This window comes from Pleomorphomonas diazotrophica (assembly GCF_002844595.1).
Taxonomy (GTDB): domain Bacteria; phylum Pseudomonadota; class Alphaproteobacteria; order Rhizobiales; family Pleomorphomonadaceae; genus Pleomorphomonas; species Pleomorphomonas diazotrophica.
Window position 1 is genome coordinate 1 of the sequence record NZ_PJNW01000013.1, and the last position, 108,237, is coordinate 108,237.

At 66.1% G+C, this 108,237-nt stretch carries 115 protein-coding genes and 1 other RNA gene; 56 read left to right on the plus strand and 60 right to left on the minus strand.

Annotated elements, in window-relative coordinates; all coding sequences use genetic code 11:
• Positions 1-192 precede the first annotated feature (192 nt).
• On the minus strand, positions 193-2,226 hold the full coding sequence (gene tkt, locus CXZ10_RS15425; RefSeq protein ID WP_425298965.1) for a transketolase: 2,034 nt from the start codon (positions 2,224-2,226) through the stop codon (positions 193-195).
• A gap of 274 nt (positions 2,227-2,500) precedes the next feature.
• Between tkt and CXZ10_RS15430 the strand changes: the two genes are divergently transcribed.
• From CXZ10_RS15430 to CXZ10_RS15470, 9 genes are all read left to right on the plus strand, one after another.
• On the plus strand, positions 2,501-2,782 hold the full coding sequence (locus CXZ10_RS15430) for a DUF4164 domain-containing protein (RefSeq protein WP_026784299.1): 282 nt from the start codon (positions 2,501-2,503) through the stop codon (positions 2,780-2,782).
• A gap of 4 nt (positions 2,783-2,786) precedes the next feature.
• Entirely contained in the window at positions 2,787-3,140 is a 354-nt protein-coding gene (locus CXZ10_RS15435) for a cell division protein ZapA (RefSeq protein ID WP_101290257.1), read from the plus strand.
• A gap of 214 nt (positions 3,141-3,354) precedes the next feature.
• Entirely contained in the window at positions 3,355-3,546 is a 192-nt protein-coding gene (locus CXZ10_RS15440; RefSeq protein ID WP_101290258.1) for a hypothetical protein, read from the plus strand.
• 128 nt (positions 3,547-3,674) lie between these two features.
• Positions 3,675-3,831: non-coding RNA, 6S RNA (gene ssrS, locus CXZ10_RS15445), on the plus strand.
• Between the two features lie 82 nt (positions 3,832-3,913).
• Positions 3,914-4,480 (plus strand): 5-formyltetrahydrofolate cyclo-ligase, encoded by a 567-nt coding sequence (locus tag CXZ10_RS15450; protein ID WP_425298966.1) that lies wholly within the window; start codon positions 3,914-3,916, stop codon positions 4,478-4,480.
• A gap of 33 nt (positions 4,481-4,513) precedes the next feature.
• On the plus strand, positions 4,514-5,332 hold the full coding sequence (locus tag CXZ10_RS15455; protein WP_101290259.1) for a TIGR00282 family metallophosphoesterase: 819 nt from the start codon (positions 4,514-4,516) through the stop codon (positions 5,330-5,332).
• A 131-nt stretch (positions 5,333-5,463) separates the two neighbouring features.
• Positions 5,464-6,210, plus strand: coding sequence for a YebC/PmpR family DNA-binding transcriptional regulator (locus tag CXZ10_RS15460; protein WP_101290260.1), 747 nt, complete (start codon positions 5,464-5,466; stop codon positions 6,208-6,210).
• Positions 6,211-6,323: 113 nt separating this feature from the next.
• Positions 6,324-6,782, plus strand: coding sequence for a GFA family protein (locus CXZ10_RS15465; RefSeq protein WP_101290261.1), 459 nt, complete (start codon positions 6,324-6,326; stop codon positions 6,780-6,782).
• Positions 6,783-6,954: 172 nt separating this feature from the next.
• A complete protein-coding gene (locus CXZ10_RS15470; protein WP_101290262.1) occupies positions 6,955-8,019 on the plus strand; it encodes an alkene reductase in 1,065 nt (354 codons plus the stop codon).
• A 69-nt stretch (positions 8,020-8,088) separates the two neighbouring features.
• On the opposite strand, the gene CXZ10_RS15475 is transcribed toward CXZ10_RS15470, so the two are convergent.
• From CXZ10_RS15475 to CXZ10_RS21365, 4 genes are all read right to left on the minus strand, one after another.
• Positions 8,089-8,307: a helix-turn-helix domain-containing protein gene (locus CXZ10_RS15475; protein ID WP_101290263.1), complete on the minus strand. Its 219-nt coding sequence runs from the start codon at positions 8,305-8,307 to the stop codon at positions 8,089-8,091.
• A 3-nt stretch (positions 8,308-8,310) separates the two neighbouring features.
• On the minus strand, positions 8,311-8,886 hold the full coding sequence (locus CXZ10_RS15480; RefSeq protein ID WP_101290264.1) for a DUF2975 domain-containing protein: 576 nt from the start codon (positions 8,884-8,886) through the stop codon (positions 8,311-8,313).
• 68 nt (positions 8,887-8,954) lie between these two features.
• Positions 8,955-9,626, minus strand: a complete 672-nt coding sequence (locus tag CXZ10_RS15485) for a DUF1062 domain-containing protein (protein WP_101290265.1) — start codon at positions 9,624-9,626, stop codon at positions 8,955-8,957.
• Positions 9,627-9,936: 310 nt separating this feature from the next.
• On the minus strand, positions 9,937-10,920 hold the full coding sequence (locus CXZ10_RS21365; protein ID WP_180336024.1) for a DMT family transporter: 984 nt from the start codon (positions 10,918-10,920) through the stop codon (positions 9,937-9,939).
• 78 nt (positions 10,921-10,998) lie between these two features.
• Between CXZ10_RS21365 and CXZ10_RS21370 the strand changes: the two genes are divergently transcribed.
• The 5 genes from CXZ10_RS21370 to CXZ10_RS15510 all read left to right on the plus strand — a co-directional run bounded on the left by CXZ10_RS21370 (position 10,999) and on the right by CXZ10_RS15510 (position 16,288).
• Positions 10,999-12,381 carry an aminotransferase-like domain-containing protein gene (locus tag CXZ10_RS21370; protein ID WP_180336025.1) on the plus strand — a complete coding sequence of 461 codons (1,383 nt, stop codon included), beginning with the start codon at positions 10,999-11,001 and terminating at the stop codon, positions 12,379-12,381.
• Positions 12,382-12,575: 194 nt separating this feature from the next.
• Positions 12,576-13,946, plus strand: a complete 1,371-nt coding sequence (locus tag CXZ10_RS15495; protein WP_101290267.1) for a histidine kinase N-terminal domain-containing protein — start codon at positions 12,576-12,578, stop codon at positions 13,944-13,946.
• A 199-nt stretch (positions 13,947-14,145) separates the two neighbouring features.
• Complete coding sequence (ruvC, locus tag CXZ10_RS15500) at positions 14,146-14,661, plus strand: crossover junction endodeoxyribonuclease RuvC (RefSeq protein ID WP_101290268.1); 516 nt, start codon at positions 14,146-14,148, stop codon at positions 14,659-14,661.
• Positions 14,662-14,781: 120 nt separating this feature from the next.
• Positions 14,782-15,399 carry a Holliday junction branch migration protein RuvA gene (ruvA, locus tag CXZ10_RS15505; RefSeq protein ID WP_101290269.1) on the plus strand — a complete coding sequence of 206 codons (618 nt, stop codon included), beginning with the start codon at positions 14,782-14,784 and terminating at the stop codon, positions 15,397-15,399.
• Positions 15,400-15,448: 49 nt separating this feature from the next.
• Entirely contained in the window at positions 15,449-16,288 is an 840-nt protein-coding gene (locus tag CXZ10_RS15510) for an SDR family NAD(P)-dependent oxidoreductase (RefSeq protein WP_101290270.1), read from the plus strand.
• 244 nt (positions 16,289-16,532) lie between these two features.
• Here the strand turns inward: CXZ10_RS15510 and CXZ10_RS15515 are convergent, their stop codons facing one another.
• Positions 16,533-17,543: a hypothetical protein gene (locus CXZ10_RS15515; RefSeq protein ID WP_143741543.1), complete on the minus strand. Its 1,011-nt coding sequence runs from the start codon at positions 17,541-17,543 to the stop codon at positions 16,533-16,535.
• A gap of 331 nt (positions 17,544-17,874) precedes the next feature.
• Between CXZ10_RS15515 and CXZ10_RS15520 the strand changes: the two genes are divergently transcribed.
• The gene (locus CXZ10_RS15520; RefSeq protein WP_101290359.1) at positions 17,875-18,444 is read left to right on the plus strand and encodes a nitroreductase family protein; all 570 of its coding nucleotides are present in this window, start codon (positions 17,875-17,877) and stop codon (positions 18,442-18,444) included.
• Positions 18,445-18,570: 126 nt separating this feature from the next.
• On the opposite strand, the gene CXZ10_RS15525 is transcribed toward CXZ10_RS15520, so the two are convergent.
• The gene (locus CXZ10_RS15525) at positions 18,571-19,203 is read right to left on the minus strand and encodes an NHL repeat-containing protein (RefSeq protein ID WP_101290272.1); all 633 of its coding nucleotides are present in this window, start codon (positions 19,201-19,203) and stop codon (positions 18,571-18,573) included.
• Between the two features lie 10 nt (positions 19,204-19,213).
• On the minus strand, positions 19,214-20,443 hold the full coding sequence (locus CXZ10_RS15530; RefSeq protein ID WP_101290273.1) for an HTH domain-containing protein: 1,230 nt from the start codon (positions 20,441-20,443) through the stop codon (positions 19,214-19,216).
• Positions 20,444-20,544: 101 nt separating this feature from the next.
• Between CXZ10_RS15530 and CXZ10_RS15535 the strand changes: the two genes are divergently transcribed.
• Together CXZ10_RS15535 and CXZ10_RS15540 are read left to right on the plus strand one after the other, a co-directional pair.
• Positions 20,545-20,805 (plus strand): hypothetical protein, encoded by a 261-nt coding sequence (locus tag CXZ10_RS15535; RefSeq protein ID WP_101290274.1) that lies wholly within the window; start codon positions 20,545-20,547, stop codon positions 20,803-20,805.
• A gap of 111 nt (positions 20,806-20,916) precedes the next feature.
• A complete protein-coding gene (locus CXZ10_RS15540; protein WP_101290275.1) occupies positions 20,917-21,618 on the plus strand; it encodes a DUF899 domain-containing protein in 702 nt (233 codons plus the stop codon).
• 77 nt (positions 21,619-21,695) lie between these two features.
• On the opposite strand, the gene CXZ10_RS15545 is transcribed toward CXZ10_RS15540, so the two are convergent.
• The 7 genes from CXZ10_RS15545 to CXZ10_RS15575 all read right to left on the minus strand — a co-directional run bounded on the left by CXZ10_RS15545 (position 21,696) and on the right by CXZ10_RS15575 (position 29,414).
• Positions 21,696-22,565, minus strand: a complete 870-nt coding sequence (locus tag CXZ10_RS15545) for a CheR family methyltransferase (protein ID WP_101290276.1) — start codon at positions 22,563-22,565, stop codon at positions 21,696-21,698.
• Complete coding sequence (locus CXZ10_RS15550; protein ID WP_244617276.1) at positions 22,562-23,746, minus strand: protein-glutamate methylesterase/protein-glutamine glutaminase; 1,185 nt, start codon at positions 23,744-23,746, stop codon at positions 22,562-22,564. The genes CXZ10_RS15545 and CXZ10_RS15550 overlap by 4 nt, the downstream gene beginning before the upstream one ends.
• 37 nt (positions 23,747-23,783) lie before the next feature.
• The gene (locus CXZ10_RS15555; RefSeq protein WP_101290277.1) at positions 23,784-24,149 is read right to left on the minus strand and encodes a response regulator; all 366 of its coding nucleotides are present in this window, start codon (positions 24,147-24,149) and stop codon (positions 23,784-23,786) included.
• 47 nt (positions 24,150-24,196) lie between these two features.
• Positions 24,197-24,688 carry a chemotaxis protein CheW gene (locus CXZ10_RS15560; RefSeq protein WP_101290278.1) on the minus strand — a complete coding sequence of 164 codons (492 nt, stop codon included), beginning with the start codon at positions 24,686-24,688 and terminating at the stop codon, positions 24,197-24,199.
• Entirely contained in the window at positions 24,685-27,453 is a 2,769-nt protein-coding gene (locus CXZ10_RS15565) for a hybrid sensor histidine kinase/response regulator (RefSeq protein ID WP_101290279.1), read from the minus strand. The genes CXZ10_RS15560 and CXZ10_RS15565 overlap by 4 nt, the downstream gene beginning before the upstream one ends.
• Before the next feature lie 227 nt (positions 27,454-27,680).
• Complete coding sequence (chpT, locus tag CXZ10_RS15570) at positions 27,681-28,352, minus strand: histidine phosphotransferase ChpT (protein ID WP_101290280.1); 672 nt, start codon at positions 28,350-28,352, stop codon at positions 27,681-27,683.
• 156 nt (positions 28,353-28,508) lie between these two features.
• A complete protein-coding gene (locus CXZ10_RS15575) occupies positions 28,509-29,414 on the minus strand; it encodes a haloalkane dehalogenase (RefSeq protein WP_280178929.1) in 906 nt (301 codons plus the stop codon).
• Positions 29,415-29,486: 72 nt separating this feature from the next.
• Between CXZ10_RS15575 and CXZ10_RS15580 the strand changes: the two genes are divergently transcribed.
• The gene (locus tag CXZ10_RS15580; protein WP_101290282.1) at positions 29,487-29,930 is read left to right on the plus strand and encodes a MarR family winged helix-turn-helix transcriptional regulator; all 444 of its coding nucleotides are present in this window, start codon (positions 29,487-29,489) and stop codon (positions 29,928-29,930) included.
• A 22-nt stretch (positions 29,931-29,952) separates the two neighbouring features.
• Here the strand turns inward: CXZ10_RS15580 and CXZ10_RS15585 are convergent, their stop codons facing one another.
• Positions 29,953-30,333: a YHS domain-containing (seleno)protein gene (locus CXZ10_RS15585; RefSeq protein ID WP_101290283.1), complete on the minus strand. Its 381-nt coding sequence runs from the start codon at positions 30,331-30,333 to the stop codon at positions 29,953-29,955.
• 250 nt (positions 30,334-30,583) lie between these two features.
• Between CXZ10_RS15585 and CXZ10_RS15590 the strand changes: the two genes are divergently transcribed.
• Together CXZ10_RS15590 and CXZ10_RS15595 are read left to right on the plus strand one after the other, a co-directional pair.
• A complete protein-coding gene (locus tag CXZ10_RS15590) occupies positions 30,584-31,159 on the plus strand; it encodes a DUF1134 domain-containing protein (protein ID WP_101290284.1) in 576 nt (191 codons plus the stop codon).
• 269 nt (positions 31,160-31,428) lie between these two features.
• Positions 31,429-32,256, plus strand: a complete 828-nt coding sequence (locus CXZ10_RS15595; RefSeq protein WP_101290285.1) for a hypothetical protein — start codon at positions 31,429-31,431, stop codon at positions 32,254-32,256.
• 51 nt (positions 32,257-32,307) lie between these two features.
• Here CXZ10_RS15595 and CXZ10_RS15600 read toward each other — a convergent pair whose 3' ends face one another.
• From CXZ10_RS15600 to CXZ10_RS21590, 3 genes are read right to left on the minus strand one after another with little or no spacing between them, the layout of a single operon-like run.
• Complete coding sequence (locus tag CXZ10_RS15600; protein WP_101290286.1) at positions 32,308-33,177, minus strand: metal ABC transporter permease; 870 nt, start codon at positions 33,175-33,177, stop codon at positions 32,308-32,310.
• Positions 33,174-33,947, minus strand: coding sequence for a zinc ABC transporter ATP-binding protein AztA (gene aztA / locus CXZ10_RS15605; protein ID WP_101290287.1), 774 nt, complete (start codon positions 33,945-33,947; stop codon positions 33,174-33,176). Before aztA ends, CXZ10_RS15600 begins: the two co-directional genes overlap by 4 nt.
• On the minus strand, positions 33,947-34,111 hold the full coding sequence (locus tag CXZ10_RS21590; protein ID WP_180336026.1) for a hypothetical protein: 165 nt from the start codon (positions 34,109-34,111) through the stop codon (positions 33,947-33,949). Before CXZ10_RS21590 ends, aztA begins: the two co-directional genes overlap by 1 nt.
• Before the next feature lie 404 nt (positions 34,112-34,515).
• Between CXZ10_RS21590 and CXZ10_RS15615 the strand changes: the two genes are divergently transcribed.
• Complete coding sequence (locus CXZ10_RS15615; RefSeq protein ID WP_101290289.1) at positions 34,516-34,953, plus strand: MarR family winged helix-turn-helix transcriptional regulator; 438 nt, start codon at positions 34,516-34,518, stop codon at positions 34,951-34,953.
• 73 nt (positions 34,954-35,026) lie between these two features.
• On the opposite strand, the gene CXZ10_RS15620 is transcribed toward CXZ10_RS15615, so the two are convergent.
• Positions 35,027-36,331, minus strand: coding sequence for a hemolysin family protein (locus tag CXZ10_RS15620; protein WP_101290290.1), 1,305 nt, complete (start codon positions 36,329-36,331; stop codon positions 35,027-35,029).
• 90 nt (positions 36,332-36,421) lie between these two features.
• Positions 36,422-37,003 carry a hypothetical protein gene (locus tag CXZ10_RS15625; protein WP_143741545.1) on the minus strand — a complete coding sequence of 194 codons (582 nt, stop codon included), beginning with the start codon at positions 37,001-37,003 and terminating at the stop codon, positions 36,422-36,424.
• A 112-nt stretch (positions 37,004-37,115) separates the two neighbouring features.
• Between CXZ10_RS15625 and CXZ10_RS15630 the strand changes: the two genes are divergently transcribed.
• The 3 genes from CXZ10_RS15630 (at position 37,116) to CXZ10_RS15640 (ending at position 40,129) form a co-directional block, all read left to right on the plus strand.
• Positions 37,116-38,249: a hypothetical protein gene (locus CXZ10_RS15630; RefSeq protein WP_101290292.1), complete on the plus strand. Its 1,134-nt coding sequence runs from the start codon at positions 37,116-37,118 to the stop codon at positions 38,247-38,249.
• Between the two features lie 57 nt (positions 38,250-38,306).
• Positions 38,307-38,744 (plus strand): YqaA family protein, encoded by a 438-nt coding sequence (locus tag CXZ10_RS15635; RefSeq protein WP_101290293.1) that lies wholly within the window; start codon positions 38,307-38,309, stop codon positions 38,742-38,744.
• Positions 38,745-38,977: 233 nt separating this feature from the next.
• Positions 38,978-40,129: a DUF2336 domain-containing protein gene (locus CXZ10_RS15640; RefSeq protein WP_101290294.1), complete on the plus strand. Its 1,152-nt coding sequence runs from the start codon at positions 38,978-38,980 to the stop codon at positions 40,127-40,129.
• A gap of 87 nt (positions 40,130-40,216) precedes the next feature.
• Here the strand turns inward: CXZ10_RS15640 and CXZ10_RS15645 are convergent, their stop codons facing one another.
• Entirely contained in the window at positions 40,217-40,759 is a 543-nt protein-coding gene (locus CXZ10_RS15645) for a histidine kinase (protein WP_101290295.1), read from the minus strand.
• A gap of 124 nt (positions 40,760-40,883) precedes the next feature.
• Positions 40,884-41,663, minus strand: coding sequence for an NAD kinase (locus CXZ10_RS15650; RefSeq protein WP_101290296.1), 780 nt, complete (start codon positions 41,661-41,663; stop codon positions 40,884-40,886).
• 200 nt (positions 41,664-41,863) lie between these two features.
• Between CXZ10_RS15650 and cutA the strand changes: the two genes are divergently transcribed.
• Positions 41,864-42,238, plus strand: a complete 375-nt coding sequence (gene cutA, locus CXZ10_RS15655; protein WP_101290297.1) for a divalent-cation tolerance protein CutA — start codon at positions 41,864-41,866, stop codon at positions 42,236-42,238.
• Between the two features lie 157 nt (positions 42,239-42,395).
• Here cutA and CXZ10_RS15660 read toward each other — a convergent pair whose 3' ends face one another.
• Positions 42,396-43,193 carry an SDR family NAD(P)-dependent oxidoreductase gene (locus CXZ10_RS15660; protein WP_101290298.1) on the minus strand — a complete coding sequence of 266 codons (798 nt, stop codon included), beginning with the start codon at positions 43,191-43,193 and terminating at the stop codon, positions 42,396-42,398.
• Between the two features lie 263 nt (positions 43,194-43,456).
• On the minus strand, positions 43,457-44,317 hold the full coding sequence (locus CXZ10_RS15665; RefSeq protein WP_101290299.1) for a nucleotidyltransferase domain-containing protein: 861 nt from the start codon (positions 44,315-44,317) through the stop codon (positions 43,457-43,459).
• 184 nt (positions 44,318-44,501) lie between these two features.
• Between CXZ10_RS15665 and CXZ10_RS15670 the strand changes: the two genes are divergently transcribed.
• Entirely contained in the window at positions 44,502-44,837 is a 336-nt protein-coding gene (locus tag CXZ10_RS15670) for an ArsR/SmtB family transcription factor (protein WP_101290300.1), read from the plus strand.
• Positions 44,834-45,271, plus strand: coding sequence for an SRPBCC family protein (locus tag CXZ10_RS15675; protein ID WP_180336027.1), 438 nt, complete (start codon positions 44,834-44,836; stop codon positions 45,269-45,271). Before CXZ10_RS15670 ends, CXZ10_RS15675 begins: the two co-directional genes overlap by 4 nt.
• A 123-nt stretch (positions 45,272-45,394) precedes the next feature.
• Here the strand turns inward: CXZ10_RS15675 and ctrA are convergent, their stop codons facing one another.
• Complete coding sequence (gene ctrA, locus CXZ10_RS15680) at positions 45,395-46,090, minus strand: response regulator transcription factor CtrA (protein WP_026792093.1); 696 nt, start codon at positions 46,088-46,090, stop codon at positions 45,395-45,397.
• A 402-nt stretch (positions 46,091-46,492) separates the two neighbouring features.
• Here ctrA and fliI point away from each other — a divergent pair, with 402 nt between their 5' ends.
• Complete coding sequence (gene fliI / locus CXZ10_RS15685; RefSeq protein ID WP_101290361.1) at positions 46,493-47,839, plus strand: flagellar protein export ATPase FliI; 1,347 nt, start codon at positions 46,493-46,495, stop codon at positions 47,837-47,839.
• A gap of 6 nt (positions 47,840-47,845) precedes the next feature.
• Positions 47,846-48,262 carry a flagellar export protein FliJ gene (gene fliJ / locus CXZ10_RS15690; protein ID WP_101290302.1) on the plus strand — a complete coding sequence of 139 codons (417 nt, stop codon included), beginning with the start codon at positions 47,846-47,848 and terminating at the stop codon, positions 48,260-48,262.
• Positions 48,263-48,353: 91 nt separating this feature from the next.
• On the opposite strand, the gene CXZ10_RS21595 is transcribed toward fliJ, so the two are convergent.
• The 4 genes from CXZ10_RS21595 to CXZ10_RS15705 form a co-directional block, all read right to left on the minus strand.
• On the minus strand, positions 48,354-48,527 hold the full coding sequence (locus tag CXZ10_RS21595) for a hypothetical protein (RefSeq protein ID WP_180336028.1): 174 nt from the start codon (positions 48,525-48,527) through the stop codon (positions 48,354-48,356).
• A 226-nt stretch (positions 48,528-48,753) separates the two neighbouring features.
• Positions 48,754-49,848 (minus strand): redox-regulated ATPase YchF, encoded by a 1,095-nt coding sequence (gene ychF / locus CXZ10_RS15695; protein WP_101290303.1) that lies wholly within the window; start codon positions 49,846-49,848, stop codon positions 48,754-48,756.
• A gap of 92 nt (positions 49,849-49,940) precedes the next feature.
• The gene (gene pth, locus CXZ10_RS15700; protein WP_101290304.1) at positions 49,941-50,651 is read right to left on the minus strand and encodes an aminoacyl-tRNA hydrolase; all 711 of its coding nucleotides are present in this window, start codon (positions 50,649-50,651) and stop codon (positions 49,941-49,943) included.
• Positions 50,652-50,724: 73 nt separating this feature from the next.
• Positions 50,725-51,336 carry a 50S ribosomal protein L25/general stress protein Ctc gene (locus tag CXZ10_RS15705; protein WP_101290305.1) on the minus strand — a complete coding sequence of 204 codons (612 nt, stop codon included), beginning with the start codon at positions 51,334-51,336 and terminating at the stop codon, positions 50,725-50,727.
• 234 nt (positions 51,337-51,570) lie between these two features.
• Here CXZ10_RS15705 and CXZ10_RS15710 point away from each other — a divergent pair, with 234 nt between their 5' ends.
• Positions 51,571-52,125 carry a hypothetical protein gene (locus CXZ10_RS15710; RefSeq protein ID WP_101290306.1) on the plus strand — a complete coding sequence of 185 codons (555 nt, stop codon included), beginning with the start codon at positions 51,571-51,573 and terminating at the stop codon, positions 52,123-52,125.
• Positions 52,126-52,250: 125 nt separating this feature from the next.
• Positions 52,251-53,453 (plus strand): AGE family epimerase/isomerase, encoded by a 1,203-nt coding sequence (locus tag CXZ10_RS15715; RefSeq protein WP_101290307.1) that lies wholly within the window; start codon positions 52,251-52,253, stop codon positions 53,451-53,453.
• A gap of 82 nt (positions 53,454-53,535) precedes the next feature.
• Here the strand turns inward: CXZ10_RS15715 and CXZ10_RS15720 are convergent, their stop codons facing one another.
• The 5 genes from CXZ10_RS15720 to lgt form a co-directional block, all read right to left on the minus strand.
• On the minus strand, positions 53,536-54,468 hold the full coding sequence (locus CXZ10_RS15720; protein ID WP_101290308.1) for a ribose-phosphate pyrophosphokinase: 933 nt from the start codon (positions 54,466-54,468) through the stop codon (positions 53,536-53,538).
• Positions 54,469-54,654: 186 nt separating this feature from the next.
• Positions 54,655-55,290 carry a hypothetical protein gene (locus tag CXZ10_RS15725; RefSeq protein ID WP_101290309.1) on the minus strand — a complete coding sequence of 212 codons (636 nt, stop codon included), beginning with the start codon at positions 55,288-55,290 and terminating at the stop codon, positions 54,655-54,657.
• A gap of 105 nt (positions 55,291-55,395) precedes the next feature.
• On the minus strand, positions 55,396-56,166 hold the full coding sequence (pgeF, locus tag CXZ10_RS15730) for a peptidoglycan editing factor PgeF (RefSeq protein ID WP_101290310.1): 771 nt from the start codon (positions 56,164-56,166) through the stop codon (positions 55,396-55,398).
• Positions 56,167-56,295: 129 nt separating this feature from the next.
• On the minus strand, positions 56,296-57,378 hold the full coding sequence (locus CXZ10_RS15735; RefSeq protein WP_101290311.1) for a class I SAM-dependent methyltransferase: 1,083 nt from the start codon (positions 57,376-57,378) through the stop codon (positions 56,296-56,298).
• Entirely contained in the window at positions 57,375-58,211 is an 837-nt protein-coding gene (lgt, locus tag CXZ10_RS15740) for a prolipoprotein diacylglyceryl transferase (protein WP_101290312.1), read from the minus strand. The genes CXZ10_RS15735 and lgt overlap by 4 nt, the downstream gene beginning before the upstream one ends.
• 350 nt (positions 58,212-58,561) lie before the next feature.
• Between lgt and CXZ10_RS15750 the strand changes: the two genes are divergently transcribed.
• The 5 genes from CXZ10_RS15750 to uvrC all read left to right on the plus strand — a co-directional run bounded on the left by CXZ10_RS15750 (position 58,562) and on the right by uvrC (position 63,739).
• Positions 58,562-59,134 carry a TetR/AcrR family transcriptional regulator gene (locus tag CXZ10_RS15750; RefSeq protein WP_101290314.1) on the plus strand — a complete coding sequence of 191 codons (573 nt, stop codon included), beginning with the start codon at positions 58,562-58,564 and terminating at the stop codon, positions 59,132-59,134.
• A gap of 182 nt (positions 59,135-59,316) precedes the next feature.
• Positions 59,317-60,348 (plus strand): 23S rRNA (adenine(2503)-C(2))-methyltransferase RlmN, encoded by a 1,032-nt coding sequence (gene rlmN / locus CXZ10_RS15755; protein WP_245412977.1) that lies wholly within the window; start codon positions 59,317-59,319, stop codon positions 60,346-60,348.
• Between the two features lie 119 nt (positions 60,349-60,467).
• The gene (locus CXZ10_RS15760; RefSeq protein WP_101290316.1) at positions 60,468-60,770 is read left to right on the plus strand and encodes an accessory factor UbiK family protein; all 303 of its coding nucleotides are present in this window, start codon (positions 60,468-60,470) and stop codon (positions 60,768-60,770) included.
• A 250-nt stretch (positions 60,771-61,020) separates the two neighbouring features.
• Entirely contained in the window at positions 61,021-61,521 is a 501-nt protein-coding gene (locus CXZ10_RS15765; protein WP_101290317.1) for a type III secretion system chaperone family protein, read from the plus strand.
• Positions 61,522-61,756: 235 nt separating this feature from the next.
• Entirely contained in the window at positions 61,757-63,739 is a 1,983-nt protein-coding gene (uvrC, locus tag CXZ10_RS15770; protein WP_101290318.1) for an excinuclease ABC subunit UvrC, read from the plus strand.
• A gap of 3 nt (positions 63,740-63,742) precedes the next feature.
• On the opposite strand, the gene CXZ10_RS15775 is transcribed toward uvrC, so the two are convergent.
• From CXZ10_RS15775 to CXZ10_RS21600, 3 genes are all read right to left on the minus strand, one after another.
• Positions 63,743-64,423 (minus strand): DUF1345 domain-containing protein, encoded by a 681-nt coding sequence (locus CXZ10_RS15775; protein ID WP_101290319.1) that lies wholly within the window; start codon positions 64,421-64,423, stop codon positions 63,743-63,745.
• An 82-nt stretch (positions 64,424-64,505) separates the two neighbouring features.
• On the minus strand, positions 64,506-65,075 hold the full coding sequence (locus CXZ10_RS15780; RefSeq protein WP_101290320.1) for a TetR/AcrR family transcriptional regulator: 570 nt from the start codon (positions 65,073-65,075) through the stop codon (positions 64,506-64,508).
• A 1-nt stretch (position 65,076) separates the two neighbouring features.
• Positions 65,077-65,421: a DMT family transporter gene (locus CXZ10_RS21600; protein ID WP_180336029.1), complete on the minus strand. Its 345-nt coding sequence runs from the start codon at positions 65,419-65,421 to the stop codon at positions 65,077-65,079.
• 211 nt (positions 65,422-65,632) lie between these two features.
• Here CXZ10_RS21600 and pgsA point away from each other — a divergent pair, with 211 nt between their 5' ends.
• From pgsA to CXZ10_RS15800, 3 genes are read left to right on the plus strand one after another with little or no spacing between them, the layout of a single operon-like run.
• On the plus strand, positions 65,633-66,211 hold the full coding sequence (gene pgsA / locus CXZ10_RS15790) for a CDP-diacylglycerol--glycerol-3-phosphate 3-phosphatidyltransferase (RefSeq protein WP_101290322.1): 579 nt from the start codon (positions 65,633-65,635) through the stop codon (positions 66,209-66,211).
• A 4-nt stretch (positions 66,212-66,215) separates the two neighbouring features.
• Positions 66,216-66,467 (plus strand): molybdopterin converting factor subunit 1, encoded by a 252-nt coding sequence (gene moaD / locus CXZ10_RS15795; protein WP_101290362.1) that lies wholly within the window; start codon positions 66,216-66,218, stop codon positions 66,465-66,467.
• A gap of 2 nt (positions 66,468-66,469) precedes the next feature.
• Entirely contained in the window at positions 66,470-66,952 is a 483-nt protein-coding gene (locus tag CXZ10_RS15800; protein ID WP_101290323.1) for a molybdenum cofactor biosynthesis protein MoaE, read from the plus strand.
• A 534-nt stretch (positions 66,953-67,486) separates the two neighbouring features.
• On the opposite strand, the gene CXZ10_RS15810 is transcribed toward CXZ10_RS15800, so the two are convergent.
• Positions 67,487-68,359 carry a pirin family protein gene (locus tag CXZ10_RS15810; protein WP_101290325.1) on the minus strand — a complete coding sequence of 291 codons (873 nt, stop codon included), beginning with the start codon at positions 68,357-68,359 and terminating at the stop codon, positions 67,487-67,489.
• A 247-nt stretch (positions 68,360-68,606) separates the two neighbouring features.
• Between CXZ10_RS15810 and CXZ10_RS15815 the strand changes: the two genes are divergently transcribed.
• Both CXZ10_RS15815 and CXZ10_RS15820 read left to right on the plus strand, forming a co-directional pair.
• A complete protein-coding gene (locus CXZ10_RS15815; RefSeq protein ID WP_101290326.1) occupies positions 68,607-69,890 on the plus strand; it encodes an MFS transporter in 1,284 nt (427 codons plus the stop codon).
• A gap of 70 nt (positions 69,891-69,960) precedes the next feature.
• The gene (locus tag CXZ10_RS15820) at positions 69,961-70,809 is read left to right on the plus strand and encodes a hypothetical protein (protein ID WP_101290327.1); all 849 of its coding nucleotides are present in this window, start codon (positions 69,961-69,963) and stop codon (positions 70,807-70,809) included.
• Positions 70,810-70,829: 20 nt separating this feature from the next.
• On the opposite strand, the gene CXZ10_RS15825 is transcribed toward CXZ10_RS15820, so the two are convergent.
• Entirely contained in the window at positions 70,830-71,426 is a 597-nt protein-coding gene (locus CXZ10_RS15825; RefSeq protein ID WP_101290328.1) for an NAD(P)H-dependent oxidoreductase, read from the minus strand.
• A 216-nt stretch (positions 71,427-71,642) separates the two neighbouring features.
• Here CXZ10_RS15825 and CXZ10_RS15830 point away from each other — a divergent pair, with 216 nt between their 5' ends.
• Positions 71,643-72,497 (plus strand): DMT family transporter, encoded by an 855-nt coding sequence (locus CXZ10_RS15830; RefSeq protein ID WP_101290329.1) that lies wholly within the window; start codon positions 71,643-71,645, stop codon positions 72,495-72,497.
• A 9-nt stretch (positions 72,498-72,506) separates the two neighbouring features.
• Here the strand turns inward: CXZ10_RS15830 and CXZ10_RS15835 are convergent, their stop codons facing one another.
• From CXZ10_RS15835 to CXZ10_RS15850, 4 genes are all read right to left on the minus strand, one after another.
• Positions 72,507-72,893 (minus strand): nuclear transport factor 2 family protein, encoded by a 387-nt coding sequence (locus CXZ10_RS15835; RefSeq protein ID WP_210199946.1) that lies wholly within the window; start codon positions 72,891-72,893, stop codon positions 72,507-72,509.
• 42 nt (positions 72,894-72,935) lie between these two features.
• Complete coding sequence (gene uvrB / locus CXZ10_RS15840) at positions 72,936-75,629, minus strand: excinuclease ABC subunit UvrB (RefSeq protein ID WP_101290331.1); 2,694 nt, start codon at positions 75,627-75,629, stop codon at positions 72,936-72,938.
• Between the two features lie 191 nt (positions 75,630-75,820).
• A complete protein-coding gene (locus CXZ10_RS15845) occupies positions 75,821-76,654 on the minus strand; it encodes an SH3 domain-containing protein (protein ID WP_101290332.1) in 834 nt (277 codons plus the stop codon).
• A gap of 38 nt (positions 76,655-76,692) precedes the next feature.
• Positions 76,693-77,280 carry an SH3 domain-containing protein gene (locus CXZ10_RS15850; protein WP_101290333.1) on the minus strand — a complete coding sequence of 196 codons (588 nt, stop codon included), beginning with the start codon at positions 77,278-77,280 and terminating at the stop codon, positions 76,693-76,695.
• 246 nt (positions 77,281-77,526) lie between these two features.
• Between CXZ10_RS15850 and CXZ10_RS15855 the strand changes: the two genes are divergently transcribed.
• From CXZ10_RS15855 to CXZ10_RS15875, 5 genes are all read left to right on the plus strand, one after another.
• Positions 77,527-78,378, plus strand: coding sequence for a 23S rRNA (adenine(2030)-N(6))-methyltransferase RlmJ (locus CXZ10_RS15855; protein ID WP_101290334.1), 852 nt, complete (start codon positions 77,527-77,529; stop codon positions 78,376-78,378).
• Positions 78,379-78,753: 375 nt separating this feature from the next.
• Positions 78,754-79,866 (plus strand): HD-GYP domain-containing protein, encoded by a 1,113-nt coding sequence (locus CXZ10_RS15860; protein WP_101290335.1) that lies wholly within the window; start codon positions 78,754-78,756, stop codon positions 79,864-79,866.
• Positions 79,867-79,914: 48 nt separating this feature from the next.
• Positions 79,915-80,739, plus strand: coding sequence for a response regulator (locus CXZ10_RS15865; RefSeq protein ID WP_101290336.1), 825 nt, complete (start codon positions 79,915-79,917; stop codon positions 80,737-80,739).
• Positions 80,740-80,897: 158 nt separating this feature from the next.
• The gene (locus tag CXZ10_RS15870) at positions 80,898-82,988 is read left to right on the plus strand and encodes a methyl-accepting chemotaxis protein (RefSeq protein WP_101290337.1); all 2,091 of its coding nucleotides are present in this window, start codon (positions 80,898-80,900) and stop codon (positions 82,986-82,988) included.
• A 266-nt stretch (positions 82,989-83,254) separates the two neighbouring features.
• A complete protein-coding gene (locus CXZ10_RS15875; protein WP_101290363.1) occupies positions 83,255-83,662 on the plus strand; it encodes a VOC family protein in 408 nt (135 codons plus the stop codon).
• Positions 83,663-83,747: 85 nt separating this feature from the next.
• On the opposite strand, the gene CXZ10_RS15880 is transcribed toward CXZ10_RS15875, so the two are convergent.
• Positions 83,748-84,170 carry a VOC family protein gene (locus CXZ10_RS15880; protein WP_101290338.1) on the minus strand — a complete coding sequence of 141 codons (423 nt, stop codon included), beginning with the start codon at positions 84,168-84,170 and terminating at the stop codon, positions 83,748-83,750.
• A gap of 191 nt (positions 84,171-84,361) precedes the next feature.
• Between CXZ10_RS15880 and CXZ10_RS15885 the strand changes: the two genes are divergently transcribed.
• Positions 84,362-84,748: a hypothetical protein gene (locus tag CXZ10_RS15885; protein ID WP_101290339.1), complete on the plus strand. Its 387-nt coding sequence runs from the start codon at positions 84,362-84,364 to the stop codon at positions 84,746-84,748.
• Positions 84,749-84,771: 23 nt separating this feature from the next.
• A complete protein-coding gene (locus CXZ10_RS15890; protein WP_101290364.1) occupies positions 84,772-85,386 on the plus strand; it encodes a ribonuclease T2 family protein in 615 nt (204 codons plus the stop codon).
• Between the two features lie 5 nt (positions 85,387-85,391).
• Here CXZ10_RS15890 and CXZ10_RS15895 read toward each other — a convergent pair whose 3' ends face one another.
• The 5 genes from CXZ10_RS15895 to CXZ10_RS15915 form a co-directional block, all read right to left on the minus strand.
• Positions 85,392-87,452 (minus strand): glycoside hydrolase family 31 protein, encoded by a 2,061-nt coding sequence (locus tag CXZ10_RS15895; RefSeq protein ID WP_101290340.1) that lies wholly within the window; start codon positions 87,450-87,452, stop codon positions 85,392-85,394.
• Between the two features lie 66 nt (positions 87,453-87,518).
• On the minus strand, positions 87,519-88,577 hold the full coding sequence (locus CXZ10_RS15900) for an ABC transporter ATP-binding protein (RefSeq protein ID WP_101290341.1): 1,059 nt from the start codon (positions 88,575-88,577) through the stop codon (positions 87,519-87,521).
• A 16-nt stretch (positions 88,578-88,593) separates the two neighbouring features.
• The gene (locus CXZ10_RS15905; protein WP_101290342.1) at positions 88,594-89,406 is read right to left on the minus strand and encodes a carbohydrate ABC transporter permease; all 813 of its coding nucleotides are present in this window, start codon (positions 89,404-89,406) and stop codon (positions 88,594-88,596) included.
• A 15-nt stretch (positions 89,407-89,421) separates the two neighbouring features.
• Complete coding sequence (locus tag CXZ10_RS15910; RefSeq protein WP_101290343.1) at positions 89,422-90,330, minus strand: carbohydrate ABC transporter permease; 909 nt, start codon at positions 90,328-90,330, stop codon at positions 89,422-89,424.
• Positions 90,331-90,453: 123 nt separating this feature from the next.
• Positions 90,454-91,662 carry an ABC transporter substrate-binding protein gene (locus CXZ10_RS15915; RefSeq protein WP_101290344.1) on the minus strand — a complete coding sequence of 403 codons (1,209 nt, stop codon included), beginning with the start codon at positions 91,660-91,662 and terminating at the stop codon, positions 90,454-90,456.
• Between the two features lie 336 nt (positions 91,663-91,998).
• Between CXZ10_RS15915 and CXZ10_RS15920 the strand changes: the two genes are divergently transcribed.
• From CXZ10_RS15920 to CXZ10_RS15930, 3 genes are all read left to right on the plus strand, one after another.
• Positions 91,999-93,021 (plus strand): LacI family DNA-binding transcriptional regulator, encoded by a 1,023-nt coding sequence (locus CXZ10_RS15920; RefSeq protein ID WP_180336030.1) that lies wholly within the window; start codon positions 91,999-92,001, stop codon positions 93,019-93,021.
• A gap of 200 nt (positions 93,022-93,221) precedes the next feature.
• Positions 93,222-94,256: a DUF1176 domain-containing protein gene (locus CXZ10_RS15925; RefSeq protein WP_180336031.1), complete on the plus strand. Its 1,035-nt coding sequence runs from the start codon at positions 93,222-93,224 to the stop codon at positions 94,254-94,256.
• An 18-nt stretch (positions 94,257-94,274) separates the two neighbouring features.
• Complete coding sequence (locus CXZ10_RS15930; RefSeq protein WP_244617274.1) at positions 94,275-94,883, plus strand: glutathione S-transferase family protein; 609 nt, start codon at positions 94,275-94,277, stop codon at positions 94,881-94,883.
• Positions 94,884-94,960: 77 nt separating this feature from the next.
• On the opposite strand, the gene CXZ10_RS15935 is transcribed toward CXZ10_RS15930, so the two are convergent.
• Entirely contained in the window at positions 94,961-95,572 is a 612-nt protein-coding gene (locus tag CXZ10_RS15935) for an outer membrane protein (RefSeq protein ID WP_180336032.1), read from the minus strand.
• A 465-nt stretch (positions 95,573-96,037) separates the two neighbouring features.
• On the opposite strand from CXZ10_RS15935, the gene proC reads away from it, so the two are divergent.
• Positions 96,038-96,859, plus strand: a complete 822-nt coding sequence (gene proC / locus CXZ10_RS15940) for a pyrroline-5-carboxylate reductase (protein WP_101290366.1) — start codon at positions 96,038-96,040, stop codon at positions 96,857-96,859.
• A gap of 3 nt (positions 96,860-96,862) precedes the next feature.
• Positions 96,863-97,204, plus strand: a complete 342-nt coding sequence (locus CXZ10_RS15945) for a tRNA-binding protein (protein WP_101290348.1) — start codon at positions 96,863-96,865, stop codon at positions 97,202-97,204.
• 16 nt (positions 97,205-97,220) lie between these two features.
• Here CXZ10_RS15945 and CXZ10_RS15950 read toward each other — a convergent pair whose 3' ends face one another.
• The 7 genes from CXZ10_RS15950 to CXZ10_RS15980 all read right to left on the minus strand — a co-directional run bounded on the left by CXZ10_RS15950 (position 97,221) and on the right by CXZ10_RS15980 (position 105,156).
• On the minus strand, positions 97,221-98,912 hold the full coding sequence (locus CXZ10_RS15950) for an ABC transporter ATP-binding protein (protein WP_101290367.1): 1,692 nt from the start codon (positions 98,910-98,912) through the stop codon (positions 97,221-97,223).
• 5 nt (positions 98,913-98,917) lie between these two features.
• On the minus strand, positions 98,918-99,862 hold the full coding sequence (locus CXZ10_RS15955; RefSeq protein WP_101290349.1) for an acetamidase/formamidase family protein: 945 nt from the start codon (positions 99,860-99,862) through the stop codon (positions 98,918-98,920).
• An 80-nt stretch (positions 99,863-99,942) separates the two neighbouring features.
• Positions 99,943-101,559 (minus strand): ABC transporter substrate-binding protein, encoded by a 1,617-nt coding sequence (locus CXZ10_RS15960; RefSeq protein ID WP_101290350.1) that lies wholly within the window; start codon positions 101,557-101,559, stop codon positions 99,943-99,945.
• Between the two features lie 103 nt (positions 101,560-101,662).
• Positions 101,663-102,583, minus strand: coding sequence for an ABC transporter permease (locus CXZ10_RS15965; protein WP_101290351.1), 921 nt, complete (start codon positions 102,581-102,583; stop codon positions 101,663-101,665).
• 1 nt (position 102,584) lies between these two features.
• A complete protein-coding gene (locus tag CXZ10_RS15970) occupies positions 102,585-103,433 on the minus strand; it encodes an ABC transporter permease (protein ID WP_101290352.1) in 849 nt (282 codons plus the stop codon).
• Positions 103,433-104,017, minus strand: coding sequence for an ANTAR domain-containing response regulator (locus CXZ10_RS15975; RefSeq protein ID WP_101290353.1), 585 nt, complete (start codon positions 104,015-104,017; stop codon positions 103,433-103,435). Before CXZ10_RS15975 ends, CXZ10_RS15970 begins: the two co-directional genes overlap by 1 nt.
• Positions 104,014-105,156, minus strand: a complete 1,143-nt coding sequence (locus CXZ10_RS15980) for a transporter substrate-binding domain-containing protein (protein WP_101290354.1) — start codon at positions 105,154-105,156, stop codon at positions 104,014-104,016. The genes CXZ10_RS15975 and CXZ10_RS15980 overlap by 4 nt, the downstream gene beginning before the upstream one ends.
• Between CXZ10_RS15980 and CXZ10_RS21375 the strand changes: the two genes are divergently transcribed.
• Positions 105,140-105,322: a hypothetical protein gene (locus tag CXZ10_RS21375; RefSeq protein WP_143741547.1), complete on the plus strand. Its 183-nt coding sequence runs from the start codon at positions 105,140-105,142 to the stop codon at positions 105,320-105,322. The two genes, CXZ10_RS15980 and CXZ10_RS21375, sit on opposite strands and share 17 nt — an antisense overlap.
• 96 nt (positions 105,323-105,418) lie before the next feature.
• On the opposite strand, the gene CXZ10_RS15985 is transcribed toward CXZ10_RS21375, so the two are convergent.
• Positions 105,419-106,318, minus strand: coding sequence for a LysR substrate-binding domain-containing protein (locus CXZ10_RS15985; RefSeq protein WP_101290355.1), 900 nt, complete (start codon positions 106,316-106,318; stop codon positions 105,419-105,421).
• Positions 106,319-106,658: 340 nt separating this feature from the next.
• Here CXZ10_RS15985 and CXZ10_RS15990 point away from each other — a divergent pair, with 340 nt between their 5' ends.
• Positions 106,659-106,895, plus strand: a complete 237-nt coding sequence (locus CXZ10_RS15990; RefSeq protein ID WP_101290356.1) for a hypothetical protein — start codon at positions 106,659-106,661, stop codon at positions 106,893-106,895.
• Positions 106,896-107,022: 127 nt separating this feature from the next.
• Here the strand turns inward: CXZ10_RS15990 and mmsB are convergent, their stop codons facing one another.
• The gene (gene mmsB, locus CXZ10_RS15995; RefSeq protein ID WP_101290357.1) at positions 107,023-108,219 is read right to left on the minus strand and encodes a multiple monosaccharide ABC transporter permease; all 1,197 of its coding nucleotides are present in this window, start codon (positions 108,217-108,219) and stop codon (positions 107,023-107,025) included.
• Positions 108,220-108,237 lie beyond the last annotated feature (18 nt).

Sequence of the window (108,237 nt, forward strand, 5' to 3'; positions counted from 1 at the left end):
GTTACGACCGATACGACCAAAGCCGTTGATGGCGACCTTTACTGCCATTGTCTGTCTCCTGATGCTGAGGCGGGCATCTTCCGGCCCGATCCTCGTTTGGAATGAAGGATGACTCGGTGGGTTCCGGGCCATTCCCCAACTTTCCTCGCCTGACGGGGAGGGCGATGATCGCCATCCCCGCCGGGCAAACCGTCAACCCAACTTGACCGTGGCGAGCTCGGCGATGTGGCTCGCGGAAATGCCGAACTTCTCGTAGAGCAGCTCGATCGGCGCCGAGGCGCCGAAGCCGGTCATGCCGACGAAGATGCCGTCCGAGCCGATGATCTCGTCCCAGCCCATGCGCAGGGCGGCTTCGACGCCGACCTTCACCTTGGCGCCGCCGATGACTTCGGCGCGGTAGGCGTCCGACTGGGCGCGGAAGTTCTCGAAGCTCGGCACCGAGACGACGCGCGTCGGGTGGCCGGCCGCGTCGAGCAGCTTCTTGGCGTCGAGGGCGATGGCGACCTCGGAGCCGGTGGCGAAGATCGACACCTCGGCGCGGCCCTCGGCGGCAGCAACTTCATAGGCGCCCTTGGCGACCTTGTTGTCGGCACTGACCTCGAAGCGGACCGCCGGCAGGTTCTGGCGCGACAGCGCCAGGGTCGTCGGACCCTTCTTGTGGGTGAGCGCGAACTCCCAGGCCTCGGCCGTCTCATAGGCGTCGGCCGGGCGGATCACCGTCATGTTGGGGATGGCGCGCAGCGAGGCCAGATGCTCGATCGGCTGATGCGTCGGGCCGTCCTCGCCGAGACCGATGGAGTCATGGGTCATGACGTAGACGACGCGCTGGTGCATCAGCGCCGACAGGCGCATGGCCGGACGGGCGTAGTCGGAGAACACCAGGAAGGTGCCACCGTAGGGGATGAAGCCGCCATGCAGCGCGATGCCGTTCATGGCAGCGCCCATGCCGAACTCGCGGATGCCGTAGTGGATGTAGCTGCCCTTGTAGTCGGGCGCCTTCACCGCTTCCTGGCCCTTGGTCTTGGTCAGGTTGGAGCCGGTGAGGTCGGCCGAGCCGCCGGCCATCTCGGGGATGGAGCCGTTGACGACTTCGAGGGCCATTTCGGAGGCCTTGCGCGAGGCGACCTTCGGCAGTTCGGCGACCAGCTTGGCCTTGTAGGCGGCCATGGCGTCAAAGAAGGCGGCCGGCAGGTCGCCCTTGATGCGGCGGTCGAACTCGGCGCGCTTCTTGGCGTCGAGGGCGTTGTAGCGAGCGGTCCAGGCGTCGCGGTCCTTGGCGGCGCGCTTGCCGGCCGCACGCCAGTCGGCGAGGATGTCGGCCGGAATTTCGAAGGCCGGGTAGGGCCAGCCGAGCTTCTCGCGGGCGCCGGCGATTTCCTCGGCGCCGAGCGGAGCGCCGTGGACGGCATGGGTGCCGGCCTTCTTGGGCGCGCCGAAGCCGATGGTCGTCTTGGCGGCGATCAGCACCGGCTTGTCGGATTTCTTGGCGCGCTCGAGCGCGGCGAGGATGGCGACGGGGTCATGGCCGTCGACGGCGTCGGTGTTCCAGCCGGCGGCGCGGAAGCGGGCCGGGATGTCGCCGCTCTCGGACACCGAGATCGGGCCGTCGATGGAAATGCCGTTGTCGTCCCAGATCAGCACGAGCTTGTTGAGCTTGAGGTGACCGGCCAGCGAGATCGCCTCGTGGCTGATGCCTTCCATCAGGCAGCCGTCGCCGGCCAGCACATAGGTGCGATGGTCGACGAGGTCGTCGCCGAACTCGGCGTTCAGCATGCGCTCGGCGAGCGCGAAGCCGACCGACATGGCAAGGCCCTGGCCGAGCGGACCGGTGGTGGTCTCGATGCCCTGGGCATAGCCGTATTCCGGGTGGCCGGCGCACTTGGAGCCCCACTGGCGGAAGGTCTTGAGGTCGTCCATGCTGACGTCCTCGACACCGATCAGATGGAGAACGGAATAGAGCAGCATGGAGCCGTGGCCGGCCGACAGGATGAAGCGGTCGCGGTCGGGCCAGGCGGGGGCGGCGGCGTCGAACTTGATGACGTCACCGAAAAGAACAGTGGCGATGTCCGCGGTGCCCATGGGCATGCCGGGGTGGCCGGACTTGGCCTTTTCGACAGCATCCATCGCGAGTGCGCGGATGGCGTTGGCCATATTCTTGTACCGGGCAGAGTCAGTCATTGTTATTTCCTGACAGGATTTGGCCGGAAAACTCCTTGGGCAAGCCAAACGACGGACAAATACGTATCTTCCGGCAGACACGACGCGCCATTACGTCTTTCGGCTAAAGCGGCCGATCAATAGCAGGGCGGTATCATCTGTCAATGACAACAGGCCCCGGCCAAAGCGCTCGCAGGCCAAAAAAGGGGAAAGCTGGTATTTTCCCAGATCGCCCAACAAACGGACCGTTGTCAGGTCATTATCTTTATGGCAACCAAACCAGATAACAGATGAGTTCTCCGGCCGATTTTCTGTCGACCCGGTGGAGCATCCGGAGGCGGTCATGGCCGGAGCGGCGTCTTTGGACGCGGCCTTTGAAAGGCTCGACCAGGCGCTCGGGCGCCTGGAACTTGCGGTGGAGCGGCGGCTAGCCGGCGAGCGCACCATTTCCGGCCTCGAGGACGAGTTGTTCCGCCTCGGGGAGGATCGCTCGCGCCTCGCGGGCGACCTTGACGACGCCCTTGCCAAGGCCGGCCGGCTGGAAGACGCCAATCGCGAAGTCTCCCGTCGCCTCGTCGCCGCCATGGAGTCGATCCGCTCCGTTCTCGATACCCATGGAGGCTGACCCCTTGAGCCAGGTGACGGTGACGATTGCCGGCAAGACCTACCGCATGGCCTGCGACGACGGCCAGGAGGAGCATCTCTACGGGCTCGCCAGCCGTCTCGACAGCATCATCAACGAGATCCGCGGCGTGTTCGGCGAGATCGGCGACCAGCGGCTCACCGTGATGAGTGCCATCACCGTGCTCGACCAGCTGTCGGAGACCGAACGGCGCCTGAAGGGGCTCGAGGCCGAGGCGCGCTCGCTACGCGAGAGCCGCGACGCGCTGCTCGAGCGCCAGGGAGAGGTCGAGCGCCGCCTCGCCGAGAAGCTGATCGCCGCCGCCGCCCGCATCGAGGCCACCGCCGAAAAGATGGTTTGACCCAAAGCCGGCCTGGCCGGCCAGCAGCCCGACGGACATGGGCTTTCGTCTACTGGTGGCAACGATGAAATCGAGTCACCTTCTCCTTGGTATGGCTCGACATTTTCTCCGAAGGTCCATGCAGACGGCGCAGAGCTGATGCGGCGAAAGCACCGTTGCCTCGCTACGGATAATTCCATATATGGGGCGCGACAGGATTTTTCGGGGAACTTTCATGGCCAGTCACGAGCAGGCAACTGAAGAACGCGGAACCAGCCCCTGGTCGGTGCTCGCGGTCATGGTGGCCATCCTCGTGATCGGCATCGGAGCGGTGGCCCTGTTCGGCTATCCCGCCCTGATCGTTCTTGCCCTGGTCGGCACGGCGGCGATGCTTGTCACGCTCGTCGTCATGACGGCCGGTCGGTAACGGCTACTGCGATCCGCGCAGCGACTGGGGCGGTGGGCTTACCTACCGCCCCTTCTTTTTGTCCGGAGTTTTTTTGTCAGGGTTGGGCTCTTTGCCGGGCCGCCGGTCTCGCCTATATAGGTGACGTGGCGTAGCTGCGCTTCTCGTTAGGAATCAACATCCCCGGGGCCTTAATGATCCTGAAGGGAGCTGTCCCCGCCCGAACCCGTGGGTTTGGGCACACGGCGCCCACCTACGTTGTAGGTTTCCCGGGATCACACTCCGACGGTCGTTCGTGGGCGCCACACCCTCCTTCCGCCGGCTAGCGGTCTTCCCTGACGTCAGGAGGCGTATCATTTCCGTCAACGCCACCGACCCCACCCACCCCTTGATTGCCGCCGAGAAGGCGCGCGTGCGCAAGCTGGCGCTCGGCCGCCGCGATGGGATCGACCCGGTGGCACGGGCCGAGGGATCGGCGGCCATTTCGGAGGCGGTGCTGGCGCTCGATCTTGCGCCTGGCGCGGCCATCTCCGCCTTCCTGCCGATCCTGAGCGAAGTCGACCTCACCGAGACCATCGCCCGGCTCGACGAACGCGGCCATCCGGTCGGCCTGCCGGTGATGGTGAAGAGCGGCCTCGTCTTCCGCCGCGTCCGGCCGGGCGATGCACTGGTGCCGCTCGGCTTCGGCACGCGCGGTCCCGGCCCCGATGCGCCGGAAATCATCCCCGACGTGCTGCTGATGCCGCTCACTGCCTTCGACCGGCAGGGCGGCCGGGTCGGCTACGGGCGCGGCTTCTACGACCGCGCCGTCGCGGATTTGCGTGCGGCCGGCCGTTTTCCCCGCTTGATCGGCATCGCCTTCTCGGTGCAGGAAGTGGCAGCGGTGCCCATGGAACCCCATGACGCGCCACTGGACATGATCGTCACCGAGCGGAACGTCTTCCGCTTCGCCTGACGCCTTCGATTGGACGTGGGAGAAGGCCGGATAATGCGCTTGCTGTTCGTGGGAGACGTGGTCGGCCGCTCCGGCCGCAATGCCATTTCCGACATCCTGCCGGGCCTCATTTCCGATTATGCGCTCGACCTCGTGGTGGTCAACGGCGAGAACGCCGCCGGCGGCTTCGGCATCACCGAGGAGATCTGCCAGGATTTCCTCGACGCCGGCGCCGACGTGGTGACCACCGGCAACCATGCCTGGGACCAGCGCGAGGCCCTCGTCTTCATCGAGCGGCAGCCGCAGCTCTTGCGGCCGGCCAACTATCCGCCGGGCACGCCGGGGCGCGGCGCCACGGTGGCCATTGCCAGGAATGGCGCCCGCGTGCTGGTGGTCAACGTCATGGGCCGCGTCTACATGGACGCGCTCGACGATCCCTTCGCCGCCGCCGATCGCGAGCTTCAGGCCTGCCCGCTCGGCGATATGGCCGACGCCGTGGTGGTGGACATGCATGCCGAGGCGACGAGCGAGAAGCAGGCGATGGGCCACTATCTCGACGGTCGGGCCTCCCTGGTCGTCGGCACCCATACCCATGTGCCGACCGCCGATCACCAGATCCTCGATGGCGGCACCGCCTATCTCTCCGACGCCGGCATGACCGGCGACTATGACAGCGTGCTCGGCATGGAAAAGGACGAGCCGGTCAACCGCTTCCTGCGCAAGATCCCGACCGCCCGCTTCCAGCCGGCGCTGGGCGAGCCGACGCTGTGCGGCGTCGCCGTCGAGGTGAGCGATTCCACCGGCCTTGCCGAGGCGATCGGCCCGGTCCGGATCGGCGGCCGTCTCTCGGAGGCACTACCGACGTTTTGGTAGGACCCCCGGCTGGATTTAGGGCCAACAAACGCCTATAAGGCGCCCCATTCGTGGATTTGTGCCGTGATCGATGGTCGCGGGAGGCGTGTGCATGCGCCCCGCGCCCTTTCGCGGTTCCCTCAGGAGGCACTATGGCCGGTCATTCACAGTTCAAGAACATCATGCACCGCAAGGGCGCGCAGGACGCCAAGCGGTCGAAGATCTTCGCCAAGCTCGCCCGCGAAGTCACGGTGGCGGCCAAGATCGGCGGCGCCGATCCGGCGATGAATGCCCGCCTGCGTCTCGCCATTCTCAACGCGCGCGCCGAAAACATGCCCAAGGACAACATCGACCGGGCGATCAAGAAGGCGGCCGGCGCCGACACGGAGAATTTCGACGAGGTGCGCTACGAGGGTTACGGCCCGGGCGGCACCGCCGTCATCGTCGAGGCCCTGACCGACAATCGCAACCGCACCGCCTCGGTGGTCCGCTCGATCTTCACCAAGGCCGGCGGCGCGCTCGGCGAAACCGGCTCGGTCGGCTTCATGTTCGATCGCCTCGGCGAGATCAGCTATCCGCTTTCTGCCGGTTCCAACGACGCCGTTCTGGAAGCCGCCATCGAGGCCGGCGCCGATGACGTCGAATCCGACGAGGAAGGCCACTTCATCTACTGCGCCTTCGAATCGATGGGCGAAGTGACCAAGGCGCTGGAAGCCTCGCTGGGCGCCGCCGCGTCGATCAAGTCGGTCTGGAAGCCGAAGACCACGTCGAACCTCGATGAGGAAAAGGCCCAGAGCCTGATGAAGATGGTCGACCTTCTGGAAGACGACGACGACGTGCAGAACGTCTACACCAACATGGAAGTCTCCGACGAAGTGGCGGCCAAGCTCGCGAGCTGAGGCCGACCTTTATGCGGATCTGCGCCCGCCGCTGCCCATGGGGTGACGGCGGGCGTTTTGTTTGGAGACATGGGGTGGTTTTCTCGTGCTATCGTCTTCGCCGGAGGTGAACGATGAGCGAGAGCGGACATTCCGGCGGTTGCCAATGCGGGCGGGTGCGGTTCCGCGTCGATGGCGCCCTCGGGCGGGCGAGCATCTGCCATTGCCGCATGTGCCAGAAGGCCTTCGGCTCCTTCTTCGGGCCGCTGGTGTCGGCGCCCAACGAAGGCCTTACCTGGACGCGCGGCGAACCCTCGTGGTTTCAGAGCTCCAACAAGGTGCGGCGTGGCTTCTGCAATCACTGCGGCACGCCGCTCGCCTATGACTGGGGCGGGCCGGCGCTGGAGCTGGCCATTGGCGCCTTCGACGACCCGGAAAGCGTGCCGCCGACCATCCAGGTTGGCCTCGGCCACCGGATGAGCTGGTTCTCCCGCCTCGCCGGCCTGCCGACCCGAACGCCAGAGGAACAGGAGAAGGTCGATCGCTTCCAGGCCGACATCGTCTCCTTCCAGCATCCGGACCGGGACACCTGACGCCGACGGCGTCCTGTTCCGGTTAAGTCTCTGTTTTCTCGCATCACCTCCGCTTCACGGAAATGTTCACGGGCGAGGGCTAGGCACAGGGCGTGGTGACTCCTAGAAATGCGTGCATATACCCCCATTTCTGGTCCCGTCCTTCCGCCAGCTTTCCATCAGGAGCCTTTCCATGCCCACGCTTTTCGATCCCGTGCGCCTCGGCGCCCTCGAACTCAGCAATCGCATCATCATGGCGCCGCTGACGCGCGCCCGCGCCACCGACGACCGCATCCCCACCGACGTGATGCGCGAGTATTACGAGCAGCGCGCGACGGCCGGCCTCATCCTCACCGAGGCGACCATCGTCACGCCGAAGGGCGCCGGCTACGCCCGCACGCCCGGCATCTATTCCGACGCCCAGGTCGAGGCCTGGAAGCCGATCACCGAGGCGGTGCATCGCCGGGGCGGCAAGATCGTCATGCAGCTCTGGCACGTCGGCCGCATTTCCGATCCGTCGCTGCTCGACGGCGACCTGCCGGTGGCGCCGAGCGCCCTTCAGCCGGCCGGCCACGTCAGCCTGCTGCGGCCGATCCGCCCCTATCCGACGCCGCGCGCCCTCGACATCGAGGAGATCCCCGCGATCGTCGAGGCCTATCGTCAGGGCGCGGAAAACGCCCGCAAGGCCGGCTTCGACGGCGTGGAGCTCCATGGTGCCAACGGCTATCTGCTCGACCAGTTCCTGCAGGACCGGACGAACAAGCGCACCGACGCCTACGGCGGCCCGGTGGAGAATCGCGCCCGGCTGATGCTGGAGGCAGTGGACGCGGCGATCAGCGTCTGGGGCGCCAGCCGCGTCGGCCTGCATCTCGCCCCGCGCGGCGACAGCCACGACATGGGCGACAGCGACCCGAAGGCCACCTTCGGCTATGTCGCCCGCGAGGCGGGCAAGCGCGGCCTCGCCTTCATCTTCACTCGCGAGCATCTGGGCGATGATCGCCTGACGCCTTATCTCAAGGAGCAGTTCGGCGGCGCGTTCATTGCCAACGAGGGCTTCACCTTCGATCAGGCGACGGCGGAAGTCGCCGCCGGGCGGGCCGACGCGGTCGCCTGGGGCAAGGAGTTCATCGCCAACCCCGACCTCGTCGAGCGCTTCCGGGCCGGTTCGGCGCGCAACCCGCTGGTGCCCGAGACGATCTATGCCGAGGGCGCCCGTGGCTATACCGATTATCCGGCGCTGGAGTCGGTAACGGCCTGACCGATCCGGCAAATCGCTTGCAGTGAAAGGCGCCCCGCGGCGAGAGCGGGGCGTTTCGTCGTTCGATGATCAGGTGTCGGCCGCGTCCGCGCGATATTCCAGGATGTCGCCGGGCTGGCAGTCCAGCACCTCGCAGATCTTGGCCAGCGTCTCAAAGCGGACGCCGCGCACCTTGCCGGACTTCAACAGCGACAGGTTGGCCTCGGTGATGCCGATGGCGGCGGCGAGCTCCTTGGAGCGCATCTTGCGCCGTGCCAGGACGACGTCGAGGTTGACGATGATGGCCATCGCTCAGATGAAGCTCCGGTTTTCCTCGGCAATGCCGAGCGCTTCCTGCATCACCAGCGAGAAGACGAGGAACAGGAAGCCGAGCATCAGGCCGGCCAGTGCCTGCGAGTCGATTCCGATCGTGAGCATGTGGTGCCCCGGCGGGTTGGCCGAGGTCATGAGAAGGGTCACCAAGGTCTTGCAGACGACGGTGGCGGCGCAGCTCGAAAATGCCAGCCAGCCGACGCGGCCGAGCCGGCGCGGAACCGCAGGATCGAACACCGAACCGTCGGCGAACAGACGGAAGAGCCGTCCGAGTTCGACGAGCATGACGACCAGCAATGCGATCGGGGCCATCGCAACGACACCCGCAGCGCCAATCATCAGCGGGGTGGGCGTCACCATGACCCCGTCGGCCGACTTGACGAGCCAGTCGGTGAGCGCGCCCTCGACCAGCCAGAGGTAGGAAGTGGCGAGCACGATGAGCGCCGCGGATGCAAAGCTGGTCCATGAGGCGAAGCCGGCAAGCCGCGTCAGTCGGCGATGGCGCGGCGTGCTGGTCGGAGCCTGCGCCATGTCTGTGAGTGTAAGTGAGTTCATGGTGTCCACACCTTACTTGCGTTGACATAATTATCGTAATTCAATAATTCAGCATCGTCAAACAGAAATTACGGATCGTCGCTGGCGATCCGAGGCGTCGTATCCGCCGCGAGATTCGCCGGTCGTCCGGCGGCGTCAATGATGGCGCGTCCGTCGCCGATGCCGTCGAGGTCGAGACGGGCGGTTTGGCCGTCGCGTGGTGGCCGTTTCAGCGCATTGCCACCGTCCCGAACAACCAGCCGACCGGCATCGGCCAGAGCGATGATCCGACTGCGGGCGAGGCCGAGTTCGACGGCTAGGAGGCGATCGAGGCGCAGGCCGACCGGGTAGGGTAGGGCGAGCATGATGTCGATGCCCACCGAGGCCGTGGTGCCGCCGATCACCGCCTTTTCGACGGTCACATCGTCGGACTGAATGATCGTCGGCGTCTTGCGGCGCAGGGCGGCGAGGTCGAAGGCGAGACGGCGGATGAAGGCGGGATCGCCCGATCTCAGCGCGGCAAGCTCGACGGGCGGAATGTCGGCGGCGAGGCGCCGCTCGAAGATTGGCCGGTTCCAGGTGCGGTCGCAGTCGTCGCACTTGTAGATCAGCCAGGCGTCGAGCCGCTTGCCGTTGGCATTGACGCGGACCTTGCCGCTCTGGTGGAAGGGACGGTCGCCGCCGCAGGTCGGGCAGGCGAAGACGGGACGGGGGCAGTCGCGCGGAACGAGGGTCCAGCGGACGGAAAGGCGGTCGGACATACCAGGGTCTTCCTTGAAGGAAGTCCAGCGGCATGGCGGACGAGGCCCGGAAATGCGGGCACGGCTTGGCGGATGCGCGAGTTGTCCAGAGTGGGGTACGGCGGTGTGCCGACGGCGGCAAAGCCAGGCCGGTCTCGATCCGCCACCCGATGGACGTCAAAAGCCGTTCGGAAACTTACGTTTCCGATATGCGGGTGCTGCAGGATGAGACCGGCATTACAACGGCAAGGCGACGCCTCTTCAGTTCACTCGAACGGAGCGGCTCAATAGCACGACGGGCATCAGGTGCAACCGGGAAAAGCGATGCCGGTCACCTTGGGTTGTCGTCTGTTGCGGCTCTGCAATGGCGATCAGCCGGCTCTGCCCGGCGGGTGGAGGCCCACATCAGGCCGAGGAGCCCGACGATGACGCCGGTGAGGGCCGTGAGCTGATAGGCTTCGGCCGTCGCTCCGAGAAAGGCGATGGACAGGAGCAGCGTCACGGCCGGCGCGGGGACCGTCACCGAGCTGGCGACGGATACGTCGATATGGCGCACCGCGTGGAACCAGAGGATCAGCTCGACATAATAGGCAAGCCCCATGGCGAGCGCGAAGACCTCGATCATCGGAGCACTCAGGGCGGCGGCGATCGCCGCAGGGCCGTCGACGGCGAGGGCCAGCGGCGTCAGCAGCAGGACGACGATGACGAGGCGCGACGTCGTCACCTCGTTCGGCGTCGCGGCTGTTTTCACAAGCGTCTCCTTCAGGATCACATGCGCCACCGCCCACAGGACGGGCACGGCGAGCGCCACGGCGAACCAGGGCGAGAGGCCTGTCATCCGCCAGCGTCCCCCCGTCGCAAGGTGGAACAGAGCGCCAACGATCAGCAGCGTGAACAGGAGTTCCGTCCGGCTCTTGCGGCGGCCGAACAGCGCCGCCTCCAGGCTGGCGGCCAGCAGCGGATAGATCTGCAGGGCGATGGCGGCGTTGACGGCGCCGACCTTCTCGAAGCCCAGCACATAGGCCCAGGCGGCCAGCGCGAACAGCACGCCGGTGAACAGGGCGGTGCCCAGAATCGCGCCTCGTTGGCCTTCCGGCAGGCCCGACCGGAAGAGGCCGCCCTTGCCAGCCCGCGCCTCGGCGAGGGTAAGCGGCAACGAGAAGACGAGCTGCCAGACCGAATAGAGCAGGGCGAAGGTGAGCGCGCTCGCCCCGGCCGGACGTCCACCGACGATCACCGGCATGGCGCCAAGCAGGATCAGGCAGCAAAGGGCGAGCGTCACGCCGACGCGCGGCGTGCCGGAGAAGGCGGTCATGGCAACATCCGGGACAGAATTGCTATGAATGCATTGGTAGGATTGCCTTGGCATCGATGCAATTTCTATATTGCCGCCATGGCAATCTGGCGTCCCGCTCTCGATCCCGACAGTTCCAACCGCGCGACGGCGATCGCCGATGCCATTGCCGCCGATGTCGCCTCGGGACGATTGGCAGTTGGCGATCGGCTTCCGCCACAGCGGATTCTCGCCTGGGCGCTCGGGCTGTCGCCCAACACGGTGATGCGGGCCTATGACGAGGCGCGTCGCCGGGGGCTGGTGGCCGGCGAGGTGGGGCGCGGCACCTATGTTCGGGTCCCCGCGCCGGCCTTGCCGCGTGGTGGCCTGACGCCGCTCAGCCGGTCCGAGGACGGGCCGGTGGACTTCTCACGCAATCTGCCCTTCACCGGTGCGGCGGCGGAGGAGCTTGCCGCGACGCTGACCGAGCTTGGCAAGGAGCCGGGGCTTGCCGATTTCCTCGATCGCGGCGAGGAGAGGGTGCGGGCGCCGCAGCTTGCCGCCGCGGCTGCCTTTGTCGGCCGCATCGGTCTTGAGGTTCCGTCATCGAGCATCGCCCTTGCCAACGGCGGTCAGCAGGGCGTCTTCTCGGCGCTGATGGCGCTTTCGCGCCCCGGAGATGCGCTGGTGGTCGAAGCGCTCACCTACCAGCCGGTGATGGCCATGGCGCTCCATCTCGGGCTTCGTCTGGTGCCGGCTGCCATGGATGGCGAGGGCGTGCTGCCGGACGCTTTCGAGGCTGCGGTTCGGCGCAGCGGCGCCCGTCTCGCCTATCTCATGCCCACGCTGCACACGCCGACCACCGCGACGCTTGGATTGGACCGCCGGCGGGAGATCGCCGCCATCGCCGAACGGCGCGAGGTGACGATCATCGAGGACGACGTCTTCGGCTTCCTGCCGAGAGAGCGGCCCGTCCCGATCGCCGCGCTGGCGTCCTCCCGCACGGTCTTCGTGACGTCGGTCTCCAAATCGATGGCCCCCGGCCTTCGCGTCGGCTATGTCGCGGCGCCCGGCCCGCTCCTTTCCCCCATCGAGGCGGCCATCGCCGTCTCGTCCTGGATGCCGCCGCCGCTGATGGCGGAGATCGCCCGCCGCTGGATCGTCGATGGCACCGGTGCCCGGCTCAACGCGGCGCAGCAGGCGCATGCCGCTCGACGACAAGTCTTGGCGCGCCGGTCCCTCGGCAACCGGGCCTATGCGGCCGATCCCCAGGGACTGCATCTCTGGCTGCCGCTGCCGCCGGAGTGGCCAGTGAGCTCCTTCGTGGCTGCGGCGCACGAGGCCGGCGTGCGGGTCAATGCCGGCGATCTCTTCGCGGTCGGTGCCGACAAACCGTCGGCCGTTCGGCTCTGCCTCAGTCATGAGATGGATGATCGCCGCGTCGAGGAGGGCCTTACCGTCATCGCCAGCCTTCTGGCCGGCGGTGGCCGCATCGTCCCTTGATGGACGGAAAGCAGCGGGCGCATCAGCCGGACGAGGTGATCCTGCCCTCAACGGTTGGAATGTCAGGTACTTTTTTATGTCAACTATACAATCTTTAATAATCATTCCGGCGTAAGCTGAACTCTTCGGCTGATCATGCCACAGCCGAAAGCCTGAGTTGCTCCAGAGAATCACCCGATTTAGGGGAGCGCATCATGGGATCCAGCCATATCACTCATCCGGACGTGCAGTCTGACGCCCAAGGAAAGCCTGCGCGAACCAGCCTCAAGGCCGAGGTGCGCGAGCTGGAGGCGGAAGTTCTTGCGCTAAAAGCGCAAATTGCGAGCTATCGGGTCGCATTCGACAACATTTCGCAGGGCGTTTGCTTCTTCGACAAGTCCCACCGACTGGTCTTTTGCAACGATCGCTACGCCGAGCTCTACCGCCTGACACTCGATCAGGTGCGCCCGGGAACGCTCCTTGCAGAGATCATTGCAGCACGGTGCGCCGTCGGAACGTCACCGGTTTCGCCGGAGGAGTATCTGCGCCTGGCCACGGAAATCAACGCCACGGAGGCGCCAACATCCAGGCTCACCGAGCTTCCCGACGGTCGCCTCATCTATATTGCGAACCGAAATCTGCCCGGCGGCGGTTGGGTTTCGACACATGAGGATGTGACGGAGGTCACGGCTGCCCGGGCCCTGGCGTCCGAGCGCATCTCGTTGCAGGTGTTGATCGACCTGGTTCCCGACTACTTGTGGGTCAAGGATGCTGACAGCCGTTTCGTCGTTGTGAACCGGGCGCTTGCGACCGATACGCACTACGCGCGCACCAGCGACATGATCGGCACCAGCGACGCGCAGCTTCACGCCCCGGAAATCGCTCAGGAGTTCCGAGCGATCGAAGTCGAGATCATGCGCAGCGGCATTCCCATGGTCGATCGGGAAGAGCTCGTCACCGATGTGGCGGGCGCCAGGAAATGGATATCCTCAACCAAGGTTCCAATTCGCAATGATCGGAACGAGGTGATCGGCCTGGTCGGTATCGCGCGCGATATCACCGCCCGACGACTCGCCTCGGCCTTGCAGGCGGGACAGATCAAGATCCTGGAAGAGATCGTTGCGAATGCGCCATTGGAGGACGTGCTGGATCAGGTGGTGCTCCTCGCGGAATCCCAGTGCCCCGGATTGTTCTGCTCGATACTCTTGCTCGACGCCGACGGCGTCACCTTGCGGCGCGGGGCGGCGCCCAGTGTTTCGGAGCCTTTCCTGGGGGCCTCGAAAGGCATATGCGTAGGGCCCTATAACGCATCCTGCGGGGCGGCCGCGCATCGGCGCGAGATGGTCGTCGTGTCCGACATTCTGAGCGACCCGCTGTGGAACGACTACCGGCAGGTGGCGAGCGCCCACGGTTTCCGCTCCTGCTGGTCCACGCCGATAATCTCGAAGAAGGGTGGGCTCCTTGGCACGTTCGCCATGTACTCGAGGTCGGTGCGCGAGCCGGTCAAGGCCGAATACCAGGTGATCGAGTTCGCCGCGCGCCTTGCCGAGATCGCGATCGAGAGATCCAAGGCCACGGGTGCCTGACGAAGCGGCTGGCCAGGACGACGGAGTCTGGTCGGCCATCCGCGCGGGTGAAATGGGAAATAGGTCGATGGAGCGGTGACGGACGGGCGCACAGGTCGTCACGCGACCGAGGTGCGCTCGATCCTTTGCCATCCGTCACAGGTGGACGTTTGCCGGTCGCCGTCTGTACAAACCATGAACGTATGGATAGCGTGCGGACATGACCACTGTCACGCGAATCATCGGCATCGATCCGGGCCTCCGGCGCACCGGCTGGGGCGTCATCGACAGCCTCGGCAACTCGGTGCGCTTCGTCGCCTCGGGTTCCGTCACCTCCGACGGCGACATGGACCTCGCCTCGCGGCTCGTCCAGATCCACGACGGGCTCGACGCGGTGCTGCACCAGTACCAACCCGACGAGGCGGCCATCGAGCAGACCTTCGTCAACAAGGACGCCGGCGCAACGCTGAAACTTGGTCAGGCGCGCGGCGTGGCGCTCCTGGCGCCGGCCCGGCGCGGCTTGCCGGTGGCCGAATATGCGCCCAACGCGGTGAAGAAGGCGATCGTCGGCGCCGGGCACGCCGAGAAGGGGCAGATCCGTGTCATGGTCAAGGTGTTGATGCCGAAGGCGACCTTCGAGAGCGACGACGCCGCCGACGCGCTGGCAATCGCCTTGACGCATGCTCATCATCGCGGTTCGGTGGTGGGCCGGCTGGCGAAACTGGCGGCCGGTTGACGAAAGCATTCTCGAGCGAGGTGAATACCGGTGCGCGTGAAGAAAGTGCGTCAACTCAATAAGATAGAGCATATCCGTGTTTCATAGAATCGCGGAGTGCTCTTGGGGAGGACAGGGGGCATGATCGGCAAGCTCAAGGGCGTGGTGGACAGCTTCGGCGACGACTGGATGATCCTCGACGTGCATGGCGTCGGCTATCAGGTCTATTGTTCGTCGCGCACCTTGCAGCGCCTGCCCAAGGCCGGCGAAGCGGCGACGCTTTCGATCGAGACCCTGGTCCGCGAGGACATGATCCGTCTCTACGGCTTCTCCAACGACATCGAGCGCGAGTGGTTTCGCCTGCTGATGACCGTGCAGGGCGTCGGCGCCAAGGTGGCGCTCGGCGTGCTCTCCGTGCTCGATCCGGGCCAGCTCGCCACCGCCATCGCCATGCGCGACCTCACCGCCATTTCGCGGGCACCGGGCGTCGGCAAGCGCGTCGCCGAGCGCATCGCCACCGAACTCAAGGACAAGGCCCCGGCCTTTGCCGACGCCGATCCCTCGGTGATCCGCGTCGCCGTCGACGTGGCCGAGGCGCGCGTCTCCGGCCCGGTGGCCGAGGCCGTATCCGCCCTGGTCAATCTTGGCTATGCACAGTTGCAGGCGGCGGCCGCCGTGCAGGCGGCGGCCAAGGCGGCCGGCAGCGAGGCGACCACCACCCAACTGATCCGTCAGGGCCTCAAGGAACTGGCGCGCTGACGGGGCGGCGATCACCGCTTCTCGATGGCACATCTTTCAGGAGGCCAGCATGGCCGATGACATCATCACAACGGGCAAGGTCGCGGTGATCACCGGCGCGGCGCGCGGCATCGGCCGGGCGGCGGCGCTGCGGCTTGCCGAAAAGGGCATGAAGCTGGTGCTGGCCGATGTCGTCGGCGGCGAACTCGCCGCCACGGCCTCGGCGGCCAAGGCGGCCGGCAGTCCCGAGGCCATCGCCGTGCCCACCGATGTGGGCGATCGCGCGGCTGTCGAGGCGCTGGCGACGGCGGCCTTCGAGCGCTTCGGCGGCGTCGATCTCCTCATGAACAATGCCGCCATCGGCGAGGGTGGCGGCGTTCTCGAGAATCCCGACAACTGGCGCAAGCTGATGGACGTCAACCTCTGGGGCGTCGTCAACGGCGTGCAGGCCTTCGTGCCCAGGATGATCGAGGCCGGCCGGCCGGGCTATGTGATCAATACAGGCTCCAAGCAGGGCATCACCACGCCGCCGGGCAACGCCGCCTACAATGCGTCGAAGGCGGCGGTGAAGGTGGTGACCGAACAGCTCGCCCACGAGCTCAGGACGCGCGGCAGCCGGCTCACCGCCCACCTCTTGATCCCCGGCTGGACCTTTACCGGGATGACCGCCTCCGATCCTGCGGCCCAAAAGCCCGATGGCGCCTGGCATGCCGTGGAAGTGGTCGACTTCATGCTGGCGGGGCTCGCCAAGGGTGACTTCTACATTCTCTGCCCGGACAACGAGACGCCGCGCCGCCTCGACGAGAAGCGCATGGCCTGGGCGATCGGCGACGTCATCTACAATCGCCCGGCGCTGTCGCGCTGGCATCCGGACTACAACGACGCCTTCGCCCGCTACATCGAGGAGTGATACCGCTTCCGTCAGGTTTCGACCTTCCTGGCGGACCCTGACGGAAGCGGAAGCGCCCGACCGGGCGCCGGCCGGTCAGGCCGAAACCCGCTTGAGCTGGATGAGTCCAGATCAAGCGGAACGGGTATGAGCGCTGCCGGCATGCATGGCAGTCCATGAGCGCCGGTGGTCGCAGTGAGTCTCGTTGAGCCTCCATGGACTCTCATGAGTCCGGGCGACCAGCGGCATCACCCTTGTCGGATTGTCAGTTGGTGAGCTTCTGATCCGTCGTCGCCAGCACTTCCACGTCGGCATTCTCGCCCGAGACGACGCTGACGATGCGCTGGAACTGACCGTCTTCATGGTTGGCGATGACGGTATAGTCACCCTCGGCCAGGATGAAGGACGGGAAGGCGCCGACGCCGGTGGTGACGAGGTCGCCAGCCTGGGTCAGGACCGACCAGCGGGTGTTGGCGATGGCCTCGCCGCCCTCGGTGCTCACCAGTTTCAAGGTGATCTTGGCGGCCTTCTCGGTCAGCGTAATGTCCGAGAGCTTGCCGGCCTTGACGTCGATATCCGCCGTCGTACGGGCATTGGCATCGCCATAGTTGGCGACGACATTGTAGGTCTGGGCCGGCAGACGGACGATCTCACCGGGGGCGATGTCCAAGGCCACTGCCTTTGGTTCGCCGTGCGAGTCCACTTCCTGGGCGAAGATGTCGAAGCTGAGGTCGTCGCCACCGAGCGGCGGCCGGTCCTTGCCGGTCACCGCGGCGAGGCGTACGCCACCGGCGTTGAGGACCACGGACTCGGCCTTTAGGCCGGTGCCCACCACGACATGCTCGGTCGTGCCGGCATAGCCGAAGCCGCAATAGATGAAATACCCGCCAGGTTTCAGGACGAAGTCAGCCGAGCCGCCATGCCGCTCGGCCACCAGCTCGCGGGTGCCGTCCGGGCCCTGCGCCTCGGCGAAGACGCGCCAGACGACGCCGGCGCCGAGCGGCGGGCCGTCGGGGGTGAGCCTTGCCACCATCGACAAGGTTGCCGCCTCGCGCGGCGCCACGGTGGCGAGCGGCTTCTGCTCAACGGCCGGGCCGGTGCTGGGCGCGTAGGGCGTCGCCGCCTCGGGCAACGGCGCCGCCGGGCCGGCTCCGGGCGGCAGGAGTTGCAGCGGACCCGATCCCGGCTGCATGAAGCCGGGCACAGCCTCCGCGCCGGGGGCACCGGCCACGCCGCCGCCAGGGGCGGTCTGCGCCAGCGCGGACGTGGCGGCCATGGCCGCCAAGACCACGACCGTGGAAATCCATCCGTTGCGCGTGCACCGCGTCATGCGTCGCCGTTTCGCTTCAGCCAAGATCGTCATGGGCGTCAGTCTTCACCGAACATCGTGTTGATTTCAAGTCCGGCGACCGGAGTATGAACCAGTCCGGCAGCAGACCTTCTGCCGGGGCGGCCGGAGCATTGCCAACATGCGCTAACTCTTTGTTTCCACCAACTTCGGCTTAAACCGGTTCCTCCTTATGCTCGAGCTGCTCTAGGTATTTCCATGGAGTCGGAATGGCGATATGCCGGTTCGGCCAACGCGAATCCTTTCGGAGCTCGTCGCCATGAACGCCACCCTCGATCTGCTGCTTACCCGCCGCTCCGTGCCGGCGCAGATGCTCGCCGCACCCGGCCCGAGCGCCGACGAGCTGCAGACGCTGCTCACCATCGCCTCGCGGGTGCCCGACCACGGCAAGCTTGCGCCCTGGCGCTTCATCGTCTTCGAGGGCGAGGCGCGGGTTGAGGCCGGGCGGCGGTTGGCGGAGATCGTCGTGGAGCGACGGCCGGAGATTTCCGAAGCGCGGCTCGACGAAGAGCGGCGGCGCTTCTCCATGGCGCCGCTGGTCATCGCGGTGGTGGGGCGGGCGGCCGAGCACGTCAAGATCCCGGTGGTCGAGCAGATCTACTCGGCCGGCGCCGTCTGTCTCAACCTGGAAATCGCCGCCCACGCCATGGGCTATGCCGCCTGCTGGCTGACCGACTGGCCGGCCTATGACGCCGAGGCGCGGGCCGCGCTCGGGCTCGCCGCAGGCGAAACCATCGTCGGCTTCATCCACATCGGCACGCCCACCATCACGCCGCTCGACCGGCCGCGCCCGGCGCTTGAAGATATCGTCAGCCGCTTCGGCGACTGATACCAAGATGCATTGAAAATGCGTCTTGGTATTCCGCTTGCCGATTTCCCATGCCACTGATGCAAATGAGAAATCGGCAATGGCTTCAATGAGCTGATGCGTCAGCATCTTCGCGAGTTGGTATCCTTATTGGGGACGGCGGACGGCCCGCAGCTTGCCGCTGCGGCCGCCGCCGCAGAAAAAGCGGTCGCGACCATCGGACTCAAGGCCGGAAATGCCGGTCCCCTCGGGCATGTCCAGCCGCTCCAGCACGTCGCCCGTCTCGGCGTCGATGTGGCGGAGTTCGCTTCCATCGTCGTCCCAGATGCCGTGCCAGAGCTCGCCGTCCACCCAGGTGACGCCGGTGACGAAGCGGTCGGACTCGATGGTGCGCAACAGTTTCCCGGTTTCCGGGTCTACCTGATGGATCTTCCGGCTGCGATACTGGCCGACCCACAGCGAGCCCTCCGCCCAGGCAAGCCCCGACGCCTCGTTGCCGCCCGGCACAGGGATGGTGGCGATCACCTCGCCGTTGCCGGGGTCGATCTTCCGGATCGTGGCGTCGGTGATCTGGAACAGATGCCGGCCGTCGTAGGCGGTTCCCGCCTGGGCCGCCACATCGAGCGTCCGCTGGATGTCGCCGCTCTCGGGGTCGAGAGCTTTCAGCGTCGCGCCCGTCGCGAACCAGACGCTGTTCCCGTCGAAGGTGACCCCGGCCACGTCCGTGACGTCGGGAAAGGGGCCATACTCGCGGATGATGTCGGCAGCGGCGCGTTTCATGGGTCTACTCCTACGGCGACAGGCTGGTGGCGGGGAGTAACAAACTTGTCGGGAAACCCGGCACGCTCGGCGCGATCCAGCGGCAGGCACGCCCCCGCCCGAAAGACTCGGCCTTGCCGGCAAGGGCCAGCTCCTCGAGGGATCGCTGTATGGTCCGGGTGCTGACGTTCAGCGCCAGCGCCAGGGCCGAACTCGACCACGCCTGGCCGTCGGCGAGCAAGGCGAGCACTTGGGCATGCTCGTCCTCAGTGGGAGGCGCCAGCACGACAACCTCATGGCCATGCGGCTCCAGCACGAAGCCTTGCCGGGTCGCGCTCACCGCCGCCAAGGGCTCCAGAGCCTCGCGCAACCGGGCGATCTCGACCCGCAGTCTCGCCCGGTGCGACTCGTCGGCATCGCGGGCTCGGAAGGCCCGCTTGATGAGGGTCTCGCGCGGCGCGTCGGCCGGCCAGGCTTCGGCAAGCGCACGGACGAGGGCCAGCAGTACCGGCCGGGTGGTGAGCGGCACCATCGCCGCTCCGGCGCGCAGGACGTTCCGGCAGGCGTCGACGATCATCGCATCCGAGGCCAGCAGCCTCTCCACCTCGTCGAGCCCCACCAGATGCTCGGTACCACCGGCGATGAGGCGCGCCGCCGGAGCCTCAAACGCCCGGATGGCCTCTTTCACCTCGACCATGAGAGCTCGGATGCCCGTCGCCACGGCGCGTTGTCTCGCCCGCTCCAGAGCGGCTCTCGCCGGACCGGTTTTGACGCGCCGGATCGACAGGCCCGCCACGACCAGGTCGCACCCCGCCGCGGACGGGCGCGACAGCGCGTCGGCGTCGATCTTTTCGAGCGCTGCCTCGGCCTCGTCGAGGCGACCGATCAGGAGAAGGCGGCGGGCTTCGAGATAGCCGGCATGGGCGGCGTTGGCCCGGTCTCCCGATGCCGCCAGTGTCGATTGCGCCGTCTTGAGCGTTTGCGAGGAATGGCTGAGGTCGCGCGAAACCAGGGCGATCTCAGCTTCGGCGACGATGCAGCGCGCCCAGGCCACGGGGTCGCCCAAGGGGGCACCTTGACCGAAGGCACGTGCCGCGCCACGCAGCAGATCCCGGGCACGGGGAAGGTCTCCGAGCTGCGCCATCGCGATGCCGCGCAGGGCGAGTGCCGGCGCGTCGTCACGCAGGGCGACCCTCTTCAGCGCCGCCAGCGGATCGCCGGTTGCCAATGCGCGTGCGGCCGCCGCGATCAACGCGTCCATCGAAATCCCGTCACACTTGTAACTCCGACCCGGCTCTCCATCCGGCATAGCCTCTTTCTACCACGGCCGCCGGAGCGGCAGTGACAGGAGGATGGGACGTGATGAGGCTCGCAGCAACCGTATCAGGCGAAGCGGCCGGCAAGGCGGCCAGCGACCGAGCCGGCTGGCTCGGCTTCGCGGCCGCGCCGACCTTCGTTGGCATGGCCTTCATATCGGCCCTCGGCGCGCCGGGGGTGTGCTCGGCCGCCTGGGCTCCCGTCAACGACATGGCCTTGATGTACCTGCTGATGGGCCTTTTCCACCTGCCGCCGTGGCTGAGGCTTTTCCCCGCCGGTTCGCGACGCCACGCCGGTCAAACCTAGTACATGTCCGGCGAACTCTGGTTCGCCAACATGCTCTAGTTCCTTGTTGTCGCTTTGTTTTTTCGGAAAACCGGTTTCCACTTTTCCGCACAATGCTCTAGGAGACTGACAATGCAGAATGCCGTTGTTTCTCGCGAGGCCTGGCTGTCCGCCCGGCTGGACCTCCTCAAGGCCGAGAAGGAGCTGACCCGCCGTCGTGACGAGGTCGCCCGGCAGAGGCTCGCCCTGCCGTGGGTGCGGATCGACAAGGACTACACCTTCGACACGCCGGACGGCCCGCGCAAGCTCGCCGACCTCTTCGACGACCGATCCCAGCTTCTGGTGCAGCATTTCATGTTCGCGCCGGGCTGGAAGCAGGGCTGCCGGAGCTGCTCCTTCATGGCCGACCATACGGACGGCATGAACCGGCATCTCGTCCATCACGACGTCACCATGATCGCCGTCTCGCGGGCGCCGCTCGAGGAAATCGAGCGCTTTCGCCGTCGCATGGGTTGGCAGTTCCCCTGGGTGTCCTCGAACGGCAGCTCGTTCAATTATGATTTCCGCGTCAGCTTCACGCCTGAGGAGATCGCCAGCGGCCGCGTCGACTACAACTTCGGTGAGTGGCAGATGACCGGAGAGGAGTGGCCGGGCGTCAGCGCCTTCTTCAAGGACGAGGCCGGCGACGTCTTTCACACCTATTCCACCTATGGCCGCGGGGTCGAAGTGATAATGGGCACCTATGCCATGCTCGACATTGCGCCGAAGGGCCGCAACGAGGCCGAGGGGATGGACTGGGTGCGCCACCACGACCGCTACGAGCCGGTCGCCTGAAGCGAAACCTGCTGGCGCTGAGGCAACAAAAAACGCCACGGGGTGTGTCCCGCGGCGTGTCCTGGGTTGTTCGGCAATCAGACCCGGGTGGCGGCACCCGCCAGGGCCGAGAAGCGCGGCGCTGCCTGCGGGATGGCGGCGGCCGGAACGTAGAGGCCGCGCCGGTCGGGGGCCGGCTTGAAGGCGTCGGTGAGGCCGACCACCGTCTCGGCGGCGCCCAGCACCAGATAGCCGTCCGGCGCCATGATCTTGGAGATGCGGCCGAGGATGTCCACCTTGGTCGCCTGATCGAAGTAGATCAGCACGTTGCGGCAGAAGACGATGTCGAACTGTCCGAAGCTTGCGAAGCTGTCGAGCAGGTTGAACTTCCGCCACTGCACCATGGCCCGCAGTTCCGGCGCGATGGTCCAGCTTTCGCCCTGCTGGGTGAAATACTTGAGCAGCAACTGGATCGGCAGGCCGCGCTGCACCTCGAACTGGGTGTAGGTGCCGGCCTTGGCGCGGTCCAGCACCTCGTTGGAGATGTCGGTGCCCAGGATCTCGATCCGCCAGCCGACGAGCTGCCGCTCCATCTCCTTGAGGCACATGGCGAGCGTGTAGGGCTCCTGGCCGGTGGAGGCGGCGGCGCACCAGATGCGGATCTTCTTGCTGGAGGCGCGCGACTTCAGGAGCTCGGGCATCATCATCTGGGTGAAGTGCTCGAAGGGCGTCTTGTCGCGGTAGAAGAAGCTCTCGTTGGTGGTCATCGCCTCGACGACGGACTCGGCGAGTGCGGTTTCGCGCGGCTCCTTGAGCTTGGCAACCAGGGCGGCGATCGACTGCAGGCCGGCCTTGCGGGCCACCGGCAGCAGACGGCTTTCGATGAGATACTGCTTTTCGTTCGACAGGACGAGGCCGGAGCGGCTCTTCAGGAACTGGCGCAGGTAGTCGTATTCCGCCGGATTCATGGACGGCCTCCGAGCAGGATCTTGGACACCTTCCGCCCGATTTCGGTGAGCGGAAGAACGTCGGAACACATTCCGGTGTGGGCGGCGGCGCCGGGCATGCCCCAGACCACCGACGTCTCCTCGTCCTGCGCGATGGCGCTGCCGCCGATCTCGCCGATCTTGCGCACGCCTTCGGCGCCGTCGGACCCCATGCCGGTCAGCACGACGGCCAGCGTCGCGGTGCCGTAGATTTCGGCCACCGACTTGAACAGCGGATCGACGGCCGGCTTGCAGAAGTTGACCGGCGGCGCGTCGGAGAGCTTGACCGTCACGTCATTGCCGTTCTTGAGAAGCAGCATGTGCTTGCCGCCGGGTGCCACGTAGATGTGGCCGGGCTGGATCACCTCGCCGTCACGGCCTTCGCTGGCCGGACGGCCGGCCGCCTTGGTGATGTGCTCGGCCAGGATGGCGGTAAAGGTCGGCGGCATGTGCTGGGTGATCACCACCGGCACCATGCCGATGGACGAGCCGATTTCGCCGAATAGCGTGTTGAGGGCCTGCGGGCCGCCGGTCGACGAACCGATGGCCAGGATGCGCGGCCGCACCGAGGAATAGGGACGAATGGTGAAGCTCGCGGGACGTGAGGCGCGCAGCGCACTGGGGGCGGCGGGCGCGTTGGACTGCATCGCGCTGGTCAGCGACCGCGCCATCGGCCGGCTGCCGAGAGGGCTTCCCGACAGGCCGCGATTCTTGGCGCGCTGACCGAGATTGATGACCTTCTCGACGAGTTCGCGGCGGAAGTCGGCCGATGTGGTGACGCCGGAGTTGGATTCGGGCTTCGGCACGTAATCGGCGGCGCCGAGCGACAGGGCCTTCAGCGAGATCTCGGCATTGCGGCGGGTCAGCGTCGAGGCGACGATGACGACGAGGTTCTTCTTCTTCTCGACGAGCAGCGGCAGGGCGGTGAGCCCGTCCATGTCGGGCATTTCGATGTCGAGGATCACGACATCGGGGTTGGACCTCAGAACGTCGTCGACGGCGAGGCGGCCGTTGCGATGGCTGGCCACCACGGCGACGCGGGGTTCCTCGTCGAGCCAGCGGCCGACCAGGCCGCGAATAACCACGGAATCATCGACGACCATGACGCGGATGGGGTCGGTGACGGCTCCGGAAGATGAAGGCGCGCGTACGATGGCCGACATTAAATCGGTCTCCAGTTTCGCATCGATCTATGAACCGTCAGAGAAGCCCAACTTCCTGGAACTTGGCCTCGACAATTTCCCGATCAAAGGGCTTCATGATGTATTCGTTGGCGCCGGCGCGGATGGCGCGGGCGATGTGCCCGACGTCGTTCTCCGTCGTGCAGAACACCACCTTGGGCGTGTCGCCGCCATCCAGCTTCCTGAGCTGGGCCAGGAACTCCAGGCCATCCATGACCGGCATGTTCCAGTCGAGCAGGATGGCGTCCGGCATGGTTTCCTGACACTTCTCGAGAGCCTGCTGGCCATCCTCGGCCTCGAGAATGGTGAAGGACAGGTCCTCGAGAATGCGCCGGGCCACCTTGCGGATGACGCTCGAGTCGTCGACCACGAGACAGGTCTTCATTGTTTCACTCCTCACGGCGGTGACGCCGGCTTGCTAGGTTCGTCGCGTCAGGCGGCCATGTCGCCCTGCATGCGGCCGAGCACGCGCTCGACGTCGAGGATGACCATCAACTGTCCCGACAGGCGGTGGACACCGCCGGAGATCTCGGCCCAGCGGCCATCGAGGTTGGCCGGGTTGGCCTCGCGGCCGGCAGCGTCGAGGTTCAGCACTTCGCCGACCTCGTCGATGATGAGGCCGTAGGATTCGCCGCGATACTCGATGCCGACGGCCATGATGCCGTGGTTGCCCTCGCGCTGCGGCAGGCCGAGGCGGCGGCGCATGTTGATCGCCGTCACGATGCGGCCGCGCAGGTTGAGCACGCCGGCCACTTCCGGCGCCGACAGCGGCACGCGCGTCATGCTCTCGGGCACGAAGACGTCATGCACCTTGTGGATGGGCAGGCCGAACAACTGGCCGCCGATGAACACGGTCACATACTGGATCTGGCCGGAGTGGCTGTCGTTGGCGGCAGCGCCCGGGGTATGGCTGGTGGCGGTCATGCTGCAATCCCATAGTCAGCGCTGGTGATTTCCTTCAGGGCGGCGATCAGGCCCGGACGGTCGAACTTGGCGACATATTCGTCGAAGCCGGACTGGCGGCCGCGCTCGATCGAGGCCGGCGTGCAGAGCGCCGACAGGGCGATGATCGGCGTGCGGCGGAAGCGGGCGTCGCGACGCAGCATCTCGGCGAACTCGAAGCCGTTGACCACGGGCATCTCGATGTCGGAGACGATGACGTCGAAGGCGGCGCCTTCTCCGAGCAGGCGCATGGCCTCGGTGGCCGAAGCGCAAATCGTCACGTCGAAGCCGGCGGCCTTCATCACCGGGCCCAGCATGTTGCGGAAGAAGGCGCTGTCGTCGATGAACAGCAGCTTGCGCGTCAGGGCGGCCGACGAGATTTCCTTGCGCTTGAACCAGTCCTCGAAGGCGAGCGGCAGGTAGTGGCCGATGTCGAGGATTTCGGTGGCCTTGCCCTTGATCACCGCCGAACCGAGCACGCCCGGCACGTCGGAGCCGACCTGGATGTTGAGCGACTCCTCGACGATGTCGACGATTTCGTCGACGACGAGACCCATCGAGCGGCCGGCATCGGAGAAGACCAGCATCGGCTGGGTGCCTTCCTCGCGGCGGCGCACGTCGTAGTTCGGATAGACCAGCGGCATCAGCGAGCCGCGGTACTGCACGAGGTCGCGGCCGTTGGAATGCTCGATCTTCTCGATCTCGAACTCCTCGAGGCGGGTGACCAGCGACAGCGGCACCGCCTTGGGCTCGGGAGAGCCGGCGCGGAACAGCAGCATGGAGATCTTGGCGTCGTTGTCGACACCGCGGGCGGCGTCGGCGTCGGTGTGGCTGTCGAGCGTGTCGGTGGCGACGGCCGTGCCGATGGCGCTGGCGACGCCATTGGGATCGACGATCATGATCACTGAGCCGTCACCGAGGATGGTGTTGCCGGAGAACATGGTGATGTGGCGCAGCATCTTCGACATCGGCTTGACGACGATTTCCTCCGTATGGAAGACGCCGTCGACCACCAGACCGAAGGTGACGTTGCCGACCTGCATGACGACGATGAAGCCTTCATCCTCGCTCTTCTCGGCCGAAACCTCGACCTTGAGGAGGCCGGCCAGCGGCACCAGCGGCAACAGCTTGTTGCGCAGGCGGAGGACCGGGGTGTCCTTGATGCGCTCGATGCGGTGCTCGGAGTTGTTCTGCACCCGCACCAGTTCGACGACGCTGAGCTGCGGGATGGCGAAGCGGTCGCCGCAGCTCTCGACGATCAGCGTCGAGACGATGGCCAGAGTCAGCGGGATCTTGATGGTGAAGGTGGTGCCCTTGCCCTGCACCGACTTCAGATCGACGGTGCCGCCGATGGTCTCGATGTTGGTGCGGACGACGTCCATGCCGACGCCGCGGCCGGACACCGACGTCACCTTGGCGGCGGTCGAGAAGCCGGGGGCGAAGATATACTTGTAGATCTGGCCTTCGCTCATCTTCTCGAGCTCGGCCTCGCTGGCGAGACCGTTCTCGACGATCTTCTGCTTGATGCGGTCGAGGTTGAGGCCACGGCCGTCGTCGGCGATCTCGATGATGATGTGGCCGCCCTCGTGATAGGCGGCGAGGCGGATGGTGCCCTTCTCGGTCTTGCCGGACTTGCGGCGGTCCTCGGGACGCTCGAGGCCATGGTCGGCTGAGTTGCGGACCATGTGGGTGAGCGGGTCCTTGATCAGTTCCAGCACCTGGCGGTCGAGCTCGGTGTCGGCGCCGATCATCTCGAGTTCGATCTGCTTGCCGAGTTCCTGGGCGAGGTCGCGCACGATGCGCGGCAGCTTCTGCCAGGCGTTGCCGATCGGCTGCATGCGCGTCTTCATGACGCCTTCCTGCAGTTCGGCGGTAACGTTGGAAAGGCGCTGCAGCGGCACCTTGAACTCGCTGTCCTCATGACGGCGGACGATTTCCAGAAGCTGGTTGCGGGTCAGCACCAGCTCGGAGACCATGGTCATCAGATGTTCGAGCGTCTCGACGTTGACGCGGATCGACTGGCTCGACACCGAACCCTTTTCGCTCTTGGCCTCGGCTTCGGCTTCGCCATCCTCGGCGGACGCCTTGCCCTTGCCCGGCTTCTCGTCCGGGGCGGCCTGCTTCATGCGCGCCTCGATCTCGGCGGCGACGCGGGCAAAGTCGATGCCGGCGGGGGCGGGGGCCGACGCTTCGTCGGCTGCGGCCGGCTCGTCGGCGATTTCCACCTCGACGGCGGTCTCGCGGAAGGCGCGTTCCAGCTCGTCGAGCGACACTTCGCCGGGGCGCAGCTCGCGCTCCAGCACCTGGGCGACCAGCGTGCCGGCGGTCTCCTTCTTTTCCTTCTTGGGCGGCTCCTTGCGGGGCGCCGCCTCGGCCATCGACATGGCCTCAAGCTGCGAGATCAGGTCGCGATCCTCGCCCTTGGGCTCTTCGCCTTCGGCGGCCTCGAGCTCGGCCAGGATGCCCTTGATGCGGTCGATCGTCTGCAGGACGAGGCTGACCGCCTCCTCGGTGACGGCGGTGCCCTCGCGGAACTTGCCCATCAGCGTCTCGGCGGCGTGGGCCAGCGCCTCGAGGCGCGGCAGGCCGAGGAAACCGCAGGTTCCCTTGATCGTGTGAACGAGGCGGAAAATGTTGTCGAGAATGCGGGCGTTGTTCGGCTCCTGCTCGAACTTCACCAATTCCACGTCTACCGTATCGAGCGACTCGTTTGTCTCGGTGAGGAATTCACGCAAAAGGTCGTCCATACTTCACCCCCAGGGAAGGCCGAACCGGAGGCGCCGCATCCTTCTGGGGCGCTCGCTCTACCAGCCGCTTTGGGGTGAAGTGTCCCGTCAAACTGTTAATATTGATTGAAGTCTGGGCTTCAAACCTTTGTTTGCCGCGCACATGTCGAGACGCGTCGACAGTCGCCACATGGCATGATCGTCAAGGGTCGTCGCGGCTATCAGTAATTGTGGAGGCAGTTAACGCTTTATTCAGTTCGCTCGCCCTGAAGGTCTATGCTGGTTGCCTTCGCCTCGAAGATCACGGTGTCCCCGTCCTTGGAGATCTCGATGGCGAGACCGGCCTCGCGGGCGAGCGCCCCGGCGTAATAGGGCTGGATGGCGTGGGCGTCGACATGGTCGCCGAGATCGCCGGCCAGAAGCTCGGCGACGCGCGGCGGAATGCGGGAGGCGGCGCCGGTGGCCTCAATGCGCTGGGTGGGGAAGGGCAGGTCGCCCTCGACGCGCACCACGATCTTGCCGCCGCGGGGAACGGCCTGCAACGAGATGAGCAGCAGGTTCAGAAGCAGCTTCACCTGGTTCTTGGGCAGGAGGCGGCGCGTCGCCTGCCAGTCGATGTCGGCCTTCTCGCTCTCCATGTAGCGCTTGGCCACCGTCTCGGCGTCGCCGAGGTCGACCTCGGCGCCCACCGAACCGGCGGCGCCGAAGGCGAGGCGGGCGAACTGCAGCTTGGAGGAGGCGGTGCGGGCGCTCTTGCGGATGAGGTCGAAGGCGAAGGCCTTCATCTCCTCGTTGTTTTCCTCGTCCAGCACCTCGAGGCCGTTGGTGATGGCGCCGACCGGCGAGATGATGTCATGGCAGACGCGCGAGCAGAGCAGGGCGGCAAAATCCAGGGCTTCCAGCTTGGCCAGGTCGGACATGGGCGGTTCCATTGGGTTGGACGAACGACGGGCAGGGCCCACCGACGAATCGTAGAACGTCTGGCCCATGGATAACGCCCGTCGGCGGCGCTCACAAGCGCGGGTGAGACGCAGTGAACGGCTTCTCGCCCCATCGCAACGGCTTTCGGCCTACTCTCAGGTCAGCCGATGACGCTTTGCCCAGGATGCAATGGCGGCGGCGATCGCCTGAGGCTGATCCTCAGGACAGATGTGTGCGGCCGGACCGCAGGCCTCGACGTCGAGAGCGGCGATACTCGACCTTGCCCAGTCAATCATCTTCGAACCGATCATCAGGGTATCCTCGGCGCCATCGAAGGTCAGCAGCAACTTGGGTACCGATCGGGACGAGGCCAGCCAGGTGTCGTAGGCTTCGATCCGCGCAACGGTGTCGGCGGGTTCGCCCTCGATGGGCATTTCCCTTGGCCATGCCAGCAGAGGGCGGCGGCTTTCGCGAGTCGGATAAGGGCGGCGATAGACGTCGTGGTCCTCCGGCGCCAGCCCGGACCAGACGGTCACCTTCAGCGCCTGCTCGATGAAGAAATTCTCGTCGAGCACCTTGGCCTCACCGCTACCCGGCGCACGCAGGGCCTCGTATCGCGGCCGATGCGGTCCGGGGAAGTCGTCCCAGGTCATCGGCCGCAGGATGGTTTCCATCAGCACAAGGCCCCGAACACGGTCCGGATGACGCGTCGCCCAGTCCATGGCCAGCGCCCCGCCCCAGTCGTGGCCGACCAGCACGACGCCGTCGAGGGCCAGCGCGTCGAACCAAGCATCGAGATAGCGCGCATGATCGGCGAACCGATAGGCGATGTCGGGCTTTCCGGACTCGCCCATGCCGATGAGGTCGGGGGCGAGGCTGCGGGCGGGCAAGCCGAGGTCGGCAATGACATTCCGCCAGAGATGGGAGGAGGTGGGGTTGCCATGAAGGAAGACGAACGGGGCGCCGGCGCCGCTCTCTCGATAAAACACGGTGGAGTCGAGAATGGGCAGTGAAGGCATAGCTTTTGTCCTCTCGCGTGAAACAGTAAGGTGCCTGTCAATGTGACCATTTTGTCAGGTGACTGACTATATCTGTCAAATCGTCAGGTGCCTGTCAATGTGATGGAGGGCTGCATGCCGTCTTGTCCGTCGTTGGGTGTTATGTTGCGGCTCGCCCATCAGCATTTTTCGAGCGCGGTCGTCGAGGCGCTCGACGAAGCCGGCTTTGGCGATATCCGCCCCCATCACGCCAACGTCTTCACCTTCGTGCCGACGGAGGGAATTCAGATGTCCGAGCTGACGCTGAAGGCCGGCGTCCGCAAGCAGTCGATGGCACAGGCGCTGGAAGAGCTTGAAAAGCTTGGTTACATCGAGCGGCAGCCACACCCGAGCGACAAGCGTGCGCGCCTGATCTTCCTGACGCCGCGCGGAAAGAAGATCCGCCCGCTCGCCATGGCCGCTGGCCGGCAGGTCGAGGAGAAGTGGAGGCGCCTGTTGGGCGAGAGCCAGATCGAAGCCCTTCGCGAAGCGCTTCAGATACTGCTCGGTGTCTTGCAGGATGGCGCCGGCCGGACCTGAGGTTCCACGCCTGGAGCAGATTTCAGTAGGCCAGGAGCTTCAGCACTTCCGGCCAGTGGGCGGCGGCTTCGGCGATCATGGCGTCGGGGTTGGCGAGAAAGGCCTGCCGCTCGTCCTCGGAGGCGAAGAGATAGAGGCGGTTGCGGTGGATGGCGAACAGGGCGGGGTTGCCGGGCTGGGCGACGCCGCGCGCCACGGCCGACAGCGTATAGCCGCCGAAGCCGGGGATATAGGCGGCCGGCGCGGCGCGGAAGGCGGCGGCGTTGCCCTCGGTGGCGAAATGCCAGTAGGTGTCGCCGTAGACGACCTCATGTTCGGGAAGGCCCGGCACGGCGGCGCCGCTGACGAAATAGGCCACCGGGTCGTAGCCGCCGAGCGACAATCCGGTGTAGGGATCGAACACTATCCTTTCGTCTAGTGCGTTTACCGGCTGGCAAGGGATAAGGAAAAACAGCGACAAGACAATGGCGCGGGCGAGAAAACTCACCCAATCTTGCCGTCGTGATGTCTGATTCGTCTGTATGCTCATGATGTCACCGGCCGTCCCTGACGTTCATCTTGCATGGACCGGGGTGTCGGCGAGGTTAATGTTCGGATGGTCTCGCCAGCCTGCCGTTTCGAAACGGACGCCGGCGGACATGGAGGGATTGCCGATGTCGTTGCGTCTGTCGGTGCTGAAAGCGCTGCCGTTCCTGCTGCTGGCCCTGGTTGCCGCGGCGATGCCCGCTGCCGCCCAGCAGGCACAGCAGACCTATTCGTCGTCGGAACTGGTGGATACCGGCCACAAGTTCTTCGGCGAGATGTCGGGCGGCCTCGCCTCGGCGATCGAACGGGCGGCGGCCAGTTACGGCCAGCCCAACGGCTACATCCTCGGCCAGGAAGGCTCCGGCGCGGTGTTCGGCGGCCTGCGCTACGGCGAGGGTATGCTTTACACCCGCAACGCCGGCAACTCGCGCGTCTACTGGCAGGGGCCGAGTTTCGGTCTCGATTTCGGCGGCGACGGCGCCCGCACCATGATCCTTGTCTACAATTTGCCCTCGGTGCCGGCGCTCTACCAGCGCTTCGGCGGCGTCGCCGGCTCGGCTTATCTGGTCGGCGGCTTCGGCATCACCGCCCTGCGCCAGGGCAACATCACCCTGGTGCCGGTCCGCACTGGCGTGGGCGCCCGTCTCGGCGTCAATGTCGGCTATCTCAAGTTCACGCCCCAGGCCACCTGGAACCCCTTCTGAGTCCAACTCGCGAAGATGCTGACGCATCCGCTCGTTGAGCCCATTGCCGATTTCTCGCTTGCATCGGGGCACGAGAAATCGGCAAGCGGAATACCAAGCCGTATTTTCAATGCATCTTGGTATGATAGCTTCACGACCATAAAGCCTGTTCCCGCCACTTTTTTCACCATCGACGCGGCGGGAACGTTGCTGTGCCCTTGACCGTTTCCTTAGCAATGCGCGACAAATAAGGGATCGGGCGGAATGGGACGGCCGCGGGATGGCATGACGTGATCGAGACGGTGCTGATCTTTCTGGCGGGTATGCTGACGGCGGGACTCGGCGCGCTGCTGCTGATGCCGGCGATCAACTCGCGCGCCGTTCGCCTCTATCGGCGCCGGCTGGACCAGCAGCTTCCGCGTTCGGTCGCCGAAATGGCGGCTGCCAAGGACGCGATCAGGGCGGAGATGGCCGCCCGGATGGCGCGGATCGAGATCGAACTCGACACGGCTCGGCAGGCGGTGGCCACGGCCGAGCTTCAGAGCTCGGAAGACCGCCGGCTCGCCAGGGCGCTCGAGGCGGAAAAGGCTGCCTTCGAGGCGGCGATCGCCGATTACGAAAAACGCCTCGAAGAGGCTCGGTCGATCGCCCGCTACGCCCACGAGGCGGTGGCGCGGGTCGATGCGGAGCGGCGCGACTTGCAGCGCCAGATCAGCGTCAGAGCCATGGAGGCCGAGACCAGCCGCGACGAGGCGGAATCGCTTGCCGCCGACATGAAGATGGCGCTGGTCGAGGCCGAAGCGCGCATCGCCGTCCTCTCGGAGACCATCGCCGATCTCACCCACACGCCGCCGCTGATCCATCCGTCCGGTCCGGTCGTGGCGCCCCCCAGCGCCCCGCCGGCGCCGGTCATCCACGTGGATTTCGGGGCCAAGGCCGAGCGGCAGCCGGCCAAGGTCGAAGTCGATGAACCTGACGACGAGGCCCGCATCGACGACCTCGCCAACAGGCTGAAGCTGTTGCGCGCCCGCAATGCCGTCGCTCGCCAGCGCATCGAATCGGCGCTGGCCAAGGGAACGGAGCCGCCGGAGGATGCTCCGAAGTCGGGCTCCTCCTGAGGCGCTTTCCGTCGGCAGATCCCGCGAAAATCGAAACGGCCTGATGACGCGTCAGCCGGTGCGGTGGCGCGCCGGCCTCAGCCGGACGATCAGCCCGCCGGCCGGCCCGAGGGCGACGGACAGCGCGTAGAGCATGCCGGCGGCGACGATGATCGCCGGGCCCGACGGCAGGTTGCCGGCGAAGGAGGCGATGAGGCCGGCGACCGAGGACAGGGCCGCGAAGGCCATGGCCAGCGCCGTCATGGCGCCGAGCGAGCGCGTCCAGAACCGGGCGCTGGCGGCGGGCAGCATCATCAGGCCGACCGACAGGAGCGTGCCGAGCGCCTGGAAGCCGGCGATGAGGTTCAGCACCATCACCAGCATGAAGGTGACGTGGATGACCGCGCCGCGCCCGCCCACTGCCCTGAGGAACCCGGGGTCGACGCATTCCAGCACCAGCGGCCGCCACAGCACCGCGAAGGCAACGACGGTGATCGAGGCCACGAGGCCTATGAACAACAGCGCTGTGTCGTCGATGGCCAGCACCGAGCCGAACAGGAGGTGCATGACGTCGACCGCCGAGCCGCGCGCCGAGATCAGGATGACGCCGAGCGCCAGCGACACGAGGTAGAGCGTGGCGAGCGAGGCGTCCTCGCGCAGCGGCGTCAGGCGGGTGACGGCGCTTGCCATCAGGGCGATGGCGAGGCCCGCGGCAAGGCCGCCCGCCGTCATGGCCCAGAGGTTGAGCCCGGCGAGGAGGTAGCCGGCCGCGACGCCGGGCAGGATGGCGTGGGCCATGGCATCGCCGGTCAGCGACAGGCGGCGCAGCATAAGGAACACGCCGATCGGCGCGGCAGCCACCGACAGGACCAGACAGCCTATGAGCGCCCGGCGCATGAAGGCGAAGTCCGAGAAGGCGGAGAGAAGATCGGCGACGGTCATCGGGCGGGCTCGACCTCGCAGAAGGGGGCGGCTTCGTCCCAGGCCTCGATGTGATGGCGGGCGGCGGCGAGGTTCTCGGGTCTCAGCACGTCGGCCGTGTCGCCCTCGGCGATCGCCCGGCGGGCGATCAGCAGCGTTCGCGGAAACTGCCGCCGCACCAGGTCGAGATCGTGCATCACGGCGACCACCGTGCGTCCCTCGGCATTCCAGCGGGCTATGACGTCCATCAACTCGTGGATGGTGCGGTCGTCGATGGCGGTGAACGGCTCGTCGAGGAGAATCAGCGGCGCGTCCTGAAGAACGAGGCGGGCGAACAGCACCCGCTGCAACTGCCCGCCGGACAGCGTATCGAGCGGTCGCTGCTCGAAGCCGACGAGGCCGACACGGGCGAGCGCCCGTGCCACGTCTTCGTCGTCGTCGCGGCGGAAGCCGCCGAAGGCACCGCGCCGGTGCCAGAGGCCCATGGCCACGAAATCGAACACCGGCAGCGGGAAGCCGCGATCGATCTCCGTCAGCTGCGGCAGGTAGGCGATCTCGGTCCGCCTGCAGCCGCTGACCCGAACGTCGCCGCCGATCGGCCGGAGGTTGCCGATCGCCGCCTTGAGCAGGGTGGATTTGCCGGCGCCGTTGGGGCCGACGACGGCCGTCATGCTGCCGGCCGGAAAGGTGGCGGAGAGGTGATGCAGCGCCGGATGGCGATCATAGCCGATGGTGGCGTTCTGAAAGGCGAGGGCGGCGCCACCCACCGGTTCGGAATGGCGGACGTCCATCACCGCAGCACCCAGCCGATCAGTGCCCATATGCCGGCAACGAAGAGCCCGGCGCCGGCGAGACGGGCGACAACCCCGAGGCGGAGCACCGACGGGCGAATGGTGACGATGGCGGAGCGGCCGGCGTCCGAAGCGGAGGAGTGGCGAGGCGGGTGGTGCGGCATTGCGACCCCAGGCTTGGCGGCGATCAAGGTGGAACGAACCGTTATAGTATAACGTTTTTCCGGTCAATCGCTACGCCGCCGGCGGCATCCGGCCTGGAAGTCGTCGAAACCGAAGCCGATCAAATCTTATTTACCAGCTAAGGTCGTCTGGATACATTCTTGTATGTAAATGTAATTATGTGAAAGGCGGAGAAATAATTTTCATTGACTCTCCAGTCAATGGAAACATTAGGGAAGTCTTGGGCAACGGACTTGCTATTCGCGTCATGTGCGTGGCGCATGCTTGAAATCTCGCCCGTTGTTGTTTACTAGGTATAAAAGGCAACACGATTCTCCCAAGGTCGCAGCAAGTGGTTACCACCATCCTCCTTTCCTCCGTTCGGCAAAATGCAGGGGAGGCAGCCTTGGCAGCCGAACCCGACCTCATGAAAACCTTCCTGCTCGCCTATGAGTCGGTGATCGAAACGTTGCGGCCCAGCATGAAGGTGGCGGGCCTCACCGAGCCGCAATGGCGGGTGCTGCACGAGTTGAAAGCGCGGTCGCCGATGATCGCGTCGGAGCTCGCTGCCAACACCTTCGTCCGGGCGTCGAGCCTGTCGCGCATTCTGCGCGATCTCGAGGCGCGCGACCTGATCGCCCGGGCCCAGCAGTTCGAGGATCTCCGGAAGACGCTGGTGTCGCTGACCGATTATGGCCGCAAGACCATCGCGCCGATCGAGATCGCCTATGCCGAACTCGGCCAGCGTCTTGCCGATGCCATCGGGCGCGAAGCGGTGAATGCCTGCGCCACCGCCTGTTCCGGCATCGTCGAACAGATCGGTGTGCAACCCGGCGACGACTGAAACCAATTTCACTTGGTGAGATGATCCGGCCGGGACGGCCCGCTTCGGCGGGGCCATCCCGGCCGATCTTATGTCAGGGCTGGGGCTGGGCCGGCGCGGTGACCAGAACCTTGTCGATGCGTCGGCCATCCATGTCGACGATCTCGAACCGCCAACCGCGCCAGTCGACGACGTCGCCGGTGGTCGGAATGGCCTTGGTCACCGACAGCACGAAGCCGGCCAGCGTCTCATAGTCGCGATCGGGGTCGTCGAGCCCCTTGCAGTCGATCTTCTCCGCCACGAGGTCGACACCGAGATCGGCGTCGATCAGCCAGCTTCCGTCGGCCCGCTGGACGATCTCGCTCAGCTCTTCGCTGGCTTCGCCGCCGAGGTTGCCGACGATGGCGGTGAGAATGTCGGCGGCGGTCACCATGCCTTCGACCGAGCCATACTCGTCGATCACCATCACCATCTGCAGCGGCGAGCGCCTGAGCGTGTCGAGCACGTCGAGCGCGGAGGCGGTGTCGGGCACCATGTCGACCTGACGGATGCGGCTCCTGAGGTCGAGCGGCTCGCCCTTCAGGTGCTGGTCGAGCAGGTCCTTGGCCTGGATAACGCCCTGAACCATGTCGATCGAACCGGTGAACACCGGATAGCGCGAATGGGATGAGGTGGCGATCGCCTCGATGATGCGCTGGTCGTCCCAGTCGAGGTCGATGCCGGTGATGTCGGGGCGGGGGATCATCACGGCGCGGATCGACCGGTCGCTGAAGCGCATGACGCCGGCCATCAGCTCCTTTTCCTCGGGCTCCAGGATGCCCGAGTTGGTGCCTTCTGCGATCACCGCCTTGATTTCCTCCTCGGTGACCGTGCTCTCGCCGGTTGTCTTGAGGCCAAGGGCGCCGATGATGAGGCGGCTCGACATCTCTAGAACGATGGCGACCGGCGAGGCGACGAAGGCGACGCCCAGCATCGGCCGGGCCATCAGCGAAGCGACCGCCTCGGGGTTGGAGAGCGCGATCTGCTTGGGCACCAGCTCGCCGATCACCAGCGAGAAATAAGTGATGAGGCCGACCACCACGGCAATGGACAGCGCCGAGGCGAAGGAGGCGGGAACGCCCTGAGCGACCAGAAACTCGGCGAAGGGCTCCGACAGCGTGGCGCCCGAATAGGCGCCGGCCAGGATGCCGACCAGCGTGATGCCGATCTGTACCGAGGACAGGAAGCGGCCGGGATTGGCGGCGAGCTTCAGCACCGTCGCTGCGCCCTTCGAGCCCTTGGCGGCCATGGCTTCGAGACGCGGGCGGCGCGAGGAGACCACCGCCAGCTCGGACATGGCGAAAAGACCGTTCAGGACCAAGAGGATGAAGATGACGCCGATTTCAAAGAGGTAGCCCATGGGGTGCGGGGGTGACCCGGCTGCTCCGTCGCAAATTGCTCGTCGGGGGAAAATACAGGCTGATCGGTCTGTTCGCTAGTGCTTCGGCTTTCAGAAAGACCTCGCGGCGGAGCGCGGCCGTCCCTCGGCATCGGCCAGGAGATGGGTGAAGCCGGCGATGGCCGGCACGCCGGTAGGTAACAGGCTGCCGGCGCCTGTTAGATAGACGGGCAGGCCGAGCGCCGCGCCGGCGAGCGCCACAAGGCCGGCGGCGACGAGGCGCGGTGCGTCGGCGGCGCCCGCCGCGCCGTGCCCGAAGCCGTCCAGGTCGATGCCGATGGCGGCGAGCCGCCGCGAGGCCGGCAGGCCGCGCCCGAGCCGGAGGGCGGCGGCGGGGCCGGCGATTTCCAGGATGAGCGACAGGGCGCCATTGGCAAGGCCGAGTTCGGCCTCGGCGACGGAGAGCGCCACCGCCATGCGGTCGGCGGGGTCGAAGTCGTCCGTGACGGCGACCAGCACGCCCCGGGCGCCGGCGGCAATGGCAGCGCGGGCGCTGTCGGGGTCGGCGGTGGCGACGGTGAAAGCGCCGCCGGGCGGCGTTTCTCCCGCCGAGACCAGTGGCCATTGCAGGGCCGGCCGGCTTTCCAAGCCGGCGCCAGTATTTCCGCCAAGTAACCGGAAGACGAACGACATTTACCAATCCTTAACCAAAGCGGAGGAAAATGCTTAACAAAGAGTAATCGAGGCTGGGACGCCTCGCCCCGGACCCGCGGACCAACCGGCGGGCCTTGCTGGTGGAACGCCCATGAATCCGGTTTTCCAATGGGTCTACGGGTCGCCGGCGCAGAAGACGACAGCGCCGCCGGCTGCGTCAACAGGCATTTCGGGCCGCATCGAGCAGGCCTTCGACGCGGCAAGCGACACCACCGGCACGTCCTTTCAGTATCTCCTCGACACCGCTCAGCGGGAGTCCTCGCTGCAGCCCGACGCCAAGGCGGCAAGCTCGTCGGCAACCGGCCTGTTTCAGTTCGTGGAAGGCACCTGGCTGCAGACCCTCAAGGAAGAGGGACCGTCGCTGGGCCTCGGGCAGTATAGCGCCGAGATCACCAAGACGGCCGGTGGCCGCTACAAGGTGGCGGACCCGGCCACGCGCGAACAGATCCTGGCGCTGCGCGAGGACCCGGACGTGTCGGCGCTGGTGGCCGGCGCCTTCACCCGCCGCAACGCCCAGTCGCTGCGCGACGACATCGGCCGCGATGCCACGGCCGGCGAACTCTATATCGCCCATTTCCTCGGGGCCAAGGGCGCATCGGCGCTGATCGGCGCCGCCGGCAGCGACCCGACATCGAGCGCCGCCGACCTGTTCCCCCAGGCGGCGCGCGCCAATCCCACCATCTTCTACGAAGGCGGACGCGAGCGCACGGTCGGCGAGGTCTACGCCAACCTGACCAGCAAGCATGGCGAGACCGCGCCGGTCGCCGTCAATGCCGGCCATGTGGTTGCCCGGCTGGACAGGCCGGACGAGCCGGTCGCCACCCGTTGGGATCCGGCGCTCGGCTATTCCGATGCCGAGACCGGCGGCGGCGCGTCGCGGCGCATCGCCGAGGCGGAGTCGGCGCTGACCGCGCTGACCTCGACGGACGGTACCTCCGGCTCCGGCTGGACGGCCGCCGAGCCTACCGACGCTTTCTCGGCCATCTATCGCACCGACGGCCCCACTGCCGCCAATGGCTCCGCCGCCTTCTGGCAGGGCTTCAGCCTGTCGCCGAACCTGTTCCACACGGCAGTTGCCGACGACAGCGCCGGTCTCAACAAGGCCGCGGCCGAGGCCGCCGACACCAGCGCGGCGCTGAGGGCCAGCCGGCCGGGCCAGATCCTCGACCGTGGCTTCAAGCCCAGCGGCCCCCTCGATCTCGCCAGCTTCCTGAGCGATGGCTGAGACGCCGGCTGTTGGCCGCTTGCCCGGAAGACGCTTTTCCCCCGCCCGGATGTCGGCATGATCGACCTTGCGGCCCTCGCCGGCCTGTTCCTGTCGGCCCTCGCGGCGGCCACCATCCTGCCGATGCAGTCGGAAGCGGCGCTGGTGGCGCTTCTCGTTGCCGGCGTGCATCCGGCCTGGCTCCTGGTGGCGATCGCCGGCCTCGGCAACGTGCTTGGGTCGGTCATCAACTGGCTGATCGGCCGGGGTGTCGAACGGTTTCGCGATCGGCCCTGGTTCCCGGTGAAGCCGGCCGCGCTCGATCGGGCGCAGGGCTGGTACCGACGCTATGGCAAATGGTCGTTGCTCCTGAGCTGGGCGCCGGTCGTCGGTGATCCCCTCACCGTCGTCGCCGGGCTGGCCCGCGAACCCTTGCCGATTTTTCTCGCCCTGGTGACCGTCGCCAAGGTCGGCCGTTATGCCGTGCTGGCGGCAGTCACCTTGAGCGTGATCTGAGCGGACCGGTCTTAGCCCGTCGCTATCATGGTGAACCAATCCTTAAGGGTCGGCATGGGAACATCCCATTGATGCTGCTGGCCGACGCGCCGGCGCTAGAGCACCCGCCGATCAGGTTGAATCAACCTGATCGAAAAGCGGCTGCTCCAGCAAATGAATCCGGAGCATTCGCTCGGCGACCAAATGTTTCAACTTGGTCGGCGAATGCTCTAGCGTGAAACGGGGCGTGGGGCATGGGGCGGTTTCGGCTCATCGACTGGATGGACAATGCACCGGCTCAGGCCCGGGCGTCGGCCGTGCCGGCGCTGGTCAGGAGCTATGTCCACGGCGAGCTCACGCCTGAGGCGCGCGAGGTGATGGAGGCGGCGCTGATGCTCTTGGCCGACGATCCGTCGGTCGATGTCCGCCGCGCGCTTGCCGAGGCACTGTCCATCCATGAAACGGTGCCGCGTCACCTTATCGTGGCGCTGTCGCAGGACCTGCCGGCCGTCGCCGAGCCGATCTTCCGCCGCTCACCCTGCCTGATCGACAGCGAACTGGTGATGGCGGTGTCGCTCGGCACGCCGTCCGTCGTCAGGGCGATCGCCGGCCGACCCTGGATTTCCTTCGAGGTGGCCGACGCCATCGCCGCCGAGGGCGACCGCGACGCGGTGCTCGCCATGCTCGCCAACTCCGGCGCCGATCTCGACGGCGAGGCCTTCGCGACGATCGCCGCCCGCCTCGGCGCCGACGGCGACGTCCGCGAGGCGCTGTTTGCCCGTCCCGATCTGCCGCTTGCCGTGCGGCAGTCGCTGATTTCGGCGCTGGGCGAAAAGCTCGGCCGTTTCCTGGTCGACCGTGCCTGGATAGCCCCCAAACGGGCCGGCGTGGTGCTGCGCGAGGCCTGCGACAAGGCGACGGTGTTTCTCGCCGGGTCGGCCGACGAGGCCGAGCTCGCCGCGCTGGTCGAGCATCTCCGATCCTCGGGGCAACTGACGACGGCACTGCTGATCCGATCGATGTGCGAGGGGCACATCCGCTTCCTCGAAGCGGCGCTCGCCCGCCTGTCGGGCTTGCCGGCAACCCGGGTCTATGCGTTGCTGATGGATGGCCGCCCGGGCGCGCTCAGGGCGCTGTTTGCGCGTGCCGGCCTGCCGGAGCGCAGCCACGCCGCCTTCCTCGCCGCGCTCGACGTTTGGCGGGAGCTCGACTACGACGGCCGCGAGGGTGACAGGCCGCGCTACGGCCGCCGCATGGTTGAGCGCATCCTCACCCGTTACCAGGAGTTCGCGCCGGGCGAGGTGGACGATCTCCTCGCTATGCTCCGACGGCTCGCTGCCGAGAGCGCCCGCACGGCGGCGCGCGACATGATGGCGGCGCGGCGCGAAGGGCGAAGGGCCGCCTGAGGTCATCCGAGCATTCGGTTCCAGAACAAAAAAACCCTCCGCGGTGGCGGAGGGTGGCGATGGGGCACTATCCGGTCTGGCCGGCTCTCAGAGATCGCGAATGATGACGCCGTCGTCTTCCTCGTCGATGTGCCCATGCTTGGCGATATAGGCCTCGGTCACGTCGAGCAGCGTCTGGGTCAGGGCCGAGCCGACGCGGTTCTGTTCGTCCTTGGCACGCTCGCGAACGATGGCGCGGATGGCGTCCACATGCTGGTTGACGAGGTCGACCGGCGTCAGTGCGCGGTCGGTGATGCGTTCGAGCAGGGAGCAGAGGCTGCCGGCGACGCGGGTGGCCAGCGGAAAGCCCAGCGTGGTCGACTGGCCTTTGATGTCGTGGACGGCGCGGTGAAAGGCGCGCTTCTCCTCGCCCTCGCGATAGTCGACGGCGGCCCAGGCGTCGCGCGTCGAGAACATCGTCTTGACCTCGTCGAGCATCCAGTCGTCGAAATGCGTGGAGAGGATCTGCAAGGCCGCCTCGGCGCGCTTCACCGGATCGTCGGCGGGCGAACGACGGCGGATTTCCCGCACCTTCTTTCGGAGGTCGTTCTTGGCCTCGATGTACTCGGGCGCGTCGGAAGGTTTGGACATCGGCGTTGGTTCCGTCGATTGCGCGGACAGGGGACCGCAAGGGCCGATTGTCGCCGCCGCCGCTTAAGGAAACGTTGATCCTGCCCGTTCGGCTGGAAGGACCGTCGACGATCCGCCGGGCGGCTCAGGTCCGGAACTGCTCGGTGAGGACGCGCTCTTCCCAGCCGTGGTTGCGGTCGAACAGGATGAGGCTGCGCTGGCGCACGTCGGCCTTGATGGCGACGCGCAGCACGTCGCGCACCTCCTGGTGGTCGGCGGCGACCGACACCGGCCGCTTCTCGTGCTCCAGCACGTCGATGACGATGGAGCAGCGATCGGGGATGACGGCGCCGCGCCAGCCGCGCGGCCGGAAGGCGCTGATCGGCGTCACGGCCAGAAGCGGCACGTGGATCGGCAGGATGGGACCATGGGCGGAGAGGTTGTAGGCGGTCGATCCGGCCGGCGTCGCCACCAGCACGCCGTCGCAGCTCATCTCGTCGAGGCGCACCTTGTCGTCGATGGAAATCCGGAGCTTGGCCGCCTGATAGGTCTGCCGCATCATCGACACTTCGTTGAAGGCATGGGCGAGGTGGGTGTCGCCCAGCACCGTCCGCGCCTCCATGGCCAGCGGGTGCAGGGCGGTGACCACGGTATCGGCCAGCCGCTCCCTCAGGCCCTCGACCCGGAACTCGTTCATCAGGAAGCCGACCGAGCCGCAGTTGAGACCGTAGATCGGCTTGTCGGTGTTGATGAAGCGGTGAAGCGTCTGCAGCATCAGCCCGTCGCCACCCAGCGCCACGATGGTGTCGGCGTCCTCGGCCTCCACGTGGCCATACTCGGCGACAAGGCGCGCCTTGGCGTCCTGGGCCTCGGGCGTGTCGCTGGAAACGAAGCAAAGGTGCTCGAAGGAAGGGCTGTGCGGCATCAGGTCCGTCGCGTCAGTCGTTCAGTGGTCCGCTCGCTCCGGCCGTCGCCGCCTCGACGGGCCGGCGTCCGAACGCCCGCCGCAAATGGGGGTCCACTTTCGTCGGATATGATCTAGCATGGCACCGTGGAAAAGCAAACGCACCGCGCTGGCGGCGATTCTCGCCGGCCCGGCAGCGTCGGCAAGTTGCGGGAGAAGCCATGTCCAAATCCGTCGACGACCTGCGCATCGTCAGCGTCACCTGTCCGGACGAGGCGACGGCGCTCGCCATCGCCCGCCTCGTCGTGGACCGTCGCCTCGCCGCCTGCGCCAACATCGTGCCGGGCGTGCGCAGCGTCTATCGCTGGATGGGCGAGATCAACGAGGACAGCGAAGTGCTCGTCACCATGAAGACGCGCGAGGACTTCGTCGAATCGCTGTTCACGGCCATCGTCGCCAACCATCCCTATCAGCAGCCGGCCATCGAGGTGGTGGCGCTCAGCGGCGCCGGGCGCGGCGTTGCCGCCTGGATCCGGGCCGAAACCGGCGGCGAGGACAGCACGGCGCTTCCGAAGAGCTTCAAGTCGGTGGAGTAGGGTAGAGCGATCTCCAGAGATCCTGCTCAGGCAAGGGTTGGGGTCGACAGCCCGATGCGCGGCCGACCGGCTTGGAGAGTGAGCGCTTCTGGGCCGGACGGTGTTCCGGGGGCGGGCTTCGGTCGGTTGCCTTGACCTCAGCCTCGCCGTGTTGCGTCTACTCCGGGATCATGCCCGCCGTCAGGTTCACATAGGCGGCCGTCATCGAGCGCGCCTTGTCGGATACCAGGAATGCCGCGGTCTCCGCGACATCATCAAGGGTCGGCAACCGCCCCAGCATCGTCGTCTGTGCGCCGCCGGCCAGCCACTGGTCGACCGACAGGCCCATGGCCTTCGCCTTCGGTGCAAAGAGCTCCCGCGTGTAGGAGCCCGCTTCGGGCGCATCCGAAATGGCGTGCGGGCCGAGGCAGACGACCCGGATGTTGCGCGGGCCGAGCTCGGCGGCCAGCACGCGCGAGAAGGCCTCGACGCCGGCACAAGTCACGCTGTAGCCGAGGTGACCGGGAGGCGCCGTCCGGCCCGCCGGTGTGGAAAGGGTAAGGATCACGCCCTGTCGCGACCTGCCCATGTGCGGCACGACAGCCTTGGCACTGTTGAAGAGCGACCGCAGGAAGCTGTCGACCGGGCTCATGAAGGCGTCGAGATCGAGATCGTCGATCAGGCTGCCTTGGTCGTGCATGAAGCTGGTCGCGTTGACGGCGACATCGATCTCGCCGATGCGTTCGGCCAGCGCATCCACGGCGCGTCGGGTGTTCTCCTCATCAAGGCAGTCGACCGTGAATACCTCGGCGGCGCCCTCTGAGGACCGCACGGCCTCGGCAGCCGCGGCAAGCCTTTCGACACCGCGCGCCCCGAGATAGACCTTGGCCCCCTCCGCCACGAAGGCCTTGGCCATGGCCGTTCCAATGGCTCCGCTTCCACCCATGATCACGATGCGTTTGCCGTTCAGTATCATGTCGGTTCCTTTCCTGAAGAACGGCGGGCGCTGCCTGCATCCACCGCCTTGGCCGTCCTCACCGTCGATAGAGATCAGTCCGTCAACCGATTGGTTGACGGGCTGATCTGTAATCTGCCTTCGGATGAACGTCAACCATTTGGTTGACGGATTGCCGCTAGGAGGTCGTTGGACCCGGTTTGCCCGACCAACCCATTGCCGCCCAGACGGCGCGCGGCGCCGGCGGAGTGGACACGCCCCCCCGGAAAATGAGGCAAGCAGCTTCAGCGAAACGGGAACTGGTCTTGCGTCCGGCGCCAGTCATCCACCAGACCGGCGACATCGCGCTCGATCATGACGAGCCGCTCGATTGCGCCGGCATGGTCGCGCTCCGCGAACCGGTCCCAGAGCGCATCGATGCGGGCGCCGAGGTTCGGCGGCGCCAGCGGCAGACCGCCGGCCAGCGCCAGCGCGCCCTTCTCGTTCATCACGTAACGGCCGTTGATGGCGCAGATGACCTGGGCGGCGCAGGCCAGACCCCTGAAGATCGATCCGGCGATATAGCTGCGGTCGTCGCGGGCGATGGCCTTGGCGGCGCCGGTGGCGGCAAAGCCGATTTCCCATTGGAAACGGTCCACCAGGGCGAGCGCAAGCCGGCGCGGATAGGGCTGGAGCCGGCATTTCAGACCGGCGACCGCCCCGGCAGGATCGTGGAGCGGTTGGCAATGATGCACTTCCGCAAGCCAGATCGTGGAAATGAACCCATGCGGATGGCCCGGCTGGTAGTCGACCGTGATCGTCCCCGCGACCGCGCGATCGATCGTGGCGCTCACCGCGTCGACGTTGCGGTAAAGGAGGTCGACGGCCTGTCCGCCGATGGTGAGCCAGCCGCCGCCGACGATCCACGGCCCCCATTCACCTATGGCGGTGATGATCGCCTCGGACCCGGGATCGATCAGCGGTTCCATCGCCCGCCTCAACCCGCCGACATCGATCGGCCGCTGGTCGCGGAAGTAAAGACCGAGATCGTAATCTGACGACGGCAGCGCGTCGCCCCGGCTCCGCGAGCCACCGAGCACCACGGTCTCGATGCCGCCGACGCCGGAGAGCACGGCCACCAGATGCTCGAGCAGGGGATCGGTCATGCGGCGCGCTCCGAGATGACAGGTCCGGGTCCCGATGTCCGAGCCCCAGAAGGCGGCGGTTCTTCCCTGGACCGGGTCGCTCCGGTTGATCCTGAAGGCGACAGGTGCTAACCGTCAACCAGGCGGTTGATGTCTGTAACCCGCTGCAAAAGGAGCGTCAACTTATCGGGTTGGCGGGCTTGCCATGATGTCTGCGGAAGAGCGTCTCGACGCGGTGTTTCACGCCTTGTCCAACCGGACCCGGCGGCAGCTCATTGCCGACCTCGCCAAGCGTCCGGCTCGCGTCAACGAACTGGCCCGGCCCTATGACATGTCGGTCAACGCCATTTCCAAGCATCTCTTCGTCCTGGAGAGGGCAGGGTTGCTGGAGCGGCGCCAGGAGGGAAGCACGCAGAGCTGCGCGCTGACGCCGCTCGCGCTGTCCAGCGCCAGCGAATGGATCGAGCGCTATCGGCAGTATTGGACCGACCAGTTGGATGGGCTGGCCAACTTCGTCGAAGAACAGGCTCGCGAGACATGAAGGCAACCGAACTCTTCACCTCCCGCATCGTCAGGGCCGGGCGGGATCGCGTGTTCGCCGCCTGGACCCAGCCCGAGTTGGTGAAGCAATGGTGGGGGCCGCCGCCCTATGTCTGCCCCCATGCCGAGATCGATTTGAGGGTCGGTGGCGCCTATCGGTTGGCCAACCTCGGGCCCGATGGCGAGACCATCTGGATCAGCGGCGTCTTCACCCGCGTCGAGGTGCCCGACGCGCTCAGCTACACCTGGAAGCTCAGCACGCACAGCACAGAGCCGTCGCTCGTTCACGTCTCCTTCGCCGACCATCCCGAGGGAACCGAGGTGAGCATTCACCACGAGCGCTTCGCCGATGCCGCCGTCCGCGACGAGCATGCGCTGGGCTGGCAGGGCTGCCTGGGCCGGCTATCCGACCTGATGCCCGGCCGGGCTTCGTGAGCTGGGCGCGAGGCCTGGCCGATCGGGCCTTCGGGCAACAAAAAACCCCGGCGGAAGGCCGGGGCGAAAACAAGGGCGGCGCGAAAGGGGAAAACGCGCCGCCGCTCTTCGAGGTCGATCCTGTCAGACCGCTTCCTGGATCTCGTCGGGCTCGCGCAGCACATAGCCGCGGCCCCAGACGGTCTCGATGTAGTTGCGGCCATCGGTGGCATTCGCCAGCTTCTTGCGCAGCTTGCAGATGAACACGTCGATGATCTTGAGTTCCGGCTCGTCCATGCCGCCATAGAGATGGTTGAGGAACATCTCCTTGGTGAGCGTCGTTCCCTTGCGGAGGGAAAGCAGCTCAAGCATCTGGTATTCCTTGCCGGTCAGATGCACGCGGTTGCCATTGACCTCGACGGTCTTGGTGTCGAGGTTGACCACCAGGTCGCCGGTGACGATGACCGACTGGGCATGGCCCTTGGACCGGCGGACGATGGCATGGATGCGGGCGATCAGCTCGTCCTTATGGAACGGCTTGGTCATGTAGTCGTCGGCGCCGAAGCCGAGACCGCGCACCTTGTCCTCGATATTGCCCAGGCCGGACAGGATGAGGATGGGCGTCTTGACCTTGGACACGCGCAGCGTCCGGAGCACTTCATAACCCGACATATCCGGCAGATTGAGATCGAGCAGGATGATATCGTAGTCATAGAGCTTGCCGAGGTCGATGCCTTCCTCGCCAAGGTCCGTCGTGTAGACGTTGAAGCTCTCGGACTTCAGCATCAGCTCGATGCTTTGTGCGGTCGCGCTGTCGTCCTCGATCAGCAAAACTCGCATTCGTTATCCCCTTTTTCTAGGGCCTTGGGCCCGACCTTCTGTCGGAAGCGTGTCCGGTCTTCCGCCGAACATGGGTTATCGGAGCCAAGGCTAGTACCGAATGGTTAACAAACAATGATTCTCGGCCGCAAGCGTTTTGACGCCATTTCGCCAAAAGTTCGGGCAGGCCCTTAGGAATCAACAATAAATTGGCTTCGGTTGTCCTCATCCGACAAATTAAGAAATTTGCCTAAGCGATTCTGCCGACTCCACGAAGATTCCTTGTCCACACCCCGGTCGCCGCAAGCCGGTCCCCATCGCACTCATAAGCAAAGTATTAACGCCGGACGTTAACGAAGCGTTACACTCGGGCTCGAACCCGAATCAATCCGGAAACCATTTGCCCGGAATCCACCAATGACCATCGACCGGCTCGCCGCGGAAATTGCCGCCCTTCGCCCGCTGGAGATCTACGGGCGCGTCGCCAGCGTGCAGGGCATGCTGGTGGAGGTGGCCGGTCCGGTGCAGGAGATGAGCGTCGGCGCCCGCCTCTCGGTCTCGGGTTTCGGCGGCGTCAAGGTGCCGGTCGAGGTGGTCGGCTTCAATGACGGCAAGGCGCTCTGCCTGCCCTTTGCCTCCATGGAAGGGGTGCGCCTCGGCGCCAAGGCGACCATCGTCACCTCCTCGGCATCGGTGCGCCCGTCGGAGGGCTGGCTCGGCCGGGTGGTCAATGCCTTCGGCGAGCCGATCGACGGCAAGGGCCCGCTGCCGCTCGGGCCGAACGAGATGCCGCTTCGCGCCTCGCCGCCTCAGGCGGCCGAGCGTGCGCGGGTGGGCGAGCCGATCGACCTCGGCGTGCGCGTCCTCAACACCTTCGCCACCTGTTGCCGCGGCCAGCGCATGGGCATCTTCGCCGGCTCGGGCGTCGGCAAATCGGTGCTGCTGTCCATGCTGGCCCGCTACACCGCCTGCGACGTGTCGGTGATCGGTCTCGTCGGCGAACGCGGCCGCGAGGTGCAGGAGTTCATCGAGGACGACCTCGGCGAGGAGGGCCTCGCCCGCTCGGTGGTGGTGGTCGCCACTTCCGACGAGACGGCGCTGATGCGGCGGCAGGCCGCCTACATGACGTTGACCATCGCCGAATATTTCCGCGACGAAGGGCAGGACGTGCTGTGCCTCATGGATTCGGTGACGCGCTTTGCCATGGCCCAGCGCGAGATCGGCCTGTCGGCTGGAGAACCACCTACGTCGAAAGGATATACGCCGACGGTGTTCGCCGAGCTGCCGCGTCTTCTTGAACGCGCCGGCCCCGGCCCGGTGGGCGGTGGCACCATCACCGGTCTGTTCACGGTGCTGGTCGACGGCGACAACCACAACGAACCGGTGGCCGACGCCGTGCGCGGCATCCTCGACGGCCATATCGTCATGGAGCGCGCCATTGCCGAACGCGGCCGCTATCCGGCCGTCAACGTGTTGAAAACAGTGTCGCGCACCATGCCCGGCTGCGTCGAGCCGGAGATCCGGCCGATGATCCGCGACGCCAAAAGGCTGATGGCCACCTTTGCCGACATGGAGGAACTGATCCGCCTCGGCGCCTACCGACGCGGCAGCAACCCCGAGGTCGACCAGTCGATCGACGTTTCAGGCCCGCTCGAAGCCTTCCTGACGCAAGGAAAGGACGAATGTACCCGCCGTTATGACGGCTATCGTGATCTTGCTCACCTTTTGGAAAGCACTGTCGGTTTACGTTACCCGCATTCCGGGGAGTAATTTGAAATGAAATCTCGCAACAGTCTCATCCGACTCAAGCGGTTTCAGGTCGACGAGAAGCGTCGGCAGGTGATGCAGATCGAAATGATGATCGCCGAGTTCGAGCGCATGGCGTCCGAGCTCGACGAGCAGATTCTGGCTGAGCAGAAGCGCAGCGGCATCACCGACATCACGCACTTCGCCTATCCCACCTTCGCCAAGGCGGCGATGACTCGCCGCGACAACCTCATGGGATCGGCCAACGATCTCAGGGGGCAGCTCGATGCCGCGCAGGCGGCGCTCAGCGAGGCGGTGGAAGAGATGAAGAAGATCGAGCTTCTGGAGGAGCGCGATCAGCTGCGCGAGAAGACGGCCCAGGAAGCGGCCGAGCAGGACGCGCTCGACGAAGTGGCGGGTCGCCGCTCCTATCATCACGCCGGCTGAGCCGAACGGCCGGCCCTGTTTTCAAACCTCATCGCTCCGGAAGCATTTCGGGCGGGCATGCCGGGCATGTCCGCCGCTTTTGCATGTGGGCTCAGGGTGCCTGCCAGCTCGTGGCGACGCCGGCGCCGGCCGTGCCGGAGATTTCCACCGTGACGGTCAGGTCGCCCGGCCACATCCTGTCGGGCAGGGCACGGGCGGCAACCACGGTGGTCAGCGCCACCAGCGCGGCGGCGATCCAGCTCAGGAGTTTGGTCTTGCGGGCCATGGCGTGCTGCCGTTCTCATGCGGCGCGGCCCCTTCCGCGCCATGATGTCACCTTATTGCCGCCGGCTTGAACGAGCCCCGAACCCGCCGTTCATCTCGCGTTCATCGCGGTAAACGGTTGGTAAACACGGTGTTCCCGCCGGAAGCGCAGAAGGGAAACTTGGACGGAAACGCCAACGCCGCCGCGGAGGTTCCACGGCGGCGTCAAAAATGTGGCAAAAAACGGATCAGGTGTTGAACTTGAACAGCATGACGTCGCCGTCGGCGACGACATATTCCTTGCCTTCGTCGCGAGCCTTGCCAAGTTCCTTGGCCTTCACCTCGCCATAGGCGATGTAGTCCTCGTAGGCGATGGTCTGGGCGCGGATGAAGCCGCGCTCGAAGTCGGTGTGAATGACGCCGGCCGCCTGCGGCGCCTTGGTGCCCTTGACGATCGTCCAGGCGCGCGTCTCCTTGGGGCCGACGGTGAAATAGGTGATGAGGCCGAGGAGGTCGTAACCGGCGCGGATCAGCCGGTCGAGGCCGGGTTCCGTGAGGCCGAGCGTCTCCAGGAACTCCTTCTGCTCGGCGTCGTCGAGCTGGGCGACCTCCGCCTCGATGGCGGCCGAGATGACCACCGCCTTGGCGCCGAGCTTTTCGGCCATCTCGAAGACGCGGGCCGACTGGCTGTTGCCGGTGGCTGCTGCCGATTCCTCGACGTTGCAGACGTAGAGCACCGGCTTGGAGGTCAGAAGGTTGAGCGCCGCGAAGGCAGCCTCGGATCCCTTGGGGATGCTGGCGGTGCGGGCCGGACGGCCGTTGCGCAGCTCTTCGAGGGCAAGGTCCATCAGCTCGACCTGCTCCTTGATCTCCTTGTCGCCACTCTGGGCGCGCTTGCGGAGCGGCACGACGCGCCGTTCCAGGCTGTCGAGATCGGAGAGCATCAGCTCGGTCTCCACCGTCTCGGCGTCGCTCACCGGATCGATGCGACCCTCGACGTGGGTGATGTCGTTGTCCTCGAAGCAGCGGAGCACGTGGACGATGGCGTCGACCTCGCGGATGTTGCCTAGGAACTGGTTGCCGAGGCCCTCGCCCTTGGAGGCGCCGCGCACCAGGCCGGCGATGTCGACGAAAGTGATGCGGGTTGGCACGATCTGCGCCGACTTGCCCTTCTCGGCCAGCACCGTGAGGCGCGGGTCGGGCACCGCCACCTCGCCGGTGTTCGGCTCGATGGTGCAGAAGGGATAGTTGGCCGCCTGGGCGGCCGCGGTCTTGGTGAGCGCGTTGAAGAGCGTGGACTTGCCGACGTTGGGCAGGCCGACGATGCCGCACTTGAAACCCATGGTGATCAGGCTTTCGTAAAAGGCGTGAATTCTGGCGTGGTGTTAGGGAAGCGCCCCGCCGGCCGTCAAGAGATTTATCGGGCGGCGGTTGGCTACCGCCGGGTCTTCTGGGCGAGCAGGCCCTTCAGGATGGCGGCCATGGCATTCTTTGGCGGCGGTTCGGCTGGAGCTGCGGCGGCCGGCGCGGCCGGTTCGTTGTCCGTCTTCGCTTCCGTCTTCGGCTTGCGCTCGGGCTTGGGCTCGGTGATGGCGTGGACGCGGTTGGCGAAGGTGGCGTCGGCGCCCTTCACCAGCTCGCCGGCATTGTCGGCGATGGCGTCGAGCAGCTTCACCAGCCAGTCGCGGTCGGCCTTGGCGAAGTCGGAGAGCACGTGGGCGTGGACCAGCGCCTTGTCGCCGGGGTGGCCGATGCCGAGCCGCATGCGGCGGTAGCCGTCGGTGATCTGCGAGGTGATGGATCTCAGGCCATTATGGCCGCCATGGCCGCCGCCGACCTTCATCCGGAGCTTGCCGGGCGGCAGGTCGAGCTCGTCGTGGATGACGACCACGTCGGACGGGGCGAGCTTCAGAAAGCGCACGGCGTCGCCCACCGAGCGGCCGCTCTCGTTCATGTAGGTCTGCGGCTTCATGAGCAGCACGCGCTCGCCGTCGATGGTGCCTTCCGACACCTCGGCCTGGAAGTTCTTCCGCCAGGCGGGGAAGCGGTGACGCGTGTGGATGACGTCGGCCGCCATGAAGCCGATGTTATGGCGGTTCGACGCATATTTGGCGCCGGGATTGCCGAGACCGACCAGAATGAGCACGCGCCTCTCCCGAAAAGATCAGGGGTTCCGACCTTGCGACCGGAACCCCGCGCATCGATCATAAGGCCGATGATCAGGCCTTGGGCGCCTCGGCGGCAGCGGCAGCCTCTTCCGAGGTGGCAGCAGCCGAACCGACGACGGTGGCGACGGCGAAGTCGTCATGGTCGACCAGCGTGGCACCAGCCGGCAGCGTCACGGCGGAGATATGCAGGGCGTCGCCGATGTTGAGCGCGCTGACGTCGACCGTCAGGTGCTCGGGGATGGCATTGGCCGAGACCAGCATCGCCACTTCGTGGGCGGCAATGTTCAGGACGCCGCCGCGCTTGAGGCCGGCCGACTTGTCCTGGCCGACGAAATGCACCGGGACGTTGACCGTCACCTTGGTGTTTTCGGACACGCGGATGAAGTCGACGTGGACCAGCGCGTCGCTCACCGGGTCGAGCTGGTAGTCGCGCGGCAGGGCCTTGATCTCCTTGCCATCGACCTTGAGGGTGACGACATGGGTCAGGAAGCCACCGGCGTGCAGCTTCAGGAAGGTTTCCTTGGTGTCGACCGCGATCGACAGCGGCGGCTGCTTGTCGCCATAAACGACGGCGGGCGTCTTGCCTTCACGGCGCAGGGCGCGGGCGGACCCCTTTCCCACCCGGTCACGCGGCGAGGCGACGAGCTCGTAGGTCTGAGCCATTTTCTCGTGCTTTCATCTTCGGATTACTGGCGGCGGCGGCCACGCGGCCGATGCCGATCCGGCGCTCCCTCCAGGGGGGTCGGCGCGGATGCGGGCGCTATAGCGGAAACGGCCGGGGAAGGCAAGGGAAGGCGGGATTTTACGCGGTCTTCGGCCTCGACGAAGGGCGAGGATGGATTCTGATCTCTACTTCCGGTTACAAGCATCCCATTGCAGTTGTTTCGATGGTGCCTTATGAAAATTCACGCCGCGGCTGCCGCGCTTCTCTGTCTTTCCGCCAGTGTTTTTCCGGCCTCGGCCGACGCACCGCCCGCCCCTTCGGACAAGTTTCCGGGCTGGGTGACGACGACGCGGGACACGGGCACGGTGTTCTTCTATTGCGCGGCGCCCAAGATCTGCGGCGAAGGCTCGATCGTCAGCTTTCACTTCCATGACCTGCCGGCGCCGAGCAAAGCCGAGATCCGAGCGAAGTACAAGGAGCCGCGCCTGCCGATCACCTGCCGGAATGCCGGCAGCTACGACACCTGCGAGTATCCGAACGCGATCGACAAGAAGGGCCGGCCGACGCATTGGAGGCCGATGCCGGAAGAAGGCTTCGAGGCCGACTTCTTCCATAGCGGCTTTCTGTCCGCCCATATGCCGGCCGGCTCCAAAACGCACTTTCTCATCACGCTCAGCAGCTCGGCCGCCAGCTACAAGCTCTCCAAGAAGAACTACGCCTTGTTCCGAACCGATTTGGGCAAGGCGCTCGGCCACTCCGTCGCGTCCTTGCCGCGCGCTTCCAAATGACCCGTTTGCTGTGATGCCCGCCTTCGACGCGCTTCGGGTCTCTCCTGTCTGGAATTCTCGATGAAAACGTTTAGGAAGGCCGGGCCGGACCTTTCGCGGGTCTGGAAGGACAGGAGCGGACGGCGATGGCGGCGGACGATAGGGGCATGCGCGAGGAGATCCTGCGCGAGCTCACGGAGAATATCCTTCCCTTCTGGCAGGGCCGCATGCGTGATCCGCAAGGCGGCTTCTTCGGCGCCGCCGACTGCGACGGTATCGTCGACAAGGCGGCACCGCGCGCCGCGGTGGTCAACGCTCGCATCCTCTGGACCTTCGCCACCGCGACGCGGGTGCTCGGCGCCAGTTATCGCGCCACCGCCGACTGGGCCTTCGACGAGCTCAGGACACGCTTCATCGACGGCGAGCACGGCGGCCTCTACTGGATGCTCGATGCCGCTGGGCGGCCGCTCTCCGATCGCAAGCAGATCTATGCCCAGGCCTTCGCCATCTACGCCTTTTCCGAGTATGCCCGCGCCACCGGCAATCGCGACGCCCTCGGGCTGGCAATCGGCCTGTTCCGGCTGATCGAGAAGCACGCCGCCGACCGCGAGCGCGGCGGCTATATCGAAGCGCTCGACCGTGCCTGGGGCCCGCTCGACGACATGCGGCTGTCGGACAAGGATCTCAACAGCCCGAAGTCGATGAACACCCATCTCCACATCATGGAGGCCTACACCAATCTCCTCAGGATCTGGCGCGATCCGGCGCTGGTGGCGCGGCAGGGCGATCTGATCGCCGTCACGCTCGACCGTATCGTCGACAATGGCCACTTCAAGCTGTTCTTCGACATGGACTGGCGCTCGCTCAACGATCACGTGTCCTACGGCCACGACATCGAGGGCAGCTGGCTGCTGGTGGAAGCCGCCGAGGTGCTGGGCAACGAGGCGCTGCTGGCGAGGGCGAGGGACGCCGCCGTCCTGATGGCCGAGCGCACGCTTGCCGAGGGGCGCGACGCCGACGGCAGCCTCCACTACGAGGCGCATGGCGACGGCCGGCTGATCGACGCCGACAAGCACTGGTGGCCGCAGGCAGAGGCGCTGGTCGGCTTCCAGAACGCCTGGGAGATGACCGGCAATCCCAACTTCCGCGACGCGGTGCGCGATGTCTGGACCTTCATCCGCGATAAGGTGGCCGATCGCGCCCATGGCGAATGGCACGCCAAGCTGACACCCGACGGCCGGCCCTATGCGGCGGCCGAGGATGCCGACGCCTGCCTCGCCGGCCCCTGGAAATGCCCCTACCACAACGGCCGCGCCTGCTTCGAGATGCTGGAGCGCCTCAAGGCCTGATGCGCCGGACGGCATTTGAAAGTAAAAGCGCCGTGGTTCGCCTCGCGAGCCACGGCGCCGGTTTGTCAGGGCGTTTTGCCGATCAGATGAAGAGGCTCGACACCGACTGCTCGGCGGCGGTGCGCGAGATGGCCTCGCCGATCAGCGGGGCGATGGAGATCCAGCGCAGCTTGGGGCTGTTCTCGAAGTCCTCGGTCGGCTGGATGGAGTTGGTGAACACCATTTCCTTGAGCTTCGAGGCGGTGATGCGGGCGATGGCGCCACCGGTGAGAACGCCGTGCGTGGCGTAGGCGGTGACCGACTTGGCGCCCTGGGCGAGCAGCGCATCGGCGGCGTTGCACAGCGTGCCGCCGCTGTCGACGATGTCGTCCACCAGGATGCAGTCGCGGCCGTCGACCGAGCCGATGATGTTCATCACCTCGGACTCGCCGGGCCGCTCGCGGCGCTTGTCGACGATGGCGAGCGGGGCGTCGATCCGCTTGGCCAGCGCGCGGGCACGCACCACGCCGCCGACGTCAGGCGACACGATCACCACGTTGTCGGTGACGTAGCGTTCCTTGATGTCGCGCACGAAGACCGGGGCGGCGAACAGGTTGTCGGTGGGGATGTCGAAGAAGCCCTGGATCTGGCCGGCGTGCAGGTCGAGGGTGAGCACCCGGTCGACGCCGGCATTGGTGATCAGGTTGGCGACCAGCTTGGCCGAGATCGGCGTGCGGCCCTGGGAGCGGCGGTCCTGCCGGGCATAGCCGAAATAGGGCAGCACGGCGGTGATGCGCTTGGCCGAGGAGCGGCGGAGCGCGTCCGTGATGATCAAGAGCTCCATCAGGTTGTCGTTGGCCGGGTAGCTGGTCGACTGGAGCACGAACACGTCCTCGCCGCGCACGTTCTCGAGGATCTCGACGAAAATCTCCTGATCGGCGAAGCGGCGGACCGAGGTCTTGGTGAGCGGCTTCTCCAGATAGTCCGAGACCTGTTCGGCCAGCTTCGGATTGGAGTTTCCAGCGACAAGTTTCATGAACGTCGACCTCGCGAAAAGACCAAGCCGCCCCACGGGGGCGGCGACCGGCTGGCTGGTGGAGCGAATTTGCGCGCCTTTTAGCAGCGCGGCGGGGACGCGTAAACACGCGATCGCGCGAATGCAGCCATGCCCGGAACGTTTTGCGCCGTCTTATTAACGAGTCGGAACGTGCCGGTTATCCTGTCAGAGTGTTCCGGCCAGCGGGTTGGCCTTGGCGGCACCGGCCTGCGCCGTCGGGGCGCCGGTCACCGAGGGGCGCGGCAGGCGGTTGATCCAGGCGTAGACGTCCTCGACGGTGCGGGCAGCGACGGTGTCGAGCGCCGAGGCGTCAACGCTCTCCCACGGGTCGTCCTTGGCGGCGCCGGTGATCTCGATGCCGGAAAAGCGCAGTACGCGGTTGCCGCTCTGGTCCAGGACGTCCCAGACGTAGGTGACGTTGGTGCCGACGTCGCCGCCGACGGCCGACAGATATCCCCAGACGTGATAGCTGGCCGTGGGCTCGGTGCGGCGGACGAGGCGCAGGTTGCGCGCCTGGGCATGACGGGCGATCGCCCGGGCCAGCTCGTCCTGCTTGTTGGTCGGCACGCCCTTGATCTGGTCGAAGGAGAAGGTGGCGATGGTCGCCGGCACGGCGGGCACTGCCGGCTGCGTCGCCTCGGGCGGCGCCGGCACCGTCGGCCCAGCAAGGGCGGCGGCGGCCTTCGGCCGGGCAGGCGCGGTCGACTGGCAGGCGGCGAGCACGGAGGCGAGGGCGATTGCCAGGACGGCGCCCGACAGCCGGAGCGATCCGGTACGCTTCGTTCCGCTCAGAAAACCCATCCATCGCCTCCCGGCAAATCACAGCCGTGTGCCGTTAGAGCATTTTTCGGCTCGTCTGGAAACCGTTTTTGCGTTGCCTATCCCTTGGTTGAGGCGAGGGCAGCCTCAAGGTCCCTCAAGGGCAATGGCCGCCAGATGCCGCCCGTAGTCGGCCTCGCCGTTCAGCGTCATCCGGCGGTAGGAGAAGAAGCGCGCCGCGTCGCTGCAGGTGCAAAGGCCGAGGTTGTTGGCGCGAACGCCCGCCCTCTCCAGGCGGAAGATGATGTAGCCGGGCAGGTCGAACATGGCGTGTCCCGCCCGCTTCGACGGCGCGAACCAGCGATCGATCGCCTCGCCGGCCTCGCGGAAGCGGGCGACGAACTCAGGGCCGACCTCGTAGGCGGCGGCGGAAATCGTCGGGCCCAGGCTGGCCATGATGTCGCCGCGCCGGCTGCCGAGCCGAACCATGGCGTCGATGGTCGCTTCGAGGACGCCGGTGAAAGCACCCTTCCAGCCGGCGTGGGCGGCGCCGATGACGCGCGCCTCGGCATCGGCGAACAGCACCGGGCCGCAGTCGGCGTGGCTGGTGCCGAGGGCGATGCCGGGAAGGCGGGTGACGAGGGCGTCGGCCTCCGGGTTGTCTTTCACGGCCCAGGGCTCGGTCACCTCGACCACGTCGGGCGAGTGCACCTGATAGAGCGTCACCAGCCGGTCGCGCTTGACGCCGAGGGCGTCGGCGATGCGGCCGCGATTTTCCGTCACGTTGGCGCGGTCGTCCTTGGAACCATAGCCGGTGTTGAGGCTGGCGTAGAGCCCGCCCGACACGCCACCCTCACGGGTGAACCAGCCGTGGCGAACGCCGGGGAGGGCCGAAAGGACGGGCGAGCGGACGATCATCGGTGTGTTCCGGGAGGTGTTGGGCGACTTATCTGCCTCAAATGACGATGCAATCGCGACGTTTTTCAGGCGGGCGTTGGGAAAGAGCATGACTTCCTCGGCTCGCGCGATCTTCGGGCGGAGGCCGGGCTATCCCACCGAGAATCCCGGCAGCGCCAGCGGCGGGTGGGTCACCGCCATCGCCTTGAACAGCGTGCCCATCTCCTCGGGACCGGCCAGCCGCTCGACGGCGGCGACGATGTTGCCCTGGTCTTCGGCGCTGCGGCCGGCGCCGAGGGCGCCCGCCCGTTCCACGAGACCCATGGCGATGAGGAAGTCGCCCTGGGTCACCGGTCCCAGCACCGTGGCGCCCTCGGCGGTGGCGGCTTGAGCGAGGCGGTCGAAATCGACGTGGGCGGTCAGGTCGCATTCGCCGGGGTCGCGCAGCGGATCGGCATAGTGATGGGAGCGCACCGCCTGCAAGGTCTCGCCGAAGCCGCTTGTCACGTGGCCGTAGTCGAAGATGAGAGCGGCGCCGCCATGTTTGACGAGGCGATGGGCCAATGCGCCGACGATCGCCTCGGCCGGGCGGTTGATCTCGGCCACCGCGCCGAGCGGCGCCTCTGCGGCGCCGTGCGGCAAGAGGGTCGGATCGGGAGCGGCGGCGCCGATGCCGAAGGCGAGGTTGCCGTCGTCATCGAGGCCGACGACGCGTTCGCGCCAGCCACGCTCGCTGTTGACATACTGGCGGATCGGCAGGGCGTCGAAGAACTCGTTGGCGACGACGATCAGCGGGCCGTCCGGCAGGTCGTCGATGCGGTCGTGCCAGACGGGGCTGGCGAGACCGGTGAGACCGGCAGCCTGGCGGCGGCGCAGCTCCGGGCTGATCTCGACGAGATGCACCTCGGCGGCGCGGATGAAGCCGGGGTCGACGCGACCGGCCCTGAGGAGGTCGGCCATCAGCGTGCCGCGGCCGGGACCCAGCTCGACGAGCGTCACCCGCTGCGGCCGGCCGAGCGCCTCATAGGCGGCGACGCACCAGATGCCGATCAGCTCGCCGAACATCTGGCTGATCTCCGGAGCGGTGATGAAGTCGCCTTCGAGACCGATGGCGGTGCGGGTGGTGTAGTAGCCGTGGTCCGGGTCGGACAGCACGAGGCTCATGTAGTCGGCGACCGAGATCGGGCCGACGGCGCCGATCAGCCTGATGATCTTGTCTTCGAGGCCGGTCATGACGAGGGCTCCGGCCGCCGCGTCCGTCCGCCGAGCGCCAGAACGATCAGCGTCGTGGCGGCGAGGGCTGTGACGGCCGACAAGAGCATGCCCATGGTGAGGAAGTCGCCGAAGAGGAAGCCGACCTGCGGGTCGGGCTCGCGCACCGTTTCGACCAGGATGCGGGCGGCGGCGTAGATCAGGCCGAAGATGCCGACGGCAAGGCCGGGCTTCCGGAGGATGCCGCCCTTCCAGATCAGCGGCGTCAGCACGGCGAAGATCAGGAGGCCTTCGAGGCCTGCCTCGTAGAGCTGGCTCGGATGGCGGGGCAGGCCGTCGGAGTTGGGGAAGATGAAGGCCCAGGGCACGTCGGTGACGCGGCCGTAGAGTTCGCCGTTGATGAAGTTGGCGAGGCGGCCGAGGAACAGGCCGACCGGCGCGGCGGCGGCCGTGAGGTCGAAGATGGAGAGCGTGTTGAGGCCGCGCCGGCGCGCGAAGAGATATTGGGCGATGGCGGTGCCGATGAAGCCGCCGTGCACCGACATGCCGCCGTGCCAGATCTGCAGGATCTCCCAGGGGTTCTGGCGGTAGGCCTCGAAGTTGTAGAACAGGATGTAGCCGACGCGGCCGCCCAGCACGACGCCGAGCGTCATCCAGACCAGGAGGTCGTCGATGTCGGTGGCCTTGGGGCGCTTGAGGCCGCCCCACAGTCGGTCCTTGTCGACCATGCGGATGATGTACCACCAGCCGAAGATCAGCCCGATGACATAGGCGAGCCCGTACCAGCGGATGGAGATGGGGCCGAGTTCGAGGAGGACGGGACTGATCGGCGGGAAGGGCAGGGCAAAGAGCATCGTGGTCCTTCTGTCGGAATGGCGGCGCGGCCCCGTCTGGTGAAATCCCCGCCAGCGAGGATTGATGGGCCTATCCTGCCTCGTCAAGCATATTCGCGTTGAGGCCGAACCCATGGCTGCAAGCGACTGCACGTCGGAGCTTGGGAGGGGCGCATCCGTCGACCGAGACATCCGTCGCCAAGCGGCCGTCCTGGATTTCGGACGATTGTGTTCTTGTTTGGGCTTCGACGGAGAGTTTATAACCGACGCAGTGGTTATCGACCACAGGGGGATGTCGTGCATTGCAAAGGGAGTCAGGCCCTATGCCGCGCAGTTGCCACCTTCAGCCGACGACATGATGGGACACGGGCATGCCTCGACCTAAACTTCATTCGGACGCGGAGATCCTGCAAAAGGCAAAGGCCGTCCTGTTGCGCGAGGGGCCGGTCGACTTCACGCTTTCCGATGTCGCCGAGGCAGTCGGCATGTCGCGGGCCGCTCTGATCCAAAGGTTCCAGGACAAGGCGACCATCCATCGCCGGATCATGGAGGAGATGACCGAGGAGGTGAGGGCGTTCTTTGCCGCGTCGCATGCCGAAAGGGATCTCCAGTCGCTGTGGGTCTTCCTGAAGGACATGATCGACGGCATGGACGCGGAGGTGGGCAGCGAAGGCTACCTTCTGTTGTTCTGGGGCGACATCATCGATCCGCACCTCCGCGCGCTCGCCCTTGAGAGAAACGAACTCGTCCGGAAAGCCATCGAGCAGCGGCTGCCGCTTCGGCCGCATGATCCCGAGCGCATGTCCGGGTTGATCCAGTCCGCCCTGCAGGGCGCCTACATGCGCTGGATGGTGAGCCGGGAGGGAACTCTCTCGGCTTTCATGCGCGAAGAGGTGCGGGAGATCCTGACGGTCCTCTATCCCGAAGAGCGCTTCCAGCCGTAGCGGCGTGCCCTGTTCGCAGCCGTCATCGGCCAGCGATCGCTGGTTCCAGGAATGCGTCTTGTATATAACCGACGCGACGGTTATATACCCTTTCGCGCACGGACAGCCCATTGGCGTGCCCGTGAGTGCGCATGCCGGGCCATCGGCATCAAAACGCACCGATCGCCCGAAAGGAGGGTGGAATGACCGAGGGGACACCGGCCTTGGGGCTCACCGCGAGCGAGTTTGCCGCGATTGCCGGGACCGAGCCATCGACCGTCGCGTACCGGGATCTCTTCATCCGGCACGATGACATGCCGAGGGAGCTGCGGCGTTGGGCGGATGCGCGGAACGTCCAGCTTCGCACCCTGAGCAAGGTCAAATGTGAGCGAGGGAAGCGGTCGCAGAAGGTACTGTTCGGCCTTTCGGACGGTTACGCCGTCGAGAGCGTGATGATCCAGCGCCGCGATGGCTTCACCGCCTGCATTTCCTCCCAGGTCGGCTGCGCCTTCTCCTGCCGGTTCTGTGCGTCAGGGCAGGCGGGGCTGAAGAGGAACCTCGGCAGACACGAGATCGTCGAGCAGGTCGTTCGACTTGGCCCGAAGGTCAATCGGATCGTGTTCATGGGCATCGGGGAGCCATTGAACAACTATGAAAGCGTCCTGGCCGCCATCCGCATCATGCGGGATCGCGACGGAATGCGCTTTCCCACCACGGGCATCACGATTTCGACCATCGGCATACCGAAGGCACTCGCCCGGCTGCGCGAGGAGCACCTCGGGATCAACCTGACCGTCTCGCTCCACGCGACCACGCAGGACGTGCGCGACAGGCTGATTCCCGGCAGCCGCAAGCACGACCTCCGCGAGGTCGTGGCGCGGGCGATCTCCTGGGCGGAGCGGCACAACCGCATCGTGACCTTCGTCTATCTCCTTCTGCCGGGGCTGAACGACGGCCGAGCGGATGCGGAGCGCCTCGCCCGAATGCTTGTCGGCAAACCCGCGCGAGTCAACCTGATGCGATGGAATCCGGTCGAGAGTGTCGACCTCGGCCGATCTGCGGATCACCAGCTTCATCACTTCCGGCAACGGCTGGTTCGAGCCGGCGTGCCGGTCGTGGTGCGCGACACGCAAGGGGCGGACATCGATGCCGCCTGCGGCCAACTATGGCTTCGCGACCTTCACGGCCTGAAGGCGGCGCAGCGGATGAGAACGCAGTATGGGGCCGCGGCGTGAGACGACCGGGAAAGGCCTTTCCCGAATGGGCAGTCGCGAGCCCCCATCATCTTCTGCTTGAAGCGGAGCCGGCGAGGGGCCAAATAGAGGGTCTGGCCCGCCATTCGGAGACGACTGCCATGACGACCGGCCCGCAGGGACGCATCTACGACGAATTCGCCAAGCTGATGAACGACGCCGCCGGTCTCGCCCAGTCGGCGGGACGCGAGGTCTCCTCGGCCTTCCGCGCCCAGGGCGAGCGGCTTGCCTCCGAACTCGACCTCGTCCGCCGCGAGGATCTCGAAACGGTGCAGGACATCGCCACCCGCGCGCTCAGCGAAGTGGAGCGTCTCACCGCCCGCGTCGCCGAGCTGGAGGCGCGGCTTGCCGCCGACAATGTTACCCACAGCGAAGCCGGGCCGGGAACCGTCGACGGGCCATAAGGGTTTTCGTTTTAACGGTCTTCGGGCATAGTCGAGGACAACGTGAGATTCGTGCGCCTCTGTATCTCGGATCGGCGCATGTCGGGTTGCTGCATTCCGGGGTGGTTCCGGCCGCTTCGGTGTTGCCGATAGGCGTTTCGCCGCCATCGGCTCAAAGGTGTCGGCGTCGGCGTTCCCGCCCTGGCGGAGCAACGAAGGTCGACATCGGTATCGGCACACGCTGTCCGCAGCGGCAACCCTGGAGGTCAAGATGACCCTCATCGACGTGCATCCCGAGCGAACCGCCAATCCCGTGGACGAGATCGAACTGCTCGCCGCGCAAAACGACTGGACGTTCGAGCGCTCCGACGAGGACGAGATCGCCATCTCCATTGCCGGTGACGACACGGATTACAACGTGGCCGTCACGTGGCTCTCCGAGATCGAGGCGCTGCACGTCGCTTGCGCCTTCGACATCAAGGTGCCGGTTGCCCGCAAGGCGGAGGTGACGAAGCTGCTGGCGCTGGTCAACGAGCAGCTCTGGATCGGCCATTTCGACATCTGGCAGGCGGAGGGCGTGGTCATGTACCGCAACACGCTGCTGCTGACCGGACAGGCCGAAGTGACAAACGAGCAGATGGAGGCGCTGATCGAAACGGCGGTCGACACCTGCGAGCGGCATCGTCTCGCCTTCGATTTCGTGGTGCGCGGTGGGCGCAATGCCAAGGAAGCGCTCGACCACGCGCTTCTGGAGACGGTCGGCGAAGCCTGATCGACCACACGACGAGATGAATGGGGTCCCGGTCCTTGTGGTCGGGACCTTGCTTTTTGATGAGGCTGCCGCCATCGGCTGACGCAGCCATCCTTGATATGCTAGACGAGCCGCCCTTCGCGAATCCTCCAGAGCATCGCGCGGAAAAGTGGGAACCGGTTTTCCGCATAAGCGATGCGACACCAAGAAGAGAGAGCGGTGGGCGTTTCCTTGAACGCACATCGCTCTAGAGCCCATGACCGACGATCCCGAACTCATTCCCGATATCGACGAAGACGACGCGCTGCCGTCCGAGCTGCCCGAACTGGAGGCGGTGGAGGAGGAAGGCGGCGAGATCGACCTGTCGACAGCCGAAACGCGGCGGGGCGTCGAGGTGGTGCAGGCGATGGTGCGCCTGTTGCCCAACAGCCCCGGCGTCTATCGCATGCTGTCGCCGTCGGGCGACGTGCTCTATGTCGGCAAGGCGAAGAGCCTCAAGAAGCGGGTGACCAACTACACGCGACTCGGCCAGTTGCCGACCCGCATCATCCGCATGGTGCAGGCGACGGCGGCGATGGAGTTCGTCGTCACCAAGACCGAGACGGAAGCGCTGCTCCTTGAAGCCAACCTGATCAAGCAGCTCCGGCCGCGCTTCAACGTGCTGCTTCGTGACGACAAGAGCTTCCCCTATATCCTGATCACCGGCGACCACGTGGCACCGCAGCTCGTCAAGCATCGCGGCGCCCGCTCGCGCAAGGGCAGCTTCTTCGGCCCCTTCGCCTCGGCGTCGGCGGTGACGGCCACCATCAACGCCATGCAGAAGGCCTTCCTGATCCGCACCTGTTCGGACGGTGAGTTCGAGACGCGGACGCGACCCTGCATGCTCTACCAGATCAAGCGCTGCTCGGCGCCCTGCACCGGCGAGATCGACGCCGCCGGCTATGCCGAACTGGTGCGCGAAGCCAAGGACTTCCTGTCGGGGAAGAGCCGGCAGATCAAGGAACAGCTGGCGATCGAGATGAACGCCGCCGCCGAGAACCTCGATTTCGAGCGGGCTGCCGTCTGCCGCGACCGTCTGGCCGCGCTCAGCCATGTGCAGAGCCGCCAGGGCATCAACCCGCAGGGCATCGAGGAAGCCGACGTGTTCGCCGTCCACCAGGAGGGCGGGCAGACCTGCGTCGAGGTATTCTTCTTCCGCACCGGCCAGAACTGGGGCAACCACGCCTTCTTCCCGAAGGCGGGTGGTGCGGAGGCCGGCGAGGCGCTCTCCTCCTTTATTGCCCAGTTCTACGACGACAAGCCGTGCCCGTCGCTGATCCTGGTCAGCCATGCCTTCGAGGACATGGCGCTGATGACCGAGGCGCTGTCCGAAAAGGCCGGCCGGCGCGTCGAGGTTCTGAGGCCGCAGCGCGGCGAGAAGAAGGACGTGGTGGAGCAGGCGGTGCAGAACGCCCGTGAGGCGCTGGCCCGCCGCATGGCCGATACGTCGAGCCAGTTGAAGCTCATGGAGGGCGTCGGCCGGGTATTCGGCCTTGCCGAGACGCCGAAGCGCATCGAGGTCTATGACAACGCCCATATCATGGGCTCCAACCCGGTGGGCGGCATGATCGTCGCCGGTCCCGGCGGCTTCGTGAAGAACCAGTATCGCAAGTTCAACATCCGCTCGACCGACATCACCCCCGGCGACGACTTCGGCATGATGCGCGAGGTGATGACCCGGCGTTTCTCCCGCCTCGTCAAGGAACATGGCAGCCGCGCCGAGGCGGCGCGCGACGAGGACGGCTTCGGGCCGTGGCCGGACCTGGTGCTGATCGACGGCGGCGCCGGCCAGCTGTCGGCGGTGAAGTCGATCATCGACGAACTCGGCATCACCGACGTGCCGCTGGTGGGCGTCGCCAAGGGGCCGGATCGCGACGCCGGTCGCGAACGCTTCTTCGTGCCGGGCCGGCCGGACTTCATGCTGCCGACCCGCGACCCGGTGCTCTATTTCATCCAGCGGCTACGCGACGAGGCGCATCGCTTCGCCAACGGCAGCCACGCGGCGCGGCGCTCCAAGCAGATCTCCGAGGGCGGGTTGCAGGAGATCCCCGGCGTCGGGCCGACGCGCAAGCGGTCGCTGCTCAACCACTTCGGCACGCTGAAGGAAATCGAGCGGGCGGCCCTCATCGACCTCGAGAAGGTGCCCGGCATCTCCGCCGCCACCGCCAAGGCCATCCACGACTATTTCCGGAAAGGGTGAGGACTACAGCAAGCTTGCGCCCACGTTGATCGCCAGCGCGAGTATGGCGGTGTTGAAGACGAAGGCCAGGACCGAATGGGCGAGCGCCACCCGGCGGATGCGCGGCGAGGCGATGGCGACGTCGGCCGTCTGGGCGGCGACGCCGATGGTGAAGGCGAAATAGGCGAAGTCCCAGTAGTCCGGCGCCTCGATGCGGTCGGGGAAGATCAGGCCCGGCCCCTCGCGCAGGTAATAGTCGTGGGCATAGTGCAGGGCCATGATGGTGTGGACGAACAGCCAGCTCATCAGGATGGTGAGGGCGGCGATGCCGGCGCGCCAGAGGCGGAAGGGATCGCCGGCGCCGGCCTGCATGAGTTCGGCACCGATGGCGACGAGGCTCGACAGCGTCGCGGCCACCGACAGCAGGATGATCGCCCACTCGCCCTCGTCATGCCGGGCGGCGCGCTGCCGGAGCTGGTGCACGTCCGACCGGATCATCATGTGCCAGGTGGTGACGAGATAGAGGGCGACGCCGACGTCCCAGCCGATCAGCAGCCGGCCCTGCCCGGTAAAGCCGGAAGGAAGCAGCAGGCCGACGAGAACGCCGGCGGCGGTGGCGGCGATGAGGCGAGGCCTGACGCTGAGGGCGTGCAGTCCTTGGCGCAAGGCGGAGCGGCGGGACAGGCGGCCTCTTTCGATGGCCATGCGGCGACTCCCTGGAACGGGTGACCTAAATGCCTCAGCTATAGCGCATTCGGAACCGGGCGGCTTCGCAAAGGCGAGGAGGCTACGATTTGCCCTCCCGCGTCTGGCGGATCAGAAAGTCCCGCATCTCCGCCCGCTCGTTAAGGGTGACGCCGGTGAGGTCGGCCAGCCAGATGCCATCGGCGGCGAGGCGGACGGCGGCGAGCGCCCGGCTGCCGTCGGTGGCGCGGTGACGCTCCTGGCGGGCCGACACCCAGTCCGACCAGAGGCGTCTCAGGTTTGGGTCGGTCAGCAGGGAGATCGACAGCGCGGCCCACAGCGCGGCGTCCGGCCCGGTGTCGAACACCGAATCCAAATAGGCCCGGGTGAATGCGCCCTCGGGTTCGGGATCGGCGGCGATGCGCGCGTCGAGCTGGCGGTCGAGCGCGTCGAGGAGGTCGGCGAACACCGCCGAGATCAGCGCCTGCTTGCTGGGGAAGTGATGCAGGAGGCCGCCCTTGGTCACCCCCGCCGCCTCGGCGACGGCCTGCATGGTGACGGCGGAAAGGCCCTGTTCGACGGCCAGTTTCGCCGCGTGGTCAAGCAGCGCGCGGTGGACGAGTTCGGGCTGCTTCTTGCGGTGATAGCCGGTTTCCGGAGCGTCCGCTTCCATCTCAATGAACCGTGCTGCGCGACATCGTGTTGAGGACGATGGTGCCTAGCACGATCAGGCTCATGCCGAACAGCGCCCAGGTGTCGAGCGCCTGACGAAAGACGAGAAAACCAATGGTGGCGGTCAGCACGATGCCGACGCCGCTCCAGATGGCGTAGGCGATGGCGAGCGGAATGACCTTCAGCGCCTGCGACAGGAAGAAGAAGGCGGCGGCGAAGCAGACGGCCATGCCCAGCGTGGGCAGGACCTTGGAGAACTGCTCGCTCTTCTGCAGCAGCGACGACCCCGTCACTTCCGAGATGATGGCAAGCGCTAGAAAACCGTAGGCGGAGAGGGCGGGGTTCACGGCGGGCTCCTGAAATCGGTGCGAAAGATACCGGACGGTCGGTTTCTTTACAAGCGCCGGAAAGGCATCCCTCCCATGCGCTTCGATCGGTGGGCGCTTCACGCCACGTTGACCGGGGAACGACCACCGGTCTGGATTTCGGTGGCGCTCGACCCTTGCCCTCGGGGTGGCATCGTGCAATGTCATGGGCGGATCAACAGATGTCGGCGCCATGAAATTCGTCTGGTCCCTGCCCAATATTCTCACCTATCTGCGCATCGTCGCCGTTCCCGCGGTGGTCGCCGCCTTCTACATCGAAGGCGACGCCGGACGTTGGCTGGCCTTCGGCCTGTTTGCCGCCGCGTCGATCACCGACTATTTCGACGGTTACCTGGCGCGCCTGTGGAAGCAGCAATCGACGCTCGGCCGCATGCTCGACCCGATCGCCGACAAGCTCCTGGTGTCGGTCTGCCTGCTGGTGCTCACCTATTACGGCACCATCGGCGGCTTCTCGCTGTGGGCGGCGGTGATCATCCTGATGCGCGAGATCTTCGTGTCGGGCCTCCGGGAGTTTCTCGCCGATCTCAAGGTCAGCGTCCCCGTCACCCGCCTCGCCAAGTGGAAGACGACGCTGCAATTGATCGCCATCGGCATCCTGTTGCTGGGTCCGACCGGCGACAAGCTGGTGACCGGCATCACCGAACTCGGTCTTGCCATGCTGTGGACGGCGGCGCTCGTCACGCTCTACACCGGCTATGATTACTTCCGCAGCGGCGTCGTCTACCTGATGGAGGCGGGCCATGAGCCGTGAGCCGGTGCTGATCCGCTATTTCGCCTGGGTGCGCGAGCGCATCGGCCTCTCCGATGAGCGGCTGGTGCTGCCGGAGACGGTGGTGACGGCCGGCGATCTGGTCCGCTGGCTGGCGGATCGCGGCGAGGCCTATGCCTTCGCCTTCGAGACGCCGGAGACCATCCGCGTCGCCGTCGACCAGTTGCACATCGAACAGGACGAGCCGATCGGCAGCGCGCGGGAGATCGCCCTGTTTCCCCCGATGACCGGCGGCTGACCATGACCACCAGCGAGACCCGCATCATCGTCCGCGTCGGGCCAGACGATTTCGACGTCGGCGCCGAGATCGAAGCCCTGCAGGACGGCGATCCTGCGGTCGGCGCCGTGACCAGCTTTGTCGGCTATTGCCGCGACGAGGACGGGCGACTCGCCGCGCTGGAGCTGGAATACTATCCCGGCATGGCCGAGGCGGAGATCGGCCGCGTGGTCAACGAGGCCGTCGCCCGCTGGCCGCTTCTCGCCGTCACCGTCGTCCATCGCGGCGGCCGCATCAAGCCGGGCGAGCGCATCGTGCTGGTGGCGGTGTCGTCGAGCCACCGCGACGCCGCCTTCGCCGCCTGCGACTACATCATGGACTTCCTCAAGACCCGCGCCCCCTTCTGGAAGAAGGAACACCCGGCCGACCGCAGCGAAGGCGGCTGGGTGGAAGCCAAGGCCCACGACGATGCGCGGGCCGAGCGCTGGAAGGACGAGAAGGGTTAGGCCTATACCATCAATGACCGGTGACCAATTTAGTACCGGTCCTGCCGGTCACGATAGTCTTCGGAGTCCACGCCGTTTGCGACTCCTACGAGGTCTTCAAGCCTCGGTACTGGAATGATCAGGATGCCGGAATCTTTGGGGATGTATGCGAACTCTTGGCCCGGCTTCCAACTCTTGGCAGCACAGATCTCCTTGGGGATGGTGATCTTGAATCGGGAAGATAGAGTGGCTGTCCTTGACATCGCTATCGTCCTTCAATCAGTGGGCAATCGGTAAGGTGAGTACTACCGACGACCAAACTTCGGAAGGCATCAAGGTGGGTGTCTGATATCCGCCCCTGCGCCTTTTCTTGCCTGAGGTCCCCGCCTTCGCGGGGATGACAATCTATGTATATGTTTTCGTTATATAATTCTGTCATCCCCGCGAAGGCGGGGACCTTGGGCAGGATGGAACGAGCGGCCAATATAAGCCTCCCCATGCCTAACTCCCACGCCCCCACCCATCCGAAAGGCCCCGATTTTCCATGCGGATGCCTCAGTCTCCGGCCTTTATGAGCTTGGCCGGATCGCCGAACTTGCCGGCGCGATAGTCGGCATAGGCCTGACGTATTTCGTCCTCGCTGTTCATGACGAAGGGGCCATGGGCCACCAAGGGCGCGTCGATCGGCATGGCGTGGCCGAACAGCAGCACGGCGTCGTCGGCGGCGCCGACCACGAAGCTGTCCTCGTCGTCGGTCAGTTCCACGAGGTGATATTTGTCGACTGGCGTGCCGGCGATGTCGACCCGGCCGGCGACGACATAGAGGAACACGTGCCGCCCCTTCTCGACCTGAAGGGCCGCCTTGGCGCCCGCCTTCAGCTCGACCCAGGACATGAAGACTTCCGTCAGCGACTTGATCGGGCCGGTCTCACCGCCGAACTCGCCGGAGATGAGATGCAGCGTGCCGTTGCCGGCGGCGATCGACAGGGTGGGGATGTCGGCCTTCTGCACGCCGGTGTAACGCGGCTCGGTCATCTTCAGGGCCGGCGGCAGGTTCACCCAGAGCTGGAGGATTTCCAAGGGGCCGCCCTGGCGCTTGAAGGCCTCCGGCGACAGCTCGGCGTGGACGAGGCCGGAGCCGGCCGTCATCCACTGCACGCCGCCCGCCTCGATGACGCTCTCATGGCCGCCGCTGTCGAGGTGGGAGAGGCTGCCGTGGAGAATGAAGGTCACCGTCTCGAAGCCGCGATGGGGATGCGGCCCGAAGGGCAGGCCGCGATTGCCGGGCGGATAGGTCTGCGGGCCGTGGTGGTTCAGGAACAGGAAGGGGTCCACCTGCTCGACGTCCGGTCCCGGCAACGGCCGGCGGGTGATAAGGTCGGCGATGTCGTCGCGATGGGCTGGATGGACGGCGAGAACGCTACGCATGAATGGGCCTTCCGGGTGGGGCTACGCAGTTCCGCCTAATATAGGCCACAATCGGAAACGGGCAACTCGCGTCTGGCTGGTATCAACCGGGGACGCGACGCTGGGATGCTACTCTCGCAGGCCGACCGGGCGGAGCCTGTCGCCGGCAAAGAAAGGTCTCGGCAGACGGCGCCAAGATCGCTATGAGGCAGTGCGCGGCGCTCCGCAAAGGCAGCCTGACTGCCGCGCGCCGGAAGGTGAGGACGATATGCAAGACGTGATGCGGTCCGCCTCGAAGAAAATCGCCTTGAGACTTCTGCCGCTGCTGTGCCTTGGCTATGTGGTCGCCTATCTCGATCGCATCAACGTCAGCTTCGCCGCGCTTCAGCTGAATGACGATCTCGGCCTGTCGCCGGCCGCTTATGGCCTCGGTGCCGGACTGTTCTTTGCCGGCTACGTGTTGTTCGAGGTGCCGAGCAACCTCATCCTGCGGCGCGTCGGCGCCAAGCTGTGGATCTCCCGGATCATGATCAGCTGGGGCGTCATCTCCGCCCTGACGGCCTTCGTTCATAACGAGGCGACGTTCTACCTCTGCCGCTTTCTGCTGGGCGTCGCGGAGGCAGGCTTCCTGCCCGGCGTCATCCTCTACCTCAACCAGTGGCTCCTGCCGCAGGACCGCGCCAGGGCGCTGTCGATTCTGGCGTCCTCCACGGCCGTGGCCGGGCTGGTGGGCAGTCCGTTGTCGGTATCGCTGCTCGGGCTGGACGGCCTGTGGGGATGGCGCGGCTGGCAATGGCTGTTCGCGCTCGAAGGCCTGCCGGCGGTTGCCCTTGGCGTGCTGGTGCTGCTTGCGCTGCCGAACAATCCCATGGCGGCGAAATGGCTGACCGACGGGGAGAAGTCCGCTCTGCAAGGCGCGCTGGACAAGGAGGCGGGATATCTCGCGCTTCACCAGTTCAACCGGATCGGACGCGATCTGTTCTGGAAGGCCGGTCTCCTAGGGATCGTCTATTTCTGCATGGTGCTCTGCATGTACGGCGTGGCCTTCTGGATGCCGCAGATCCTGAAGGAGGTGCTCGGCGGCACGGACCTGTCGCTGCTCGGCTGGTATAACGCCATCCCGTTCCTGGCGGCGATTGTCGGCATGCTGGCCATCGGCTGGAGTTCCGACCGCCTCAACGAGCGGAAGCTGCACGTGATCGGCGCACTTGTCCTCGCCGCCATCGGCTGCGTTCTCGCCGGCGTGGCCACCGGGCTCGCCGGTACCCTCGTCGCGTTGTCGCTGGCGCTGATCGGGCTTTGGTCGGTGATCGGCCCCTTCTGGGCGTTCACCACCGCACGCATGGGCGGCCTCGCCGCGGCCGTCGGCGTGGCGCTGATCAACTCGATCGGCAACACCGGCGGCTTTTTCGGCCCGTATGTCATGGGATGGCTGAAGAGCGCGACTGCCGACTATCGGATCGGGCTCAACGTGCTGGCGTTGGTTCTCGTCTTCGGCGTGGTTTCGATGGCTCTCGTGCGCGGCGACAAACCGACGCGGACGTCCCATTGAGCAAAAGCAGCGGCCAGGAAATAATGCCGACCGGCCATCCTGGTGTAGCCGTACGGACGATGAGGTCGTGATGCCCTTCCGGACTAGAAAGCCACTTGTTGTCACTGCGATATCGGCCGCCGTCTGGGCGATGGTATCTCTTGTCCTGACGACAGGAAGCCAAGCCGGCACGCCGGAGGACGACTACCTGTCTGCCCGCAAGGTCCAGACGGAAATCGTCCGGCAGGCCGAGGCGGCTCAAACGAGCGAAGCCGAACTCACCAGGCTGGAGCAAGCCGGGCGGCAGGAGTTGGAAAGGCGGCTTCTCGCCGTTTTCGGCCATGGAGTCCTGCCGACTGACAAGGGCGAGCCGGTCTTTGAACCGGAGACCCTCTATGAAGAGGAAATCGGGTTCGGCAGCGTCGATGGATTGAGGTTCTCGGTCGAGGAAGGCCAGGCGACTTACTTCTACTCCACCGACGGGATCGTAAAGGCTTGGGCCGAGCGTCGCAGCGATGACAGCGAACTCGCACAGGCGTTGGAGTCGGGCATTCCGGGCATCATCAAGTCCGAGACGTTCATGTCCAACGCCGTGACGACGGACGCCGCTGCTGTCGATTTCCTCGACCTGCCGGTAAAGACCGATGCAGGCGTGGCGGCACGTGCGTTTGCCGGGCTGCTTGTTCAGGATGCCCCGGCAATGCCTCCTGATACGCTCTTCCTTGCCGTCTCGAAGCGGGGGATCGTCGTGGCGGTTGCCGCTCAACCCAAGACGGTCGTCAAAGACCCTGAGGAATGCGCCGCCGCCAAGGAGGACTATGACAGTCCCAACAAGTACACCGATTGCGTATCCGATGCGCTCAAGGCGTCGCCTCAGTACTCGGCGCTGGCCAAGGAGGCTCAGGGCCTCGTGGATGCCGTGGTGAGCAGACTGCCATAGAGCGCTCTCAAGGGCTTCGTTCAGGCTGCCGGCCAGCGGTCGAGGATACTGGCGATGCGCGTTTCGAGGCGCGCCACCCGTTCCCTGGCCGGCTTCTCGGCCGAGTGCAGCGACAGCATGTTGAAGCGAACACCGCGGGCGCAGGCGCCGAGAATGGCGATGCGCAGGATGCGCCGCACCGGCTGCCACAGCACCAGCGTGTCGATCCACCAGGGCGAGCCGAGGGTGGTGATCGCCAGCACGTGCCGGAGCCCGAGGCGCGGCTTGATCGGGCCGAAGTCGGCCCCATGATCGAAGGCGATGCCCGGCGCCCAGACGCGGTCGAACCAGCCCTTCAGGATGGCCGGGAAGCCATACCACCAGGTGGGGAACACCAGCACCAGCGCCTCGGCTTCGGTGAGCCGCGCCGCCTCGTCCGCCACCGCCGAGGCGTCGAAGGCGGCGGCATAATAGCTCCGGCGTTCGGCCTCGGTGAGCGCGGCGTCAAAGCCGCTGCCATAGAGATCCTCGACCGTCACCTGATGGCCGGCCGCTTCGAGCCGTTCCGTGGCGAAGCGGGCCAGCGACCGGCAGAGGCTGTCCGGTAGCGGATGGGCGACGACGACAAGGCATTTCATGGGAAGGACTCAGGCACAAGGAGAGACGGGCGAGCTTGGCATGTTCGGGGCGCCTCGCCTACCCGATTCCCCCGAGCATTCGCCGGGCTACCGGTTCAATCCGGCCGGCGAATGTTCCGGGGTGCCGATGCCGGACATGTGAATGATCGAGCGCGCCGGATATCTTGACGTCAAGACGCCCTGCTTTATCTTGATATCAAGATAAATGGAGCGACCATGACCAGGCTTTCCGACATCGCCCTCACCGCCCTGGCGCCCCTCATCTGGGGCAGCACCTATATCGTGACGGTGACCTATCTGCCGGGGCTCGATCCGCTGCTGGTGTCGTTGCTCAGGGCGCTGCCGGCCGGATTGCTGCTGCTTCTCGTCACTCGGCAACTGCCGACCGGCATCTGGTGGCCGCGCGTCGTCCTGCTCGGCGCGCTCAATTTCTCCTTCTTCTGGTGGATGCTGTTCATTGCCGCCTACAGCCTGCCGGGCGGTGTCGCCGCCACGGTGGGCGCGATCCAGCCGCTGGTGGTGGTGTTCCTGGCACGGCTGTTCGTGGGAACGCCGATCATGTCGGTGTCCATCGTCGCGGCGGTGGGCGGCGCCTTGGGCGTCGGCCTGCTGATCCTGAAGCCGGGCGCAGAGCTCGATGCGACGGGCATCATGGCCGGCCTGCTCGGCGCGCTGTCGATGGCCCTTGGAACGGTGCTGACACGGCGCTGGCAGCCGCCAGTACCGCTCCTCACCTTCACGTCCTGGCAATTGACGGCGGGCGGCATCCTGCTGTTACCAGCGCTGTTCGGAAATCTCCAGGCGCTCGCCGGCTTCACGGCAGACAACCTGATCGGCATCGCCTACCTCGGCCTGATCGGCGCCGGCCTCACCTATGTCCTGTGGTTCCGGGGCATCGCCCGGCTCAATCCCAACCTCGTTGCCCAGCTCGGCTTCCTGAGTCCGGTGACGGCGGTGGCGCTCGGCTGGCTGTTCAGGGACGAGACGCTGTCGCTGCTGCAATGGATGGGCATCGCCCTGATCTTTGGGAGCATTCTATTGGGGCAGAGGGGGATGCGACGGGGGAGGTAGGCCGAGTTCTCAGGCGGGCGGGACGACCGTTCCCTGGTGAAACAGCATCTGCCAGCGGCCGTCGGTCAGCTTCCAGATGGAGCTGCGAAGCGTTGTTCTTGCCGCCGCTCCATCAGGGCGGCGGCTGCTTCGGTAGGTCACGAGCACGACATCGGGTGCGATGGGGCAGGCGGCGAAATCGAGCACATCCGGGATGAGGGCAGCCTCGGCCGCTGGCTCTCCGGCCAGCGCCTCTATGATCGAAGCCTTGTCATAGATCCTGCCAGAACTGCCGAACTCGATGAACTCGTCGGCCAGCAGCGCACGCACGGCGTCCGGCGAACGTCGAACCTCCGGGCGGTGAAGCTTTAGTTCGAGGACGCGGAAGAGTTCCATATCAGGATGGGCTGCCGGCATGTTCATCCTCTCGCCGCGGCCTGATCCGAGCAGGTTGCGTGCCTACTTCCCCCAGCGCCCGCGCTTCTTGCCGGCCACGGTTCCCGCCGCCGTGCTGGGGGGCGGGCGCTTGGGCGGTTCGCTGCCGAGCGGTACCTCAGTGCGGCCGACGGTCATCTCGTCGAGGTTGTTCTTGCGGATGCGGGAGGGTGGCGTGTTGGCGGAGCGGCCGTATTTCTTGCCGCCGGTGAAGCCGCCACCGGCGGCGTCGACGTCGCTCTGGCGGGCCATAGGATCCTCGGCGATGGTCAGTTCCGCCGCCTGGAGGCGCTTCAGCTCGTCGCGCAGACGGGCCGCTTCCTCGAACTCCAGGTCGGCGGCGGCCTTGCGCATCCGCTGCTCCAGGTCGGCCATGTAGGCCTTGAGGTTGTGGCCGATCATCTCGCCTTCCTCGGCGAGGCCGGTGTCGACGCGGACGTGATCCTGCTCGTAGACCGAGTTCAGTACGTCGCCGATCGAGCGCTTGACGCTCTCCGGCGTGATGCCGTTGGCGACGTTATAGGCCATCTGCTTTTCGCGGCGGCGGTTGGTCTCGGCGATGGCCCGCTCCATCGAGCCAGTCATGTTGTCGGCGTAGAGGATGACCTTGCCGTCGACGTTGCGGGCGGCGCGGCCGATGGTCTGGACCAGCGAGGTTTCCGACCGCAGGAAGCCTTCCTTGTCGGCGTCGAGAATGGCAACCAGCGCGCATTCTGGAATGTCCAAGCCCTCGCGCAGCAGGTTGATGCCGACCAGCACATCGAAGGCGCCGAGGCGCAAGTCGCGCAGGATCTCGATGCGCTCCAGCGTGTCGATGTCCGAGTGCATGTAGCGGACCTTCACGCCCTGCTCGTGCAGATACTCGGTTAGGTCCTCGGCCATGCGCTTGGTCAGCACGGTGACCAGCGTGCGGTAGCCGGCGTCGGTGACCTGCCGCACCTCGCCGAGGAGGTCGTCGACCTGGGTGCGGGCCGGGCGGATCTCCACCGGCGGGTCGATCAGGCCGGTGGGGCGGATCACCTGCTCGGCGAACACGCCGCCCGACTGGTCGAGCTCCCATCCGCCGGGCGTGGCCGAGACGCAGACGGTCTGCGGCCGCATGGCGTCCCACTCCTCGAACCGCAGGGGACGGTTGTCCATGCAGGAGGGCAGGCGGAAGCCATATTCGGCCAGCGTCGCCTTTCGGCGGAAGTCGCCGCGATACATGGCGCCGATCTGCGGCACGGTGACGTGGCTTTCGTCGATGAAGACCAAGGCGTTGTCCGGCAGGTACTCGAACAGGGTCGGCGGCGGCTCGCCGGGCGCGCGGCCGGTGAGGTAGCGCGAGTAGTTTTCGATGCCGGCGCAGGAACCGGTCGCCTCCATCATCTCCATGTCGAAGGTGCAGCGCTGTTCGAGGCGCTGTGCCTCCAGCAGGCGACCGTGGGCGTTGAGCTCGACCAGGCGGTCGCGCAGCTCGGCCTTGATCGACTTGATGGCCTGGGCCAGCGTCGGCTTGGGCGTCACATAGTGCGAGTTGGCGTAGATCTTGACGAACTTCATGTCCGCCGACTTGTGGCCGGTCAGCGGATCGAACTCGGTGATCGCCTCCACCTCGTCGCCGAACAGCGAGATGCGCCAGGCGCGATCCTCCAAGTGGGCCGGGAAAACTTCGATGGTGTCGCCGCGCACCCGGAAGGTGCCGCGCGCGAAGCCGACGTCGGCGCGCTTATATTGCAGGGCGACGAGGTCGGCCAGGAGCTGACGCTGATCGATGCGGTCGCCCACCTCCAGGCCGAAGGTCATGGCGGTATAAGTCTCGACCGAGCCGATACCGTAGATGCAGGACACCGAGGCGACGATGATGACGTCGTCGCGTTCGAGCAGGGCACGCGTCGCCGAGTGGCGCATGCGGTCGATCTGCTCGTTGATGGTCGACTCCTTCTCGATATAGGTGTCGGTGCGCGGAACGTAGGCTTCCGGCTGGTAGTAGTCGTAGTAGGAGACGAAATACTCGACGGCGTTGTCGGGGAAGAAGCTCTTGAACTCCGAATAGAGCTGGGCGGCCAGCGTCTTGTTGGGGGCGAGGATCAGGGCAGGGCGGTTGGTGGCGGCGATGATGTTGGCCACCGTGAAGGTCTTGCCCGAGCCGGTGACGCCGAGCAGCACCTGCGTCTTGTCGTTCTGCTCGATGCCGGCCAGAAGATCGGCGATGGCTGTGGGTTGGTCGCCCTTCGGCTCGTAGGCCGACGACAGATTGAACGAAATGCCGCCTTCCGACTTGGGCGGACGTTCCGGCCGGTGCGGCACCCAGGGCTGGCCGTCGCGGAAGATGTCGCGGCCCTTCTGGATCATCTCCTCCAGCGCCTTGACGGTGGCGGTGACGCCGCCCAGCGGCAGCGCCTCGGCCTCCTCCATCGACACCTGCATGCCGGAAACCGGATTGAGTCCGCCGGCAGCGCGCACCTTCGGATCGGTGGAGCCGCCCAGCGAGCCGCCGCGCGACGACTTGCGCGAGGTCAGCTCGGCCTTGGCCTTGCGCTTGCCCGGCTTGGCGATGGTCTCCTCGACGACACGCGACTCCGATGGAGCCGGCTTGGCGGCTTCTTCCGAAACGTCCTTCAGCCAGTCCGAGAAGGAGCCCGTGAGCGGCGTTCCCTCGAACGGCGCCTGCGGCATCTCGGAGAAACCGGGCGCCGGATCGGTGTCGGGAGCGGATGCGGGCTTGCGGGGTGCCATGGCGGACTCGTCGGTATCCTCAGCGAAGAACCAACGTATCACATCAACTGCGGTCAGAGCATGGCAGCAGCCTGACAGGCACTAGATCGCTTCCGTTTCACAGAACGCGGAAACGATCTAGCTTACTGAACTGACGCATTTTCCTCATGCGAACCGGTATCCACTTCGCTCGAAAATGCTTGCGCCTGCCGTCAATCGTTGCGGCAGACGCCGTTCACCCACTTGCAGGGCGCGCCGGGTTTGCCCTGGGCGCTGCCGTATTTCGGCTTGGCGTCGGTCGTCGACGGAGCCGGAGCGGAGGGCGCCAGTTGACCGGAGCTGGAGACCGACTGGTTGGGATTGGCGGTCGGCCGCGTCGTGGTCGGCGCGGGTGGACTGGTGACGGTGGGCATCGGGTAGGGCTCGGGACGAGCGGTCGGTGGCGTTGCCGGTCCGGTCACGGTGGGCATTGGATAGGGCTCGGGACGAGCGGCAACCGGCGGGCGACCGGCGACCGCTGAGGGCGGAGCGGGGTGCGGGTTGGCTGGATAGACACCGACATCCGGCTGGGGCAACGGCGGCATTGCCGGCCTGACCGTCACCGGCGGCCGGTAGACGTAGACCGGCGGCGGCTCGATGTAGACATCGCCCGGATAGGGCTCCGGGCCCCCCCAGCCGGGTCCGTCATAGACCGGCGGCGGATTGGCGTAGACCGGAGGCTCCCGATAGATCGGCGGTGGCGAGAAGACCGGCGGCCGCATGATCCGCCGTTCCGGAGACCAGTGACGAACGGAGCCGAGGTAGCGCGCCGACAGCCAGCCTCGCATGTTGCCATAGCCGACGTCGCACCAGCTGTCGTCGCCGAGGCAGCCATAGATCTCCACCGGCGTACCGGGCGGCAGCACCATGAGAGCCTGGTACTGGGCGCCCGGGCCGGTGCGGAGATTGGCGGCGGCCAGAACTTCGGCCGGCGCGGCCAGCGCGCCGGTCGTCGAGGGAAACAGGCCGGCCAGACAAAGCAGTGCGGCCAGACGCGGCATTCTCATCGTGTCTTCCCCTCGGCTAGGCGGCAACTCCGGCTGAGTTACCGCTGAACGCAGTCGAGCACGTGAGGCGGGCAAGGCTCCCGCTCAGACTCGTTTTGGTCACGGCGCTCACGATCCCGCTCCCAGTCCCGACGATCCCGCTCCCAGTCCCGACGATCCCGATCGCGGTCCCAATCGCGGCGATCACGTTCCCAGTCCCGACGATCTCGGTCGCGATCCCAATCACGGCGGTCACGGTCCCAGTCCGAGTTACGCGGACGATCACGATACCACGGCCGATGGACGTAGTGATTGTCCCAGTAGCCGAAATTGAAGGACAGGAAGGGCACCGAGGCATAGGGCCGCGGCCGATAGGCCGGTCCGCGGTAGAAGGTGGAGAGGTAGCGCGACGACACCCAGCCGCGTTCGCGGCCATAGGAAATGTCGCACCAGGTGTAGCCTTGCAGGCAGCCGTAAAGCTCGACGGGCGCGCCGGCCGGCAGCACCAGGATCGGGTAGTAGTTGGTGCCGGGGCCGGCCCGGAGGTTGACGTTGGCCGTGACACGGGCGGGCGCGGCTGAAGCCACCGCCGGGGCCGCGATGGTCGCAGCGGCGAGCACGGCAATCGACAGCAGGGATTTCCACATTGGCTTCTCTCCTTTGTCGGCTGCGCCGACTGGCATTCCTTGTCGGTCCGGTCGACCGGACACTGTATGATCAGGCTTATCGCATCCTTGCCTTGAGCGACGGCTGAACCCGTCGTTCATGGGCCGTTCATCTGCGACTCAACGTTCGACCCGGAGTTTGGGTTGCAGTTGCGGCGGCGCTGGGGCGTTCGCGGACCGTGGCGAATTTTCTTGCCGTCGGGCGGGGGGCTGGTCTAGCTGTCCGCCATGAATTACCGCCACGCCTTCCATGCCGGGAACTTCGCCGACGTTCTGAAGCACGCCGTGCTCGCGCGCATCCTCGACTATCTCGGCCGCAAGGACGCCGGCTATCGCGTCATCGACAGTCATGCCGGCATCGGTCTCTATGACCTCGCCGCCGACGAGGCGCTCAGGACGGGCGAGTGGCACGGCGGCGTCGGTCGCATCCGGTCGGCGCGCCTGTCGCCGGCGCTCAGGGAGTGGCTGGCGCCCTGGTTCGCGGCGCTCAGGGCCGTCAACGGCGGCGACGATCTTCTCCTCTATCCCGGCTCGCCGGCGATCGCCACGGCGCTTGGCCGCCTGCAGGATCGCTATCATTTCAACGAACTGCATCCGCAGGACGCCGCGACGCTCGCCGCGCTTTACACCGGCGACCGACGGGTGCGCGTCGGCTCGGAAGACGGCTATGTCACCGTCCGCGCCCAGTTGCCACCGCGCGAGCGGCGCGGGGTCGTGGTGATCGACCCGCCCTTCGAGGAGCCCGGCGAGTTCGACCGCCTCACGCGTGCCGTCCAGGACGCCCATAAGCGCTTCGCCACCGGCTGCCTGATGATCTGGTACCCGATCAAGGATGTCGCCGCCGTCGACGCTTTCCTCAAGGCGGCGGCCGCCGTGGGCTATCCGCGTCTCGTCGCCATCGAGCAATGGGTGCGCGAGGTGGGCGGCGACGGGCCGCTCAGCGGCGCCGGCGTGCTGGTCGCCAACCCGCCCTTCACGCTGGCGGACGAGACCGAGGCCATCCTGCCGGAGTTGAACCGCCTTCTCGCCGAGGACGAGGGCGCCGGCGGCCGGGTGCTGAGGCTCGCCCAGGACGGCTGATGCGTCCGGCGGCTGCAAGGGACGCTCGGCAGTTTTCGCCGGAAACCCCCCATTTCTGCGGATGCGCGGTAATAGTTTCTCAATGTGCAGGGAATAGAAGCCTTGTAGGTCGTACCTGTCGAGGCGAACCACTTTCGCTTGTTGGCGGGGCGGCAAGGCCGATGTACCGCTGCGGCGGCGCCCGGCCCATTGTCAGAGGCAGCCTCGCCGCCGGTGTAGTCCGGGACCGCGCTGTTCAAATGAATGCCGCAGACGCGGGCGAACCATCCTGAACGCAAGATGCGGCCTTCGCAAAGGTCTGCTGCGCCGAAAGCGCGGCCGGGGAAGTGTGCCGAACAGGGCGCCAGATAGTCATCACCGGCGGGAAGCGGTCAGATGGGACGATCTCATGTTGGCATCCAGCTTATGGGCGAGCCCCAGGCGGAGATCGACGTCTGTCTGCGCGGGTTGCTTTCGCAGGGCTTCGATGCGCGCAAGGTGCCCCTCGCCTCGGGTGAGATCGCGACGGCCGGCCGTGAGGACATTCTCGTTTTCGCTGGCAGCTACCGGCCGGCCCTTCATGTTCCCGCCCGCCTATCCGATCTCGCCGGTTCACGCCGATCGCGCACGATCCTGTTCCTCGACGCCATGGACCCGCGCAGCTTTTCCGAGTTCGAGCAGGCAGGCTTTTTCTTCGTCAACGTCACCACCGACATGAGCGTGAAAAGCCTCGTCGGCCTGATCGCCGAGGTCGATCCACAGGCCGTCTATCAGGCCTCGAAGACGGCAGCCTTGCGGGCGTCGATGTCGAGCGGGATCGCCGACGCCGTCGTCGACCTGTTCGGCCGCCTCCGGGCCGATCCGGTGGCGCCGGCGCTGGCGGAGTCGGCGCGGCAGCGCTGGGCCATGGACGAGTTGATCGGCAAGTCGCCGATGTCGGTGTGGATCGACCTCATTCAGAATTACCACGACGGCACCGCCCAGCATTGCGCGCTCGTCTCCGGCTACACGCTGGCCTTCGCGCGGGCGCTTGGCGTCGGGAAGGAACAGACGGGGCGCCTGTTCGACGCCGCCTTCTTCCACGATGTCGGCAAGGCGCTGATCCCCCTGGAGATCCTCGACAAGCCCGGTCCGCTCGATCCCGCTGAATGGGAGATCATGAAGCGGCATGTCCTCCACAGCTACGACATCCTCTCCCGTGATGCGCAGACGAACGGAGAGATCGCCCGCGTTGCTCGCGATCATCACGAGTATCTCGATGGCACCGGCTACCCGCAGGGCATCCGGGGCCGAGAGATCGACGACATCACCCGCATCATCACCATCTGCGACATCTTCGCGGCCCTGACCGAGAAGCGGGCCTACAAGCCGCCCAAGCCGTTCGACGAAGCCTACTCGGTGCTGGCGTCGATGGCCGGCACCAAGCTGGATCCGGATCTGGTGCGGATGTTCGAGAAAGTGGCCGCCGAAAGCGACGGCGGCCATCAGCCCGTCATGTCGGCCGCCTGACGAGGCGAGCCATAAGAGGGAGTTGTTCGGCACGGCCGAAGTGAGAAGATGCTGAATCTCAGGGCGCTCATTGTCGACGATTCCGCAATGGTCCGGACGCAGTTGCGGAACGAGATCCGCGAGGTCGTGCCTGACTGCCACGTCTTCGAGGTGGAAAGCGTGCTCGAGGCCGGGCGCTTCCTGCTGCGGGGCGTGCCGGACGTGCTCTTCCTCGACCTCAACATGCCCCATATCAACGGCATCGAACTCTTGAAGAAGTTCGACTCGGTGCTGGGCGGCCGCCGCCCGCCCATCGTAGTGTCCATCTCCACCGACATGCGGCCGGCCACGCTCGCCGCGCTGAAGGCGCGTGGCGCCTACGCCCTGTTGCCCAAGCCCTTCGACCGGGCGCAGGTGGCGATGATGATGCTCAGGGTGGTCAAGATGATCCAGTCGCGCCGCGTGCTGATCGTCGACGACAGCGCCACCGTGCGCTCGGTGGTCAAGCGCATCATCCAGCACAGCCGGTTCAAGCTCGATGTGGAAGAGGCGGCCAACGGCGCCGACGCCATTCGCCTGTTTCGCAGCGGCGGCTTCGACCTAGCCTTCATCGACGTGGAAATGCCCGGCATCGATGGTCTCGAGGCGGCCGGGGAGATTCTCTATTCGGCCGGCAAAGCGCATGTCGTCCTGATGTCCGGCAAGGACGATGAGGCGATCCGCCGGGCGGCGTCGCACATCGGCGTGGATTTCTTTCTCAAGAAACCCTTCTACGCCAAGGACGTCGACGAGGTCCTGCACAGCCTCTACAGCGTGGCCGAGACAGAGTTCGTCACAAGCCGGGAACCCGAGGTCTTCGATGATCCCGAGACCGGCGTCCTCTATCTCCCCTGACCGGCGCGTGTGCCGGCAGGTTGGCGTCGTTCCAGTGGGCGTGGGCTTCGCGCAAGCCCGGCTGGCAATGATGACATCGCGATATGTGCGGAGGTCATATTAAGCATTCCGCCATAAATTGTTGCTAGCGTTAAGCGTCTTCGTCCGAGGGGCTGCCAATGAACCGCCTGTCCGTAAGCCTGACCTTGAGAATAACCATTGCCGTGCTGGTGGCCGGCATTCTGGTTCAGTTGGGGGTCGGCGCCTGGTCGTCCTGGGAGAACGCCCGGACGGCCGCCCGTATCGAGACGGTGGCCCGCGCTACCCTTCAGATGTTCGAGGCGCTGCCGAATCTGCGCATTGATCGAAGCAACACCGTCCGGGCGCTCAAGGCGGACCAGGGGTTGGACGGCTTCGTCAAGCAGCTCAGCGACGCGCGAAACGTAGAGATGCCGGCCATTGAGGCGGCGCTCGCCACGCTCGACAGTGCCGACCTGCCGGATGGCGCACAGCTCGCAAAGGGGCTCCGCGACCAGTTCGACGCCCTGAAGGCCCTTCAGGCCAAAACCGAGGACGCCTTCAAGCAGGACAAGGCCAGCCGTCCGGCTTCACTTGCCGATGATTATACCAAGGCCGCCACGGCGATGATCGACGAGCTGTCGGCGGTGTCCTCCAGGGTGGCCGAGGAGGTGCGCCTGGCCGACGGTCTGATCGACCGCCTGCTCGACATCAAGGCGCTCGCCTGGGTAATGCGCAACACGGCCGGCGACGCGTCCGGCCTGACCGCCAATGCCCTGGGGCCGATCGGCGTTCCGGAAAACGGCTTGGAGACTTACTTCACCCACATGGCCTCCGCCAATGTGGCCTGGAAGACCATCAAGGACATGGCGTCCGGTGTCGACCTGCCGCCGGCTTTCGCCGAGGCGGTCGCCGCCGCCGACCGCGAGTATTTCAGTTCGGGCGCGCCGGAGCGGCAGACCGCTCTGCTCAAGACGGTGATCGCCGGCGAGAAAGCCGACACCGACACGCTGGGCTGGAGCACCTATAACGCACCGCGGCTGACGTCCTTGCTCAACGTCGCCAATGCGGCGCTGGCCATTGCGGAAAGCAAGGCCGTCGAGGCGAATGCTGAGGCGACGCTGTCCTTCTGGACCAATCTCGGACTGTTCTTTGGCGCGCTTCTTTTGGCCGTCGCCATCGCCTGGGTGGTGCAGCGGCGGATCATCCGCCCGCTCGGCGTCATCGGCGAACGCATGATGGCGCTGGCGAGGGGCGAGTTCAACACCGAGGCACCCTACACGGAGCGCAGCGACGAAATCGGCGCGCTCGGCAAGACCATGGCGGTGTTCCGCGACAGCATGCTGGAAACCGAGCGGTTGCGCGCCGAAAGGGCCGATCAGGAGCGCCTCGACCGCGAGCGCCGCGCCGCCGACATGAACGCCCTGGCTCTTCGCTTCGACGAGGCGGTCGGCGACATCGTCACGGTGGTGGCATCCGCCTCCACGGAACTCCAGATGTCGGCGAAGTCGCTGACCTCGCTGGCCGATTCGACGCAGAACCAGTCGGCTTCGGTGGCCGCGGCCGCCGAGCAGGCCTCGGCAAACGTCGCCTCCGTCGCGTCGGCCACAGAGGAACTGTCGTCGTCGGTCGCGGAGATCGCGCGGCAGGTGGAGAAGTCCTCGGAGATCGCCTCCAAGGCGGTGATCGAGGCCAACAGCACCAACGACAAGGTCAAGGGACTGGCCGCGGCGGCCGAGAAGATCGGCGCCGTCGTCGAACTGATCAACAACATCGCCGGCCAGACCAACCTCCTCGCCCTCAACGCCACCATCGAGGCGGCGCGGGCCGGCGAGATGGGCAAGGGCTTCGCGGTCGTCGCGGCCGAAGTGAAGCAGCTCGCCGACCAGACCGCCAAGGCCACTGCCGAGATCGGCGCGCAGATTGGTGCCATGCAGACGGCCACCACGGAGGCCGCCGAGGCCATCCGCGGCATCGGCACCACCATCGAGACCATGAACGACATCGCCAAGTCGATCACCGGCGCGGTGGACGGGCAGAATGCCGCCACCGAGGAGATCGCCCGCAACGTGCAGGAGGCCTCGGTCGGAACGGGCACGGTGTCGGAAAGCATCACCTCCGTCACCATGGCCGCCAGCGAATCGAGCAGCGCCGCGACGCAGGTGCTGGCCTCCGCCTCCGAGCTCAGCAAGAACGCCGAGCTGTTGCGCCACGAGCTCAGCAACTTCCTCGGCTCGATCCGCGCCGCGTGAGGCGCGGAGCGGAGCCCCAGTCCGGCGGGATGCCGTAGCCGGAGCAAACCCAGCTTTCCTCGGCGGCTATCCGCCGAGGACGCGCGGGGCCTGGACGGTGGCTTCCGGAAACGTCTCCATGTTTCGCGGAAGTATCTCAATTCTTTGAAACTACGTGTTTTTTTTCGAGCGAAGCGGCCTCCGCTCCGCTCGAAAACGCGTTATGGTCTCTCCCGCCGAACCGAAAGCGCGACTTGCCGAACCGGATGTCGGCGGAGATCTATCCGATGGCTGACGATCAGAAGCACTTCCGAGCCGTGTCGAGCATCACCTTCGGCGTGGCGGACCTCTCCCGCGCCCGCACCTTCTACGATGCCCTGGGCTTCGTGGCCGACCCGGCATCGAACGACGAGTATGTGATCTACACGCTCGAGAATCTGAAACTCTCGCTCTTTCCAAGGGCGCTGCTGGCCAAGGATGCCGAAGTGGAGAACGACGGTCATGGCTTCGATGGCATCACCTTCGCTCACGGCTACCCGTCCGAAGCCGCCGTCGACGCAGCGATGGCCCATGCGCTCGCGGCCGGTGCGGTTCTTCGCCGACCGGCCCGCACGGTGTTCTGGGGCGGCTATTCGGGCTTCGTCGCCGACCCGGACGGTCACCTCTGGGAGCTGGTATACGACCCGTTCCGCTAAAGCGGTTCCGGCAAAAGTGGGAATCGGTTTTTCGTCAGGAACTGCGTCTTTATAGCTCTGGAACAGAGGCCGTGCTGTTTCCGGCTCAGTCCTCGGGCGCGAAAGCCGGGTTCCAGACGATCTCCCAGACGTGACCGTCGGGGTCCTGGAAATAGCCGGCGTAGCCGCCCCAGAAGGTATCCTCGGCCGGCTTGACGATGCTGGCGCCGGCCTTCTGGGCTTCCGCCATCACAGCATCCACCTGGTCCCTGCCGCCGACATTGTGGCCGATGGTGATGTTGCCGGGGCTCGGCACCGCCGCTGGCAGCCCCGTATCGTGGGCGATGTCGCCGCGCGCCCAGACCGCCAGCTTCAACTGCGATTGCAGGTCGAAGAAGGCGACTGCCCCGTGCTCGAACTCCCTGCCGACGATGCCCTCCGTTTTCAGTCCCAGGCCGTCGCGATAGAAGGCGACCGCCCGTTCGAGATCGCTGACACCGAGCGTCAGCACCGAAATGCGTGGTTTCATCTCATCGCTCCTGCTTCGCCCCCAACAGGCATTCACCGTGAGGTGGCGCGCACGATGGTCGCTTTCAATGCAAAGCAGGCCGAAGAATCAGGTCGACAAGCCACCGGCCGCGATTATTCTCTCTGTCCGAATCCATGCTTCGCCAGGGCCATACGGCCCGCTGGCCGCCTTGATGTCCGGGGGACCCAACCATGCGCCTTGCCTTCGCCTTGCTCGCGCTGAGCTGTTCGACCGTGATGGCCGCCGCCGGCGAGATTCCCGCCTGCGACGACGCCTCGGTGCTCTCCACCCTGTCGAGCCGTCAGGCCTGGGCCGAGGCGCATACCTGGAAGGACGGGGTCACCATCGCCGCCCTGGACCGGGTGGGCGAGCGGAGGCTGGTGACCGAGGGCTTCAGCTCCATCGACCGCCGCTATTGCGCCGCCCGCGCCGAACTGACCGCCAGCAGGCCGACGGCACTCTACTATGTGGTCTCGGCCAATGAAGGTTTTGCCGGCTACGGCTGGAACGTCGAGTTCTGCCTTTCGGGCCACGACCCCTATTATGTCTATGGTAACGACTGCCAGGTCCTGAAGTGATCGTCCGCCTCGTCCGGTGGCTGATGATCCTGCTCACCGCGTGGCCGGTCGCCGCGCTGGCCGGCGACACACCGGGGCGGTTCGATTTCTACGTCCTGTCGCTCACCTGGTCGCCGAGCTATTGCGCGGCGGAGGGCGGGGCGCGAGACGACGCGCAATGCGAGACCGGCCGCCGCTACGGCTTCCTGGTGCATGGCCTCTGGCCGCAATATGAGCGCGGCTATCCCGAGGATTGCCCGACGCGGCTCGCACCCGATGAGGCCGGCATCCGCGCCCTTGCCGACCTGATGCCGGCGCGCGGCCTCGTCCGCCATGAGTGGCGCAAGCACGGCGCCTGTTCCGGCCTTGCGCCGGCCGACTATCTCAAGACGATCCGCGCGGCGCGTGAGGCGGTGCACATACCCGCCGCCTTCCAGCGCATCGACAGCTACACGACGGTTTCGCCCGCCGAGGTGGAGGCGGCCTTCGTCGCCGCCAATCCGGGCCTCAGGCCAATTGGCGTCGCGGTGACCTGCGACGGTCGGCGGCTGCGCGAGGTGCGCGTCTGCCTGACGCGCGACCTCCGCTTCCGTGCCTGCGAGGAGGTCGACCGCCGCGCCTGCCGCGCCGACCGGGTGGTGCTGCCGCCGGTGCGCTAGCATCCTCAGTTGCTTGACGCGACCCAAGCCATGAACACGTCGAGTACGGCGGCGCCCTTTCTGACGAACACCGGCAGTCGGGTGATGGGCGTCGGACATGTTACGCTGTTGCCGCCGACGACCATCCGTCCCGTCCAGGCATCGATCCAGTCGTTGCCGGCCGGCAGATAAACGCCGCGCTCGGTCTCGCCGGCCTTGAGGACCGGGGCGACGAGGATGTCGCCGCCGAACATGTACTGATCGTCCACTTCCCAGCAGCCGATGTCGCCGGGGAAGGCGTAGAACAGGGTGCGCATCAGCGGATCGCCCGTCTCGTGCGCTTGCCGCATCAGGTCGCGGACATAGGGGCGCAGCCGTTCGCGCAGGTCGGCATAGGCGGAGAGGATGGCGTAGACGTCCTCGCCGAAGCTCCAGAGCTCGTTGCCGGCGCCGCTGTCGCATTGGGCGACGCCGTCGCGGAAGGGCACGGCCGGCGGCGTGACGGGCTCGCGATAGCCGTGCATGCGCAGCACCGGCGAGAACACCGCCCACTGGAACCAGCGCACCAGCAGCTCGTGGAAATCAGGGTCGTCGACATGGCCGCCATGGAAGCCGCCGATGTCGGTGGTCCACCAGGGGATGCCGGCGAGCCCCATGTTGAGCCCGGCGCTCAGCTGGTTACGCATGGAAGCGAAGGAACTCTGGATATCGCCCGACCAGATCAGCGTGCCATAGCGCTGGCTGCCGGCCCAGGCGCAGCGCACCAGGCTGACGATCTCCGTCTCGCCCGCCACCCTGAGGCCGTCATAGAAGGCCTGGGCATAATGGAGCGGATAGGTGTTGCCGACCTCCAAGAGGTTGCCGGTGTGATAGCGGTAGTTCTCGAAGTCGTAGACGGCATACTCCGGCTCCGCCTCGTCGAGCCAGAACACCCGGATGCCCTTGTCGTAATAGTTCCTGCGGGCGACGCTCCAGAGAAAGTCGCGGGCGGCGGGGTTGGTGGGGTCGATGAAGCGGCTGTTGCCGAGATGGTCGAACTGCACGGGGATGCCGCGGTTGGTGTTCACGAGATAGCCCTTCTCGGCCATTTCGGCGTAGTTCTCCGAGCGCGCGTCGACGGTCGGCCAGATGGAGACCATCAGCTCGGTGCCCATCGCCTTGAGCTCGGCGGCCATGGCGGCCGGGTCCGGCCATTCGCGCTCGTCGAAGCGCCAGTCGCCCTGCACCGGCCAGTGGAAGAAATCGGCGACGATCACCGACAGGGGGATGCCGCGCGCCGCGTAGTCGCGCGCCACCGCCATGAGTTCGTCTTGTGTGCGGTAGCGCAGCTTGCTCTGCCAGAGACCCAGCGCGAAGTCCGGCATCATCGGCGCCGTGCCGGTGGCGCTGGCATAGTTGCGCAGGATGTCGGCCGGCGTGTCGCCGGCGGTGACCCAGTAGTCGATGCCCGAGGCGGCTTCCGAGATCCAGCGCGTGCCATTCCGGGCGAACGAAGCCTCGCCAACGGCCGGCGTGTTCCAGAGAAAGCCGTAGCCATGGCTGGAGACGACGAAGGGCACGCTGGCCTGCGAGTTGCGCTGGGCGAGCTCCAGCGTGCAGCCGGCAAGGTCGAGGTTGGGCTGCTGGTACTGGCCCATGCCGTAGAGCCGCTCGCCGGGGACGGGCTCGAAGCGTACGATGATCCTGGAGGCGCCGCCGCTGAGCGGTTTGAACTCGCGGCCGGCGAGGCCGAGCGCGCTGATGCTGTCGGCGGCGTGATCGCCGAGGGTCCAGAACTTGGTCAGCGTGTCGCGCTGCCGCCATTTCTCTTCCAGCAGCAGTTTGCCCTCACGGTTGAAGAACTTGACGCGCCCTTGCAGGTCGACCTCGGCGGCGACGGCGCCATTCTCGATCCGCATGCGGCTGCCGAAACGGCTGATGAAGGGCGTGTGACCCTCAGACGGCAGGAGCGCGCCATCACCGTTGTCGCGGGCCGGGTAGATCGACGACCTCAGCCTCAGGCCGTCCCTGCCGTGGGCCTCGATCCTCAGCCAGGCGCCATTGTAGGACCAGCACAGCGCGTCGCGCTCAATCGACAGAGTTTCCAAGGCAAAATTCCTCTTCCTCGAGGCGGGCGGACCACCTCGGTCATTCAGTTCTGGGAGGCACGCAATCTAGAGAGCGCGGCCCGTGTCCGGGTCGAACAGGTAGATGTCCTCGCTGGCGATGCCGAGCGTCAGCGGCGCGCCGGCTTCGATCTCGAACGTGCCGGCGTGGGCGATGTTGAGAAGCTCGTCGCCGACCCTCGCCTCGATGAAAGTCATGGACCCCGTGCCCTCGACGATCTCGGCGACGCCCGAGAGCTGCTCACCGCTGCCATCGAGGCGCAGGTGTTCGGGGCGGAGACCAGCCAGTACCTTGCGGCCGGGCTCCTGCGCCCGTGGGATCCTGAGCAGGGCGCCGGCGCCGATGGCGACCGCTAGGCCGTCGGCAGTCACCTCGGCCGGCACGAAGTTCATGGCCGGCGAGCCGATGAAGCCGGCGACGAAGCGGTTGGCCGGGCGGCGGTAGAGGTCGAGCGGCCGGCCGATCTGTTCGATGCGGCCGTCGTGCAGCACGACGATCAGGTCGGCCATGGTCATCGCCTCGATCTGGTCGTGGGTGACGTAGACCGAGGTGGCGCCGAGGTTCTTGTGCAGTTTGCGGATCTCGCTGCGCATCTGGACGCGCAGGGCGGCGTCGAGGTTGGAAAGCGGCTCGTCGAACAGGAAGACCTTGGGCTTGCGCACGATGGCGCGGCCCATGGCGACGCGCTGGCGCTGGCCGCCGGAGAGCTGCTTCGGCCGTCGCTTCAGGAGCTTTTCGAGGCCGAGAATTCTCGCTGCCTCGCCGACGCGCTCGTCGATCTCCGCCTTGGGCCGGCGGCGCAGGCGCAGCGAATAGGACATGTTCTGTTCCACCGTCATGTGCGGGTAGAGCGCGTAGGACTGGAAGACCATGGCGAGGTCGCGCTCGCGCGGCGCCTTGTCGTTGACCACCTCGCCGGCCACCTTGATGGTGCCCGAGGTGATGGTCTCCAAGCCGGCGATGGTACGCAGGAGCGTCGACTTGCCGCAGCCGGACGGCCCGACCAGGGCGACGAAGGCGCCGACGGGAATGTCGAGGCTGATGTCGTGCAGCACCTGCAACGCGCCGTAGTTCTTGTTGAGATGTTGGATTTCGATCTGGTTCATCGACGAGGGTCCAGGTTCATTTCAGCGCGCCGGAGGTGAGGCCGGTAACGATCTGCCGCTGCAACAGGATGAAGACGATCAGGATGGGCGCCACATAGATGCCGGCGTAGTTCATCAGGCCCACCCAGTCGGCCGAGTTGGCGCTCAAGTAGGTGGCGAGATTGACGGTGGCGGTCTGCAACTCGCGCGTGGCGATGAACGAGCGCGAATAGACGTACTCGCCGAAGGACTGCAGGAACACCAGAACCGAGGTGATCAGGATGCCGTTGCGGGCAAGCGGCAGGATGATCAGGAAGAAGGCGCCGAGGTGGGAGTTGCCGTCGACCAGCGCCGCGTCCTTCAGCTCGCGCGGCACCTGGGTGAAGGTGGCGCGACAGAGCACGATGTAGAAGGCCAGCGTCTTGGCGGCGGTGGCAAGCACCACGGCGGTGCGCGGATAATCGAGCAGGCCGGCGTGGTTGAAGGCGACGAAGAGCGGCGTCACCATCAGCGACGGCGGCAGCACCTGCAGCACGATGACCAGGAACAGCGCGATATTGGCCTTGGTGCCACGGGCGTTGGCCAGCGCATAGGCGGCGCCGGTGCCCAGGACCATGGTGATGGCGGTGATGCCGCTCGCCACCAAGAGCGAGTTCCACAGATAGCGGCCGATGTCATGCTCGGCGAAGACGCGCGACACCTGGACGAGCGGTTCGGACGGCCAGAGCTCCGGCGGGTATTTGAAGATGGTGCCGGAGGTCTTCAGCGCCGTCGCATACATCCAGTAGACGGGGAAGAGGTAGATGGCGGCGAACAGGATGGCCAGCGCCAGCAGGAGGTATCTTTTCATGGTCCTCTCCGCCGCTCAGAAGGTGTGTTCGCGCTGCACCGAGCGCACGTAGATGACGGCGACGACGATCACCAGGGCGATCATCATGGTTGCGACGGTGGCGCCGCCGGAGATCTCGTAGGTCTGGAAGGACATCTGCCAGGACCAGTATTGCGCGACGTTCGACGCGTTGGCCGGGCCGCCCTGGGTGAGCGCCGCCACGAGGTCGAACTGCTGCAAGGTGAAGATGACGCCGAGCGCGATGACGGCACCCAGCGTCGGCCCCATCATCGGCAGGGTGATGGTCAGGAAGCGCTGGAAGGCGTTGGCGCCGTCCATCTCCGCCGCCTCGTATACGTCGCCGGGAATGCCCGCGAGCCCCACCGACAGCAGGATCATGTTGAAGGGAACGCCGAGCCAGATGTTGGCGATGATCACCGAGTAGAGCGCGTAGGCGGGGTTCGACAGCCAGTAGATCTGTCCGTCGATCAACCCGAGGCTCTGGAGAGCGTAGTTCAGGACGCCGAAGTCGCCGGCGAAGATCCAGCGCCAGACGGCGCCGACCACCAGGGCGGGCAGGATCCAGCCGGCAAGGAACAGGCCGCGCACGTAGGTCGAGCCGGGAAAATCCTGCTGGAAGAACAGGGCGAGGCCGAAGCCGATGACGAGTTGGAAGGCGATGGACAGCGTCACGAAGATCACGGTGTTCCAGACGATGGGCGTGAACTCCGGCCGATGGAACAGGTCGGTGTAGTTCTCGAGCCCGGCGAAGGGACGGACGAGCGTGCCGAGCGTGAACATGTCGACTTCCTGGAAGGACATGACCACGGTGTAGACAAGGGGAAAGGCCGCGAAGACCACGAGGTAGAGCACGGCGGCGGCGATCAGCGTGCCCTCGAAGCCCTTGCCGTCCCTGAGAAGTTTGACGAAGCCCGATTGAAACATGGTCCTGTCCGATGAGAAGGGTCGGTTCCGTCCGGGGCAATGGGGGGATCGTCCCGGACGGTCTTGGGAGCGCAGATGGGTTGCCGGGAGAAGACGGCAGCCCGGCTCCAACGGGTCAGCAGGTCACTTGATGAGGCCGTCGATGGTGCCCTGGGCGGTGTCGAGGGCCGTCTTGGCGTCGGTCTTGTGCGTCAGGACGTCCTGGATCGCCACCTGGATGGCCTTGGAGACCTTCGGCCATTCCGGCGACGGACCGCGACCGCGGGCGTATTTCATCTGCTCGGCGAAGACGGCATAGGCCTCCGGCCACTTCGGGTCCTTCGGCGTGGCGGTCTGGTCGAGCGGCAGCCAGCCGTATTCGTTCCAGTCGCGCGAGCTCTGCGCATAGATGTATTCGAGGAACTTGAAGGCCTCATCCGGATGGGCCGAGGTTTTCGGGACGGCATAGGCGAGTTCGCCGAGGGCCGAGGCGCGCGGCGCGCCGGCCTTCTCGACCGGCATCAGGGCGACGCGCCAGTCGAACTTCACCTCATTGGCAAAGCGCGGCAGTTCCCAGCAGCCGGTGACGATCATGGCGATGTTGCCGGCGATGAACTGGCTGCCGAGGTCGGGCTGGTTGAGCACCAGCACTTCCGGCGTCGCCACCTTGTCGTCGACGAGCTTCTGCCAGAACTCAAGCGCCCGCACCGAGCCGTCGGTGTTGATGGCGTTGAAGTCGCCGCCAGCCGACTGTGCCCAGGGCAGGAACTGGAAGGTGGATTCCTCGGTGGCCACCGCCGAGAAGCCGAAGCCATACTGGCGCTTCTGGGCGTCGGTCAGCTTGGCGGCTGCGGCCGAAATCTCGTCCCAGGTCTGGGGCGGTTTCGCCGGATCGAGGCCGGCGGCCTTGAACAGGTCGGCGTTGTAGTAGAGGCCGAGCGTGTTGCCACCGCGCGGGAAGCCGTAGATCTTGCCGTTCCAGGTCGACTGGTTGATCGGGCCGGGATAGAAGTTCTTGGCGTCCACCACCTTGGAGGCGGCGATGCGGTCGCTGAGGTCGAGCAGTACGTCGTGCGAGGCGACCGAGGCGATGTCCGGATTGTCGAGCATCAGGAGATCGGGCGCGGTGTTGGTCGACACGGCGCGGATGGTGTCGTTGAGAATGTTGGCGAAGTTGACCAGCTTGATATCAAGCTTGATGTCGGGGTTCTGCGCTTCGAATTCCTTGGCCATGTTCTCGGTGAAATGCACGGGCTCGTCGAGCGCCCAGACTTGCAGCGTCACCGGCGCGGCGACGACAGCGCTTGTGGCGGCCGTCGAGAAGACAAGCCCAAGCAAAAGCTTTCTCAGCATAGTCGTTTTCCTCCACTAGGCATGCAAAGGCTCATTGCCGCGCTGTTGAAACAGCGCGACATGCTGCGTCATCGCAGTGCGTGACGCGATTTTGGCGTATATCCATGCATACAGCTTCGCAGGCGCTGGTTACTCTCTCCACCCAGTGCTGCTGTAAACGATTGCGAATTTACGATTGAGCGAATGTCGAGTCAAATTGTTTTTGGACGGGCCGTTCAGATACTGGTATCAGATGGGTCAAGTGGAGTGAGCATGCGTGGCGAAGGGTGGCCCCTGGCGGGGGCTTCCAGTGGGGAACCCAGGCTTGTAGTCTCCGGGCGAAAGGACGGGACGATCGTGGGTATCAAGGAACTGGCCGACTATCTCAACGTGTCGATCGGCACCGTGTCGCGGGCTCTCAACAACCATCCGCTGGTCAATGCCGAGACACGCCGCCGGGTGCTGGAGGCCGCCGACGAGTTGGGCTACGCGCCCGACCAATCCGGCCGCAGCCTCCGCAAGGGCACCGTCAACTCGATCGCCCTGGTGCTCTCCACCGACCGGACGTCGAGCCAGGAAGCGATGATCTTCATGGAGATCAGCCGCAGCATGCAGTCCGTCTTCCGGCGGTTCGAGCTCGACCTGATGATCCACCTCAACGAGCCCGGCCAGGAGCTCAACGACCGCGTCCGCCGCGTCGTCGAACGCCGTCAGGCCGACGCCATCGTGCTCGTCGAAACGCGCGAGAACGATCCCCGCCTCGACTATTTGACCAAGCGCAAGATTCCCTTCGCCACCTGGGGGCAGAGCCGGTCGGGCGGCCTGCATCCCTGGCTCGATCTCGACTTCGAGGGGGCGATGACCACCGTCATCGACCGTCTGATGGATTTCGGCCATCGCCGCATCGCCATGGTGTCCAACGATCCCGGCCTGATGTTCGACCGGCTGCTCCAGGCGGCCTACCAGCGCGAGCTCGACACGCGCGGATTGCCGTTCCGCCTCGTTCTGGAGACCGATCCGGACGAGAAGGGCGGCTACAAGGTGGTCGAGCGGCTGTTGGCCGCGCCGGAACGTCCGACGGCCGTGGTGTTCTCCGATTCCCGACCGGCGGCCGGTGCCTGCCTCGGCTTCAGCGAGGCCGGCGTTTTTCCTGGCCGGGACATCGCCATCGCCAGCTGTTCGGTGGATACGCCGATGGCCGCCTACCTGTCGCCGGGCCTCACCTGTTTCAGCGTCGATCTGAAGCGGCTCGGCGAACGGCTGGCCGAGGCGGTGCTGTCGGGCATGCCGCGCTTTGCCCAGGAGTTCGGCGGCAAGCCGATCCAGGAGATCTTCCCGCTCCATCTCATCGCCCGGGACAGCGACGCCTTTCAGCTTTAGGATGGGCCAGCTTCAGGATGGGAGAGCCTATTTCGGCCGCCTTTCGGCAGACCCATATGTGTGCCATGGTCCTGCCGCAACATCGGTGCGGAGGCCGCTTCGGCTTCCGGAAAATCCGATGCGATAACAAAAGGCTAGATTGTCGTTGCGCATCCGTCGGGATGGGGGCGGCGATCCGGGGAGAGGCGATCGGGGGAGACATGTCGCGGCCTTCGGCTTTTGCATTTGCGCTCGCAGCACTGATCGCCGGCATGGCCGTCGATGCGTCGGCGGCGGTTTCCAAGCGGTTCGGCGGCTTCTCGGTGGCCTGCGATGACAGTCTCAACTGTGCCGCCAGCGCGCAGGCGGTGAACCCGGACAAGGCCAGCGTCTTCGTGTTGCAGCGGGCGCCGGAGAGCCGGGCGCGCTGGACGGTGTCGATCTCGACCCTGGGCGTTTTGGCCGATCGCGATCGACCGGTGGCGCTCTCCGTCGACAATGGCGTCGACATCACGCTCCGGCCGGTGTCGGACTATGCGCCCTTCGTCAACCCATCCGACTATTACGTCGTGTCGCCGTCGGCGCTCGACCGGCTGATGCTGCAAGTGCAGCGCGGCCACATGCTGCGCTTCTCCTTCATCGACATCGCCGGCGCGCCGCATTCGGACCGCTTTCCGCTCGACGGCCTCGCCGCCGCCCTCAACGAGATCGATCGCCAGCAAGGTCGCATCCCCGGCGATCGCCGGGCTGGCCCGCCGGTGGGGTTGCCGGAGGCGCCGGACGTCGATGTGGGCGCCCATCTCGCGGCAGCCGGCGTGCCGCCGCGCCTTCTGGAACTGCACCTTGCCACGACTGCCTGCGAGGCGCCCGACGCCGCCGGCCTCGCCGACGCCCAGCCGCTGATCGCACCGCTCAGCGACACGGCGACGCTCTACGCCATCCCCTGCTTCCGCAACGCGTCCGGCCTTGCCTCCCGCCTCTACCTGATCGAAAGCGGCGAGATCGGCGGCATGACGCCGCTGGTCTTCGCAGGCTTTTCCGACAGGTTGGGCTGGTATGGCGTCGACGCGCTCACGGCCGTCGCCTATGACGCGGCAAGCCGCCGTCTGACGGGCGAGGGCAGCGACGATCACGGCTGCGCCTTCCGGGGCGAGTGGACCTTCACCGACACCGCCTTCCGGCTCGATCGCCTGTCGGCCGCCACGAGCTGCGGCGCTTCGGCATCCGGCTGGAAGGACGTCTATCCCAACCCCTGATTTTTCCGAGCTTCCGCCATGGCCGACATGATCCTGCGCACGTCCCTCACTTCGCCCTTCGGCCGCAAGCCGCGCCTTGCCGCCGCCGTTCTCGGCCTTTCCGGGCGGATCGAGGTGGAGCTGGCCGACTTCCTCGACGAGACCGACAGCCTCAGGCGGCAGAACCCGCTCGGGAAGATCCCGACGCTGGTGCTCGCCGACGGATCGACGCTCTACGACAGCCGCGTCATCCTCGAGTACCTCGACCATCTCGCCGGTGGCGGGCGCATCCTCCCGAGCGAGCCGGCGGCGCGTTTCGCGGCGCTGAGATTGCAGGCGCTGGGTGACGGCATTCTCGACGCGGGCGTGCTTCGCCGGCTCGAGACCATGTTCCGCGACGAGCCATTGCGATCGGCAGGCTGGCTCACCTATCAGAGCGGCAAGATGAGCCGCGCCCTCGACGCGCTGGAAGTCGCACCGCCGTCGGACAGCGACATATTCGTCGGCGAGATCGCCGTCGCCTGCGCCCTGGGCTTCATCGACTTCCGCCTCGGCGACGACTGGCGGTCGGCTCGGCCCCGTCTTGCCGGCTGGTATGAGCGTTTCGCAGCCCGCTGCCCCGGCTTTGCCGAGACCGCACCCCGCTGACGACCGTCAGGCGGACATGAAAAAGCCCCGGAAGCCGAAGCTGCCGGGGCCATTTTGGTTGGCTGATCCGAAGAAGATCAGAACTTGTAGCCGACGCCGAGCTTGACGGTGTTGCCGTCGAGGTCGCCCTTCTCGTTCACACCGTAGTCGCGGTTGTTGGTGTCGGTGTAGAGATACTCGGCGCGGGCCGTGACGTTCTCCGTCAGGGCGGCCTCGATGCCGGCGCCGACCTGATAGCCGACGTGGGTGCGGGTCTCGTTACCGCCGCTCAGCTCCATCTCGCCCTGACCGACCAGACCGCCGACGGTGCCGTAGACCAGGATGTTGTCGAAGGCATAGCCGGCGCGGCCGCGGACGGCGCCCGACCAGGTGGCCAGCGGGTCAGCGCCACCGTAGGCGACTTCAGCCTCGCCGCCGACGACGACATTGTTCGGCATCTGATAATTGTAGCCGGCGAACACGCCGCCGACGACGCCGGCATGGTCCTTGGTGGCGCTGGCGGCCTGGTTGGCCCAGGTGTAGCCGACATCGGCGCCGACATAGGCACCGGTCCAGTCGAAGGCAGACGACGTCTCAACCGGCGGAGCGTAGGGAGCCTGGGGGATCGGCTCGTTGAGGTCGGCGGCGAAGACCGGAACCGACAGAAGAAGGGCTGAACCGGCGACGGCGCCAAGAAGCAGCTTGCTCATAGTTTCACTCCTTACAATCCGGTGCGGCGACACTTGGGAGTTGCCCCGCACACTTTGCATCTGGCCGTAAGCAAATGCTGCCCGGCTGTTCGATGGGGCGAAGATGATGTCCAAATGAGGCGGTGTCGATGCGAGAATTTGACGAAATCGGGGCAAGACGACGGCACATTTTGGCTGATGTATTGATGCAACAGTATGGTTACTGATCTGAAACGGTGCATAAATCGAAATTTAATACAAATGAATATTATCACGATTTCGCGATTGCTCGTCACATCTGGTTAACCATAAATGTGGCCGTCCAGGATGGGCGGGGTGAGAAAGGTTTGGCCGATAGGCGAATCAGGCCGCCAAGAAGCCGTCGGGCAGGTGGCCTCGGCTTTTCTGACGATCCGATTTGTGGCAGACCGGACGGCATGGATCGTCGGTCCCGCGCATGAGGTCGGGCCGAACGGGGAGGTCATCATGCCGCTTTCGGATATCGGGTCGCTCGTGCTGGTCGGCGCCGGCAAGATGGGCGGAGCCATGCTGCACGGCTGGCTCAAGAAGGGAATGAACCCCAAGGCCGTGGCCATCGTCGACCCGCATATCGGCTCCGAGGCCTTCTCGATGCTGATCGAGTATTCGGTCACCCACCACAAGGACGCCGCCGAGATCACCGACCCTGCCGACATCGTGGTGCTGGCCGTCAAACCGCAGCAGATGGGCGAGGCGCTGCCGGCGCTGAAGGGCGTGATCGGACCGTCGACGCTGGTGGTGTCGATCGCCGCCGGCACCACGCTGGCCAACCTTTCGGCGGCGCTCGGCGACGGGCCAATCATCCGCGTCATGCCGAACACGCCGGCCCAGGTGGGGCAGGGCATGTCGGTGGCCGTCGGCAATGCCGCCGTCACCGAGGCGCACCGGCGCGTGGTGACCAACCTGCTCAACGCCGTCGGCAAGACGGGCTGGGTCGGCGACGAAGCATTGATCGATGCGGTCACCGCCTTGTCGGGCAGCGGCCCCGCCTATGTGTTCCTTTTGGTCGAGGCGATGGCGGCCGCCGGCGAGAAGGCCGGTCTGCCGCGCGAGCTTGCCATGATGCTCGCCCGACAGACGGTGGTCGGCGCCGGCGCCCTGCTTGGCGGTGTGCCGACCGACGCCGCGACGCTCCGCAAGAACGTCACCTCGCCGGGCGGCACCACGGCTGCGGCGCTCGCCGTGCTGATGGGCGACCAAGGCTGGCAGCCGCTGATCGACGCGGCAGTCGCCGCCGCCGCCCACCGCTCGCGCGAACTGGCGGGCTGAGCGGTGAGCGACACCATCGGCTACGACGACTTCCTGAAAGTCGACATCCGCGTCGGCCGCATCGTGGCGGCCGAGGTGTTCAAGGAGGCGCGGCGGCCGGCCTACAAGCTCCGGATCGACTTCGGACCGGAGATCGGCGAGCGCCGGTCATCGGCGCAGATCACCGAGAACTACAAGGTAGAGGACCTTGTGGACCGGCTGGTGCTCGCCGTCGTCAACTTCCCGCCCAAGCAGATCGGCCCGATGCGCTCGGAGGTGTTGACGCTGGGCGTGCCCGATGCCGCCGGCCATGTGGTGCTGGTGGCGCCGGACAAGGACGCGGTGGTCGGCGGGCGGCTGTATTAGCAGCCAAACCCGGCACTCAGCCGGTCATCGCCAGGTGCCGCTGGGAAGGATCGGGGATCGGAACGGCAGCGATCAGCCGGCGGGTATAGTCCTCTTCGGGATTTTCGAAGACGGCGCGGCGCGAACCATATTCGACGATCCGGCCGCCGTTCATCACCGCGACGTCGTGCGACATGCGCTCGATGACCGCCATGTCGTGCGAGATGAACAGATAGGCCAGCCCTTCGGTCTCTTGCAGTTCCAGCATCAGGTCGAGCACCTTGGCCCGCACTGACACGTCGAGCGCCGCGACGCTTTCGTCGGCGACGATCAGCTTCGGCTTCAGCGACAGGGCGCGGGCAATGCAGATGCGCTGGCGCTGGCCGCCGGAGAACTCGTGCGGATAGCGGCTCGCCACGTCCGGCGTCAGGCCGACGCGGCGTAGCAGCTCGGCCACCCGATCGGCGCGGTCCGTCCGGTCGCCGATGCCGTGGATCAGCATCGGCTCGGCAATGGCGGCGCCGATCGTCATGCGGCTGTCGAGCGAGGCGTAAGGGTCCTGGAAGATCATCTGGGCAAGGCGCCTGACCGGCCGCATGGCTCTGACGGACAAGTCCATCAACTCCTCGCCGTCGATGGCGACATAGCCCTCGTAAGGGATGAGGCCGAGCACGGCCTTGCCGGTGGTCGACTTGCCCGAACCGCTCTCGCCGACGAGGCCGAGCGTCCGCCCGGCCCTGAGCTCGAAGGATACGCCGTCCACCGCGAGCTGCCCTGCCTTGCGGCCGAACAGGCTGGCGCGGGCGCCGTAGGTCACCTTGAGGTTCTGGACGGCCAGGACAGGCTCCAGCGACTTCTCGGCCAGAGGCGCCGCCTTTGCCTCGGCCGTGACGGCCGGCGGACCGTCGGTGCCGGTGCGGGCGCCGATGCGGGGAACGGCGGCGATCAGCTCGCGCGTATAGGTCTCTGTCGGCCGCTCGAAGATGTCGACCGCCGAGCCGATTTCGACGAGGCGTCCATCCTTCATGACGGCGACCCGGTCGGCCATCTCGGCGACGACGCCCATGTCGTGGGTGATCAGGATGGTGGATGTGCCGAACTCGCCCTTCAGTTCGCGCATCAGCTTCAGGATCTGCGCCTGCACGGTGACGTCGAGGGCCGTGGTGGGTTCGTCGGCGATCAGTACCTTGGGCCGACAGGACAGCGCCATGGCGATCATCACCCGCTGGCGCATGCCGCCGGAGAGTTCGTGCGGATATTGGCGGAGGCGCCTTGCCGGCTCGGTGATCTGCACCGCGTCCAGCATGCGTAGCGCCTGGGCGCGGGCAGAGGCTTCGTTGCCGCCCTGATGGATGAGGATGGGTTCGAGGAGCTGCTTGCCGATGGTCATCACCGGATTGAGCGATGTCATCGGTTCCTGGAAGATCATGGCGACGTCGCGGCCGCGCACCTCCCGCATGGCCCGCTCGCCGAGGCCGGTGAGGTCGCGATCGCCGAGCTTGATCGAGCCGGAGACGATGCGCAGCGAGGCGCGGGGTAGGAGCCGCATCACGGACAGCGATGTGACCGACTTGCCGGAGCCGCTTTCGCCGGCAAGGCAGAGCGTCTCTCCCGCCGCCAGACAGAAGCTCACGGCGTCGAGCACGCGCTTGGCACCGCGATCGGTCAGCGCGTCGACGGTCAGTCCGTCGACGCTCAGCACCGGCGCAGTCCTGATGTCTCCGCTCATGTCCGTCACGACAGCACGATCCTCGGGAAATAGAAGCTCACCACCACGTTGGGCATGTCGACGATCTCGGAGATGCGCAGATCACCGGCCACCGAGCAGAGCATGTAGGCGTCAACAGGGTTGTAGCCATGCTCGGCGGCGAGAAGATCGATCATCCGGCTGAGCGCCTCGCGCGACGCCGTCAGGAGATCGGGGCCGACGCCGGTCGTCACTTCGTAACCGGCGGCGTCGAGATGGCGCGTGACCGGCCCCGGCGTGGTGAAGCGGGGGCTCTCGAGCTTTTGGCCCTTCAGAACGCTGAGCGTCAGCGTGACGTTCATGGCGCTTTCGATGGCGGTGCCGCAGACCTCGCCGTCGCCCTGGGCGGCATGCGTGTCGCCAACCGAGAACAGGCCGCCTTCGACCTCAACCGGCAGATAGAGCGTCACGCCCGAGGAGAGATCTCTGATATCGAGATTGCCGCCGACACGGCGCGGCGGCACGACCGAGTGGACGCCCGGCTCGCTTGGTGCGACCCCGATGGTGCCGGCGAACGGCTTGAGCGGCACGCTGCCGCCAGGGCCGAACAGCGAAGGCGCCATCGTGCCGGGGGCGTATGTCCAGATGTGCAGGGCCGGATCGGTGAACTGGTCGGCCAGAAGACCGAAGCCGGGGATGACCGCCGTCCAGCCGATGCCGGAGGGCACGAACTCACGGATGTCGACCTTCAGCACGTCGCCGGGCTCGGCGCCTTCCACATAAACAGGGCCGGTCACCGGGTTGACCTTGGCGAAATCGAGGTTGACCACATCGGCCGCCGTCGAGCCCGTGCCGAGCTGGCCGCCGGAGCTGTCGAGGCATTCGAAATGGATGGTCGAGCCGGATTTCGCCACGGCAGCCGGCGGGTAATCGCGGCTCCAGCCATAATGATGATCGCGGCGATGGATGGTGTAGTCGCAGGCAACGCACATGGCGGTTTCTCCCGTGGGCCAGGGAAACGGGGGAGGGCAACCCTCCCCCGCGCTGGCGCGGACTTGCGGTCAAGTCCTTGTTATTGCTTCACATAGATGGCGTCGTAGTTGATGACGCGCGTCGGGTCGATGTAGATGTTGCCCGGCCCGCCCATGCGCTTGGACTTGGCGACGACGCGGCGCTCGTTGAACACCGGAATCCACGGCGCGTCGGCCATCAGGTCGGTGAACACCGAGCCCCAGAGCTTGGCACGCTCGTCCTTCTTGGCCGGATCCGACATGGAATCGGCCGCGATGGCGCGGGCATCGAGGTCCTTGTTGCAGTACCAGGCCCAGTTCCAGCCGCCTTGCGTGGCGCCGGCGCAGCCGAGGATCGGGCCGTAGAAGTTGGAGGGATCGGGGAAGTCGGCGATCCAGGCCATGCCGCCCGACCAGATCATCGGCGCCTCGCCCTCGGTGCCGCCGGCAGCGATGACGTTGGCGTTGGCCAACGCCTTGATCTCGGCCTTGACGCCGATGGCGGCGAAATCCTGCTGCAACGCCTGGGCAATGCGCGGGTTGGGATCGGTCGAGGAGGCGTAGAGCGCCGTCTCGAAGCCGTCGGGGAAGCCGGCTTCGGCGAGCAGCGCCTTGGCCTTCTCGATGTCGTAGGCGTAGCCCTTGAAGTCCTTGTCGTAGCCGGGCATCAGCGGCGGAAGCGGCTGGTTGGCCGGCGTGGCTCTGCCGTTGACGATGCGGGTGATACGCTCCTTGTTGACGGCCATGTTGAGGGCCTGGCGCACCTTGACGTTGTCGAGCGGCTTGACGCGTGTGTTGAGGGCGACGTAGCCGGTCTGCAACTGCTCGCCATCGACGATGATGTCGGCCGCATCCGGACCGTTCTTGATCTCCAGGAACTTCGACGGCGGGATTCCGTCACCGGCAATGTCCACCTCGCCCTGCTGCAGGCGCAGCAGCGCCACCAGCGGCTCCTGGCCGACTTCGACGGTGAAGCCGTCGATCTTCGGCGTGTCGGCAACGTAGAAGTTCGGGTTCTTCTCGAACACCAGCTTCTGGCCGATCACCCAGTCCTTCAGGATGAAGGCGCCCGAGCCGACCGGCTTCTTGCCGAAGTCCTGGCCTTCCGCCTCGACGACTTCCTTCGGCACGATCGAGGCGAAGTTGATGGCGAGCACATGCAGGAAGGTGGCATCTGGCCGGCTCAGCTTGAAGACGACGGTGCTGTCGTCGGGCGTCTCGATGCCGGAAAGACCCTCGGCCTTGCCGCCCGACAGATCGTCGAAACCGGCGATGGCGCCAAAGAAGCCGGCGCCGGGGCCCTGCGTCTTGGGATTGACGGCGCGCTCGATAGAATACTTGACGTCGGAAGCCACCACGTCGCGGCCATTGGAGAACTTCACGCCCTTGCGGAGCTTGAAAGTGTAGGTCAGGCCGTCCGGCGTGACCTCGAAACTCTCGGCCAGCGACGGCACCAGATCTGCCGTGCCGGGGGTGTACTCCATCAGGCGGGAAAACAGGCTCTTGATCATCGACCAGTTCTGCCAGTCGTAGCCGATGGCCGGGTCGAGAGTGGCGATGTCGTCCTTGTAGGTGACGACGATGGTGGCGCCCTTGACGGGCGTTTCGTCAGCCAGGGCGACGAGCGGCGTCAACGCCATCAGTCCGGCCAGCGCGGTTCTTTGCAGCCAATGTGTCATGCGGGTTCCCCTTTGTTGTTTGACTGGTTCTTGTTGTCGTTGGCCGGATCACAGGCCGGCTTTATCGGAGCCGTTAACAGGCCCGGATTTTGTTCTCCCAGCCCTAACGGGGCCGGATTCTGGGATCGATCAGCGGAGCGACGAGATCGGCGATCAGGTTGCCGATCACGATGGCGAGCGAGGAGATGAGCGTGACGCCCATGATGATGGGAATGTCGACCTGCTGGATCGCCTGCCAGGCGAGCTGGCCGATTCCGGGCCAGCCGTAGACGGCTTCGACCACCACCACGCCGCCCATGAACTGGCCGATGTCGATGCCGATCATGGCGACGATCGGCAACAGCGCGTTGGGCACGGCGTGGCGAAGGATGACTGCGCGCTCGGCAACGCCCTTGGCCCGCGCCGTGCGGACATAGTCTTGATTGAGCACGTCGATCATCGCCGAGCGAACCATGCGGGCATACCAGCCGGCCCCGAGCACGCCGAGGGTCAGCGCTGGCAGCACGACGTGGCTGAAGGTGCCGAAGCCGGACATCGGGAACCATTGCAGCGTCGCCGCGAAGACGTAGAGCAGCAGCAGGGCAACCACGAACTGCGGGGCGGACACGCCGATGAAGGAGACCGTCATCACCAGCCGGTCGACAAAGCCGCCGCGATTGAGGGCGGCTATGGTGCCGAGCGTCAGGCCGATCGCCACCTCGACCAGGATGCCGGAGACCATCAGGATCAGCGTCGCCGGCAGGCGGGCGAGGATCAGCGTCATCACCTCGGTCTTCTGGGTGTAGGAGCGACCGAGATCACCCTGCACGAGATTGCCGAGATAGTGGACGAACTGCAGGAGAAGCGGTTGGTCGAGGCCGAGTTCATGCCGGATGTTGGCGACCGTCTGGGCGGTGGCCGAGCGGCCGGCAAGCTGCACCGCCGGGTCCGCCGGCAAGGCGTAGAGCAGCATGAAGGTGATGGCCGCGACGCCGAACAGGATCATCAGCGCGCCACCGAGCCGGCGCAGGATCAGCTCGATCATCTCACATCCTCCCGCGCTGGGTCGGGTCGAGGATGTCGCGCAAGGCGTCGCCGACCAGGTTGAAGGAGAGCGCCGTCAGCAGGATGGCGATGCCCGGGAAGATCACCAGCCAGGGCGCCGAGGTGAAGAAGCTCTGGCTTTCGAAGATGATGTTGCCCCAGGAGGGTTCCGGTGGCTGCACGCCGACGCCGAGGAAGGACAGAGTCGCCTCGAGCAGCACCGTGGTGGCAATGCCGAGCGTGCCCCAGACGATGGCGGTCGGCATCAGGTGCGGAAGGACGTGGCGGAAGACGATGCGGCCGTGGCCGGCGCCCAGCGACCGTTCGGCAAGGATGAAGTCGCGTTCCACGAGGCCGCGCGTTTCGGTGTAGACGATGCGCGCCACCTGCACCCAGTTGACCATGGCGATCACCATGGCGACGATCCAGAGGCTCGGGTGGAACAGCGCGGCCAGCACGATGGCGAGCAGCAAGGCGGGAAAGGCCATCATCAGGTCGGTGAAACGCATCAGGGCGTTGCCTGCCGGGCCGCGCAGGTAGCCGGCCAGCATGCCGACGCCGAGGCCGATGGCGACCGCCGTGCCGTTGGCGACGACGCCGATGATCAGCGAGGTGCGGGCGCCGAACAGCAACCGCGTCAGGAGATCGCGACCCAGCGTGTCGGTGCCGAGCAGGAAGGCGGCATCGGGGCCGATCGGTGCGCCTTCGAGGGTCAGGCCGTCGAACAACTGCTCGTCGGGGGCGTAAGGGGCGATCAGCGGCGCGGCGAGGGCGCCGATCACCACCAGCAGCACCACGATCAGGCCGAAAACCGCGGTGGGCCGGCGCAGGAACTCACGGGCGATGCGCATCAACCGGCCTCCGACAGGGGAATGACGCCGGCCAGCATCTCGGCGGCCGTCTGTTCTATGGTGATGCGGCGCTTCATGGCCGCGCGGCGCAGTGCGGCGTAGGCGGCTTCCTCGTCACAGCCGGATGCCATTTCGATGGCCCTGACGGCGGCATGCACCAGCGGTCGCATGCGAAGCCTTTCTTCGAGCCGCTCCATGCGGGCTGCCGCTTCGGCGGCACGGGCGTGCGCGGTGACGGCGAGAATCAACGCCGGATAGACCGCGGCGGGTGCCACCGGCTTGGGCAGGATGGCAAGCGCGCCTTCCGAGATGGCCCAGGCGACGCGGCCGGGTGCTTCGGACTGCAGCAGGGCCACGAGAGGGACGGGCGCTGCATGGCCCGACCACGGCAGCAGCCCCGACCACCCCTGATCGGCGTCCACCAGCACGATGTCGGCCGGCGTCGCTTCGAGATCGAGCGGCGCCCACTGGACGTGCGCCTCAAGACCGAGCAGGCCGAGCTGGCGCACAAGCCGCTGCACGCCGTCGTCAGGGCGATGCAGGATGACGGCCCGGCGGCCGACGAGATCGGGGATCACCGTCATGACACCACCCTCAGGCTGGACCGGCCGCCGTCGCGCGATGCCGTCATGTAGGGATCGGCGGCGATGGCGGGACGACTGGCGATGATGTCGAAGTTGCCGTCGTCGCGGATGCGGCCGAGATGGAACGGCAGGGCGGCGTGGTTGGTCCGCGGATCGATGCGCATCGGGCCGTGCGGCGTTTCGAACAGGCGGGCATGGACCGCCATGCGCACGGCGGACGGCTCATCGGTTCCGACGGAGCGAACCGCGTCCATCAGCATGTTGGCGGCGACATAGGCGCCTTCGACGAAGGACGAGAGCCGGCGTTCGGTGCCCAGAGCTGCGGCCGCCCGCGCGCGAAAGCGCTCGTTTTCCGGCGTTGCCAGGGTGCCGAAATAGCTGGCGGCCGACAGGTGGCCGGTGGAAAGGCCAAGGCCGATCTCGCCGATCTCAGCCTCGGTGAGATCGCAGCTCACCACAGGTCGAACCTCCGGGCGGAAGGCGGGGTCGGCATCGCCGAGCGCCTTGTAGGCCCGGAGGAAGGCATGGCTCGAGGGGCCGATCAGGTTGTTGAGGATGAAGTCGGGACGGCGGCTCCGGATGTCGGCGATCAACCTGTCGACGTCGGTTTCCTCGATGGGCAGATAGCGCTCGCCCACCACTTCGCCGCCGGCGTCCCGCAAGAGGTCGCGGGCGATGCGGTTCATCTCCCAGCCCCACACATAGTTGGCGCCGATGAGATAGACCCGCCGCCCCTGCCTCGGCAGCAGATGCTCGAACAACGGTATCAGATGCTGGTTGGGACAGGCGCCGGTGTAGATGACGTTCTCGTTGGCCTCGAAGCCCTCGTAGGGGCAGATGTACCAGAGCAGTCCGTCATGCTTCTCGATGAGCGGAATGACTTCCTTGCGGGCGAGCGAGGTGATGGTGCCGACGATGAGGCGGCATCCTTCATCGCGCAGCATGGCGCGCGCCTGTTCCAGGTAGGCGCGCGGCTCGCCCTCGGGATTGGCGTAGACGGGCTCGAAGGAAAGCCCGCCGCCGTGATCACCTGCCGCCTGATCGAAGGCAAGCGCCGCCCCGTCGCGGCAATCGCGGCCTATGGAGCCATAGGGTCCGGTACAGGAATACAGGACTCCAACCTTGATCGCGCCGACCATCGCCAACCTCAACGCAGTGACCAATGCAAAAAGCCCCATGACACGCTCCGGCTCGCTCGAACGATCGCCGAAAGGTCATGGGGCCATGCTGCCCGTTGCTCTGGAAGAGCTGATGTCATGGCTGCAAAACGTTGCAGCCCATCAATTAGGCATGAATACTAACTGAGCTTCTTTGTCGCTGTCAAGGATGGAAAGGGAGGCGGCGCACCTCATCGCTCAGCGTGTTGCCTCTTTCTCGGGCATGACGGCTGAAGATCCTGAATCACCCGCCCTCGTTCATCTCCTCCACCTGTGCGTAGAGCCATTCGACGAAGCGCGTCACCTCGGGCTTGGGGCGGAGGCGGTCGCGGCGGACGAGATAGAAATTGTCGACCCCGGCGGCCACCACATTGAAGGGCGCGATCAGGCGGCCGAGGCTGAGGTCGTCGTCGATCATCGACAGGTCGGCCATGGCAAATCCGCGCCCGGCCTCGGCGGCCCTGAGCGCGGTGTCCATGGTGTCGAAGGTCTCGCCATGCTCGACGTCGGGAGCCTCGTCTCCGAAGGCCCTCGTCACCCAGCGCTGCCAGTCGGTCATGCCATAGCAATGAAGGATCTGGCCGCGGCGGATCTGCTCCAGCGGTTCGAGATGGGCGACGGTCGGGTAATAGGCGGGCGAGCAGACGGGGGTCAGCCGCTCCATCAGGAAGGGCACCAGCTCCTCCGGCTGCCACAGGCGCGATTCGTAGAGGATGCCGACGTCGTTCTCGACGTCGCTGGGGTCCATGTTTTCCCAGAGCACGGAGACGCGCACCGTGAGGTCGGGATTGGCCGTCTCGAAGCTGCGGAGGCGCGGCAGGAGCCAGCGGGCGCCGAAGGTGGGCGGCGTGCGGACGCGGATGACACCGGGGCGGGCGCGGATCTGCTCGACGCCACGCCTTATCGCCTCGAAGGCGGTGCCGAGCGACAGGGCCAGCTGCTCGCCTTCCGGTGACAGCCGCACGCCCCGGTGAACGCGGCGGAACAGCTCGACGCGCAGGTCGTCCTCCAGGGCGCGGATCTGCCGGCTGACGGCGCTCTCGGTGACGTTGAGTTCCTCGGCGGCGCGGTTGAGCGCGCCGAGGCGGGCGACGCTCTCGAAGGCCTTGAGCGCGTTGAGGCTGGGCAGGCGGTTGACGGCCACGTTCGTTACCTTCCGAATCTCTGTTCCGGTTGACTTTCACGCACGGCTTGGCGCCGGCTCGCCTTGCGGCGAACTCTTATCGACCAAGGTATCAGCGAGGCGCCATCATCCCGCAAATCCCGTAGATGTCAGCTCAAAAAGGGCAGTTTTGTCAGAAATGTGACGGCATTGTACGCAGTTCCCCCTAGAGGCCGCCAGCCATTGTGGCGGCGCTGCGGCGGGGTTGGTAAGGAATTGTTTACGGTTGAGTTTTTGGAACGTCAAGCCACCCAAAAAGGCGTTTGAAGGGGAGCTCGGGCATCTTCATATAGAAGCCAAGCGAAGAGCACGGAGTTCCATCATGATCTTCTCGATGTCCGCCCGCCAGTGGGCAGGCAGCACCTTCAATCCGGGGCAGCTCTACCGGCAGTGGCGCAAGCGCAGCCTGCTGAGGCACGACCTGCAGCGGCTGGTCGAGGATCCGTATCTGCTCGATGACGTCGGCTTCTGCCGCGAGACCGCCGAGCGCGAGATCGACCGCGCCGTCTGGGAGCCGGTGGCCAACCTGCGCATGCCGCCCCAGAAGCACGCCGCCTGACGGGTCCAAAATCGCAAGCGAACAGAATCGCCCCGGTGCCGACCGCGCCGGGGCGTTTTGCATAAGAAAACGGAGCCTTTCGGCTCCGCTGAGTTTGCTGGAGGATTGGGGCTGGAGGCGTGAGGTATCACCCCTTGTTTTTATTGTAGAGATCGAAGACGACGGCTGCGAGCAGCACGAGGCCCTTGACCATCTGCTGGAAGTCGATGCCGAGGCCCATGATCGACATGCCGTTGTTGAGCACGCCCATGATGAAGGCGCCGACCACCGCACCGGTCACCCGGCCGACACCACCGGTCGTCGAGGCGCCGCCGATGAAGCAGGCGGCGATGCAGTCCATCTCGAAACCGGTGCCGGCCTTGGGCGTCGAGGAGTTGAGGCGGGCGGCGACGATCAGGCCGGCAAAGGCCGCCATGACCCCCATGTTGACGAAGGTATAGAAGCAGAAGCGCTCGGTGTTGATGCCGGAGAGCCGCGTCGCCTTCTCGTTGCCGCCGAGGGCGTAGATGGAGCGGCCAATGGTGGTGCGTGTCGTCAGGAAGTAATAGGCGCCAACCATTGCGCCCATGACGAGCAGGATGTTGGGAATGCCCTTGTAGACCGCCAGTTGGTAACCGAAGAGCAGCATGATGGCCACCACGGCCGTCGTCTGCATCACGAATACCGGCATCGGCAGGACGTCCTCGCCATGCGCTTCGTCGCTCTTGCGACCGAGGATGGACCCGCGAACAAAGGCGGCCGCCAGCAGCAGGGTGAGAACCACCGCCGTCGAGTCGAAGCCGCCGATGGTGAAGAAGCTCGGCAGGAAGCCGGTCGAGAGCTTGGTGAATTCGGCCGGGAAGGGGCTGATGTTGATGCCGCCGAGGATCCAGAAGGTGAGGCCTCGGAACACCAGCATGCCGGCCAGCGTCACGATGAACGCCGGGATATGGTGATAGGCGATCCAGTAGCCCTGCGCCGCGCCGATGGCGCCGCCCGCAACGAGGCAGATCAGGCAGGCGACCCAGGGATTGATTTGCAGGCGGATCATCAGGATGGCGGCCAGCGCGCCGATGACGCCGACAATCGAGCCCACCGAGAGGTCGATATGCCCGGCGATGATCACCAAGAGCATGCCGAGCGCCAGGATGACGACGAAGGAGTTCTGCAGCACCAGGTTGGTCAGGTTGGCCGGCATGAACAGCACGCCGCCGGTGATCACCTGGAAGAACACCATCACCGCGATCAGCACGATGAGCATGCCGTAATCCTTGGCGTTGCGCCGGAGAACCTGCAGCAACGATCCCTCAGTTTCTTCCGCCACGGGCGGATTCACGCTGGACATCAAACCTTCTCCCCCGAG

Bases quoted from the DNA above. Each gene is read 5' to 3' on its own strand.
- CXZ10_RS15430 (WP_026784299.1), top strand. From the start codon at position 2,501: ATGGCCGGAGCGGCGTCTTTGGACGCGGCCTTTGAAAGGCTCGACCAG.
- CXZ10_RS15440 (WP_101290258.1), top strand. From the start codon at position 3,355: ATGGCCAGTCACGAGCAGGCAACTGAAGAACGCGGAACCAGCCCCTGG.
- CXZ10_RS15455 (WP_101290259.1), top strand. From the start codon at position 4,514: ATGCGCTTGCTGTTCGTGGGAGACGTGGTCGGCCGCTCCGGCCGCAAT.
- CXZ10_RS15460 (WP_101290260.1), top strand. From the start codon at position 5,464: ATGGCCGGTCATTCACAGTTCAAGAACATCATGCACCGCAAGGGCGCG.
- CXZ10_RS15465 (WP_101290261.1), top strand. From the start codon at position 6,324: ATGAGCGAGAGCGGACATTCCGGCGGTTGCCAATGCGGGCGGGTGCGG.
- CXZ10_RS15470 (WP_101290262.1), top strand. From the start codon at position 6,955: ATGCCCACGCTTTTCGATCCCGTGCGCCTCGGCGCCCTCGAACTCAGC.
- CXZ10_RS15475 (WP_101290263.1), bottom strand. From the start codon at position 8,307: ATGGCCATCATCGTCAACCTCGACGTCGTCCTGGCACGGCGCAAGATG.
- CXZ10_RS15480 (WP_101290264.1), bottom strand. From the start codon at position 8,886: ATGAACTCACTTACACTCACAGACATGGCGCAGGCTCCGACCAGCACG.
- CXZ10_RS15485 (WP_101290265.1), bottom strand. From the start codon at position 9,626: ATGTCCGACCGCCTTTCCGTCCGCTGGACCCTCGTTCCGCGCGACTGC.
- CXZ10_RS21365 (WP_180336024.1), bottom strand. From the start codon at position 10,920: ATGACCGCCTTCTCCGGCACGCCGCGCGTCGGCGTGACGCTCGCCCTT.
- CXZ10_RS21370 (WP_180336025.1), top strand. From the start codon at position 10,999: ATGGCAATCTGGCGTCCCGCTCTCGATCCCGACAGTTCCAACCGCGCG.
- CXZ10_RS15495 (WP_101290267.1), top strand. From the start codon at position 12,576: ATGGGATCCAGCCATATCACTCATCCGGACGTGCAGTCTGACGCCCAA.
- ruvC (WP_101290268.1), top strand. From the start codon at position 14,146: ATGACCACTGTCACGCGAATCATCGGCATCGATCCGGGCCTCCGGCGC.
- ruvA (WP_101290269.1), top strand. From the start codon at position 14,782: ATGATCGGCAAGCTCAAGGGCGTGGTGGACAGCTTCGGCGACGACTGG.
- CXZ10_RS15510 (WP_101290270.1), top strand. From the start codon at position 15,449: ATGGCCGATGACATCATCACAACGGGCAAGGTCGCGGTGATCACCGGC.
- CXZ10_RS15515 (WP_143741543.1), bottom strand. From the start codon at position 17,543: ATGGCCGCCACGTCCGCGCTGGCGCAGACCGCCCCTGGCGGCGGCGTG.
- CXZ10_RS15520 (WP_101290359.1), top strand. From the start codon at position 17,875: ATGAACGCCACCCTCGATCTGCTGCTTACCCGCCGCTCCGTGCCGGCG.
- CXZ10_RS15525 (WP_101290272.1), bottom strand. From the start codon at position 19,203: ATGAAACGCGCCGCTGCCGACATCATCCGCGAGTATGGCCCCTTTCCC.
- CXZ10_RS15530 (WP_101290273.1), bottom strand. From the start codon at position 20,443: ATGGACGCGTTGATCGCGGCGGCCGCACGCGCATTGGCAACCGGCGAT.
- CXZ10_RS15535 (WP_101290274.1), top strand. From the start codon at position 20,545: ATGAGGCTCGCAGCAACCGTATCAGGCGAAGCGGCCGGCAAGGCGGCC.
- CXZ10_RS15540 (WP_101290275.1), top strand. From the start codon at position 20,917: ATGCAGAATGCCGTTGTTTCTCGCGAGGCCTGGCTGTCCGCCCGGCTG.
- CXZ10_RS15545 (WP_101290276.1), bottom strand. From the start codon at position 22,565: ATGAATCCGGCGGAATACGACTACCTGCGCCAGTTCCTGAAGAGCCGC.
- CXZ10_RS15550 (WP_244617276.1), bottom strand. From the start codon at position 23,746: ATGTCGGCCATCGTACGCGCGCCTTCATCTTCCGGAGCCGTCACCGAC.
- CXZ10_RS15555 (WP_101290277.1), bottom strand. From the start codon at position 24,149: ATGAAGACCTGTCTCGTGGTCGACGACTCGAGCGTCATCCGCAAGGTG.
- CXZ10_RS15560 (WP_101290278.1), bottom strand. From the start codon at position 24,688: ATGACCGCCACCAGCCATACCCCGGGCGCTGCCGCCAACGACAGCCAC.
- CXZ10_RS15565 (WP_101290279.1), bottom strand. From the start codon at position 27,453: ATGGACGACCTTTTGCGTGAATTCCTCACCGAGACAAACGAGTCGCTC.
- chpT (WP_101290280.1), bottom strand. From the start codon at position 28,352: ATGTCCGACCTGGCCAAGCTGGAAGCCCTGGATTTTGCCGCCCTGCTC.
- CXZ10_RS15580 (WP_101290282.1), top strand. From the start codon at position 29,487: ATGCCGTCTTGTCCGTCGTTGGGTGTTATGTTGCGGCTCGCCCATCAG.
- CXZ10_RS15590 (WP_101290284.1), top strand. From the start codon at position 30,584: ATGTCGTTGCGTCTGTCGGTGCTGAAAGCGCTGCCGTTCCTGCTGCTG.
- CXZ10_RS15600 (WP_101290286.1), bottom strand. From the start codon at position 33,177: ATGACCGTCGCCGATCTTCTCTCCGCCTTCTCGGACTTCGCCTTCATG.
- aztA (WP_101290287.1), bottom strand. From the start codon at position 33,947: ATGGACGTCCGCCATTCCGAACCGGTGGGTGGCGCCGCCCTCGCCTTT.
- CXZ10_RS21590 (WP_180336026.1), bottom strand. From the start codon at position 34,111: ATGCCGCACCACCCGCCTCGCCACTCCTCCGCTTCGGACGCCGGCCGC.
- CXZ10_RS15620 (WP_101290290.1), bottom strand. From the start codon at position 36,331: ATGGGCTACCTCTTTGAAATCGGCGTCATCTTCATCCTCTTGGTCCTG.
- CXZ10_RS15625 (WP_143741545.1), bottom strand. From the start codon at position 37,003: ATGTCGTTCGTCTTCCGGTTACTTGGCGGAAATACTGGCGCCGGCTTG.
- CXZ10_RS15630 (WP_101290292.1), top strand. From the start codon at position 37,116: ATGAATCCGGTTTTCCAATGGGTCTACGGGTCGCCGGCGCAGAAGACG.
- CXZ10_RS15635 (WP_101290293.1), top strand. From the start codon at position 38,307: ATGATCGACCTTGCGGCCCTCGCCGGCCTGTTCCTGTCGGCCCTCGCG.
- CXZ10_RS15640 (WP_101290294.1), top strand. From the start codon at position 38,978: ATGGGGCGGTTTCGGCTCATCGACTGGATGGACAATGCACCGGCTCAG.
- CXZ10_RS15645 (WP_101290295.1), bottom strand. From the start codon at position 40,759: ATGTCCAAACCTTCCGACGCGCCCGAGTACATCGAGGCCAAGAACGAC.
- CXZ10_RS15650 (WP_101290296.1), bottom strand. From the start codon at position 41,663: ATGCCGCACAGCCCTTCCTTCGAGCACCTTTGCTTCGTTTCCAGCGAC.
- cutA (WP_101290297.1), top strand. From the start codon at position 41,864: ATGTCCAAATCCGTCGACGACCTGCGCATCGTCAGCGTCACCTGTCCG.
- CXZ10_RS15660 (WP_101290298.1), bottom strand. From the start codon at position 43,193: ATGATACTGAACGGCAAACGCATCGTGATCATGGGTGGAAGCGGAGCC.
- CXZ10_RS15665 (WP_101290299.1), bottom strand. From the start codon at position 44,317: ATGACCGATCCCCTGCTCGAGCATCTGGTGGCCGTGCTCTCCGGCGTC.
- CXZ10_RS15670 (WP_101290300.1), top strand. From the start codon at position 44,502: ATGATGTCTGCGGAAGAGCGTCTCGACGCGGTGTTTCACGCCTTGTCC.
- CXZ10_RS15675 (WP_180336027.1), top strand. From the start codon at position 44,834: ATGAAGGCAACCGAACTCTTCACCTCCCGCATCGTCAGGGCCGGGCGG.
- ctrA (WP_026792093.1), bottom strand. From the start codon at position 46,090: ATGCGAGTTTTGCTGATCGAGGACGACAGCGCGACCGCACAAAGCATC.
- fliJ (WP_101290302.1), top strand. From the start codon at position 47,846: ATGAAATCTCGCAACAGTCTCATCCGACTCAAGCGGTTTCAGGTCGAC.
- CXZ10_RS21595 (WP_180336028.1), bottom strand. From the start codon at position 48,527: ATGGCCCGCAAGACCAAACTCCTGAGCTGGATCGCCGCCGCGCTGGTG.
- ychF (WP_101290303.1), bottom strand. From the start codon at position 49,848: ATGGGTTTCAAGTGCGGCATCGTCGGCCTGCCCAACGTCGGCAAGTCC.
- CXZ10_RS15705 (WP_101290305.1), bottom strand. From the start codon at position 51,336: ATGGCTCAGACCTACGAGCTCGTCGCCTCGCCGCGTGACCGGGTGGGA.
- CXZ10_RS15710 (WP_101290306.1), top strand. From the start codon at position 51,571: ATGAAAATTCACGCCGCGGCTGCCGCGCTTCTCTGTCTTTCCGCCAGT.
- CXZ10_RS15715 (WP_101290307.1), top strand. From the start codon at position 52,251: ATGGCGGCGGACGATAGGGGCATGCGCGAGGAGATCCTGCGCGAGCTC.
- CXZ10_RS15720 (WP_101290308.1), bottom strand. From the start codon at position 54,468: ATGAAACTTGTCGCTGGAAACTCCAATCCGAAGCTGGCCGAACAGGTC.
- CXZ10_RS15725 (WP_101290309.1), bottom strand. From the start codon at position 55,290: ATGGGTTTTCTGAGCGGAACGAAGCGTACCGGATCGCTCCGGCTGTCG.
- pgeF (WP_101290310.1), bottom strand. From the start codon at position 56,166: ATGATCGTCCGCTCGCCCGTCCTTTCGGCCCTCCCCGGCGTTCGCCAC.
- CXZ10_RS15735 (WP_101290311.1), bottom strand. From the start codon at position 57,378: ATGACCGGCCTCGAAGACAAGATCATCAGGCTGATCGGCGCCGTCGGC.
- lgt (WP_101290312.1), bottom strand. From the start codon at position 58,211: ATGCTCTTTGCCCTGCCCTTCCCGCCGATCAGTCCCGTCCTCCTCGAA.
- CXZ10_RS15750 (WP_101290314.1), top strand. From the start codon at position 58,562: ATGCCTCGACCTAAACTTCATTCGGACGCGGAGATCCTGCAAAAGGCA.
- rlmN (WP_245412977.1), top strand. From the start codon at position 59,317: ATGACCGAGGGGACACCGGCCTTGGGGCTCACCGCGAGCGAGTTTGCC.
- CXZ10_RS15760 (WP_101290316.1), top strand. From the start codon at position 60,468: ATGACGACCGGCCCGCAGGGACGCATCTACGACGAATTCGCCAAGCTG.
- CXZ10_RS15765 (WP_101290317.1), top strand. From the start codon at position 61,021: ATGACCCTCATCGACGTGCATCCCGAGCGAACCGCCAATCCCGTGGAC.
- uvrC (WP_101290318.1), top strand. From the start codon at position 61,757: ATGACCGACGATCCCGAACTCATTCCCGATATCGACGAAGACGACGCG.
- CXZ10_RS15775 (WP_101290319.1), bottom strand. From the start codon at position 64,423: ATGGCCATCGAAAGAGGCCGCCTGTCCCGCCGCTCCGCCTTGCGCCAA.
- CXZ10_RS15780 (WP_101290320.1), bottom strand. From the start codon at position 65,075: ATGGAAGCGGACGCTCCGGAAACCGGCTATCACCGCAAGAAGCAGCCC.
- pgsA (WP_101290322.1), top strand. From the start codon at position 65,633: ATGAAATTCGTCTGGTCCCTGCCCAATATTCTCACCTATCTGCGCATC.
- CXZ10_RS15800 (WP_101290323.1), top strand. From the start codon at position 66,470: ATGACCACCAGCGAGACCCGCATCATCGTCCGCGTCGGGCCAGACGAT.
- CXZ10_RS15810 (WP_101290325.1), bottom strand. From the start codon at position 68,359: ATGCGTAGCGTTCTCGCCGTCCATCCAGCCCATCGCGACGACATCGCC.
- CXZ10_RS15815 (WP_101290326.1), top strand. From the start codon at position 68,607: ATGCAAGACGTGATGCGGTCCGCCTCGAAGAAAATCGCCTTGAGACTT.
- CXZ10_RS15820 (WP_101290327.1), top strand. From the start codon at position 69,961: ATGCCCTTCCGGACTAGAAAGCCACTTGTTGTCACTGCGATATCGGCC.
- CXZ10_RS15825 (WP_101290328.1), bottom strand. From the start codon at position 71,426: ATGAAATGCCTTGTCGTCGTCGCCCATCCGCTACCGGACAGCCTCTGC.
- CXZ10_RS15830 (WP_101290329.1), top strand. From the start codon at position 71,643: ATGACCAGGCTTTCCGACATCGCCCTCACCGCCCTGGCGCCCCTCATC.
- CXZ10_RS15835 (WP_210199946.1), bottom strand. From the start codon at position 72,893: ATGCCGGCAGCCCATCCTGATATGGAACTCTTCCGCGTCCTCGAACTA.
- uvrB (WP_101290331.1), bottom strand. From the start codon at position 75,629: ATGGCACCCCGCAAGCCCGCATCCGCTCCCGACACCGATCCGGCGCCC.
- CXZ10_RS15845 (WP_101290332.1), bottom strand. From the start codon at position 76,654: ATGAGAATGCCGCGTCTGGCCGCACTGCTTTGTCTGGCCGGCCTGTTT.
- CXZ10_RS15850 (WP_101290333.1), bottom strand. From the start codon at position 77,280: ATGTGGAAATCCCTGCTGTCGATTGCCGTGCTCGCCGCTGCGACCATC.
- CXZ10_RS15855 (WP_101290334.1), top strand. From the start codon at position 77,527: ATGAATTACCGCCACGCCTTCCATGCCGGGAACTTCGCCGACGTTCTG.
- CXZ10_RS15860 (WP_101290335.1), top strand. From the start codon at position 78,754: ATGGGACGATCTCATGTTGGCATCCAGCTTATGGGCGAGCCCCAGGCG.
- CXZ10_RS15865 (WP_101290336.1), top strand. From the start codon at position 79,915: ATGCTGAATCTCAGGGCGCTCATTGTCGACGATTCCGCAATGGTCCGG.
- CXZ10_RS15870 (WP_101290337.1), top strand. From the start codon at position 80,898: ATGAACCGCCTGTCCGTAAGCCTGACCTTGAGAATAACCATTGCCGTG.
- CXZ10_RS15875 (WP_101290363.1), top strand. From the start codon at position 83,255: ATGGCTGACGATCAGAAGCACTTCCGAGCCGTGTCGAGCATCACCTTC.
- CXZ10_RS15880 (WP_101290338.1), bottom strand. From the start codon at position 84,170: ATGAAACCACGCATTTCGGTGCTGACGCTCGGTGTCAGCGATCTCGAA.
- CXZ10_RS15885 (WP_101290339.1), top strand. From the start codon at position 84,362: ATGCGCCTTGCCTTCGCCTTGCTCGCGCTGAGCTGTTCGACCGTGATG.
- CXZ10_RS15890 (WP_101290364.1), top strand. From the start codon at position 84,772: ATGATCCTGCTCACCGCGTGGCCGGTCGCCGCGCTGGCCGGCGACACA.
- CXZ10_RS15900 (WP_101290341.1), bottom strand. From the start codon at position 88,577: ATGAACCAGATCGAAATCCAACATCTCAACAAGAACTACGGCGCGTTG.
- CXZ10_RS15905 (WP_101290342.1), bottom strand. From the start codon at position 89,406: ATGAAAAGATACCTCCTGCTGGCGCTGGCCATCCTGTTCGCCGCCATC.
- CXZ10_RS15910 (WP_101290343.1), bottom strand. From the start codon at position 90,330: ATGTTTCAATCGGGCTTCGTCAAACTTCTCAGGGACGGCAAGGGCTTC.
- CXZ10_RS15915 (WP_101290344.1), bottom strand. From the start codon at position 91,662: ATGCTGAGAAAGCTTTTGCTTGGGCTTGTCTTCTCGACGGCCGCCACA.
- CXZ10_RS15925 (WP_180336031.1), top strand. From the start codon at position 93,222: ATGTCGCGGCCTTCGGCTTTTGCATTTGCGCTCGCAGCACTGATCGCC.
- CXZ10_RS15930 (WP_244617274.1), top strand. From the start codon at position 94,275: ATGGCCGACATGATCCTGCGCACGTCCCTCACTTCGCCCTTCGGCCGC.
- CXZ10_RS15935 (WP_180336032.1), bottom strand. From the start codon at position 95,572: ATGAGCAAGCTGCTTCTTGGCGCCGTCGCCGGTTCAGCCCTTCTTCTG.
- proC (WP_101290366.1), top strand. From the start codon at position 96,038: ATGCCGCTTTCGGATATCGGGTCGCTCGTGCTGGTCGGCGCCGGCAAG.
- CXZ10_RS15950 (WP_101290367.1), bottom strand. From the start codon at position 98,912: ATGAGCGGAGACATCAGGACTGCGCCGGTGCTGAGCGTCGACGGACTG.
- CXZ10_RS15955 (WP_101290349.1), bottom strand. From the start codon at position 99,862: ATGTGCGTTGCCTGCGACTACACCATCCATCGCCGCGATCATCATTAT.
- CXZ10_RS15960 (WP_101290350.1), bottom strand. From the start codon at position 101,559: ATGACACATTGGCTGCAAAGAACCGCGCTGGCCGGACTGATGGCGTTG.
- CXZ10_RS15965 (WP_101290351.1), bottom strand. From the start codon at position 102,583: ATGATCGAGCTGATCCTGCGCCGGCTCGGTGGCGCGCTGATGATCCTG.
- CXZ10_RS15970 (WP_101290352.1), bottom strand. From the start codon at position 103,433: ATGCGCATCGCCCGTGAGTTCCTGCGCCGGCCCACCGCGGTTTTCGGC.
- CXZ10_RS15975 (WP_101290353.1), bottom strand. From the start codon at position 104,017: ATGACGGTGATCCCCGATCTCGTCGGCCGCCGGGCCGTCATCCTGCAT.
- CXZ10_RS15980 (WP_101290354.1), bottom strand. From the start codon at position 105,156: ATGGTCGGCGCGATCAAGGTTGGAGTCCTGTATTCCTGTACCGGACCC.
- CXZ10_RS15990 (WP_101290356.1), top strand. From the start codon at position 106,659: ATGATCTTCTCGATGTCCGCCCGCCAGTGGGCAGGCAGCACCTTCAAT.
- mmsB (WP_101290357.1), bottom strand. From the start codon at position 108,219: ATGTCCAGCGTGAATCCGCCCGTGGCGGAAGAAACTGAGGGATCGTTG.